Raw genomic sequence first — 112,359 nt, forward strand, 5'->3', positions numbered from 1 at the left:
AAGCGGCCATCCTTGATGGCCACCGCGCTGGCATTGGGCTTTTCAGGATCGACCGTATGCAGACGGCCATTGAACAGGATGAGATCGGCGCTCATGGAGCCTCCGGATGAGCTGGCGGAAGAACTGTCGGCCATGGCCGCGAAGGGCAGGGCGGACCACAGCGCGCCAGCAGCGCCGAGGACGCTGCTGGTGGCGAGAAAGTGGCGACGTTTTGGGTCGGTGGGCTCCTGGCTCATGGTTGGTCCTCGTTTGTAGTTGGTCGAAGCCAGGCAGCAAACAGCCGCGTGGTCATGGGCATGAACAGGTACACCACGAGCAGGACTATGCTCAGGGTGATCAGAACGTTGCTCGGCAGGTACCCGCCAAGCCTGGGAACAAGTTGAAAGAAGGGCTGCCAGAGCAGCGGTACCAGTAAGCTCAGCGGTAGGATCACCAGAAAGGTGACGCAGGCCTGTTTCCAGCGGGGCGGCGAGGTCTGCGCGCTTTCAGGCATAAACCAGAACTCCTTGCCCTGGGCGATCTCCAATTGGTCGCCTGCGCGCAGCAGAGGTTGAACCTCGGCAATCAGCTGTCGCCTTTGTTCGGAGTCGATCCAGTTCTGCAACTGCTGCAGACCGGCGAAACGCAGCACGCAGGTGAACTGCGCAAGACTGGCCTGACGGCTGCGCACCACGTCCACGCCGAGGTGGCCTGGGCATTGGCTGGCAGTGGTGATGATGCGCCGTAGCCAGGCCTCGTAACGCGGCAAGTGGCTGAGGCGAATCTGGTGGCGCACCACAAGGGTGACGGTTTCCTGTTGCGTCTCGCTCATGCTGGAGACTCTGCGCATGGCCTTGGTCTTATCGATCCAGCGACGCGCAGCGATGCGCGCCACTGGTCGAGTCGGGGGCGTTACCGGCGTCAGGGGCTCAGATGGGCGCCGCCACCGGGGCCAGGGTCGGGCCGTGCTGCACCCGCTCCGGCGCCTTGTGCACCATGGTATAGGCGTAGTCCACGCCCATGCCGTAGGCACCGGAGTGCTCTTTGACCAGCGCCATGACGGCGTCGTAGGTGTCGCGGTTCTTCCAGTCGCGCTGCCATTCCAGCAACACCTGCTGCCAGGTCACCGGTACCACGCCGGCCTGGATCATGCGCTGCATGGCGTAGTCGTGGGCCGCCTGGGTGGTGCCGCCGGAGGCGTCGGCGACCATGTAGATCTCGTAACCGGCATCATGCATGGCGTTCAGGGCGAAGGTGGTGTTGCACACCTCGGTCCACAGGCCGGAGACGATGACCTTGTTGCGGCCGTTCTTCTTCAGCGCGTCCCGCACTTTCTGGTCGTCCCAGGAGTTCATCGAGGTGCGCTCCAGAAGCGGCGCATCGGGGAACACGGCGAGCAGCTCGGGGTAGGTGTGGCCGGAGAAGCTCTCGGTCTCGACCGTGGTGATGATGGTCGGCACGTTGAAGATCTTCGCCGCCTTGGCCAGGCCAACGGTGTTGTTCTTCAGGGTCTGGCGGTCGATGCTCTGCACACCGAAGGCCATTTGAGGCTGCTGGTCGATGAAGATCAGCTGGCTATTGTGCGGGGTCAGGAGTTCGGTTTTTGGAGTGCTCATAGCGCTTACCTGTTGGTATGACAATTAACGTTTTGCCCTTCGCCAAGTTGATTTTTTTCTTCACCAAGGGCATACGGAAGCACTATCTCAGCTCGTTTCTGATGACGATTGGACTGCTTTGCTACTTTGGTATCAGGCTACGGTGATCAATCCGGCGCGCTCACGCAGTGAGATTCCCGCTGCCGATTACTCTGCCACGTCGCTGAAAAACAGATCGGACAAGCCAAGGTCATGCTGACATTTCGGCTATATCCGGTCGCTTGAGGTATTAAGGCCAGCTCCCGGTGCAGTGCTTTCCTGTGAAAGTCGAACAGGTCATCGTTCAGGCCTCTGAGCTGCTCGCTGAATGTGATCTCTGACAGGCAGATCTCGACCTCTGGTTCTTCCTCACGACACTGAGCGAGCAGGGTGGTCAGGCGTGCCTCCTGCAAGAGAACCTTGCCAGTCCAGGACAGCCGCGTGGTTCGCTCGAACAACTGCACGCCCAGGCGCTACTCCAGGCTCCTTGATGATCCGGGACCGGGGCGACTGCCGATATGCAAGCCCGCGGCGACTCGCGCAAAGTGCGGTCCTTCTGCGAAGGCAGATGAAACGGTGAAGGTGGCGCAGTTCCATGGCCTTTTTCATCCATCAGTTGCCCAGTTGCCGAGGGCGGCTTGCACGTCGCCATTCCAGGTTGGCTGGCGACGCTGGTTAACGATCTGCAGCGGGGCACCACCCAGCGCGGCGGCATCACCGGCACTGGCGGCCAGGGTCCACATCTGTAACAACAGCACAAAGCCGCCAGCTGCGGCACCGATCAGGGCGATGGCCAAATTCCGCCGCCTGGGGCTGGCCGCCAGGGTCAGTAGGAATCAGTTATACGGACAATAGCGCTGAACCTCGATCAAGGTGGGGCATCTGCGACGGCACGCTATTTAACATAATATACATTATGCGAACCTTTGAACCTGGTGCCGCTATGTCCGCCCCGCGGATTTGTCCCCCTTCGCCGAACGAACGTTGCCGAAGCGCATCTCCTTCGACGGCGGATATCCGTAGAACTCCGTGTAGCATTTGCTGAAATGACTCGATGAAACGAATCCACAAGCCAGGGACACATCGAGGATCGGCAAATCGGAATGCTGCAGCAGCCGTCGCCCTTCAGTCAGGCGTAGCTCCAGGTAGTAACGAACTGGCGTGGTCGTCATCTGATCCTGAAACAACCGCTCGATCTGTCGCCTGGATCGCCCGACATACTGGGCGATCTGGCTAAGGCTCAGCGGTTCTTCGATGTTGGCGCACATCAGTTGCACTACATTGCGCAGCGGCTCGCTCATCTTGTCGTGCAGCGACGGACGTGCGCGACGGTAGCGCGACTCTTCGAACGCCAGGATGTCGGTAATGCCATCGGCCAGTTCCCGGCCATGCCGCTTGCGAATCCATTCCATCACCATATGAAAGGCACCACTGGGGCTGGCGGCCGTCAAACGATTGCCATCGACCATATAGCTTTCGCTGGTCACCTCACTGTTTTTGGCGACCTCAGCCAGTACGGCGCGATTCTCGGGATGGATTGCGCATTTGTGACCATCCAGCAGCCCGGCCTGGCCGAGAAACCAGGCGCCATTCCACAGTCCTGCGAGTTCTACGGACTGCTTGTTCGCGCTGTGCAGCAAGGCGCTCAGTGCTGGCGAGGCTTTCAGTGGCGTACGCAGGCCACCACAGACCACCAGCAGATCCATATGCGCCATGTGCGACAGCTGAATCTGCGCGCCAGGACAGATCACCAGCCCCAGGTCGCTGGTTACCGACTCGCCAGTCAGACTATAAGACTCGGTAACGAAGCAGCCAGGGCTGATCAGGTTGGCCGTGACCATGGTATCGAGCGCCTGGGTATAGGCCGGCAAGGAGAAATGCTCGAGCAACAGAAAACCCACCCGCGCCTGTTTGACCGGCTGTTTCTTGTCATCGACGAAACGCAGGTTCTTCCCCTGCATGGCTTCGCTGAAGCTGCGTTTTGGTAACACTGTCACGACCTTATCCGAATACGTTTTTATTGGACTTGTTATCAGAAGCGGTATGCTCAAGCCGCTTTTTTGCAATGCATCATCGCGCAAGAGCACCCTCCTCTGCCTACTCAACGGCGACCATCAGAGCATCGATTCTTCCCGATTAGCTTGCGCGCGGCAAACCGCAACTGGTTCCGCGTTACGGCCCGATATCTGCCGCTCAGGCCGCACGTAAACCAGTATGTGCCTACACTGTTTGGCCATATCATTGTGACTTGCACGAAACGAACGATACCGCCTGACTTTCCGGGAGGGCTTATGATGGTCAGTACTGCCATGGGCAGCATGCTCATCGAATACAAGCGTTGGGCAGACAAGCTTTTTCTCGACAGTGTCGCTGAGCTTCCCACTCAAGAACTGACTCGCGAACACGCAGGTCCTATCAAGACCATCATCGCCGTCCTGAACCACATGTACGTGGTGGATCGAATCTGGCAAGCCCACCTCGAAGGCCGGGAGCACGGTTTCACCTCGCGTCAGGCGATGCCCTATCCAGAGCTGTCCGAATTGCGTCAAGCGCAACTGGAGATCGATAACTGGCTCGTTGACTGGTATGCCGGGCAAACCGAGGCGACGTTGGCCCGTAGCATCGACTTCTCCTTCATCTCGGGTAATCGCGGGAGCATGTCCGCCGAAGCCATGATCTTGCATCTCGTCAATCATGCGACCTACCACAGAGGCTGGCTGGTACAAATGTACTTCGAGATCCCGGCTATGCCCCCAATGACAGACCTGTGCGTTTATCTGACCGAAGCGCAGCAGGGTTCTTTGAGCAACTGCTAAGCGCTCATGTGCTCGATTATCTTGCTCCTGAGCCAGCGCTCGGCGGGATCGTTGTCGGTTACCCCACTCCAGACCATGGCCAAATCCGATGTCACGATGGGAAACGGCGGATCGTCGGCACGTAGATGGGTGCCTTCGATCAAGGCTGCAGCGGCGTAATCGGGCACTGATGCCAACAACTCCGTGCCGGCCAGGATAGAGCGCAACCCACTGAACTGCGGTACCGCCAGCACGACTCTACGCGAGCGTCCCAACTTGGCCAGGTCATTATCGATATTGCCGGTGAGGTCTCCCGAGAATGACACCAACGCATGCGGCCGTGCGCAATAATCGTCGAGCGTCAGAGGCCCGGGACGGCTATCACCTCTTAGTACCTTGACCTTCAGTTCGCGCAGCTTGCGACGTTTTGCATTGGCAGGCAGCTCAGCGGTGTAACTGACGCCTACGGATATTTCTCCCGAGGCCAGCATGGGTGACATGAGCAGAAAGTTGACGCGCCGGACGACGATCACCACTTCTGGCGCTTCCTCGCGCAATTGATTGAGCAACGCGGGGAACAGTCCGAACTCTGCGTCATCGGACAGGCCGATGCGAAACGTGTCCCTGTTGGTAGCCGGGTTGAATTCGCGGGCTCGGCTGACAGCGCTGGAGATGGTGTCCATTGCCGGCTGCAGCTCTCTGAGAATCGCCAGCGCGCGTGCCGTCGGCTCGAAAGCACGCCCGTTACGCACCAGCAGCGGGTCGTCGAAGAGATCGCGTAACCGCGCCAAAGCGGCGCTGACGGCGGGCTGCCCCAGGAACAGCTTCTCTGCTGCCCGAGTCAGGTTTTTCTCGAACATCAGCGTTTCGAAGATTACCAGCAGGTTCAAATCGACACGGCGCAGATCGTTGCGATTCATGAACAGACCTCGTGGAGTGCAATCTGACAAGCATTAAAGCACCCCCTGTCTGCAGGTACTTCGTTTTGCCTGTGGCGTGTTGCAACTGAGCGTCGTTAAGGGGCCGTATGCCTCAGAGTAGCTTCGGCGCTGGCCCCGCCTGAAATCCGAACCTAATCTCCTGCCTGTCGCTCTAAGCTCTATCAATGCGCCAAGGGGATTTCATGGATCTGGTCGTTGCCCGTCCCGAAGGTCTTTACTGTCCACCCGGTGATTTCTACATCGATCCGTGGCGACCGGTGGAACGCTCGATCATCACCCATGCCCATGGCGATCACGCCCGCCGCGGCAATGGTCATTATCTGGCGGCGGCGCCCGGCGAAGGCATTCTGCGCTCGCGCCTGGGCGACGATATCCGTCTGCAGACCCTGGCCTACGGCGAACGCCTCGAGCACCACGGCGTAACCCTGAGTTTTCATCCCGCCGGGCACGTGCTCGGTTCGGCGCAGGTGCGTCTGGAATACCAGGGCGAAGTCTGGGTCGCCTCGGGGGATTACAAGGTCGAGCCGGACGGCACCTGCGCCCCCTTCGAGCCGGTGCGTTGCCATACATTCATCAGCGAATCCACCTTCGGCCTGCCGATCTACCGCTGGCCATCCCAGGCCGAGATCTTCGCCGCTATCGACGCCTGGTGGCGCGCCAATGCCGCCGCCGGCAAGGCCAGCGTGCTGTTCGCCTACGCCTTCGGCAAGGCCCAGCGCATTCTCCACGGCATCGACGCCAGCATCGGGCCGATTCTGGTGCACGGCGCCGTCGAGCCGCTGAACGAGGTGTATCGAGCCGGGGGCGTACATCTGCCGCCTACCCGTTACGCCGGTGATATCGCCAGGAACGACCCGCTGCTGCGCCAGGCGCTGATCCTCGCGCCGCCCTCGGCCGGCGGCAGCACCTGGATGCGCCGTTTCGGCGACTACAGCGACGCCTTCGCCAGCGGCTGGATGCTGCTGCGCGGCACACGCCGGCGGCGTGGCGTGGACCGCGGCTTCGCCCTCTCCGACCACGCCGACTGGCCCGGCCTGCTGTGGGCCATCGAGCAGACCGGCGCCGAACGGGTGATGGTCACCCACGGCCAGGTCAACGTGCTGGTGCGTCATCTGCGCGAGCAAGGCCTCGATGCCCGCGCCTTCCAGACCGAATACGGCGATGAAGACGACGTGGAGCCGAGCCCATGAAAGCCTTCGCCGAACTCTACGCGCGGCTGGACGCCACCACCTCGAGCAACGCCAAGCTGCAGGCGATGCAGGAGTATTTCGCCGAAGCGCCGCCAGCGGATGCGGCCTGGGCGGTGTACTTTCTGGCCGGCGGCCGGCCACGTCAGGTCGTGCCGACACGGGTGCTGCGCGAGCTGGCCACCCGGCTTGCCGGCCTGTCCGACTGGCTGTTCGAGGAGAGCTACCAGGCCGTCGGCGATCTGGCGGAAACCATCGCCCTGCTCCTGCCCGAATCGCAGCACGCCTCCGAACAGGGGCTGGCCTGGTGGCTGGAAGAACAACTGCTGCCCCTGCGCGGCCTGCCGCCCGCGGAGCTGGCCGAGCGCCTGCCACCTTTATGGGCGCAGCTGGATCGACAAAGCCTGATGGTCAGCCTCAAGCTGCTCACCGGCGCCTTTCGCGTCGGCGTCTCCAAGCTGCTGGTGACCCGTGCCCTGGCCGGCCTGGCGCAGATCGACGCCAAGCGTGTGGCGCAGCGGCTGGTGGGGTACACCGATCTGTCGCATCGGCCGACCGCGCAGCGCTACCTGGCACTGATCGCCGCCGAGTCGGAGGACGAACACGCCCAGCGCGGCGGTCAGCCCTACCCCTTCTTCCTCGCCCATCCGCTGCAGCAGCCTTTGGAGCAGTTCGACGCTCAGCTGGGGCCGGCCAGCGACTGGCTGGTGGAATGGAAGTGGGACGGCATTCGCGCGCAGCTGGTCAAGCGCGACGGTCGCCTGTGGTTGTGGTCCCGCGGCGAGGAGCTGATCACCGAGCGTTTCCCGGAGCTGCGCGAACTGGCAGAGGCGCTGCCGGACGGTAGCGTGCTCGATGGCGAGCTGGTGGCCTGGAAGGAGCCCACCCCAGGCAGCGGCGCGGTGTTCGGCATTCAGCCCTTCGCCCTGCTGCAACAGCGCATCGGCCGCAAGACCCTGAGCAAGAAACTGCTGGAAGAGGTACCCGCCGCGCTGCTGGCCTACGACCTGCTGGAATGGCGTGGCGAAGACTGGCGCTCGCGCCCCCAGGACGAGCGCCGCGCCCGCCTGGAACTGCTGGTGGCGGAGGTCGGCGATGCCCGTCTGCAGCTCTCGCCGCAACTCACCGGCCGCGACTGGCAGGACTTTGCCCGCCAGCGCGAAGCCTCCCGTGAGCTGGGCGTAGAAGGCATGATGCTCAAGCGCCGCGACTCCCTGTACGGGGTCGGCCGCACCCGCGATCTGGGCCTGTGGTGGAAGTGGAAGATCGACCCGTTCAGCGTCGACGCGGTGCTGATCTATGCCCAGCGCGGCCACGGTCGCCGGGCCAGTCTGTACAGCGACTACACCTTCGCCGTGTGGGACGACTCCACGCCTGGCGAGCGCGTGCTGGTGCCCTTCGCCAAGGCCTACTCGGGCCTCACCGACGACGAGATGCGCAAGGTCGATGCAATCATCCGCAAGACCACCGTGGAGAAATTCGGCCCGGTGCGCAGCGTCACTCCGACCCTGGTGTTCGAGCTGGGTTTCGAGGGCATCGCCCTGTCCAAGCGGCACAAGAGCGGCGTCGCCGTACGCTTTCCGCGCATGCTGCGCTGGCGTACCGACAAGCGGGTGGAGGACGCCGACACCCTGGCCACGCTGCAAGGGCTGCTCTGATGGATCAACCCGTTAGCCGCCGCAGCCTGTCCGGCGCCTGGTTCGCCCAGCGCGGCTGGAAGCCCTTCGCCTTTCAGAGGGAGGTCTGGCAGGCGGTCAAGGCAGGCGAGTCCGGCCTGTTGCACGCCTCCACCGGAGCCGGCAAGACCTACGCCCTGTGGTTCGCGGCCCTGGAGCGTTTCGCCACGCCCTCTCCTGCCGAGACCACCAGCCCTCGCCCGCGTAAAAAACCGGTCATGGCGCCGCTGACGGTGCTGTGGATCACCCCGATGCGCGCGCTCGCCGCCGACACCGCGCGCGCCCTGCAGGCGCCGCTGGATGACCTGCAGATTCCCTGGGACGTCGGCCTGCGCACGGGCGATACCAGTAGTGCCGAACGCGCCCGGCAGAGCCGCAAGCTGCCGAGTACGCTGATCACCACGCCGGAAAGCCTGACCCTGCTGCTAACCCGCGCCGATGCCCGCGAGGCCTTCGCCCACCTGCGCATGGTGGTGATCGACGAGTGGCACGAGCTGCTCGGCAACAAGCGCGGCGTGCAACTGCAACTGGCCCTCGCACGCCTGCGCCTGTGGCATCCGTCGCTGCTGGTATGGGCGCTGTCCGCCACCCTCGGCAATCTCGAACATGCCCGCGAGGTGCTGATGCCCGCCGGGCGCCTGGTGCAGGGCAAGCTGGCCAAGGATCTGCGCATCGACAGCCTGCTGCCGGCCGGCCTGGAGCGCTTTCCCTGGGCCGGGCACCTGGGACTGCGCATGCTGCCGCAGGTGGTCGAGGAGCTGGAGGCCAGCAGCACCGCACTGGTGTTCACCAACACCCGCTCGCAGGCGGAAAGCTGGTACCAGGCCCTGCTCGAGGCGCGTCCGGACTGGGCCGGCCTGCTCGCCCTGCACCACGGCTCGCTGTCGCAGGAGGTGCGCGACTGGGTCGAACTGGCGCTCAAGGAAGGCCGACTGAAAGCGGTGGTCTGCACCTCGAGCCTGGACCTCGGGGTGGATTTCCTGCCGGTGGAACGGGTGCTGCAGATCGGCTCGCCCAAGGGCGTGGCCCGTCTCATGCAGCGCGCCGGCCGCTCCGGCCATGCCCCGGGGCGCCCGTCCCGCGCCACGCTGGTGCCCACCCATAGCCTGGAAGTGCTGGAAGCGGCCGCCGCGCAAAGCGCCGTGGCCGAGCGCAAGGTCGAGGCGCGGCTATCGCCGGACAAACCGCTCGACGTGCTGGTCCAGCACCTGGTGAGCATGGCCCTGGGCGGCGGTTTCCACGCCGATGCCATGCTGGCCGAGGTGCGCAGCGCCTGGGCCTACCGCAGCCTCAGCGATGACGAGTGGCAGTGGGCATTGGCCTTCATCCGCCACGGCGGCCATTCGCTGACCGCCTACCCCGATTACCGCCGCGCCGAGCCGGACGCCAGCGGCCTGTGGCAGGTGCCCGATGCGCGCCTGGCGCGGCGTCATCGGATGAGCATCGGCACCATCGTCAGCGACGCCAGCCTGGCGGTGAAATACTGGAGCAAGGGCGGCGGCGGAGGTTCTCTGGGCAGCGTCGAGGAAGGTTTCATCGCCCGTCTGCGCCCCGGCGATACCTTCCTCTTCGCTGGTCGCCCGCTGGAGCTGGTGCGGGTGGAAAACATGACCGTCTACGTGCGCCGCGCCACCAGCCGCAAGGCCGCGATCCCGCGCTGGAACGGCGGACGCATGCCGCTCTCCAGCGAACTGGCGGACGCCGTGCTGGCCAAGCTCGACGCCGCTGCCCAGGAAGAATACGTCGGCCCGGAGATGCAGCTGCTGCGCCCATTGCTCGACGTGCAGCAGGCCTGGTCCGCCCTGCCCGGCGCCGCCACCCTGCTGGCTGAGGTGCTCAAGTCCCGCGAAGGCTGGCATCTGTTCCTCTACCCCTTCGCCGGTCGTTCGGTGCATCTGGGGCTGGCCAGCCTGCTGGCCTGGCGCCTGGCCCGCGAACAGCCGCTGAGTGTTTCCATTGCGGTCAACGACTATGGCCTGGAGCTGCTGTGCCCCAGCGAGGTGGATTTCGCCGCACGGCTCACGCCCGCGCTATTCAGCACGGACGACTTGCTCTCCGACGTGCTCGCCAGCCTCAACGCCGGCGAACTGGCGCGCCGGCGCTTTCGCGAGATCGCCCGCATCGCCGGCCTGGTGTTAAGCGGCTACCCCGGCGCGCCGAAGAGCACCCGCCAGCTACAGGCCTCCAGTGCACTGTTCTTCGATGTGTTCAGCCAATACGACCCGGGCAACCTGTTGCTCGGCCAGGCCCAGGAAGAAGTGCTGCGCCAGGAGCTGGACGTGCAGCGCCTGCGACACACCTTGCAGCGCCTACAATCGCGCCGGCTGGATATCCGCACGGTCAAGCGCGCCACGCCGTTCGCCTTCCCCCTGCTGGTGGAACGCTTTCGCGAAAGCCTGAGTTCGGAGAAACTCGCTGACCGTATCCGGCGCATGGCGGCCGATCTGGAACAGGCCGCCGGCCCGGGTGGTTATCAGGACCCGGCATTCGCCATCGACGACGAGCGCCTGGCGCCGCGCAAGGGCCGCTCCCCGCGTCAGGGCAAGGACGGCCTGCCACGGCCACCGGCGCAGCGCCCGAAAAAACGCCGCTGACTAGAGAGGTTTCATGAACGAGCACCACCCCGGCCATCTGATCCTGTCGCTGGCCGGTGCCGAACTCTGGCTCCTGGCGGACAAGGCCATCTGGTGGCCGCAGCAGCAGGCGCTGCTGATCGCCGACATCCACATCGGCAAGGCTGCCGCCTATCGCGCCCTGGGCCAGCCGGTGCCACAGGGCACCACCGCCGCCAACCTGCAGCGGCTGGACGCCCTGTTGCAGCGTTTCGATTGTCGCCAGCTGATCTTTCTCGGCGATTTTCTCCACGCCCCCGGCTCACGCACGCCGGCCACCCTGGCGGCGCTGGCCGAGTGGCGAGAGCGTCACGCCACGCTGGCCATGACCCTGGTGCGCGGTAACCACGACAAACGTGCGGGCGACCCGCCTGAAGACTTGCGCATCGCGGTGGTGGAAGAACCGCTGTTGCTCGGCCCCTTCGCCCTGCAGCACGAACCTCGCGCGCACGCCAGCCACCATGTGCTGGCCGGCCACCTGCATCCGGCCTACTTGCTGCACGGCAAGGGGCGGCAGCGTCTGCGCCTGCCCTGCTTCGTCCTGGGTAACGAAGTCAGCCTGTTGCCCGCCTTCGGCAGCTTCACCGGCAGCATGACCTTCCGCGCAGAGCCCGATCAGCGCATCGTGGTGGTCGGCGACGGTGGTATCTGGCCCGTCCAGCACAGCGCGCCCTGAGGCTTACAGACGCCGCAAGGTCGCAGCATCCTGCTCACCGTCGTAGAACGCCTGCAGCACCTCGGCAAACAGCGGCTGCTTGGGTGCGGCCGCCTGGAACAGGGTCATGCTCGAACGCAACTTGAGGTCGTCCGGCGAGCCCATGATCTGCCGCACCGGACGCCCACGATGAGACAGCAGCGCCCGCGCACAATCTTCCAGGCGCGGGCCCAGCAGCGGGTGCGCCAGGTAGGCCCGCGCCTCGTCGAGGCCGGAGATGCCGTAGTGCTCGGCCATTTCACTGCGGCCCAGGCCGCGCAACTGTGGGAACACGTACCAGATCCAGTGACTGCGCTTGGCGCCGGCACGCAGCTCGTCGAGGGCCTGTTGATAATCGCGTTGCTGCGCCTCGACGAAACGCGCCAGATCGAACGGATCGCTCATCGCGCCGACCGTTCGTGCCCCATCGGCGTGGTATCGGGCAGCGCGCTCTGCGTGGCGAAGTCCGGGCTGTGCACCTCGGAATCCAGCGGCATGTGCGCGTAGCGGGCCTTTTCGGCACCTGGCGCGAGTGGGTCGGCCAGAGCCGCGCGCTTGAGCGGGTGATGCCCGCCAAGGCCGCGGGACAGCAACCATCCGCCCAGCGCGGCACCGGCTACGCCCAGCAAGCCGCCGCGCCGCAAACCGGCGCCTAGCAGCGCCAGACCGCTGCCGAGCGACACATAGCGCTGCCAGTCGTGGAGGTCGTTATCGTTGTGTTCGTTCATGGCAATTCTTCCTGAAGGTGACCTATCAGCTGACAGGTGCGCCCCTCCGATGTTCTGTCATATTGGACGACCGCTTATCGCATCGCGCTCGGCCATGAACGGCGACGGACTGCCCTGCTCAGACCCTTGACCTCTACGACGGCTGACACAATACTGTATTCATATACAGTATTTTGGTCATTACCCATGTCATCCGTGGTCGCGCTCGACCGGCTGATCGACGCCCGCCGTGTATGGCGAGGCCAGGCCGTTTCATCGCCATCGAGCAACAGTTTCTCAACCGGACATCGCTTTCTCGACGCCGCACTGCCCGGCGGCGGCTGGCCTACGGCTGCGCTCAGTGAAATTCTCACCGCCATGCCTGGCATCGGCGAACTGAGCCTGCTGTGGCCAACCCTTGCCCGGCTGACGGCCGCCAGCGAGCGGGTCGTGCTGGTCGCACCGCCGCACCTGCCCTACCCGCAGGCCTGGATTCAGGCCGGTATCGATCTGCGCCAGCTGAGCATCATCCAGGCCGACGGCCGCGACGCCTTGTGGGCGGCCGAGCAATGCCTGCGCTCGGGCAGTTGTGGCGCGGTGCTGAGCTGGTTGCGCCAGGCCGATGATCGTGCGCTGAGGCGCCTGCAGGTGGCCGCCGCGACCGGGCAAACCCTGGCATTCGCCTATCGACCGCAGGCAGAGGCTGCCAACCCGTCACCGGCGGCGCTGCGCCTGGTGCTCGAAAGCCAGCCGGCACAAGTACGGGTAATCAAGTGCCGCGGCGGGTTGCCGCCTGCGCGGCCGCTCGCCTTTACCTGGCATTGAGCCTGCCATGCTCTGGGCTTGCATCCTGCTGCCGCAACTGGCCATGGACGGCGTGCAGCGTCAGCGCGCCAATCCCGACGAGCCGTTGGCGCTGCTCACTGGCTCGCCACAACGGCGCATCGTGCAGGCCGTCAACCCGGCAGCCCGGGCCCTGGGGCTGAAACCCGGCCAGTCGCTGACGGCGGCGCATGCACTGACGCGCGGCTTTGCCAGCGCAGAATACGACCTCGTGGCCATCGAGCGCTGGCAGCAGTTTCTGGCCGCCTGGGCCTATGGTTTCAGCGCCCAGGTCAGCCTGCATTACCCGCGCTGCCTGCTGCTGGAAGTGCAATCGAGCCTGGGGCTGTTTGGCCCCTGGCCGCGCTTCGAAGCACGTCTGCGCGCCGAGCTGTCGGCGCTGGCCTTCCAGCACCGCATTGCCGTCGCGCCGAACCCGGCCGCTGCGCGGGTGCTGGTCAATATCGGTGATGGCCTGATGGCAGGCGATGGGCAGACGCTCAGGCAGATGCTCGATCCCTTGCCCGTGGATCGGCTCGGGCTTGACGCTACGGTAACCACAGCCTGCAACCGCATGGGCCTCAGGCAGCTGCGCCAGTTATTGGCTCTGCCGCGTGACAGCCTGGCCAGGCGGTTTCCTGCCGATGTGCTGCGCCATCTCGATACCCTGCTGGGCCAGCGCCCACTGGCGCTGGATTTCTATACGCCCGCGGACGTGTTCGATGCTCGTATCGAGCTGAATTTCGAGGTCGAATCCCATCAGGCGCTGCTGTTCCCGCTGCGTCGGCTGACGGCCGATCTGGCCGCCTACCTGGCCGGGCGTGACAGTGGTGTGCAGCGTTTCGCCCTGCACCTGGAACACCGCGTGGGTGCCGATACGCAGATACAGGTGGGCCTGCTCAGCGCAGAGCGTGATCCCGGCATGCTGTTCGAGCTGACACGCGGACGCCTGGAGCATCAGCAGCTACCGGCACCGGTGCTGGCCGTGCGCTTGGTGGCGCGGGAACTACCGGCCTTCGCGCCGCAGCATCAGCAGTTGTTCGACGAGCGACCACAACAGAACCAGCCCTGGGAGCAACTACGCGAGCGATTGCGTGCGCGCCTCGGTGATGACGCCCTGCATGGCCTCGGTGCCAGAGCCGATCACCGCCCCGAGTGTGCCTGGATGAACGAATCGACCAGCTCCGTGCTGCCACCCAGCGGCCCTCGGCCCGGCTGGCTGCTGAAAGAACCGCAGCCGCTGCACGAGGCCTCGCTACGCATTCTCGCAGGCCCCGAACGCATCGAGTCCGGCTGGTGGGATGGCGAGGATGTACGCCGCGACTATTACGTGGTGCAGACCCGTGCCGGCCAGCGCGGCTGGGCGTATCGCCCGGTCGGCAGTGAGGGCCCATTGCTGCTGCACGGGTGGTTCGCATGAGCGATTACGCCGAGCTCCATTGCCTGTCGAATTTCACTTTCCAGCGCGGCGCATCCAGCGCCCAGGAGTTGTTCGAGCGTGCGGCTCGGCTGGGTTACCACGCCCTGGCGATTACCGATGAATGCACCCTGGCTGGCATCGTGCGCGCGTGGGAGGCCTCGAAAAAAACCGGAGTAAAGCTGATCGTGGGCAGCGAGGTGCGCATCGAGAACGGCCCGAAACTGGTGCTGCTGGTCGAGAACCTGGCGGGCTACCAGGCGTTATGCGGCCTGATCACCCGGGCGCGACGCAGGGCGGCAAAGGGCACCTATCGGCTGTTGCACGAGGATTTCGTGGTACCGCTCGATGGTCTTTTGGCCATATGGCTCAGCGAAGGCGAGGTCACCGCCCTGCCCTGGCTTCGCTCGGTTTTCCCCGAGCGGCTGTGGCTGGGTGTCGAGCTGCATCGCGGTGCGGAGGATAGCGCGCGTCTGCAGCGCCTGCTCGAAATGGCCGCCGTCCATGACTTGCCGGCGGTGGCCTGTGGCGATGTACACATGCATGCCCGTGGCCGCCGCGCCCTGCAGGATTGCATGACTGCCATCCGTCATCATCTTCCCGTGGCCGAGGCCGGCGCCCATCTGTTCGCCAATGGCGAACGGCATCTGCGCCGACTTGAGGAGCTGGGCGAGCTGTATCCGCCCGAGCTGCTCATGCAGACGCTGTGCATCGCCGAACGCTGCCACTTCGATCTCGACGAGCTGGATTATCACTACCCGCATGAGCTGGTGCCGGCAGGTCATGACCCCACCTCCTGGCTGCGCGTTCTGGTGGAGCGTGGCGCTGCCGAACGCTGGGGCAAGAATGTGCCGGCCGCCGCCCGCACACAGATCGAGCATGAACTGGCGCTGATCGCCGAGCTGAAATACGAGAGCTACTTTCTGACCGTGCATGACATCGTCCGCTTCGCCCGCGAGCAGCACATCCTCTGCCAGGGCCGGGGTTCGGCGGCCAACTCGAGCGTCTGCTTCGCGCTCGGCATCACCGAGCTGGACCCCACCGAGAGCCGGCTGTTGTTCGAGCGTTTTCTCTCCCGCGAGCGCAACGAGCCACCGGATATCGACGTCGATTTCGAGCATGAGCGCCGTGAAGAGGTCATTCAGTACGTATTTCGCCGCTACGGGCGAACACGTGCGGCGCTCACGGCCGTGGTCAACACCTACCACGGTGCCGGGGCGATACGCGATGTCGCCAAGGCCCTGGGTTTGCCGCCGGATCAGGTCAATGCGCTGGCTGATTGCTGTGGGCGCTGGAGTAGCGGCCCACCAACACCGGAACGCCTGCAGGAAGCGGGTTTCGATCCGCAGAATCTGCTGCTCAGGCGCGTGCTGATCCTGACCGGCGAGCTGATCGGCTTCCCCCGGCACCTGTCGCAGCATCCAGGCGGTTTCGTCATTTCCGAGCACGCGCTCGACACCCTGGTGCCGGTGGAGAACGCGACCATGGCTGAGCGCACCGTGATCCAGTGGGACAAGGACGATCTCGACAGGGTCGGCCTGCTCAAGGTCGACGTGCTGGCCCTGGGCATGCTTAGCGCACTGCGCCGCTGTTTCGGCCTGATCGAGCGCTACCGCGGCACGCAGTGGACGCTGGCGACCCTGCCCAAGGAAGACCCGGCCACCTACGCCATGATCAGCCGCGCAGATACCATCGGCGCGTTCCAGATCGAGTCTCGCGCGCAGATGGCGATGCTGCCGCGCCTGCGCCCGAAAACCTTTTACGACCTGGTGATCCAGGTGGCCATCGTCCGTCCTGGGCCGATCCAGGGCGACATGGTGCATCCCTACCTGCGTCGGCGGAACGAAGAGGAAGCCATCGATTACCCCTCCGATGAACTCAAGCCGGTCTTCGAGCGCACCCTCGGCGTGCCGCTGTTTCAGGAGCAAGTGATGGAATTGGCCATCGTCGCTGCCGACTACACCCCAGGCGAAGCGGATGAGCTGCGCCGCAGCATGGCCGCCTGGAAACGCCATGGCGGCCTCGAACCGCATCGTCAGCGGCTCACCTCGCGCATGCTGGAAAAAGGCTACTCGCAGGCATTTACCGAACGGATCTTTCGCCAGATCGAGGGCTTCGGCAGCTACGGCTTCCCCGAGTCGCATGCAGCCAGCTTCGCCCTGCTCGCCTACGCCAGTTGCTGGTTGAAGTGCCATGAGCCCGCGGCCTATGCCTGCGCCCTGGTCAACAGCTGGCCGATGGGTTTCTACAGCCCTGATCAGGTGCTGCAGGACGCGCGGCGGCATGACGTCGAGTTGCGTCCCGTGGACGTACGCTACAGCGACTGGGATTGCAGTCTGGAGCCCGATGAACATGGCGAGCCGGCCATCCGCCTGGGCCTGAGGATGATTCGTGGCATGCGCGAAGACGACGCACGCCGTATCGAACAGGCGCGCCAGTCAGGTGCATTCCGTGATGTCGAGGACCTCAGCGTGCGTGCACGCCTGGATGCTTCGGCGCGCGAGCGACTGGCCGATGCCGGCGCACTCGGCGGCCTAGTTGGCCACCGCTATCAGGCGCGCTGGGCGGTGGCTGGCGTCGAGGAACAATTACCACTGTTCGCCGGCGTATCTGCGCCGAATGAAGCCGCTCCGGGCCTGCCTGCCCCATCGCCGGGGGAAGATCTGCTGACCGACTATGCGACGCTCGGCACCACCCTCGGCCCGCATCCACTGGCTCTGCTGCGCCAGGCGCTACGGGCGCGGCGCTGCCGAAGCTCACGTGAATTGCAGGTAGTCGAGCATGGCCGACCTGTCAGCGTTGCCGGCCTGGTGATCGGCAGGCAAAGGCCGCAAACCGCCAGCGGCGTCATCTTCGTCACGCTCGAAGATGAGTTCGGCATGGTCAATGTGGTCGTCTGGCATGATCTGGCCGAGCGCCAGCGGCGAGTCCTGGTGCAGTCGCAGATGCTGCGCATCGACGGCCATCTGGAAACCCAGGATGGCGTGCGCCATGTGATCGCCGGGCGCCTGACCGACCTGACGGCGATGCTGACCGGGCTGGACATACGCAGCCGCGACTTTCATTGAGCCTCTCGCCTGATCCGGGTTTCGCTACACGAAACTTGATTCGCTTTGCTCACCCTGCGGGCCAGCCTGCGGCTGTTACTTCGCTTCGCTGCGTTTCCCCGCTCCGGGGGCGGCTTACATGTGCCATCCCTGGCCCTCTAAGCCTTTAGCCGTATCCATGCCGCTTATCCCCCTAGGCAACACCTCCACTCGACCTCCTGAAAAAGGGGACCAGGCCGCGAGCTTGCGTAATATCCACGTAATTAAACTCAGCAGCGTTTGGCTTTTGCTCTTGAAACGGGATCTCACAGACGACGCCCAAAGTCCCCTTCAGGAGGCCGAGTGGAATCGCCGTGGAAGGGGTTGAGCGACATGGATGTCGCGAGAGCCGTGATGGGCCAGGGATGGCCCTTCGTCGGTGGGCCGCATCCGGTCGTGCCCCTGGAGCGGTGATGGAGCGAGGGAACCCCGGCGCAGGCGGGGCCGAATGGTGGGGTGCCCTTCTCTTTGGTTACTTTCTCTTGGGCAAGCAAGAGCTACGAAGCGCAGCGAAGTAACAGCCGCAGGCTGGCCCGAAGGGTGAGCGCAGCGAATCAAGTGACTCGCCCATAAGGGGCGAAACCCATCAGATCAGACGACACGCTAACGGAGAGTGCCAAGTCATCGACAGCTAACACAAACTTGCCAGTCCCGTGTCAACCCGCACTTTCCCCAAAATATGCGAAGAACCAAAAAAAGGCCGCACTGGATCACCAGGCGGCCACAAGTCGTCTTAACCAAAGGAGATGAAGTGGAGCCAGGGCGACGGCGTCCGGGAGTGATGCAACAACCGCTGCCCGAGGAATCTTCATCGGGGCCAAGCCTATCGTCGATCGAGCGCAACGGTGCATCGAAGTCGTTGATAGTGATCATCGATCAGCTTGACTAGTGCCTCGGCCGGCGGGGTGATAACTCTAAGCGCGCCCTCTGGGCCGGGCCTTACCTCGCTGTGAGGCGCGTTTAGAACAGCACACCAACACCGGGAGCATCCATGTACAAGAAGCACTGTCTCGCGCTGGCTTGCAGCCTCGCGCTGGGCGGGCAGTTGGCGCATGCCAGCAGCCAGTCCGAAGCCAAGGGATTCATCGAGGACGCCAACCTCGATCTGTTGCTGCGCAACGCCTACTTCAACCGCGATTACAAGGACAACACCAACGACGCCAAAAGCTGGGGTCAGGGCTTCATCGCCACCTTCGAATCCGGCTTTACCCAGGGTACCGTCGGGTTCGGTGTCGATGCCTTCGGCCTGCTCGGGATCAAGCTCGACAGCGGCCGTGGCCGCAACTATCGCGCGTTCTTCGACACCGACAGCGAAGGTCGCCCGGTGGACGACCTGTCCCAGGCTGGGGGCGCGGTGAAGCTGCGCGTTTCCAACACCGTGATCAAGTACGGCAACCAGTTCCCTTCCCTGCCCGTCCTGGCCCATGACGACAGCCGCCTGCTGCCGCAGTCGTTCACCGGTACGCTGGTGACCAGCAACGAGATCGAGGGGCTGGAACTGAATGCCGGTCGCTTCACCGCCGACAGCCCGATGGGCGACCCGGCTCGCGACCCCAACCGTCTCAAGAGCATCGACGTGCTCGGCGGCAGCTACGCCGTCAGCGATGACCTGAGCCTGGCGGTCTATCACGCCGATCTCGAGGACATGTACAAGCGCTACTACGCCAACGTCAATTACAACCTGGCACTGGCTGCCGACCAGGCGCTGAACTTCGACTTCAACCTCTACCGCACCAAGTACGACACCGGCTCGGTGGCTGCCCTGGATCTCGGTGGCGATGGCCAGGGTGATCGCAACACCATCTGGAGTCTGGCCGCCAAGTACAGCATCGGCGCCCACGCGTTCATCGTCGCCCACCAGCGCAACACCGGCGATGCCGGCTTCGCCTATGACTACGGTGATGGTGGCGCCAGCATCTACCTGGCCAACTCCTACTACTCGGACTTCAACCTGAAGGACGAGCGCTCCTGGCAGGCCAGCTACGAGCTGGATTTCGCCGAGTACGGCGTGCCGGGCCTTCGTTACAAGTTCGCCTACGTACGCGGCGACAACATCGATACCGGCAGCGACAACAACGGTACCGAGCGCGAGATCTTCAACCAGATCGGTTACACCATCCAGAGTGGCGCTGCCAAGGACCTACACCTGCGCCTGCGCAACTCCATCTACCGCTCCAGCACCGACGTAGGGCCGGATCTCAACGAGATTCGGGCATTCGTCGAATACCCGCTGAGCATCCTCTGATGGTCGCTGCCCCGGCCTGGCCGGGGCAGTTCTCTCAGTTGCGCAAGGCCCGAGCGACAGCCTGGGCCGCTTCTTCGATTGCCCGCTCCTCGTAGGGTGCGAAGCCCATCACCAGACCTGGCGCTCGCGGATTGACGCAGTAACTCGCCAGCGGCAGCACATCGATGCCGGCTGCCTGCAAACGGGTGAAGGCGTCCTGCTCGTTCTCGACCTGCAAGCGACAGGCGATATCCATACCTGCGCGAATCTCCGGCACCTCGATCAGCCCCCGCCAATGCCTGTGCGCCGCTTCGGCGAAGGCAACGGCACGCGCTGCGTAGATCTTGCGCATGCGCCGCACATGGCGGTCGAAATGCCCTTCATGGATGAAGTCGGCCAGCACGGCCTGAGCCAGACTGTTGGCATGCCGCGACATCAGCGCTGCAGCGCGGGTGAAACGCTCGGTCAAGTGCTCGGGTACTACCAGATAGGCCAGGCGAATCGAAGGAAACAGCAGTTTACTGAAGGTTCCGGCGAGGATGACCGAGTGCTCGGCGCCAGGCATCGAACGCAATGCCGGTATGGGCTTGGCGATAAAGCGGTATTCGCTGTCGTAGTCGTCCTCGAAAATATAACTGTCCTGTTCCGTTGCCCAGCGCAGCAAGGCCAGACGCCGTGCTGGAGAGAGCTCGCCACCGAGCGGCGCCTGACGCGACGGCGTGACATAAGCCAGTCGAGCGCCCGGCGCCAAACGCATGCCCTCCTCGACCTTGAGGCCGGAGCGGTCCACCGGCACATCCACACGGTTCACACCGGAAATCTCCATCAGTTGCCGTGCACCAGGGTAGCCGGGATCCTCCATCCACACCTGCGAGTCGCCAGGTGCCAGCAATCGCAGGCAGATATCCAGGCCCTGCTGCACGCTGCCAATCACCAGGATACGCTCCGGCGACACCTGCACCCCACGCGCGATGGCAAGGTAGCCGGCGATGGCTTCGCGCAGCGCGGGCAGACCTGCCGGGTCACCGTCCAGCAACATCGACAGACGCGAACTGCGCAGCTGCTGCGTATGCAGCTTGCGCCAGAGGTCGATGGGAAAGGCGCTGATATCACCGCGATGCGGAAAGAACGGGCGCTGGCCGGAGGGCGAGGTGCGACGGGAAAAGATCGGCTCGATCTCAGCCAGTTTGTTCAGCCATGGCGTTTGCGGGGCAACGCGCACTTCCTCACTGCGGGCGACCACTTTACGCCGTACGTACCCGGCATTCATCGTCGGATCCGGTAGCACCTCGCTGACACGCGTGCCGCTGCCGGTCCGCGCTTGCAGATAACCTTCGGAAAGCAGTTGCTGGTAAGCCGTCTGCACCGTTCCGCGCGCAAGGCCGTAGTGCTCGGCCATGGCGCGGGTGCTGGGCAGTTTGCTGCCAGCCGGCAGGCGCCCTCCCAAAATGGCCCCGCGCAATGATTCATACAACCAGCTCTGCAGGCTGACCCCGACTTCCGGTGCTCCCAGCGGCAGAAACACCACTTGTGGTGCGGCTTTCTCGAGTGGCATGTCAGCTCCAAAGTGGACCATTTATTTGCATCAATAATGGATCAATACCTTGATCCAAGCCAGCAGCACAATCCGCTCCGTAGTCAGCCAACAGCCCCCTCTCCCCACTACGGACACCACGACATGAAACAGCAAATCCTGATCATCGGCGCAGGCTTCGGCGGCATGTGGAGTGCGCTGAGCGCCATTCGCCTGCTGGACCAGCACAAGCGCCTCGACATCGCAGTAACCCTGCTCGCGCCTCAAGCCGAACTGCGCGTACGTCCGCGCTTCTATGAAGCCGACCTGGCGGCCACCGTCGCTCCGCTCGGCCCGCTGTTCGATGCAGTCGGCGTACAGTTCGTGCAGGGCAGCGCCTCGCGCATCGATGCGCAGAACAGGCAGGTGTTCTACCGCAGCGCCTCCGGCGAGCAATCGAAGCTGGCTTATGACCGGCTGATTCTGGCCTCTGGCAGCCAGGTTGCCCGCCCGCCGCTGGCCGGAATCGACCGTTTTGCCTTCGACGTCGACAGCCTGGAATCAGCGCAAAAGCTCGAAGCGCATCTGCAAGGCCTGCGTCAGCGGCCAAGCAGTCAGGCGCGCAATACCGTGGTGGTGGTGGGCGGTGGTTTCACCGGCATCGAGACAGCCACCGAGATGCCGGCGCGCCTGCGTGCCATCCTCGGTGACGAGGCCGATATCCGCGTCATCGTCGTCGACATGGGCCAACAGGTCGGCAGCGCCATGGGCGGGCAGATCGCCACAGTGATCGCCGAGGCCAGCGATACGCTGGGGGTGACCTGGAAACTTGGCAGCCCGGTCTCGAGGGTCGATGAACAGGGCGTGCAGCTCGACAACGGCGAACGTATCGAGGCCAACACCGTGATCTGGGCCGTCGGCGTGAAAGCCTCGCCCCTGACGCAGCAGATCGACGGCGAGCGCGATGCCTTTGGTCGCCTGCATGTCGACCGCAACCTCAAGGTACTGGGCCAGGACGCCATCTTCGCCACGGGCGATACGGCTTACGCGGCAGTGGACGACCTGGGCAACCATGCGCTGATGACCTGTCAGCACGCCATCGCGCTCGGCCGCTCCTCCGGCAACAACGCAGTCGCCGATCTGCTGGGCGTGGAGCCGATTCCCTACAGCCAGCCCAAGTACGTCACCTGCCTCGATCTGGGCGCCTGGGGCGCGGTGTTCACCGAGGGTTGGGAGCGCAAGGTGGTGCTGACCGGCAAGGAAGGCAAAGAGCTAAAAACGCAGATCAACACCCAGTGGATCTACCCGCCAGAGGCCAATCGCGACATCGCCCTGGCTGCGGCCGACCCGCTGATTCCGGTAGTCGCCTGAACCTCACCATGCCGGCCCTGGGCGACCTCGCCTCAGGGCCGGTTCACCGACACTATTCGGAGCCTCTCATGACCCATTCCTACACGCCAAGCAACATGCCGGATGCCTGGCCATTGCCCAACGCCAGTCGCTGGCCACTGTGGCTAGCTCCCACGATTGCCGCCTTCTACCCCTACCTGCTCGATGGCTTTCATCTGCTGGTGACTCGCACTGGCACCATTGGCCTGGCGCCCGCGCTAGTGCTGCTGATCATTTTCTTCGTCCCTGCACTCGGCCTGTTCTTCGCTTGCCACGCAAGCGGACATGGCACCCTCGACACTCGCGCCCGGCGTCTTGGCCTGCTGCTCGTGGCCGCACCTACCCTGTACTGCTTCGTTGGCGTGAACATGTACATGCTGGGCAGCCCTGTCAGCGATGGCTGGGTATGGACTCCCGCCTGGCTGGCCTTGGCTTTGCTGGCGGCGTTGAGCCCTACCGCCGGGGCAGCCCCGCGGACGGTAAACCGCAGTACCCCGGCGTTGCGGGTAGCCCATGGTGTGTCGGGCCTGCTGGTGACTGTGTTCGTGGCCTTTCACTTGTTCAATCACCTGTTCGGCCTGCTCGGCGCGGAGCGGCATGCCGAGGTCATGGACTGGGGGCGTACCTTCTACCGCTCTGCACTGGTGGAGCCGCTGCTGGTCGTGGCTTTGCTGTTTCAGGTCGTCACCGGGCTGCGCCTGGTCTGGCAATGGAGCGCGACTCCCGGCGACCTCTATCGTCTGTTCCAGCTCGCGTCCGGCGTATTTCTCGCGGTGTTCATCCTGGGTCACCTGAATGCGGTCTTTGTCTTTGCACGGCTGTGGGCGGGGATCGAAACGGACTGGGCATTCGCCACCGGCGCGCCAACCGGCCTGATCATGGACCCCTGGAGCATTCGCCTGCTACCGCACTACGCACTTGGCGTGTTCTTCGTCCTTGCCCACCTGGGATCTGGGCTGCGCATCGTGATGCTCGCTCACGGCGCCTCTAACAAGAGCGCCAACACGGCTTGGTGGGGCATCGCAGGCGTGTCGGCACTGGTGTCGCTGGCGATCATTCTGGGCATGACCGGGCTGCGACTGGCTTGAGCGGCGTACCCGCCCATCCGTTTGGCCGCCCGCCTCAGTCCGGGCGGCCATCGGGGATATCAGAGCTGCGGCATGAAGCTCGAGCGCATCAACGCCATGAAGTCTTCTTCCGAGGTTTGCCGACGTGCTCTAACCAGAGGCTCGATGTCTTCGGTAGCCACATAACGCAGCCGGTCGCTGCCATCGCTGGCGGCCTGCAAAATGACCTCGGCGACCTGCTCGGATGTAGCGTTTCGCGTCGCCCGAATGGAAGCGAAGACCCGCTCGGCGCCGGCAACGAAAGCAGCGTAGTCCTCAGGCGTCTCGGTGAGGCTGGCCTCGGCGGCGACACGCTGCGAGAAACGGGTATCAAGCACCCCGCCCGGCTCGATCAGTTTGACCCGTATGTTCTGGCTGGCGAGTTCGAAAGCGAGGGATTCGGAGAACCCTTCCAAGGCGAACTTGCTGGCGTTGTACGCGCTGATCATCGGCAGGCCGAACACGCCGGCGCCGGAGCTGATATTGATCAGCGTGCCGCTCTGCCGCTGGCGAAAATGCGGCAGTACGGCCCTGGTCACGTCCATGACGCCGAAAACATTGACGTCGAACTGCTCGCGAATTTTCTCACGCGACAGCGATTCGAACACGCCGTAGAGGCTGAACCCGGCATTGTTGACGAGCGTGTCGATCGCGCCGAAGCGTTCGATTGCTGCATCGATCGCCGTTTGAATGCTGGTTTGGTCCTGAACATCGAGCCTGGTAACCAGCACGTCGTTCAGCGTGGCCAGCGCCCTGCCCGCGCTTACATCACGCATGGTCGCCACAACATTCCAGCCAGCCTCGGAGAAGCGCCGAGCGCTGCACAGTCCGAAACCACTGGATGCGCCAGTAATCAGTACCGTCTTTTTCATGTGTGCCTACTCCTACATGGATTCAGCAGCAGGGTAACGGCACATATGGCTGACGATAATCAGCCCCTTCTTGCATGTGTTGATGAGTGATACCGAACAATGAATCGCCCGGCCTTGCTCGAACTCAATGCCTTCGTCGCCGTAGCCCGGCACAGCAACTTCCGCCGCGCAGCCGTGGAGCTGCAGGTCTCGCCCTCTGCCATCAGCCACGCCGTTGCAGCCCTTGAGCGGCGCATGGGAGTCAAACTGCTGCACCGCACTACCCGCAGCGTGGCCCTGTCCGAAGCGGGTGAGCAGTTTCTGGTACGTATCGGACCCGCGCTCGAGGAAATCTCGGCGGCGATGGAGCAAGCCAACCATTTCCGACAAACCCCCATGGGCACCCTGCGCATCAATACGTCTGAAGGTGCCGCCCAGATAGTGCTGGCACCTCTGATACTCGCTTACACCCGACGCTATCCAGACATGCAGCTGGAGCTGGTTACCGACGATGCCCTGGTCGACATAGTCGCCCAGGGATGTGATGCAGGCATTCGCCTGCTTGAGAATGTGCCACAGGATATGGTCGCTGTGCCCTTGACCGCGCCATTGAAACTGGTGACCGTCGCCGCACCGAGCTATCTGAACCAACACGGCCGACCGGAAACACCGCAAGACCTGTCGAGACACAACTGCATTCGCCGGCGTTTCCCAAGCGGCGCGATACACAGATGGGAGTTTGCCAACGCCGAGCAACAGTCGAGCATAGATGTCACAGGGCAGTTGACGCTAGGCAGCCATCAGCTGATTCTGCAAGCCGCACTGACTGGCGCAGGCATCGCCATGCTCAGCGAATTCGCCGCATCTCGCTACCTGGCCAGCGGAGAATTGGTCCAGCTGCTCGAGTCGTGGACACCGACGCACTCCGCTCTGGCCTTGTTCTATCCGGCCAATCGTCATCCTTCGGCAGGTCTGAGGGCATTCGTCGAGCTGGCCAAGACGCTCGGCACCAACGCAAGCGGGTCCCCTCAGTCGCGGTAGATCTGCACCTGCAATCTCGCCGGTACGTCCTCACCCTCACTGCGCAACCACTCTCCTGGCGGCTGACCTACCTGCTGGGCGAAGGTGCGTGAGAACGACGCCTGCGAGGCGTAACCGACGGCGTCGGCGATTACCTTGATCGGCTTGCCCTCGCGCAGCAGGTCCTGTGCAACCTTGATGCGCCAGGCCGTGACATAGGCCATGGGGGTCATTCCCATGATTTCATGAAACAGCGCGGCGAACTGGGTACGCGACATCTTCGCCAGCTCGGCCAGACGCTCGACGCTCCAGGCCAGCTGTGGTTCCTGATGAATGCAGATCAGCGCCGGGCCCAGCTTGCTGTCCTGCAGGGCATAGAGCAGCCCCCTGGTGATGCGCCCTTCCTTCACCGCACGGCGGACCAACAGCACGAACACGTATTCGAACAGCAGATTGAGCGCCTTGCTGCGACCGGGCGCAGGTGTGCGGAACTCGTTGACAAGCGAGCCGATCACCGGCCCGAGCTGCTCCAGGGCACTCAGTGGAAACACCAGCGTTTCCTCCAGCCCCAGTTCGAAAGGCTGTTGACCGTAGCGCCCGAACTGGAAAGACGAGCAGATCAGGTCCACGCCACCCGGCTCATGGGCACGCAGTTTGTAGCAGCAACAGCTGGGACAGAACAAAACGCTGGGCCGATCGATCGCGACGCGAGGCTTTTCGGAATGCACCATATCCAGTGCGCCGCGCTCGACCACGTGAATGAAGGCCATGCCAGGAGGCTTGTCCAGCACCAGGGTACCGTCTACCGGGCCTGCGAATAACAGGCGCCCTTGCAGGCTAGTGCGCTCGAAGAACTCGGAGAGAACATCCATATTTCGGGAACGACCAAATAAGATTCTTTGGGAAAGTCGATCCAGTTGCAGCCCACTAAGGGTGAACTGTCGTCGATTGATAGAGACAGTTCAGGGGATAAAAATTCCCAAAGACTTTCAGGAAAATGAAAATTCTCCGCTATCCATATCCCAGGTCCATTTCACCGAGTTCGTCGAGCCGGGCTGGCGAGACTGAAGACAATCAAATCAGTCCATAAGAGCGGGTGTCACCTCCCCCTTGCGCCTGCATCTCAGCTCGCTCCTGCAGACGCTGAGCGATCTCTTCTTCCACTGCCTTCTGCTGCTCCGGCGTCATGGCTTCGATCTCCTCTTCGGTCAGCCCCATCTCCTTGAGAATACCGTCGCGCAGCTTTTCCGCCGGAGTCATCTCCATGTAGGCCTTGAATGCCTCCAGTGCAGCGTCACCGCCATCCTCACCCAGGCGCTTTTCCAGGCGCCCGGAAGTGACGCTGGTTTCTACTTTTCCTTCGGATGCGTTCTGCAAGGCGACACGCAGGCGGGCGAACCCCTCCTCCGTGGCCTGCCTGGCGCGAAGTTCCCGCTCTGACTCGGCGTTTGCGGTGCGCGTGGTTTTCTCGACGTTACGCGCCATCAGGGCCAGTTCGCCCTGCTCCTCGCTTTGTTTGTTACGAAACCCGGTTAGCGATATGCCGCTGTAGCTGCCAATACCTCCAATGGTGCTCATGCTGTGCTCCTTGACTAGGTTGCAAATTGCCAGGCGCACCGATTCAAGGCGCGTGCCAGTTCGCAGCACGTACCTAACTCACTGTAAATATTGGATTAACTGATATTTCCGAAGGGAAAGAGAGGCAAGCCCTTGCCGCTGAGCGGCAAGGTGCGGCATTGCCAGGTCAGGCTTGTCCGCTCATTTGCCGGAAGGCATCGAGCAGTGCCTGGCTGAGATCAACCGAGGAGAACTTGGTCAGCACTGCGTTGGCCCCAACCGAACGGGCCCTCTCGGTATTCATGGTGCTGTCCAGCGAGGTGTGTAGCAGCACATAGGTCTCGGCAATGTCAGGGCTGCGACGGATTTCCTGAACCAGGCTGTAGCCGTCGAGCTCAGGCATCTCGATATCCGAGACCAGCAACTCGAAAGGCATGCCGGCCTGATGGTATTCGTGCAGCTGCTGCAAGGCTGCCTGACCGCTGCGCACCGCCGTGCAATCGAAGCCCAGCTGGCGCAGCACGTTGAGGGTCTGTTGCAGCGCCACTTGCGAATCATCGACCAGCAGCACGCGGCGCCCCTGCAGCAGGCTGGCGTCCTGCCCCTGGAGCAGACCAACGGGCGCTTCTTCCAGAGCCGGCGCGATATCGTGCAGAACCTTCTCGATATCGAGAATCTGCACGATGGCACCGTCGATCTGGGTCACGCCGGTGATAAAGGCTCGATTACCGGAGCCGGCAGGTGGCGGGCGCACGTCTCGGGTGGAGCACTGCACGATGCGCTCGACGTTCTTCACGTGCAGGCCCTGACGCGAGCGGCTCAACTCCGTGACGATCAGGCAGCCGTCGTCTTCATCAGCCGCGCCGCGTTCACCGATGGCGCGCGCCAGGTCGATCACCGTCATCGCAGCGCCACGCAAGGTAGCAATGCCGCGAACGTTGGGATGCCGATTGGGCAGCTTGGTCAACGCCGGGCAGGGAATGATCTCATTGACCTTGAGCAGGTTGATCCCCAGCAGACGACCGCTATGCAGACGAAACAACAGCAGCGATAGCGCGTCGCCGGTAACCAGACTCATGTACCTTTCCTTAGAACGAACGTAGACCTAAGTTATAGCGACCACACGGCCACGGACTTTAATCCGTGGCCAGCTTCAGGGCCACCCGGCCGCGATTGGGACAGGTTTCCATGTAGCGATGGGCCGCGACGAAGTCCTCGAAATCGAACACCTTGTCGATAACAGGCGTCAACAGGCGGTCCGCGGTCATCTGGTTGATATGCGTGAGCGCTCGCTGCACCGCCTCGTTGTTCGGCTCGATGCCCAGCTCCGGACACCCGGTGAAGTCCAGCACGCAGTGACGGAAGAACTGCAGGTGCTTCTTGAACGCGGCACAAGCTGGAAAAGCCGTGTCGTTGCCGCCGTTGATCCCATAAAGGACCAGCTTGCCACGCGGCGCGGCGATATCGCCCAACAACTTCATCTGCGGGCCGGCACATTGGTCGAGGATGATCTCGACGCCCTTGCCTTCGGTGTAGCGCTCCACCTCCAGAACCAGGTCCTGTTCCTCGGTCACGATCACCTTGTCGGCACCCAGGCCGCGCAGGAACTCGCGATCATCGGCTGAACCGGTGGATACGATGACCTTGGCACCTAGCGCCTTGGCCAACTGCACGGTCTGCGGCGCCATGCAGTGGCTGGCCTCGGTGATCAGCACATGTTGGCCGGGCTTGAGATGGGCAAGATCGTTAAGCGCCAGGTAGCCGAACAGCAGGCTGGAGTAATGCACGCTGGCCTCGACCGGGCTGAGCACCTCGGGATAGCGGGTCAGGGCGTGGCTGGGCATCAGCACCAGATCGCCCCACGTCGGGTAGCGGTTCGGCGTGCCCGCCGGGAAACCGGCGACGGCTGCGCCAACTTCAAGCTCACTCACGCCGTCACCCAGCGCCGCCACGGTGCCGGCCAGTTCGAAACCGGTACCGGCAGGTAGCTTGGCCTGTTCTGACGCCAGGTTCTGCCGCCAGAGCACGTCTTTCCAGCCCAGGCCGACAGCCTGAACGCGCACCAGCACCTCACCAGGGCCGGGCACGGGCGTCGGAACCTCTTCGTACTGGAGCACATCGGCATCGCCGAACTTATGAAAACGGATCATGCGGGACATCGCTTACCTCGAGCTTGATCGCGGATTAACACTTCAATGACTGTGGACTCTATCCGCTGTGCGGCGGCGACACTATCAGACTCTATCGATAGTCTTCATGCCTGTCAGTGATTCAGCGTCTTTCAATCCGCTACACACTGCCCGTACTATTGCCCAGGCAAAGGCTCTCATTTGCAGCGCGGTGCTGACAAGGCCCGTTTCCCCTCGGATGGTACCCGGATGAATCGCAACGACCTGCGTCGCCTCGATCTGAACCTGCTGATCGTCTTCGAGACGCTGATGCACGAACGCAGCGTGACCCGGGCTGCAGAAAAGCTGTTTCTCGGCCAGCCAGCCATCAGCGCGGCACTTGCCCGTCTGCGCACTCTTTTCGACGACCCCTTGTTCGTGCGCACCGGCCGCAGCATGGAGCCGACACCGCGCGCGCAGGAAATCTTCGCCCTGCTTTCGCCAGCGTTGGACTCGATCTCCACCGCCGTCAGTCGCGCCGCCGACTTCGACCCGGCCACCAGTAAGGCCGTGTTCCGTATTGGCCTTTCCGATGACGTCGAGTTCGCCCTGCTTCCTGCCCTGCTGCGTCGTCTGCGTGCCGAAGCGCCCGGCGTGGTGCTGGTAATCCGTCGCACCAACTATCTGATGATGCCTGGGCTGCTGGCCTCCGGGGAAATCTCCGTGGGCGTGGCCTACACGGAGGAACTGCCAGCGAACGCGAAACGCAAGGTGTTGCGCCGCAGCAAGGCCAAACTGCTGCGCGCCGATACCGTCCCCGGTGCGCTGAGCCTGGAAGATTACTGTGCGCGTCCTCATGCGCTGGTGTCCTACGCAGGCGACCTGACAGGCTTTATCGATGAGGAACTGGAGAAGGTCGGCTGCAAACGTCAGGTGGTACTGGCCGTGCCGCAGTTCAACGGCCTGGCCAGCCTGCTGGCGGAAACCGATATCGTCGCCAGCGTGCCCGACTACACGGCTGCAGCCCTGACCGCAGCCGGAGGCCTGCGCGCCGAGGAACTGCCACTGGAAACGCCCTCGTTCGAACTGCACATGGCCTGGCGCGGCGCCCAGGACAACGACCCCGCCGAGCGCTGGCTGCGCTCGCGCATCCAGATGTTCTGTGGCGACCCGGATAGTCTCTAAATACTTGCACCATTGACGTGCCGCCAGGAACTGACGTGCACCTTTATGACTCCAAGTTGATATAACTGCGTCATTCATCATTCCCGCTGATATTCAATTTCATGGCGTTCGATTCGTAGCCCTCCAAGACTCGCAGCAGACTCCGCCCATCCACAAATCCGACTGGCGGAGTCACCCATGGAACAACATCACAAGAAAATCTGGATATTCCCGCTGGCTCTCGCCGGTGTCCTTGCCCTCAGCGGTTGTGATCAGGCGGCGCAGCCCCAGGCACAAATGCCTGCGCCCAAGGTCAGCGTGGCCGAAGTCATCGAGCAACCCGTCAACGAGTGGGATGAGTTCACCGGTCGCCTCGAAGCGCCGCAATCCGTCGAAATTCGCCCGCGCGTTTCCGGCTATATCGACAAGGTCGCCTTCGATGAAGGCACTCTGGTGAAAAAAGGCGATCTGCTGTTTCAGATCGATCCGCGTCCATTCCAGGCCGAAGTCAAACGTCTCGAAGCCCAGCTGCAGCAGGCCCGCGCCAACCAGGCTCGCGCCGCCAACGAGGCACGCCGCGGCGAGCGCCTACGTCAGAGCAACGCCATCTCAGCCGAGCTAGCCGATGCCCGCGCCAGTGCGGCGACCGAGGCCCAGGCGCAGGTCGCCGCGATCCAGGCGGAACTGGACAACGCCCGCCTGAACCTCGGTTTCACCCGTATCACCTCGCCCATCGACGGTCGCGTCAGCCGCGCCGAGATCACCGAAGGCAACCTGGTGGGTGCCGGTGAGAGTCTGCTGACCTCCGTGGTTTCCACCGACAAGGTCTACGCCTACTTCGATGCCGATGAGCGCGCCTTCCTCAAGTACGTCGAGCTGGCGCGCCAGTCCGGTGCCGATGCCCGTGGCGCCAGCCCGGTGTACCTCGGTCTTTCCGATGAAGCCGGCCACCCCCATCTGGGCCAGCTGGACTTCCTCGACAATCAGGTCAACCCACGTACCGGCACCATTCGTGGTCGCGCCGTGTTCGACAACCAGGACGGTCGTTTCACCCCCGGCCTGTACGCGCGCCTGAAACTGGTGGGCAGCAAGCCCTACGCGGCCACCCTGATCAAGGACGAAGCGGTCGGCACCGACCTGGGCAAGAAGTACGTGCTGGTGCTCGGCGCAGACAACGCCGTGGCCTACCGCGCCATCGAACTGGGGCCGAAGCTCGAAGGCCTGCGCATCGTCCGTAGTGGCCTTAGCAAGGGCGAAAAAATCGTCGTCAACGGCCTGCAACGCGCCATGCCGGGTGCCACCGTCGACCCGCAGCCAGTGACCATGGCCGATGACAGCACCCTCGAGCAACTGGCCCGCATGCGCCAGGCCGTCGATGGCAGCCAGGCCCCGCGTATCGCCGCCGAAAAGATCGACGCGCGCGCGCCGCGCGGCTGATTCAGACCGCGCCCAGAGGAAAGACCCATGAATTTCTCGCAATTCTTCATCCAGCGGCCGATCTTCGCCGCGGTGCTGTCGCTGCTGATCCTGATTGGCGGCGGTATATCCCTGTTTCAGCTGCCCATCAGCGAATACCCCGAGGTGGTACCGCCGACCGTGGTGGTGCGCGCCAACTTCCCAGGTGCCAACCCCAAGGTGATCGGTGAAACCGTCGCCTCGCCGCTGGAACAGGCCATCGTCGGCGTCGAAGGCATGCTCTACATGTCGTCGCAATCAACCGCCGACGGCAAGCTGACCCTGACCGTGACCTTCGCCCTCGGCACTGACCTGGACAACGCCCAGGTGCAGGTGCAGAACCGCGTCACTCGTACCATGCCGACCCTGCCCACCGAAGTGCAGCGTCTCGGCGTGACCGTGGACAAGGCCTCTCCGGACCTGACCATGGTAGTGCACCTGACCTCGCCGGATCAGCGCTACGACATGCTCTACCTGTCCAACTACGCCGCGCTCAACGTCAAGGACGAGCTGGCGCGCCTGGATGGCGTGGGCGATGTGCAGCTGTTCGGCATGGGCAACTACTCGCTGCGCGTCTGGCTCGACCCGAACAAGGTCGCCTCGCGTGGGCTGACGGCCACCGATGTGGTCAGCGCCATCCGTGAGCAGAACCGCCAGGTCGCTGCCGGCGCCCTAGGCGCACCGCCCGCCGATGCCGGCAACAGCTTCCAGCTGTCGATCAACACCCAGGGGCGCCTGGTCACCGAGGAAGAGTTCGAGAACATCATCATCCGCGTTGGCGACAATGGCGAGATCACCCGCCTGCGCGATATCGCCCGCGTCGAGCTGGGCTCGAACCAGTACGCCCTGCGCTCGCTGCTGAACAACCAGCCGGCCGTGGCCATGCCGGTGTTCCAGCGCCCCGGTTCCAACGCCATCGCACTTTCAGACTCGGTGCGCGAGCGCATGGCCGAGCTCAAGCAGAGCTTCCCGCAGGGCATGGACTACGAAGTGGTCTATGACCCGACCATCTTCGTCCGTGGCTCCATCGAGGCAGTGGTGCATACCCTGCTCGAAGCCGTGGTGCTGGTGGTACTGGTAGTCGTGCTGTTCCTGCAAACATGGCGCGCCTCGATCATCCCGCTGGCCGCCGTACCGGTATCGCTGATCGGCACCTTCGCGGTCATGCATATGTTCGGCTTCTCGCTCAACGCCCTGTCGCTGTTCGGCCTGGTGCTGGCCATCGGCATCGTGGTGGACGACGCCATCGTCGTGGTGGAGAACGTCGAGCGCAACATCGCCCTGGGTAAAACACCGGTAGAAGCCACACGCCAGGCCATGAAGGAAGTGACCGGCCCCATCGTCGCCACCGCCCTGGTGCTGTGCGCGGTGTTCGTACCGACGGCCTTCATCTCCGGCCTTTCGGGCCAGTTCTATCAGCAGTTCGCCCTGACCATTGCCATTTCCACGGTGATCTCGGCAATCAACTCGCTGACTTTGTCGCCGGCGCTCGCGGCCATCCTGCTCAAGGACCATCACGCGCCGAAGGATGGCTTCTCGCGTGTGCTCGACAAGCTGCTCGGTGGCTGGCTGTTCGGCCCGTTCAACCGCCTCTTCGATCGCGCCAGCAATGGCTACGTCGGTACCGTGCGCCGCGTTCTGCGTGGCAGCAGCATCGCCATGCTGATCTACGGTGGCCTGCTGGTGCTTGGCTACCTGGGCTTTTCCAGCACCCCGACCGGCTTCGTGCCGCAGCAGGACAAGCAGTATCTGGTGGCCTTCGCCCAATTGCCTGACGCCGCGACACTCGATCGTACCGAAGCGGTGATCAAGCGCATGAGCGAAATCGCCGGCAAGCACCCGGGCGTGGAGAACACCGTGGCCTTCCCGGGCCTGTCGATCAACGGCTTCACCAACAGCCCGAACAGCGGCATCGTTTTCGTCGCACTCAAGGACTTCGACCAGCGCAAGGACGAAAGCCTGTCTGCAGGGGCGATTGCTGCCGAGCTCAATGGCCAGTTCGGTGAGATTCAGGAAGCCTACCTCGCCATCTTCCCGCCACCCCCGGTGCAGGGCCTGGGCACCATTGGTGGCTTCCGCCTGCAGATTCAGGACCGCGGCAACCTGGGCTATGAAGAGCTGTATACGCAGACTCAGAATATCCTCAACAAGGCCCGCCAGTTGCCTGAGCTGAACCCGATGTCGGTATTCACCAGCTACCAGGTCAACGTGCCGCAGGTCGATGCCGCCATCGACCGCGAAAAGGCCAAGACCCATGGTGTGGCCATCAGCGATATCTTCGACACCCTGCAGGTGTACCTGGGCTCGCTGTATGCCAACGACTTCAACCGTTTCGGCCGCACCTATCAGGTCAACGTCCAGGCCGACCAGCAATTCCGCCTGGAGCCGGAGCAGATTGGTCAGCTCAAGGTGCGTAACAACCGTGGCGAGATGGTGCCGCTGTCGACCTTCGTCAAGGTCGATGACAGCGCCGGCCCGGATCGGGTGATGCACTACAACGGCTTCCTCACCGCCGAGATCAACGGTGCCGCCGCGCCGGGTTACAGCTCTGGCCAGGCCGAAGCAGCCATCGCCAAACTGCTGAACGAGGAACTGCCGATCGGCATGACCTTCGAGTGGACCGATCTGACCTACCAGCAGATCCTCGCCGGCAATACCGCGATCTTCATCTTCCCGCTGTGCGTGCTGCTGGCCTTCCTGGTGCTGGCCGCCCAGTACGAAAGCTGGAGCCTGCCAATGGCGGTGATCCTGATCGTGCCGATCGTGCTCTTCACCGCCATCACCGGGGTGATCATCGCCGGGCTGGACAACAACATCTTCACCCAGATCGGCCTGATCGTGCTGGTGGGCCTGGCGTGCAAGAACGCCATCCTGATCGTCGAGTTCGCCAAGGAGAAACAGGAAGAGGGTCTCGATCGTGTCGCGGCGGTCCTGGAAGCCTGCCGCCTGCGTCTGCGCCCGATCCTGATGACCTCGATCGCCTTCATCATGGCCGTGGTGCCGCTGGTGCTGTCCAGCGGCGCAGGCGCCGAAATGCGCCATGCCATGGGTGTGGCGGTGTTCTCCGGGATGATCGGCGTGACCTTCTTCGGTCTGCTGCTGACTCCGGTGTTCTATGTCCTGATCCGTGGCTTCGTCGAAAAACGCGAAGCGCGCAAAGCCGTCCGTCTGCAGGAGTCGCATGCATGAAAGCCTTTGCCCCCGCTCTGCTGACCCTGGCGCTGTCGGCCTGTGCCGTCGGCCCGGACTATCGAGCGCCCGTGACCGACCCTGCACGCATTGCCGCGCTGGAAGCGGCCGATTACGACCGCAGCCGCTTCGAAGCCGCCTGGTGGCAGCAATTCGACGATCCGACGCTGAACCAGCTGGTGCAGCGTTCGCTGCAGGACAACCGCGAGCTGCGCGTGGCGTTCAACCGCCTGCGTGCGGCACGGGCGATCCGCGATGATGTGGCCAACGACCGCCTGCCCACCGTCACCAGCCGCGCCAGCGGCGAGTTCGGCAAGGCGCAGCAGCCGCCGACCACGGACGAGCGCATCCGTCAGGAACGCTACGACCTGGGCCTGGACATGGCCTGGGAGCTGGACCTGTTCGGTCGTATCCAGCGCCAACTGGAAGCCAGCGAGGCGCGCATCGAAGTGGCCGAGGCCGACTACTACCAGTTGCAGGTAAGCCTGATCGCCGAACTGGTCGACGCCTACGGCACCCTGCGGGGCGCGCAACTGCGCGAAAGCATCGCCCGCGAGAACCTGAAGAACCAGCAGGACTCGCGCGCCATTACCGAGCAACTGCGTGACGCCGGCGTCGGCACCGAACTCGACGTGCTGCGCGCCGATGCCCGTCTGGCCGCCACCGAAGCCAGCCTGCCACAGCTGCAGGCGCAGCAGGTACGTGCGCAGAACCGCATCGCCACCCTGCTCGGCCAGCGCCCGGAACAGCTGCAGATCGATCTGTCGCCCAAACCCCTGCCGGTGATCGCCAAGGCACTGCCGATTGGCAACCCGGGCGAACTGCTGCGCCGTCGCCCGGATATCCAGGCGGCCGAACGGCAGTTGGCAGCGGCAACCGCCGAGGTCGGCGTGGCGACGGCGGATCTGTTCCCGCGGGTCAGCCTCTCCGGCTTTCTCGGCTTTACCGCCGGGCGCGGCTCGCAGCTGGGCTCGTCAGCCGCACGCGCCTGGGGCGTAGCGCCGAGCATCAGCTGGGCGGCGTTCGATCTGGGCAGTGTACGAGCACGTCTGCGCGGCGCCGAAGCCGAGGCCGACGGCGCGCTGGCACAATACGAACAGCAGGTGCTGCTTGCGCTGGAGGAATCGGAGAACGCCTTCAGCGACTACGCCAAACGCCAGCAGCGCCTGGTTTCCCTGGTGCGCCAGGCCGAAGCCAGCCGTGCAGCAGCGGATCAGGCGGCGATTCGCTATCGCGAAGGCACGGTGGACTTTCTCGTGCTGTTGGACGCCGAACGTGAGCGTCTGGCTGCCGAAGATGCCCAAGCGTCCGCGGAGACCGAGCTGTACAGCGGCATCGTCGCGATCTACAAGGCACTGGGTGGCGGCTGGCAACCGCAGGCCTGAAGCTTCTCTCCCCCGGTCGGCAGCCCTGCCGACCCTCCTCAGCCCCGAGTCGATGCTTCGGGGCTTTTTTATTTCTGTCAGCCGCATTCCACCCGATTACGGCCCTGTGCCTTGGCCCGATACAACGCCGCATCGGCACGCTGCAGGAGGATTTGCGCCGAGCTGTCGCCATCGTTCTGCATCGAGGCGATACCGACGCTGATACTGACGTGCCCCAGGGGCGAGCGTTCATGTGGCAAGGCCAGGGCTTCGACGGCCCTCACCAGTTTCTCTGCCATGCTCCGCGCCCCGACGAGCCCGGTCGACGGCGCGAGAAATACGAACTCCTCACCGCCGTAGCGCGCCACCAGGTCAGAGGAACGACTGATGGTGGCGGCCAGGGTTTGTGCGACCTGCTGTAGACAGCTATCGCCGGCCGGATGGCCGTAATGATCGTTGTAGGCCTTGAACCAGTCGACATCCAGCACGGCCAGGGCCAACGGCTCGCCGACACGCTGGGCGCGCTTGCATTCCTTGGCCAGCACATCGTCGAAGTGCCGACGGTTGGCGATACCGGTAAGGGCGTCGGTCAGGCTGAGCATTTCCAGGCGGCTGTTGAGCACCTGCAATTCCTGGGTTCGCTCAGCGACACGCTGTTCCAGCTCTCGCTCGGATTGCTGCAGGGTTTTCACCAGCTGCTCGCGGGTTTGCAACAATCTGGCTTGGGCTTGCAGTTTTTCCTGACGCATCACGTTGATGCGGTCGGCCAGGGCGAAGGCCAGCAGCAGCATTTCCAGTGACGAACCGATCTGCAGGCCGTCCTCCGTGAAGGCGTTGGTAGGCAGGATGCCCAGGGCGCGCAGCGTGGTAGTGGCGCCGCCGAGAATCAGCAGGCCGAAGGCGGCGAGAAAGAAGTAGGCGCTACGCTGACGCTTGAGGGCGCAGCCCAGCCCTACAGCCATCATCACCAAGGCCGTCAGCAGATTGACCAGGACGGCAGCACGTGAGACCTGCGGCAAGGCAACGGCGTAGATCAGCGGGGAAATCAGGTACAGGGCCACCAGGGCCAGTAAGCCGCGGTCGACCCGCGGCAACAGACGTGCGGTCTGCAACATGCTGCGCATGAACAGCAACAATCCGCTCAGCGCTAGCGAGGCGCCCGAGTAATACGCCACATTGGAATTGAGCGGCAGACCGAACAACGTCCAGTCCGGCGCCATGCCGTTCTTGATCGTCAGGGCGCACACGGCGCACAGCACGAAGGTCACGTAGAGCAGATAGATGCGTTCACGCAGGGCGATGAACAGCATCAGGTTGAACAGGATCATGGCAATGGCGATGCCCATGTAGCCGGCACGCGCCATGTAGTCTTCGCGCTCATAGGCCTTGAAGCCTTCGACCGTCCACAGCTGTAACGGTACCAGCAGACCGATGCTCGACTCGACCCGCAGGTAGACCGACTGCTGCGAACGTGCCGGCAGATGCAAGGGGAAGACGAAGTTGCGGTTGTCGTAGGCCTTGCCGCTCTGCGGCCGGTCTGCCCCGGTGAGCCAGGCACGATAGCCACCCTGCCCGTCCTGCACATAGGCATCGACCAGGGAAATACGTGGGTTGTCCACCACCAGCAGGCGCGTCAGCGGCTGGTCGCCGGAGTTGCCAACATCAAGCCGGAACCAGTAGGCCGAACGGGTAAAGCCCAACGCAAAGGATGAACTTTCGACCGATTCATAACGAAAGCGATCACGCATTTCGGCAGAACGGACATTGTCGAACGTCAGGGTGCGGCTGGTATCTTCCAGCACGCCAACGGAGGTGGTCAGTGGTTTGGGCGTTTGCTCGATCTGCGCCGCATCAAGGTAACGAACACTGGCCCACGCTTGCGAAGAAAGCAGCAGCATGCCGAGCACGAGCCAGGGCGACAACCGAAAACGACGAATGCGATTCATGAAAAGGTTCGACTGGGGGCAGGCCGGCCCCAGCTCAGATGAGCACAAGGTGCCGGAGTCTACTCGACAAAACCGAATGCCGGCAAAATGTCACGAAACCACGTCAAGGCGCTGACAAGATGAACACCCAGATAACCGATACTCTCGCTTTGCTGCGGCAGCATCTGGGCGACGAACTGCTGGCAGTGCATCTTTATGGTTCTGCCGTGGCTGGCGGTCTCAAACCTGGTAGCGACATCGATTTGCTCGTCACTGTGCGCACGCCGTTGCGTGACGCTGTGCGCCATGCGCTGATGCACGGGCTCCTGGGTCTTTCGGCCTGGCCTGCGAACGAGCGGCTACGCCCGCTGGAAGTGACGATACTGAGTCGTGATGCCGTGCAGCCCTGGCGCTATCCGGCGATGCGCGAGATGCAGTTCGGCGAATGGCTGCGTGAGGATTTGACCGCCGGCCGCATCGAGCCTGCAATGGCGGATCATGACCTGGCGATACTGCTGAGCAAGGCGCGGCAAGACAGTATCGCCCTGATAGGCCCTCCTGCTGACGAGTGGTTCGACCCGGTCCCCCAAGCCGACCTGATCCGCGCCTTGCACGACACCGTGGCGCAATGGCGAGAGGCATCGGGCTGGCTTGGCGACGAAACCAACGTAGTGCTGGCGCTTGCGCGTATCTGGCTGACGTTGAGCACGGGCATGATTGCGTCCAAGGACTTCGCCGCCAGTTGGCTGCTCGAACGTCTGCCCGAGATACATCGTCCCGTGCTGGTGACCGCCCGGAGCGTCTACCTGGGCCACTGCCGGGACGATTTGGGCCAGCGCACCCCGGCAGTGGCAGCATTCATCGATCATGCAAGAAAGCAGATCGAGCGCCTCGACAGGGCCGACTCCAAGCTCGACGCCACGCAGAGGAACTCATGACCCGCGATCAGATCACCGCCTTCTGCCTCGCCCTGCCCGGCGCTCGCGAAGACCTTAAATGGGGCGGCAACCGGGTGTTCTCGGTGGCGGGCAACAAGATGTTCGCCATTCTCGATTTTCTTGGCGAAGACCTGGCCTTCAAGGTCGATGACGACCTGTTTCTCGGCTATGTCGACCGCCCGGGCATTCGTCCCGCGCCCTATCTGGCCCGAGCGCGCTGGATCAGCATGAGTGCCCGGCAGTTGCCGCTGGGCGAGCAGGAGCTGCGCCAGCTACTGACTCGCTCGCATCAACTGGTGGTACGCAGGCTGCCCAAGCGCTTGCGGCCGGGCCTGCTACTGGACGAATAACGGGATAAGGCGGGCGATGTAGGCGCCATCGAGCAACAACAGATCGATCCAGAGTACCTGGTGAACGGCAACGATCAGCCAGAAAACTGTCTGGTAGGTTGCCTTGCGGGTCTTGTGGCGGAAGGTCTGCTGGGCAATCAGTGCGCCCGGCCAACCACCGGCCAGCTCCACCAGATGCAAGGTGTTTTCCGCCGTGCGGCGGCTACCATTCTGGGCGCTGCGCTTGTCCAGCCAGTACTGTACAAAGCTCAGCAGACTGGCCAGCAAATAAAGCGGCAGTACCCACCAGAAGCCCTTGTCGAACAATTGCAGTGCGCCCAGCAGCGGCAAGAGGCACAAGGAAACAAGCACCACAGCCTTGCCGGAAAAGTTCTGGATGGAGTCCTTCCCTTCTGCTTTGCGCACGGACCTGACAGGCGCCTTTGACGATGCCGGAACGGCCTTGCCGGCACTTTTCGGTTTGCGCCGTATCGCCTGTCGGTCGAGGCTCAGCTCGCCTGCCAGACGCAGATGCTCCGCGCGTGGGCGACCACGCGGGTCACGTCCCTCGATGAACAGCACCTCGTCACCAGACAGCGGGCGACGATCACCACGCACCACCGAAATATGTGCGAAAACCTCGGGGCCACCGTCCAGCGGCTGGATGAAACCGAAGCCCTTGGCATCATCCCAGCTTTTCAGGCGTCCCCTGCGCTCGTTGCCGGTCAAGGCTGCGCCGTGCTCCAGTCGATCAGGTGCAGTTGCCAGGTGGCGAGAATCACCAGGCCGAAAGCGATGCGGTACCAGGCGAACACCGCGTAACTGTGGCTGGTGATGAACTTGAGCAGTGCACGTACGGTGATCATCGCGACGATGAAAGTGCTGACGAAACCGATGGCGAAGATCGGCAAGTCGCTCAACTGCAGAATGTCGCGGTACTTGAACAGCGAATAGACCGTGGCCGCGACCATGGTCGGCATGGCCAGGAAGAAGGAGAACTCGGTCGCTGCCTTGCGCGACAGGCCGAATACCAGGCCACCGATAATGGTGGCGCCCGAGCGTGACGTACCCGGTATCAGCGCCAAACACTGGGCGAAGCCGACCTTCAGGGCCAGTTTCCAATTCATGTCGTCGACCGTTTCGGCCTTGATAGCGTGATCGCGCTTCTCTGCCCAGAGCATGATGATGCCGCCGATGATCAGTGCCATGGCCACGGTGATCGGATTGAACAGCCAGTGTTCGATCAGATCGGCGAAGGCCAGACCGAAGATCACCGCCGGAATGAATGCCAGAAACAGATTGAAGCTGAAGCGTTGGGCCTTCGGGTCGTTGGGTAAGCCGACCACCACTCCCAGCACCTTCGCCCGGAACTCCCATATGACCGCCAGAATGGCGCCGAGCTGGATGATGATCTTGAACGCGGTTGCTGTCTGGCCATTGAAGCCAAGCAGATCCCCCACCACGATCAGGTGCCCGGTGCTGGAAATGGGCAAGAACTCGGTCAGGCCTTCCACTATGCCCAGAATGAGGGCCTGAAAGGCCGCCCAGATATCCATCAAATCCCCCAAAGCGCGGCGACTCACCTACGCGTAAACCAATTGAAATGCAGGTCCCGCCGTGGGACACAAAGCCGCCGCAGAGGTTCCTCGGCGGCGGCTCTGGCTCGGTGCTTGTTCAGCTTCTGCGCCAGCGGCCGAAATGTATCAGACAACTGGCGTGAAAATCGCCCTGATATGACAGTATTGTCTTGCGCAACCTTGGGTTAGCCTGACGCCGATAATTACAACAATACGGAGTTCATCCATGAACAGCTTACGCAGCCTTCCCATCAGCCGCCGCCTGTGGCTGATCCTGGCACTGGCCATCCTGACCCTGGTCCTGCAGGGCGCCTACATGCTGCGCCAGATCCACACCGACCTGTACTTCGGCAAATCGGAAAAGACCGAACATGTGGTGCAGAGCGCTGCCGGCATCCTCAAGCACTTCCATGGTCTGGAAAGCACCGGCAGCCTTAGCCGCGAAGAAGCGCAGAAACAGGCCATGGAGGTGATTCGCGGCTTGCGCTACGACGGTCAGGAGTACTTCTGGATAAACGACCAGACGCCGGTCATGCTCATGCATCCGATGAATGCGAAACTCGAGGGACAGAACCTTTCGGGCTTCAAGGACCCGGACGGCAAGGCTCTGTTCAACGAGATGGTCGCCATCACCCGTAGCCAGGGCGCCGGCCAGGTCGACTACCGCTGGCCGAAGCCAGGCGCCAGCGACCCTGTTCCGAAGATTTCCTACGTCGAGCTGTTCCAGCCCTGGGGCTGGATCATCGGCTCCGGTGTGTATGTCGATGACGTGCAGGAGGAATTCAGAGCTCAGGCGCTGAAGGCCATGAGTATCGGCCTGCTGATCGCCCTCCTCCTTGCCGCCCTGGTGGTGCTGATCACCCGCAGCATCGTGCAGCCGCTGCAGGCAGCCGTGGGAGCCATGGCCAACATTGCCAATGGCGAAGGTGACCTGACCCGCAATCTCGACACTCACGGTCGCGACGAGCTCACTGCGCTGTCCACCTATTTCAATGCCTTTACCGGCAGGCTGCGCCACGTCATTCGGCAGATGCTCGACTCGGCGGGCTCGCTGGACCAGGCCGCACGTACCCTCGGCGATATTTCCAGCGAGGCGCAACGTCACAGCCAGCAGCAGGCGCAGCAGATGGAACTGGTAGCCACCGCCGTCAATCAGGTGACCTACGGTGTGCAGGACGTGGCGAAGAACGCCGAGCACGCCTCCAGCGAAATGCATACGGCCGAGGACCAGGCCAGCCAGGGGCAGCAGAACATCGAAGCGAGCCTGCGCCAGATCGATCAGCTGTCGAGCACCATCGACAAAGCCGTCGAGGTGATCCAGTCGCTGGCCAGCGAGAGCACGCAGATCGGCAGCGTACTGGAAGTGATCCGCTCCATTGCCGAGCAGACCAACCTGCTTGCCCTCAACGCCGCCATCGAGGCAGCACGCGCGGGCGAACAGGGCCGCGGTTTCGCCGTGGTCGCGGATGAAGTGCGGCTTCTGGCGCAACGTACCCAGCAGTCCACTGCAGAGATCCAGGGCATGATCGAGCGCCTGCAAGGCAACTCCGAGGCAGCCGTCAAGGTGATCCACGAAAGCAGCCGCGCGTCCCAACTGACCGTGGAACAGGCCAGCCAGGCCGGTGAGAGCCTTGCCCAGATCGCCCAGTCGCTGCGCAACCTGACCGGGCTCAACGCTTCGATCGCCAGTGCCACTCTGGAGCAATCCCACGTGGTGGAAGACATCAACCAGAACGTCACGCAGACGGCCGCTCTGGCCCATAACACCGCCGAGGCCGCGGAGCAGTCGAGCGCGGCCAGCCAGCACCTGAAGCAACTGGCCGACCAGCTCAACCTTCTGCTCGGGCAGTTCCGTGTATGAGGCGGGCATGAGCAGCATGCAGCATCAGGAGGTCGATTTCAGTCGGCCGCCGAACCAGGACCTGATCTGGGACCTGGACAGCATCGCCCGCCGCGAGCTGGCCGAGCGTTTCATCAAGCTGTTCGAGAACCGCCTGTGTGTCTATTCCGAATCGGTGGGGCAGTTGTACACCAACTACAGCCTGCACTTCCCCACCGACCTCGGCCGCAAGATGGTGGTGCTGCCCAACCCTTATGCGTTCCACGACACCCTGCACGGCATCGACAGCCAGGCCATTCGCAAGACGGGCCTGTGTGTCTTGCCCGGCCGGGTGATCGGCAAGCCCGGACTGCTGCTCAGCACCCAGATCAGGGACGGCGGCCCCGCGCCCAAGACCATGGCGTTCAAGCCGGCACTGGCGCAGATCATCAGCAACCAGAAGAAAATCGGTGACCTGTTCCTGCCCGTACTGATGAAAGGCGATCTGCGCGAGTTCGACCAGCAAATGCCCTACATCCACCTGCACCGTCTGCAACTGGCGCGCCTGGAACGCTTGTCTAGCTTCGAGCGCGACGACATCCAGCAGACCATCACGCGCAAGCTGCTGATGCTCTACCGGCAGGCCGACAGCCTGGTGTGCTGAGCCGCCCACATCAGTACAATCGCCACCCTTTCCCCAGTTGAGGACGCTGCATGTCCTGGCTCGAACTCATTGCTGCCGGGCTCGGCATTGTCGCGGTATGGCTGACCGTCCGGCAAAACCCCTGGTGCTGGCCCATCGGCTTGATCATGGTGCTGCTCTACGCCTGGCTGTTCTACGACTGGCGGCTGTATTCCAACCTGCTTCTGCAGTTGCTGTTCGCTGCACTGCAGCTCTACGGCTGGTGGCAGTGGACCCGAGGCGGCGAGCGTCATGATGGGCGCAAGGTCAGCCGCCTGGGACTCCCCGCGGTGGCCGCCGGCCTGCTGATCGGCGCGCTCGGCGCCTGGCTGCTCGGCTATCTGATGGCCACCTACACAGACGCCAGCTCGCCCTGGCTGGATTCGGCACTGACCGCCTTCAGCCTGGTCGCGCAATTATGGATGGCGCAAAAACGCCTGCAATGCTGGATGCTGTGGGTGGTGGTGGACCTCTGCTACGTCGCCTTCTTCCTGCATAGCGAGCTGTATCTCACTGCCGCGCTTTACGCCGCCTTCACCGCCCTGGCCGTCAGCGGCTGGCTGAGCTGGCGCCGCGACCCCGCGTTGCACTACGCATCATGAAAGTACTGGTGCTGACCGGGCCGGAGTCCAGCGGCAAAAGCTGGCTGGCGAGTGAAATTCAGGCGCACTTCGGTGGCCTGGTGGTGGGCGAGTATGTCCGTTACTTCATCGATGAGCAGCGGCGCGATACCTGCTATGCCGATATCGGCGAAATCGCGCGCGGCCAACTCGCCTGGGAAGATGCTGCAAGGGCAGCCAAACCCTCGCTGCTGATTCTCGACACGCATCTGCTGAGCAACATGCTGTGGAGCCGATGCCTGTTCGGCGATTGCCCAGGCTGGCTGGAAAACGAATTGCTTGCACGTCGCTATGACCAGCATCTACTGCTTGACCCTGCAGGTGTGCCATGGACAGAGGATGGCCAGCGTTGTCAGCCACAACTGGCTGAACGTCAGGCGTTTCATCAGGCCTGTCGGGACTGGCTGCTGAGGCACGGCCAGCCCTTCAGCGAGCTCTCCGGCAGCTGGGGTGAACGGCGCCAGGCAGCGTTGGAGCAGGTCGCGGCGCTGCTCGGCTCAGCTGACCAGCACGCTGGCCCAAGCCACTAACAGACTCAGGCACACCACCAGTGTCAGGGGCGTACGCAGTGCCGGATACCATTGAGGCGCCAGCCCCACGCGTACTGCATGCATATCGGCCAGGTACAGACCAATGAAGGAGAACAGGCAGATCGGCAGTGACAGCCCCATCGGCAGCCCGCCGGCCAGTGCAGCCCAACCCAGCAAAGGCGGAATCACCGAAAGCCCCAGCTGCAGCCTGGCATTCTGGTCAGTTTCTTCCGCGCGCATGGCCAGGCCCCAGTGAATGGCGCCCATGAAGGCCAGGATCACTGCCGAGTAATCCAGCAAGGCACTTAGCACGAACGGTCGCCAGCCCAGGGGAATCACCCAGATGCCCAGCGCGCCACCCACGAAAGGCAGAAGCCCGGCATAACCCAGCAACACGGCCAGCTTCGGCGGCTTCGCGGCGTCGAACGGGTGCATGGAAATTTCCTCGGCTGTGGGTTTGACGAGCACCTTAGCAGTGTTTCTCGAGCGTTACAGCATGAGCCTCAGCGCAAGCGATGCTTGTGCAGCAGGCGATAGAAGGTCGGCCGCGAAATCCCCAGCGTGCGTGCGGCCTGACTCATGTTGTGGGTGTAACGCCCCAGCACATCGTTCAGCGCCTGACGTTCGGCCCGCAGGATGTAATCCTCCAGTGTCACCGGGATGTCGATCTCGACCGGAACCGACTGCAAGCCCAAGTCGGCAGCCAGGATCTGCCGCCCCTGCGCCGACACCAGGGCACGCACTACGCGATTGTGCAATTCGCGTACGTTACCCGGCCAGGCGTGTGCTCTCATGGCGTTGACCGCATCTTCGCTGAAGCGCCGGTGGTGGCGCGCGAACACGGCGCCATGCTGCTTGGCGAAGTGTTCGGCCAGCAGCAACTGGTCGCCAGGATGCTCGCGCAGATTAGGCGTGCGCAATTGCTGCGCCGTCAGCTGGTGAAACAGATCTCGGTTGAAACGCCCGTGCTGCAGCGCTTGCATCAGCTCCCCTCGATCCAGCGTCACGAGCGATGCTCCAGGATGGGCCAGCAGGTAATTCAGCAAGCGCTGCTGCGACGCATCGGGCAGCTCTGCGGGGTTCTCAAGCACAACGGTGGTGTCACTCGACGCGGCCATGACTGCCTCATCGAAGGGTTCGGCACCATCCATCAGACGCATGGCGCGTACCCGGCGTGGTGAGCGCAGATGCAGCAACTTCGCCAACAGATGCTTGCCGCTGCCCCGTTCGCCACTGACGAGCAGCGGGCCGTCGCCACGGCTCAGGCGATCCACCTGTTTGCGCAGGTCTCGCACCGCGCCGCTATTCCCCAGAAACTGCAGCGACTGCCGCGCAGCCTTTAGCCTGCGCAGACGCGTAACGGCTTGCGCCTGCTGCAAGGTTTCCATCAGTCGCGGGGTTTCCACGGGTAAAGACAGGGCGGCAAATAACCATTCGCCGGCAAGCTCTTCAGTGTCGAACCGTCTCGGTCGCTGAGCATTCACCAGCGCCACGCAGGCAAGCCCCGTGCGCTGCAGCTGCTTGAGCAGCTTGCGTTCAGGTTGCTGATCGACAAGCAGCACAAGCGCGTCTGCCTCATGACCTGTGCAGGTCTCTGCCGTACAGCGCTGCAGGATCCAGCCCGCAGCCTGCAGAGGCTGAAGCAACGCTTCGCATACCATGAAAGGCTCGAGCACCAGTAAACGCCGGGATAAAACGGAAACGGCCCGCATACTCCATCCTTGGCGCCATTATTTTGTAATCCCAATAAAAACAATGCTTTGGCGCACACAAGTGTAACGCTAGCAAGAACTTTGACGCTTAATGGATCGTTTCTCTATAAGTCTTGTTCCTGTGGGTTATTGCGCAGTTTCATGATCTCGGCGATAGCAACTTGCCAATAGCCTGCAGTATTGGCATAACGGCCCATCAATAAGAACGCCACAAGGAAGTTTCCGATGCGTCTGCTGCGCCGTACTCTCAAGTTCGTGATCTTGCTGGCACTGGTCGGCCTGGCCGTGGTTCTGTATTACGTGGCCAACCCCAACCTGCCAACCTACCAGCAGCCCAACGAGCTGCACTATCTGCAGCAGTGGAGTGACGAGCAGCGCCAGACCTATTACTACACGCCGCAAGGCACCACGGTGAAAGGCCTGCGCTACGACTGGTTCACTGCGCTGGAAATGCCATTCAGTACGGAAAGGTTCGCCCGCCTCGATTATCTTGCCCGCTTCGGTTTTCTTACCGATCCCAGGCAACAGCCAAGCGCGCTCAACCCCGGCAATCTGCCCGTTGGCTTCACTCGCCATCAGGACAGCGAGAGCGGCGAACACTTTCTCGACATCAGTTGCGCCGCCTGCCACACCGGCGAGCTGCGCTACAAAGGCCATGCCGTACGCATCGACGGCGGCGCCGCCCTGCATTCGCTGGCATCCACCGTACCGACTCTGCGCGGCGGCGGCTTCGGCCAGGCGCTGGGCATGAGCATGGCGTTCACTTACTACAACCCGCTGAAATTCCGTCGTTTCGCTCAGCAAGTCCTGGGCGACCAGTATGAGCAGGACCGTGACCAGCTGCGCGAGGAGTTCAAGCAGGTACTCGATCGGCTGCTGGCGACCGCGTTCAACGACTGGCATCGCGGTCTTTACCCGACCGAAGAAGGTTTTGGCCGCACCGATGCGTTCGGGCGCATCGCCAACACGGTTTTTGGTGATGCTCTGGACGAAGCCAACTACCGCGTCGCCGACGCCCCGGTTAGCTATCCGCACCTCTGGGACATCTGGAAGTTCGACTGGGTGCAGTGGAACGGCTCGGCCATGCAGCCCATGGCGCGCAACGTCGGCGAAGCCTTGGGCGTCGGGGCAAGCCTGCATCTGCTCGACGAACAGGGCAAAGGCGTCGCCGCGGCGGACCGCTATGCGTCCAGCGTGCGCCTGCACGATCTGTATACCCTCGAGGAAACCCTGAAACGACTGCAACCACCGAAGTGGCCAGAGGCAGTATTGGGCAAGGTAGACCTGCCTCTGGCCAGTCGCGGCAAGGCCCTCTACAGCGAAAACTGCGCCTACTGCCACGCCCCTGATCCCAAGCCCCGCGACCAGCGCCTGGCGCCGTCACGCGACCCCGAATGGAGGATGCGAGTGGTGCCGATCAGCATCGTCGGCACGGACCCGACCACTGCCGACAACATCGCCGATCATCGTTTCGACATCAGCCGCCTCGGCTGGACCAAGGCCGAACTGTCGCAGCTTGACGTAAAGCTATACGGCGCCAGCCTCGACGACGTCGACTTCAAGCGCATTTCCAGCGCCAAAGCCCTGGCCTACATCACCGCCTACGTGGAGAACCGCGCCTATCAGGACGCCGGCATAGGGCCACGCCAGCGCCAGGAAATGGACGGCTACGGGTTGCCCATCGGCGTTCAGGAGAAACGCGGCTACAAGGCGCGCCCGCTGGACGGCATCTGGGCCACCCCGCCCTTCCTGCACAACGGTTCGGTGCCCAATCTGTTCGAGTTGCTTTCTCCCGTTTACGAGCGGCAGGCCAGGTTCTGGGTTGGCAACTTCGAATACGACCCGGTCCGGGTGGGCTATCGCAGCGAGGAGTTCGCGGGCGGCTTCCTGCTCGACACCCGCGTCACCGGCAATGGCAACGGCGGCCATGAATTCCGCGATGGTTGCCGCCAGGAAGGTGTGATCGGCCGCGCCCTGTCGCCGGACGAGCGCCTGGCGCTGATCGAATACCTCAAGGTACTCGGCAATGCCGAACTGGAAACCCAGCTCAGCGACGTGCCGGTACGCCCCTGGACATCCGGCCCGAGCTGCGAAGGCTGATTTCAACCGATATCTAGAACAAGGATTACAACGATGTTGAAACGCTTCTGGCTCTGGCTCGGTCGCCTGCTCGGCAAACTGCTGCTCACCGTCGCACTGCTCGGCCTGGTTGGCTGGGGGCTGGGCGAGGCCTATTACGGCTGGAAATTCTCCGGCCCGGTCTCGACCCAGGAAGAGATCGCTCCGGATGAAGCCGCACTCAGCCGGCTGATCATCGAAGATGCCGTACGCATCGTCGAGCAGCACCGTGACAATACCCGCGTGCTGCGCGATGCCCATGCCAAGGCACACGGCTGCGTCAGGGCCGAAGTGCAGGTGCTCGACACCCTGGACGAATCGCTGCGCCAGGGCGTGTTCAGCGAGCCAGGGCACACCTGGCAAGCCTGGATGCGCCTGTCCAACGGCAACGCCTACCCGCAGTTCGACCGCGCCCGCGATGCCCGCGGCATGGCCATCAAGCTGCTCGACGTGCCCGGTGAGAAACTCATGAAGAGCCCGGCAAATGCCGGTGAGCAGGATTTCGTGATGTTCAATCACCCTGCCTTCTTCGTGCGCGACGTCGCCGAATACCGCAGCAACTTCGCCGCCCAGGCCGACGGCAAGAAGGCTCTGGCGTTCTTCCCCAGCTGGGACCCGCGCAGCTGGGAGATCCGTCATCTGTTCATCGCCCTGAAGACCCTGGCGCCTGCGCCGGAAAGTCCGGTGGCTACCACCTACAACTCCATCGCGCCGTTCAAGCTCGGAGAGCTGAACATCAAGTACCGGGTGATACCGACTCCGCAGAACTGCCCGCCCTACGAACTGCCGGAACAGAACACCGACTTGCCCAACTTCCTGCGCAACGCGCTTTACCAGCAACTGTCACTGGACCGCGTACCCGCCTGTTTCGAACTTCAGGTACAAAAACAGAACGCGCAGTACTACATGCCCATCGAAGATCCGACAGTGGAATGGAGCGAAAAGATATCGCCTTTCGAAAGCGTCGCACGCATTACCGTGCAGCCTCAGGACTTCGATAGTCGCGAACAAAACCTCTTCTGCGACAATTTGTCCTTCAACCCCTGGCATGCATTACCCGAACACCGCCCTATCGGCGGTATCAACCGTTTGCGCAAGTCGGTATACGAAGCGGTGAGCGCCTACCGGCAGCAGCGTAACGCTCCAGCCCCCGCCGCGCCTGAGCTGCGACCGATCGACGCGGAAGCGGGTGCGGAACTTTCGCAGTAAAAAGTTGTAATCGGCGAGACGCCAGAAGTTTTTATTGCGGCACTTCGCACAGCAATAAAACTTTTTTCAGCGATGTGTGACTTATGGGTTCGCTGAGTTCATCAACAGCAATGTAAGGCCAACATGCTGGCCGCAATTAATTGTTGGGATCAACTCGGAGAAACCGAACCCATGAACACACCGCTGCGTTTCAACGAAGCCTTGCTGATTGCCGATCGCGCCTTCCGCCCGTTCCAGTGCGTAGCTTGGACTCCGCAAGACGGCACCGGCATTGTCAACATCAGCGTCATCGACCGCACCAGCACCCGCCTGCTCGGCCGCCAACTGTCCAGCGCCACCTACACCGACCCGCAGCAGCTGGAAGATGCGCTGCAGCACTCGCGCGACGAACTGCGCAGCCAGGGCTTCGACCTGGCGCCGTGGAGCATGCCGGAGTAAGGCTTTTGCGGGGCGCCTTGTGCGCCCCGTTGCGCTTGGCCCTGGGGAGACTGCAGACTGCTGCAATCGGCCACCATTGCGAGCCTAGCGCCATGCTTGAACTGCGCCCCAACTGCGAGAACTGCGACTGCGATCTGCCGCCAGCCAGCTCCGACGCTCTGATCTGCTCCTTCGAATGCACCTTCTGCCGCTCCTGCGCGGAGTCGGTGCTGGCACTGCGCTGCCCGAACTGCGGCGGCGAACTGGTGAAGCGGCCGATCCGCCCTGCGGAAAAGCTCGAACGCTTTCCAGCATCCAGCGAACGCGTGCACAAAGCCTGAAATGAAAAGGGGCGACCTCTCGGTCGCCCCTTTTCTGTGCGCTGCGCCTGTCAGTAATAGGCGTTCTCACGATTGCTGTGGTCGGTCACGTCACGCACGCCCTTGAGTTCCGGAATACGCTCGAGCAGGGTTTTCTCGATGCCTTCCTTGAGCGTGTAGTCAGCCTGGCCACAACCCTGGCACCCACCACCGAACTGCAGTACGGCAATACCTTCGTCGACCACGTCGACCAGGCTCACCTGGCCGCCGTGGCTGGCCAGACCGGGATTGATCTCGGTCTGCAGATAGTAGTTGATGCGCTCGTTCAGCGGGCTGTCCTCATTGACCATCGGCACTTTGGCGTTCGGCGCCTTGATGGTCAGCTGGCCGCCCATACGGTCGGTGGCGTAGTCGACTACGGCGTCTTCCAGGAAAGGCTCGCTGATGCCATCGATCCAGGCGGTGAAGCTGGCCAGACCAACGGCGGTGTCTTCAGGCTTCTGTTCACCCGGCTTGCAGTAGGCGATGCAGGTTTCCGCATAAGGCGTACCTGGCTGGGTGATGAAAACGCGGATGCCGATACCCGGGGTGTCCTGCTTGCTCAGCAGCTCGGCCAGGTAATCTTCGGCAGCTTGGGTAATGGTGATGGCACTCATGGCAACTCCTCACGGTCATGCGGCGGATTGTACGCCAAGTGACGACCTGAATATAGTCCTACTAATTTACTCAGGATAGCGACTGCAGCCCTTCCCGTCCTGCTCGGTGCCCGACCCAGACTTTGGCACGAACGACAAAACGCTTTTCGATCAGCTCATAACTGCCCCAGGCGGCGACCGCGATCACCGGTACGCAGGCCGCGATCACGACGGCAGGCGCAAGATCCAGACGGGTCTGCAGGTACCAAGCCAGGGACAGTACGATCACGTGCAGCAGATAGACCGAATACGAACAGTCGCCCAGATGGCTCAGTAGCCGGTTGTCCTTGAACCAGGGCTCCATGGCGATACAGGCGGCGACGATCAACGCGCTCGGCAGCCCCCAATGCAGCAGGCGCATGGAGTTGTCGAAGTGGTAGATGGTCAGCAGCGAGGCCGCGATGACCAGCAGCGGCAGCCACAAGCCCTGGCGAATCCAGCCCCGCTTGTAGGCCACGCCCAGGAGCATGCCGAAGATGAACTCGTAGACGATGCTGTTGCGGTAGAAGTCGCTCATCCACGGCTGGGTTGCCAGCAGGCTGAACGTGGCCAGGGCAAGGACGATGAACAGCAGGCGCAGACGCTCGGTTACAATGAAGGCCAGGGCGAACAGCAGGTAGAATAACATCTCGTAGTTCAGCGTCCAGCCGACGTTGAGCGTCGGATAGAGGCCGAAGCCCCCAGGATTTTCGGCGGGGATGAAGAACAGCGAGAGCAGCAAATGGTGTAGGTCGAACTCCTGCACGGGCATCACCTGATTGGCGAAGGCGATGATCAGCGCCGCGATCAATGAGTAGAGCCAGTAGGCCGGGACGATGCGCAGCACACGATTGAGCATGAAGCGCCAGGGGGTGATGGTCTTGCCCCGAGTGGACAGATAGATCACCAGCCCGCTGATGACGAAGAAGATATCGACGCCAACCGCCCCCCTTTCGGCGAACAGCCGCCCGACGAAGCTGTCGGCCTGAAAATTGAAGAACACCTGCATGACGTGATGAAACACCACAACCCAGGCCGCCAATGCCCGTAAAGCCTGCACTGAAACCAGCATGAAACCGCCATTCCCCTTGCGCTCAACTCGTAACCCGGCTGCCTGAATCAGGCAACTACAGGGTCCGACCGCAGCGGGGGAAGAAAGGTCGGCGGCATAAACGGTGAACGACAGCAGCGCAGCGGACATCAGTATCCGCCACGCGCTGTTTTCGGTGCTAGAGGTTCTGGTAGCGGTTCATGTCCAGTACCCCGGCCTCCAGCGGCTGGGTTTCGCGGATATGCTCGGCCAGATCATGGAAATAACGCCAGAACTCGGGATGGCTGCGGCGTATGCCCCAGCGCTCGACGATACGCTCGAAGGATCGTGCGTCGCGCGCGCCTTCCATCTGCTTGACGAAGGCATCCACCTCTCCGGCTTTGACGTTGAAGAGAAAGTTCGGATAGCTGCTCATCACCTCGGGATAGAGGGTCAGGGTGTCCAGGCGTGGCTGATAGCGCAGCTCCTCACCCAACATGAAGGCGACATTGCTGTGCGCGCGGTTGCGCAACAGGCTGTAGATCTCCCGCGAGCCGTCGCTCAGTTCCACTCGCAGCATGGTCGCTTCCGGCAGTTGATCGATCACTCGCAAACCGCCTGCCGGACGACTGGCCAGACGCGACAGCGCCTGTTCGGCATGTTGCAGCTCCTTGGGCAGACCGTCGCGATAACAGTGCGCACCAGCGCAGCGGTTGATCGGATCGGGACGCGCATTCAGCCTGTCATAGCGCTGCAGCAACTGTTCGGCGAACTGCTTCTTCGGATCCTTGCCACTCAGAGCGATAGCGCTCGGCGAACGGTGATCGACCGAGGTGTAGTCCAGCAGCATCTTCAGCTTGCCGCTGTTCTGGTACCAGTCGTCCAGGTAGGCCTCACGCGAACGAGCCGGCAGCAGGCGCAGGAAGTTCACCTCGGCGCCGTTACGGATCAGGTCGAAGTACAGGCGCGTCTGCGCCTGATGCGAGACATTGCCGAACACGTCGAAGTTGACTACCAGCTGGTAGTAGGTGCGCTCCAGCAGCGGATAGTCCAGCCACCAGAGGGTCTGCGGTATCTCACCCAGCAGGCCTTTACGCACCGAGGCACTGTCGTGCTGGCGGAAGATCGACAACAACGCGTTGTCGTTGCCACTCCAGATATGTTCCCAGTCCGCCGGCGGCGCATCGGCGTAGGCTTCCCTGCGCAGGTTTTCATAATCGTTGCGCTTGTTGCGATAGTCGCGCCACAACCCCAGCAGATCGCCGATATCGTCGATCTGGCCGGGCATGGCCAAAAGCGGCGTGGCCTCGCGTCGATACTCGGCATCGGTGAGGTAAAGGTCATGTTCCGGGGCCTGGAACAGCGCCCAGAAATTGTCGCGAATCACGTCGGTGGCGATCTGCCCGCGGCATACCGGGCCACGGATAAAGGTACGCACGAAGTATTCGGCGTTATCCAGCATGAACTGATAACGCGCCTGCGCCGGAATCGCGGCGAAGGTTTCGAACGGGTTGGCCCGACGTTGCGTCCCGTAGCCCGGCACGGCATCGAGTGCCCAGTCCTCTGCGAAGAACAGCGTCTTGACCCGGGCCAGCTTGTCCTCGCTCAGCGGATAGGTGATGTGCGTCTTGTGCACGATCACACCCTGGATCGGCCACAGGCGGTAGTAGAACTCCGAGCCCGGGTCATCGTTAGGTCGCCGCGTGGCGATAGGGTCGATGGGTTTGCCGCTGGGGGTACGCGAGCGCACCATCTGGAAGAAGTGGCCAGGCTCGCCGCCCTCGAAGTGCAGATGCGCCAGGAACAGGTGCTCGTAGAGCCAGCGTGAGACCAGATCCTGCCGCGCACCCGGCGCGTTGAGGAAAGTCTCCCACTGCTCCACCTGACGCAACTCGACCGCGCTGGGTTTGAGCGCCTGCTCGGCGACCGGCGCCCCCTGCGCCAGCCACTGTTCCAGGGTGGCGTACTCTTCATCGTTCAGGCCGGCCACCGCGAACGGCATGCCGCCGTGGGGATTCTTCTGCGCATAGGCGGCGAACTCGCCCGGTAGTGGGCAGCTGTTACTGCGGGTGATGGCTATGTCGAGGTTGCCAGGAAGCTTGGCGTTGGGCTCGAGCGGCTGGCTGCGCCCAAGCTCCAGCATGCGCCTGATCAGTGCAGCCTGGCCGTTCTCGCCATCGAGCACCGAGTGAAAGTCGCGTTTACGCCAGGCCGCCTCGCCCTGCGCGTCCAGGTAGAGCCGTGTGGTGGCCTGCGCCTTGCTGCGCGTGCCGTCATAGACCAGCTGTTTGCTGGCCCCCCGCAGGACGCCCTCCCCGCTGCCGAGATTGAGCTGGCAGGGGGCGTCATAACAGGTATGGCACGCCACGCACTTGTGGGTGAGGATGGGCTGGACGTCATCGACGTAAGAAATCGCTTCGGCGCGGGCCAGGCCAGCTGCGAAGGAAAGAAAAAACAATGCAGCGGGCTTGAGCATGGCCTCGTCCTTGGTTGCGATGCTGGCAATTCTAGCGAGACGGCGCCTCCAGCAACATGAATGAAATTCATGAAAACCGCCGGAGCGCTCCAGAACCCTGCAGCTTTGCTATCATCGCGCACCTTTGTTCCCGCTTTGCTCAGGTAGTCCTCATGTCCGATCGCAGCGCACGCCTCCAAGCCCTCCAGCAAGCCCTGAAGGAGCGCATCCTGATCCTCGACGGCGGCATGGGCACAATGATCCAGAGCTACAAGCTGGAGGAAGCCGACTACCGTGGCGAGCGCTTCGCCGACTGGCCGAGCGACGTCAAGGGCAACAACGACCTGCTGCTGCTGACCCAGCCGCAGATCATCGCCGCCATCGAGAAGGCCTACCTGGATGCCGGTGCCGACATCCTGGAAACCAACACCTTCAACGCCACCCGCGTGTCGCAGGCCGACTACGACATGGAGGAGCTGGTCTACGAGCTGAACCTGGCCGGCGCCCGCGTGGCCCGTGAAGTCTGTGATGCCAAGACTCTGGAAACCCCGGATCGTCCGCGCTTCGTCGCAGGGGTGCTAGGCCCGACCAGCCGCACCTGCTCGATCTCCCCGGACGTCAACGACCCTGGCTACCGCAACGTCACCTTCGACGAGCTGGTGGAGAACTACACCGAAGCCACCCGCGGCCTGATCGAGGGCGGCGCCGACCTGATCCTGATCGAGACCATCTTCGATACCCTGAACGCCAAGGCGGCGATCTTCGCCGTGCAGCAGGTGTTCGAGGAAGACGGCGTCGAACTGCCGATCATGATCTCCGGCACCATCACCGACGCCTCCGGCCGCACCCTGTCCGGCCAGACCACCGAGGCGTTCTGGAACTCGGTGCGCCACGCCAAGCCGATTTCCGTGGGTCTGAACTGCGCCCTCGGTGCCAAGGACCTGCGCCCGTACCTGGAAGAGCTGGCCAACAAGGCCGACACCCATGTGTCCGCGCACCCCAACGCCGGCCTGCCCAACGCCTTCGGCGAGTACGACGAGTCGCCTGCCGAAATGGCGACGGTGGTGGAAGAGTTCGCCGCTTCGGGTTTCCTCAACATCATCGGCGGTTGCTGCGGCACCACCCCGGCGCATATCCAGGCGATCGCCGAGGCGGTGGCCAAGTACCCGCCGCGCGTGATCCCGGACATTCCCAAGGCCTGTCGCCTGTCGGGCCTGGAGCCCTTCACCATCGACCGCAACTCGCTGTTCGTGAACGTCGGTGAGCGCACCAACATCACCGGCAGCGCCAAGTTCGCCCGGCTGATCCGCGAGGAGAATTACACCGAGGCCCTGGAAGTCGCCCTGCAGCAGGTGGAAGCGGGCGCCCAGGTGATCGACATCAACATGGACGAAGGCATGCTGGACTCCAAGGCCGCCATGGTCAGGTTCCTCAACCTGATCGCCGGCGAGCCGGACATCTCCCGCGTGCCGATCATGATCGACTCCTCCAAGTGGGAGGTGATCGAAGCGGGCCTGAAATGCATCCAGGGCAAGGGCATCGTCAACTCCATTTCCATGAAGGAAGGCGTCGAGCAGTTCAAGCACCACGCCCGCCTGTGCAAGCGCTATGGCGCCGCCGTGGTGGTAATGGCCTTCGACGAGGTCGGCCAGGCCGACACCGCCGCGCGCAAGAAGGAAATCTGCCAGCGCAGCTACGACATCCTGGTGAACGAAGTGGGCTTCCCGCCCGAAGACATCATCTTCGACCCGAATATCTTCGCCGTGGCCACCGGCATCGAGGAGCACAACAACTACGCGGTGGACTTCATCGAAGCCTGCGCCTATATCCGCGACCAGCTGCCCTTCGCGCTGTCCAGTGGCGGCGTGTCCAACGTGTCGTTCTCCTTCCGTGGCAACAACCCGGTGCGCGAAGCGATCCACTCGGTGTTCCTCTACTACGCCATCCAGAACGGCCTGACCATGGGTATCGTCAACGCCGGCCAACTGGAGATCTACGACGAGATTCCCAAGGAGCTGCGCGACGCGGTCGAGGACGTGGTGCTCAACCGCAACGAGGGCGCCACCGAGGCGCTGCTGGCCATCGCCGACAAGTACAAGGGCGACGGCGCCGCCAAGGAAGTCGAGAACGAGGAATGGCGCTCGCTGCCGGTGGACAAGCGCCTGGAACACGCGCTGGTCAAGGGCATCACTGCCTTCATCGTCGAAGACACCGAAGAGTGCCGTCAGCAGTGCGCACGCCCCATCGAGGTGATCGAAGGGCCGCTGATGGCCGGCATGAACGTGGTCGGCGACCTGTTCGGCTCGGGCAAGATGTTCCTGCCGCAGGTGGTCAAATCCGCGCGGGTAATGAAGCAGGCCGTGGCGCACCTGATCCCCTTCATCGAAGCCGAGAAAGGCGACAAGCCGGAGGCCAAGGGCAAGATACTCATGGCCACGGTCAAGGGCGACGTGCACGACATCGGCAAGAATATCGTCGGCGTGGTTCTTGGGTGTAATGGCTACGATATCGTCGACCTGGGCGTGATGGTGCCGGCGGAGAAGATCCTGCAGACCGCGCGCGACGAGAAATGCGACATCATCGGCCTGTCCGGGCTGATCACCCCCTCGCTGGACGAGATGGTCCATGTCGCCAAGGAAATGCAGCGCCAGGGCTTTACCCTGCCGCTGATGATCGGCGGCGCCACCACCTCCAAGGCGCACACGGCGGTGAAGATCGACCCGCAGTACAGCAACGACGCCGTGGTCTACGTCACCGACGCCTCGCGGGCCGTGGGCGTGGCCACCCAGCTGCTGTCCAAGGAGCTCAAGGCCGACTTCGTGCAGAAGAACCGCGAGGAATACGTGGTGGTGCGCGAGCGCACCGCCGCCCGCGCGACCCGCACCGAGCGCTTGAGCTATGCCGATGCCATCGCCAACAAGCCGGCCTTCGACTGGAACGGCTACGTCGCGCCGAAACCGGGCTTCACTGGCGCGCAGGTGCTGGACGACATAGACCTCTATGTGCTGGCCGAGTACATCGACTGGACGCCCTTCTTCATCTCCTGGGATCTGGCCGGCAAGTATCCACGCATCCTCACCGACGAGATCGTCGGCGAAGCCGCCACCAGCCTGTTCAACGACGCCCAGGCGATGCTGAAGAAGCTGATCGACGAGAAACTGATCAAGGCTCGTGCGGTCTTCGGCTTCTGGCCCGCCAATCAGGTGCGTGACGACGATATCGAAGTCTACGGTGACAACGGCGAACAGCTCGCCACCCTGCACCACCTGCGTCAGCAAACCATCAAGCCCGATGGCAAGCCGAATCTGTCCTTGGCCGACTTCGTCGCACCGAAGGAAAGCGGCATTACGGATTATGTAGGTGGCTTTATCACCACCGCCGGCATCGGCGCCGAGGAAGTGGCCAAGGCCTACGAGGCCAAAGGCGACGACTACAACTCGATCATGGTCAAGGCCCTGGCCGACCGCCTGGCCGAAGCCTGCGCCGAGTGGCTGCACGAGCGCGTGCGCAAGGAGTACTGGGGTTACGCAGCGGACGAGCAACTGGACAACGAGGCGCTGATCCGCGAGCAGTACAAGGGCATCCGCCCTGCCCCTGGCTACCCGGCCTGCCCGGATCACACCGAGAAGGCCACGCTGTTCAAACTGCTCGACCCTGAGGCCGACTACAACCAGGCCGGCCGCAGCGGCGTGTTCCTCACCGAGCACTACGCCATGTTCCCGGCCGCCGCCGTTTCCGGCTGGTACTTCGCTCACCCCGAGGCGCAGTACTTCGCCGTGGGCAAGGTCGACAAGGATCAGATCGAGCGCTACAGCGAGCGCAAGGGTCAAGACCTCGCCATCAGCGAGCGCTGGCTGGCGCCGAACCTCGGCTACGACGACTGATGCAAACGAGCCCGCGATAGCGGGCTCTTTTCATTCTAAGAGAGACGACTCGCGCCGATCATCGAAAAACACGAACTCCCACGCCGGAACACCGCTCCAACTCATGTCGAGCCAATTCGGCTCATTCGACGGAGCGATGACATGCACAAGCACAGCCTTGCAGTCCTGGCCGTAGCGGCCGTGATGACCGGTTGCTCGACCATCGAGAACCCGGTCGACTACGTGACCTTTCGCAACGAACCTCTGGTCAAGCAGGTCGACCATGGCATGACCAGGGAACAGGTACGCACCCTTGGCGGCCCGCCCTCATCGGAAGTGCGCAACAGCGTCACCGGCGGCACCTGCAATAACTACGTGATGAATGTCGACGGGGTGGAACAGCCTTATTACGTGGACTTCGACGTCAACGACCGCGTCGACAGCAAGGGCTTCATGACCTGCGAACAGCATCAGGGCAATCAGCGCAAAAGGCTCTGAATACGGTCAGCCCCGCTGCATGCAGCGGGGCTGATGGGTCTAGAAGATGAGTTTAAACAGCCCGATCACCACGATCAGGCCGATGATGAAAATGATACCGGCGGTACCGCCTATGAATTTCAGCATGCTGACGCTCCTTTTTTGGGGGTTCACGAGTTGTGACCCGGCGAGAACGTCAGCGTTTAGCTTTTTTCCATCTGCGACAGCATTGATCAGGCGCCCGGGCGGCGAACGATCTTGATGCTGTATTCCATCTGCGGTTTACGCGTCATGCTCACGGCGCGCCGGGTGACGGTGTCCAGGGTGATGTTCCAGAAGCCGCTGGAGGGCACCCGTATCTTCGCCGGGAACTTGATGAAGGCGCCGCCGTGGTAACTGTGCCGACCACGGTTCCTGAATGCGCGAAAGTTGGCATCGTTCATCAGGCGGATGTTGCAGGGTTGCGAACACTGGATGACCACCAGATCGCCCTCTTCCAGATGCTCGCGTTGATGGATGAATTTCATCGTATTCGGACTCGGTGGTGAAACGGGGGCGCAATAGTGCCGCAAGCGGCGCGGCATCGCCAGCACAGCTGACGACTCGCTTGCCGTCCAGGCACATGCTGCCTAGCATGCGCGCCCACAATTGCCATGCCCTGCCGCCATGAAAGCCGTGCTCGACCACATCCCCGCTCTTATCGCACTGCTCAAGCGCTATCCCGGCCTGGTTGCGCTGTTCGGCTTCTGCTCGGGCTTGGCCAGTTTTCTTTTGGTCGACCGCCAGGCGCATCTGGCCAAGGTCTTGGGCGTGGTGCTGGTGATCAGCTGGGTCTGGCTGATTCTGGAAAACCTGCTGCGCGAGCGCATTGCCCAGCGCTTCGGCTTCGAGCTGCCGCTGCCGTTGCTGCGCTACGGCACGCAGATGATCCATCAGGAAAGTCTGTTCTTCGTCCTGCCGTTCTTTTTCATCACCACGACCTGGAACAGCGGGCAGTTGCTGTTCAGCGGCCTGCTGGCGATTGCTGCGCTGGCTTCGATCACCGACCCGATCTACTACCGCTGGCTGGCGCCTAGACGCTGGCTGCTGTTGATCTTTCACAGCCTGACGCTGTTCACGGTAACGCTGACTGCGCTGCCGATCATCTTTCACCTGAGCACGCCGCAGAGCTATCGCATCGCCCTGGCGGTCGCCACGTTGCTGGCATTACCGAGCCTTCCGGGGCTAATCGGTCTCGCTGGCTGGCGACGTAGCCTGCTGCTGGCTGTCTTGCCGCTGGCCATGGCCAGCGCGGGCTGGATGGCGCGGGTTTGGGTCCCGCCGGCGACGTTGTGGCTGACGGAAGTGGCGATCAGTGACCGCTTCGATGGTGAGCAGCGAGCGCCAGGTGCCAGTCTGAAACGGGTTACACCGCAGCAGCTGCATGATGATGGGCTCTACGCCTACACCGCGATCAATGCCCCGCGCGGCCTAAACGAGCGCATCTATCACATCTGGCAGCACAATGGCCGGGAAGTCGATCGCATCGCCCTGGACATCAGCGGCGGGCGCAAGCAGGGCTATCGCGCCTGGACGCATAAGCTCAATTTCCCCGCCTCGCCCGAGGGGCGCTGGCAGGTTCGGGTCGTCACCGAGGCCGGGCAGATGATCGGTGTGCTGCGCTTCGAGGTGGTCTCTTCGGCGCCACGCGAGCCGACCACTCCACCGTTCTAATAACGGAAGTTCGCGGTGACTCTTGCGCCGCTCGCCGGCACCGCTCCAAGCGCTTGCAAAGAGCCGTGTCGCGGAGCCTGGCCTGCGTAGCCGATCTCGTGCCCTCCGCTGAAACGGCCTACGCAGGGACACGTCGCGGTGGTAGCATGCGCGCCCCATGCAGCTCAACGAACTCAACCAACGCCTCGCCGATCTCGGCGCCAAGCCCCAGCATATCGGGCGCATTACCCGTGCCTGGCTGCAGGGCAAGGCGCTGGACACCGGCACCAAGCACCAGAAAACCGAGAATTTCCTGCCGCTTACGGTGCGTGAAGGGCTACCTGCCATTGCCGAAAGCCTCGAGCAGCTGGCCCGGGTCAGCAGCGAACACCCGGGCTCCGACGGCTCATCGCGCCTGCTGGTGGAGTTGGCCGACCGGCAGATGGTTGAAAGCGTGCTGTTGCCTCGGGACGGCCTGTGCATCTCAAGCCAGGTGGGTTGCGCCGTCGGCTGCACCTTCTGCATGACCGGCAAGAGCGGTCTGCTGCGCCAGCTCAGCAGTGCCGAGATGGTCGCTCAGGTGGTGCTCGGCCGGCGTCGGCGCGCGGTGAAGAAGGTGGTGTTCATGGGCATGGGCGAACCCGCTCACAACCTCGACAACGTGCTGGAGGCCATCGACCTGCTCGGCACCGAGGGCGGTATCGGTCACCGCAATCTGGTGTTCTCCACGGTTGGCGATCCCCGCGTCTTCGAACGCCTGCCCAAACAACGCGTGCGCCCTGCCCTGGCCCTTTCGCTGCACACCACCGACGCCGAGCTGCGCCAGCGCCTGCTGCCCAAAGCGCCACGCATCGACCCGGAGCAGCTGATGGAGCTGGGCGAAGCTTATGCCCGCAGCATCGACTACCCAATCCAGTACCAATGGACGCTGCTCAGGGGCATCAACGACAGTCAGCAGGAAATGGACAACATCCTGCGCCTGTTCAAGGGCAAGTTCGCCGTGCTCAACCTCATCCCCTACAACAGCCTGGAAGCCGACGAATACCAACGCCCCGACGGTGAGCGCATCGTCGAGATGGTGCGCTACCTGCATAGCCGGGGTGTGCTGACCAAGGTGCGCAACTCCGCCGGCCAGGACGTGGATGGCGGTTGCGGTCAGTTGCGTGCACGGGCGGTGGATGTGGTCAACACCAGTCGGCTGCATAAAAATCGCGGCTGATGCTCAAGAACGGCTGCGCTTAACCGATAAGCAACGTACAGAGAACACACGTCCAACAGGCAAAACGCCAGCACTGTACTAGGTTTTAAAGAACCACCTTGCATGGATGCAGCCCCGCCTTTCTTGCATCCTGGAGTCCACCGATGAAAATCGCCCACAAGGTCGGTATCGCAGCCGCGACCGTGCTTTTTCTTACCACCAGCTTGTTATCCCTTTCGCAGGTCAGCCAGGTACGAGAAACCCTGCGCAGCCAGGTTGAAGAAAGCATTGCCGAGTCGAGCAGTGCCCTGGCCGGGCAAATCGAGAACTGGCTCAACGCCAAGCTGAGGCTGATTGACCTGATGGCGCAGACCATCGATAGCAATTACAGCCCCGAAGAAACCCAACGGGTGTTCAACGCGCCGCTGCTCAAGAGCGAATTCATTCTGGTATTCGGAGCGTTGGAAGCAGACGGTAAACCGATCAAGAACAGCGATGAGTGGAAACCGAACGCGGATTGGGATGGACGCCAACGCCCCTGGTACGCCACTGGCAAAGCTGCCAGCCAGGCCATGCTGACCGAGCCGTACGTGGATTCCACCACAAATGAAATCCTTATCTCCGCCGTGGCCCGCATCAGCGATGCTGGCCAGTTTCTGGGCGCGTTCGGCGGCGATATCCGCCTGCAATCGGTAGCCGACGCGGTCAATACCTTGGATTTCAACGATGCTGGCTACGCCTTCCTGCTCAGCCGCTCGGGCAACATCATTTCCCACCCCAACGCCGACTATAACGGCAAGTCCTACAGCGCACTCTTCGATGGTCAGAGTCCGGCACTGGGTCAGGATTTGCGCGAGGTCGAGGCCGGCGGCAAAACGCTGCTGATCTCCTTCACCCCGCTGCCCAATCTGCGTGGCATGGACTGGTATATCGGCGTGGTACTGGACGAAAGCGTGGTCATGGCCGAGGCCAATCGCCTGACCTGGCTGGCGGTAGTCGGTACCGTGGTCGGCGTGGCCATCAGTTTGGTGGTGCTGGGCCTGCTGATGAACAGCCTGCTCAAACCCTTGGGGCTGCTTGGCACCTCGCTGCGCGAAATCAACAGCGGTGAAGGCGATCTGACCCGCCGCCTGGCGATCACCAGTAACGACGAGGTGGGCGAGCTGTCGCAGGAGTTCAACCGTTTCCTGCAGACCCTGCAGACACTGATCGGCGACGTCATGAGCAGCTCGCATCAGGTCCGCGAAAGCACCGCACTGACCTCGAACGAATCGGAACAGGCCGCTCGCCGCCTGCAGGAACAGCTGCAGGAACTCGATCAACTGGCCACCGCCATGCAGGAAATGGCCTCCACAGCCGAGGAAGTGGCACGCAACGCCCAGGCCGCAGCCCAGGCAGCCGTTGCCGCCAACGAGGAAACCGAGAACGGCGTGCGCGTGGTGTCGCAATCGAGTTCGGCGATTCGCCACCTGGCCGACGAGATGGACGAAACCAGTCATGCCATCAACGAGCTGGCCAAGCTCAGCCACAATATCGAGTCGATCCTGCAGGTCATCACCAGCATCGCCGAGCAGACCAACCTGTTGGCGCTGAACGCCGCCATCGAGGCCGCGCGCGCCGGCGAATCCGGCCGCGGCTTTGCCGTGGTCGCCGACGAGGTACGCTCGCTGGCCTCGCGCACGCAACAGGCCACGCAGGAAATCCGGCAGATGATCGACCAGCTCCAGGGCGGTGTGCGTCAGGCCGAGAGCCGTATGCAGCAAAGCCGCGATACGGCCAGCAAGACCGCTGAGGAAGCCGGCGCGGCCAACGACATGCTCGGCCGCATCCGCGAGGCGATCACCCGCATCAACGACATGAACCTGCAGATCGCCACTGCAGCCGAAGAACAGAGCGCCACCACCGAGGAGATCAACCGCAATACCACCAACATTCGCGACATCAGCCATGAACTGGCTGGCGGCGCCGAACAGCAGGTTCGCCAGTGCGCCTCGATGGTGGAGCAAGTCGGCCAGCAGGATCGCCTGCTGGGCCGCTTCAAGGTCTGAGCCAAGCGCAGCTAACCCGCGCGCAGGAAAGAGCCCCGGCATGCCGGGGCTTTTTAATCGTAGCGATCAGACACCGCTCTTGACCTTGCTCCAGATGCGCGTGCGTACCCGGTCGATCTTCAACGGCATGGCCTCCAGCGTGTACAGCTTGTCCATGACCGCGTCAGGTGGATAGACGGTCGGGTCTGCCTTGAGCGCGGGATCGACCAGGCTGTCGGCCTTGGCGTTGCCATTGGCGTACTTCACATGATTGCTGATGGCAGCCATCACCTCGGGCTGCAGCAGGTAGTTCATGAAGGCATAGGCGCCCTCCTCATTCCCTGCATCAGCCGGCATGGCCACCATGTCGAACCAGATCGGCGCGCCTTCCTTGGGAATCTCGTATTGAATCTTCACCCCGTTGCTCGCTTCTGCGGCGCGGGCGCCAGCCTGCATGATGTCGCCAGAGAAGCCAACCGCCATGCAGATCTCGCCATTGGCCAGGTCACCAACGTATTTGGAAGAGTGGAAATAGCGCACGTTCTTGCGCATCTCCATCAGTAGCGCTTCGGCGCGCCGATAATCCTCGGGGTTCTTGCTATGGTGCGGTAGCCCCAGATGATGCAGGGCAATCGGCAGCATTTCCGGGCCGTTGTCGAGGATCGCCACGCCGCACTGGTTGAGCTTGGCCAGCGTGGCCGGGTCGAACAGCACGTCCCAGCTGTCCATCTTCACGTCATCGCCCAAGACCGCACGTACCTTGTCGACGTTGTAACCGATACCAGTGCTGCCCCACAGGTAAGGGAAGCCGTGTTCGTTGCCCGGATCGTTCACCTCCAGCGCTTTCATCAGCACCGGGTTGAGGTTGTTCCAGTTCGGTAGCTTGCTGCGATCGAGCTTCTTCAGTGCGCCACCCTGGATCTGCCGGGCCATGAAGTGGTTGGAGGGGAACACCACGTCGTAGCCGGAGCGACCGGCCATGAGCTTGGCGTCCAGCGTCTCGTTACTGTCATAGACGTCATAATGGGTGCCCAGGGCGCTGCTCTTTTCGAACTGCTTGAGGGTGTCCGGGGCGATGTAGTCGGTCCAGTTGTAGATACGCACGCTGTCAGCTGCATGGGCGGTGCCGGCCAGGATCAGGCACGGCAGGAGTTTCTTCAGCATGGAATACCTCGTCGATGATCTTGTTGTTGTAGGCAGTCACTGAAAAGGTGCCGGTCAGAAGATCAGCACATAAGTCTTACGCACCGTTTCTTGTATGTCCCAGATGCCGAGGGTGTTGGCCGGCATCATCAACGCGTCGCCAGCGCGGATCTCGATAGCCTCGCCGCCGTCAGGCGTGAAGGTGCAGCGCCCGGCCACGAAGTGAAAGAACTCCTGCTGCACGATCTGTCGGCGCCAGCGCCCCGGGGTGCATTCCCAGACGCCGGTCTCGACGCCATCACTGCGCTCGACACTGGTGGTCGAGGCGACCGCCACCGGCTCGCCCAGCGGGACGGCGACAGGGCTGGACGTATCCAGGGCGATGCCGGGGGTGTCGCGAAAAAGGGTAATGTTCATGAGTACTCCAGATAAAGAACGGCTGGCATTCGCTCAGCCCATCAGGCTTTCCATGCGCGCCGCCACCGCCTGCGCCAGACGCCGTCGCCAGGCTGGGCTGCGCGGGTTGGCGAGTACTTCGTCCTCGTGAACGAAACTGCGGATGATCGCGTTGTAACCGAGCCAGCGGCAGGGTTCGGGCTCCCAGCGAGGCAAACGGGAAATCGGGCTATCATTCAGCACCCAGGGCTGGTGCAGCAGTTCGCTGTCGCGGCCCAGAATCAGATCAGCCAGGGTTCGCCCACCCAGGTTGCTGGCACCGACGCCCTCACCACCGTAGCCGCCAGACAGCGCGATACGGTTGCGCGAGTCACGCAGCATGTGCGGCTGGAAGCGCCGTGCCATGCCCAGATTGCCACCCCAGGAGTGGCTGAAGCGCACGTTGCGCAGTTGCGGGAAGAGCTCACCCATCAGGTAGCGGCGCAGACCGCGTTCGTCCTCAGTCAGGTTGAAGTCGTTACGCAGCCGGCCTCCAAAGCGATAGCCACCACGCGCACCGAAGATAAGACGATCATCGAGGCTGCGCTGGCCGTAGGTGACCTGGCGGCTGAATTCGCTGAACGCCTGCCCACGCTCCAGGCCGATACCGGCCCAAATGTCCGCCGGCAGCGGCTCGGTGGCCACGATCAGGCTCTGCACCGGCAACTGGTGATTGCCCAGCGGTGACAAGGTGGCCGCATAACCCTCGATGGCCGGCACCACCCAATCGGCCGTGACGCGAGCCTGAGCCGTGCGCACCTGGCCTGGCTGCCAGTCGATCACCGGGCTGCGCTCGTAGAGCTCGACGCCCATATCTTCGACGCTACGCGCCAGACCCCGCACCAGCTTGGCAGGCTGAATGGTCGCGCAATGCGGGCTGTACAGCGCGCCATAGGCATTGGCGACACGCAGTTGCGCGACCAGCTCGCTCGGTGACAGCCAGCGGTAATCGTCTTCACCGAGGCCCAGCTCGCGCAAGTGCTCGAGGTAATCGCGCAGGCGCACTTCCTGCTCCGGATAGCGCGCGGCGCAATACAGCACGCCACCCTTGCGCAGGTCGCAATCGATGCCTTCGCGGGCCACCACCTCGGCCACTTCGTCGGGAATAGCGTGCAGCAGGTCGAAGGATGCCTTGCGCGCGGCAGACGGCCGAGCGGCCAGCAGGTGATCCTCACCGAGCAGGTTACCCATCAGCCAGCCGCCGTTACGCCCGGAAGCGCCGAAACCGGCCGTCTCGGCCTCCAAAATCACGACGCGCAGTTGTGGGGCGTACCGTTTGAGGTAATAGGCCGTCCACAGGCCGGTATAGCCGGCGCCGATGATGGCTACGTCTGCCTGAATATCGTGCTGCAGGCTGGGCCGCGCCTGCAGTGGATCATCGAGCTGATCCATCCATAGGCTGATGTTGCGCCAGTTCATCCATGCCTCCGTCATCGGTTGATGACGCAAGGCTAGTAGTGGCGATCAGGTGCTGTCTTGCGTGCGTACCCGCGAGGAAATTTTCTTGAGATAAGCCTTCGGCGATAGCCCGGTGTGGCGCTTGAAACAGCTGTAGAACGCCGACAGGGAATTGAAGCCTGAAGCAAAGGCCAGCTCGTCGATAGGTTTCAGGTCACTGCCGGCCTGCAGGGCGTCGAGCAGGTACTGCAGGCGAGCGCGATTGACGTAGCGATAGAAGCTTTCGCCGAGTACCTGGTTGAGCAGATGGGAAATCTGGTTGCGGCTGTAGCCAGTCGCCGCTGCCACCTGCTGCAGGTCCAGCTCCGGGTCGAGAAATGGCCGGCTGCGCTGGAAGTAATCCTGTAAATCCTGCGCCAGTTGCCCGAGCTGACGCGTCGACAACCCCAGACGACTGATCGCCGGGCGTGAAGTGGCAGTTTCGCCCGCGCCACGGGCCTCATGCACGAGGGTCGCGTATTCGTTGATGCGCCAGATCAGGCCGTCGCGCACGGTGATGGCCTCGCCGGTGCGAAACGACACCAGCCCGTCCCCGCCCAGCAGGCTGGTGCGGTACTGGATGAAGGCCGTATGGCCATCGATGCGAATACGATCGACATGCTCCAGCAGCTCGCCCGGGCGGCGCGGCAGGTTGGCCTCGACGTACTCGCGCAGGTCGGCCAGGCGCATGCAAAGCTGCTGATAGAAATCGTTGTATTCGATGTCCGGGTGGTACAGCGCCAGCACCGCTTCGAGATCACGGTGCTTCCAGCTCAGGTGATAGCGCAGGATGGTTTCACGGGTGCGCTCGGTTTGCGCGGCATCGTCGGCAAAAAGATCGTCAGGCATGGTCGGCGTCGGTGGTCAGCGCCCTGGCAGATTGCCTGATTAGCAGAAGCCAGCCTAGCCCCCTCGTGCTGCCTGGCAGGTTGCGGACTATGCTTGCAGCAGCGAAGGAGAGACCGACATGACAGATCAGGACAAAGATCCCCAGCAGGCCCCACTGACCCTGCGCGAGATGCTACAGAGCGTGCTGGCGGCAGCGCTCGGCGTACAGAGCGGCAAGAACCGCAGCCGTGACTTCAGCCGCGGCAAACCCGGTCATTTCATTCTGCTCGGGATTCTCTTCACTGCCTTGTTCGTGATCGTGCTGCTGGGCGCAGTGAAACTGATCCTGCACCTGGCGACCGGCTGAGTCAGTCCAGCAGTGATGCGATCGAGCAGTCATACCGCTGCAGCTGAGGCTGTGCCACCGCGCTGAACTGGCGAAAGTCCATTTCGATATCCGCCTGACCAAGGCGTCTGAGCAGCCTCTGCGCCTGCTCCCTGTCGATGATGCGCAGCAGCCGCGCCTCCTGATCCTTGCCACCGCGCTCGATGAAATCCAACCCGCGGGCGTGGTCACTGAGCATCACCATAGCGCAGGCGCCCAGAAGGAAATGCCCGCTGGCCAGGACCTCGACCTGTCCGTCTGTTCGCGCTTGCAGCACCCGCGGCGAGTTGTTTAACGCAGCATAGTGCAACGTCCGATTCTGTTCGGAAGCCGCCCGCATGACACCGAACGCCATTGCGTCGTTGGCGGACCAGATCAGGCTCACCTGCGGATGGCGCGGCAGCAAGCTGACGGCCTGCTCATAGGCACGCTGCTCAAGCCATTCGCCATGCACAGCCTGCACCAGACGCACATGCGGCGCCCGGCTCAGCGCGCGCTGCAGGCCGGCCAGGCGCAACATCGAGGATGGCGTCTGCTTGACGCCGGCAAATGCAAGCAACTCGGTTGGCTGCCCGCGGCTGAGTGCAATCAGTTCGCGCCCCATCAGGTAGCCCGCGTCCTCGTCGTTGGGCACCAGACTGCCCAGCCAGTTGCGATGACGTTCCCGGCTACCACCGATCAGGCTCTGCTGCTCATCGGTGAGCGTGCTGTGCAGGGCGAAAAGACGCACCTGACTGCCTTCGAACAAACGCAGCAGTTCAGGCCCCAGGAACTGCTCGTTGGTAAAGATGAGGTAATCCGGATGCTCGCCCTGCAGGACCTGCCGGGCATTGCTCAGCATGCGCACGGGGTCGCGTTCAGCGTAAAGCACGGTCAGTTGCACGCCCAGATCGCCAGCGGCGTCAGCCATATAAAGGGCGTAATCGCTCCAGAACGGCTCGTCGGAATAACCGGGATTGAGAAAAACCACCGACGGCGCACGCGATTGCGCTGTCGCCAGTGCACAGCACAACAGTAACCCCAGGCCCAACACCCACCTGCTCACGACGCCCCTCCCCGGTTGACGGGGCGCAGTATAGGGTGCAAAAAGAAAAAGGCCGACCGCTAATGCGCGCCGGCCTTCACGCTCACTGCCCGCTAACCCAGAAGACCGCAGTCCCCACCGCAATCAGGATCAGGCAGAAGATCGCCCAGGCGTCGATGACGCTGTCGGAATTATCCATATCGGTGTGTTCGCTCATGGCTCCCCCTCTTCTTGTGATTGTGGGTGACGCATACTGCATTTAAGACCAGCCTCGGCACTGGCTCAAACCATCTGGTTATGCTTTAGGACAGTCTTATTCCTTAAAGCTAGGTTTATATATTCAAACATCACTTTTACGCATAAACCTGAGCTGGTATCGTGCCCCGGCTCCTCGGGGAGTGCGCGGCCGTGCGCGCTGATTGGCAGTAAGCAGCCTGAAAACAGGACCCTTCATGTACGTATATGACCAGTACGATCAAAAGATCGTCGAGGATCGCGTCAAGCAGTTCCGCGATCAAACCCGCCGCTACCTCGCCGGAGAGCTGAGCGGCGAGGAATTCCGTCCGCTGCGCCTGCAGAACGGTCTGTATATCCAGCGCTACGCGCCCATGCTGCGCATCGCTGTGCCTTATGGCCTGCTGTCGTCTACTCAGGTGCGCATGCTGGCCAAGATAGCCCGCGACTACGACAAGGGCTATGCCCATATCAGCACCCGCCAGAACGTTCAGTACAACTGGCCGGAGCTGGAAGACGTGCCGGAGATTCTCGCCGAACTGGCCACCGTGCAGATGCACGCCATCCAGACCAGCGGCAACTGCATACGCAACACCACCACCGACCAGTTCGCCGGCGTAGCCAAGGACGAGATCGTCGATCCGCGCCCCTGGTGCGAAATCATCCGTCAGTGGTCGACCTTCCACCCCGAATTCAGCCACCTGCCGCGCAAGTTCAAGATCGCCGTCAACGGCGCCGTCAGCGACCGCGCCGCCATCGAAGTGCATGACATCGGCCTGGAAGCGGTGAAGAACGAGGCTGGCGAGCTGGGCTTTCGCGTGTCCGTCGGCGGCGGCCTGGGCCGTACCCCGATCGTCGGCAGCTTCATCAACGAATTCCTGCCCTGGCAGCACCTGATCAGCTATCTCGACGCCATCCTGCGCGTGTACAACCGCTATGGCCGTCGTGACAACAAGTACAAGGCGCGCATCAAGATTCTGGTCAAGGCACTGACCCCCGAGGTATTCGCCGAGCGCGTGAACGCCGAGTGGGCGCACCTCAAGGATGGCCCGACCACCCTGACCGAGGCCGAGGTCGCTCGCGTCGCCGCGCATTTCGTCGACCCGGCCTACCAGGCCCTGAACGACGAAGACGCCCTGCTCGCTCAGCAGGACGCCGAGCACCCGGGTTTCGCCCGCTGGCGCCAGCGCAATACCTTCGCCCACAAGAAGCCCGGCTACGTCGCCGTGACCCTGTCGCTCAAGCCCACCGGCGTGGCGCCGGGCGACGTCACCGACAAGCAACTCGATGCCATCGCCGACCTGGCCGACCGCTATTCGTTCGGTGAAGTGCGCAACAGCCACAACCAGAACATCATCCTCGCCGACGTCGAGCAGCGTCAGCTGCTGACCCTGTGGGGCGAGCTGCGTGAGCAGGGCTTCGCCACGCCGAATGTGGGCCTTTTGACCGATATCATCTGCTGCCCGGGCGGTGATTTCTGCTCGCTGGCCAACGCCAAGTCGATCCCGGTGGCCGAAGCCATTCAGCGCCGCTTCGACGATCTCGACTATCTGTTCGACATCGGCGATATCGACCTGAACATCTCCGGCTGCATGAACGCCTGCGGTCACCACCACGTCGGTCATATCGGCATCCTCGGCGTGGACAAGAAAGGCCAGGAGTTCTATCAGGTCTCGCTCGGCGGCAGCGCCGGTCGCGAAGCCAGCCTGGCGCAGATTCTCGGCCCGTCCTTCGCCCAGGACGACATGCCGGACGTGATCGACAAGATCATCAAGGTCTACGTCGAGCAACGCACCGAAGAAGAAAGCTTCCTCGATACCTATCGCCGCATCGGTATCGACCCGTTCAAGGAGCGCGTCTATGCAGCGAATCATTAAGAACGGTCAGGTGGTCGACGAAACCTGGCACCTGCTGGCCAAGGACGTGACCCTGGACGTCATTCCCAACTGCGACGACATCATCGTCCCGCTAGCCCTGTGGCGCGAGCATGCCCATGCGCTCAAGGCCCGCGACGGCGGTCTCGGTGTATGGCTGGAAGCCGGTGACGAGGTCGAGGAAATCGCCGAAGACCTCGCGCACTTCCAGGTCATCGCCCTGGAGTTCCCGGCCTTCACCGATGGCCGTCACTCCTCCAGCGCCTACCTGCTGCGCACCCGCTACGGCTACAAAGGCGAAGTCCGCGCCATCGGCGACGTGCTGCGCGATCAGCTGTTCGCCCTGCGCCGCGTCGGCTTCGATGCCTTCGCCCTGCGCGCGGACAAGGACCCGTTTGATGCGCTGAAGGCCTTCGAGGACTACAGCGAGGTCTATCAGGCTTCGGCCGACGAACCGCAACCGCTGTTCCGCCGCCGCGCCTGATCGCCGCTGGCAAATCGACTGAAACGCCCCGACTGGTTCGGGGCGTTTTACTTTGTAGGGACCGCTCAGGCAAATGGGTCGAACCGTACCGCGTTGGTGAAGTCGGACTCTATAAGCCCATCGCTTAGGGAGAATCGCCATGAAACATGACTGGGATCTGATCGAACGCCTGCTGCACGAGGCGCAGAACTCCGCCGGTAAACCCTTCGCCCCGCGTCGCTACGCCGAGGACCTGGCCGAAGAGCATGAAAGTGCCGGCGAACCCGTGGACGATCTCGACCATCTGCGCGCCGAGGCCGCCCGCTACGAGGCCCGCCTGCTGCACAACGGCTTCATCGAGCCGCGCCCGGAGGAAGAAGGCGGCAACGGCGAGAACTTCATCCTTACCGCGCGCGGCGCACAATTGCTGAGCATGCTCGACAGCAGCATCCCCGGCAGCGAGCACCCGCGCGAAGTGCTCGACGAGGCTGGCGAAGCGGCGCTGACGCCCGAGGTGTTCGACCGCCTGGCGCCCAAGGCCAATCTCAGCGAAACCGGCTGACAGGCTGCGCACAAACAAAAACGCCGCGCCCTGTGCAGGGCGCGGCGTTTTGCTGATCCAGCGGCAAGGCATCGAGCCTGGCGGATCAATCCTCGCGGTAGCGACGCAGTTTCAGCGCCTTGCCGGCCACGCGGGTGTCCTTCAGTTTGCCGAGCAGACGGTCCAGGCCGTCTTCCGGCAGCTCGACCAGACTGAAGGTCTCGCGGATCTGGATGCGACCGATGGCTTCGCGCGCCAGGCCGCCCTCGTTGAGGATGGCGCCGAGCAGGTTCTTCGCGGCGATGCCGTCGCGAGTACCCAGCGCGGTACGGCAGCGTACACGACCCTCGGCCAGCGGCAGCGGCGCACGGCGTTCGCGGTATTCACCGCGCTCGCCGCCACGATCACCATCACGCTCGCGACGCTCACGCGGCGCACCACCAACACCCGGCACCAGCGGCTGCTCGCGCTCGACGCTGGCCAGATCCAGCGCCTGACCGTTGGTGGCCTTCTTCAACAGCGCGGCGGCCAGCGCGCGCGGGCTGCAGCCGATGTCGGCGGTCAGGCGGTCGAGCAGATCGCCATGGCTGGCTTCGGCGTCCGCAACCAGCGGCGCCAGGCTGCTGGTCAGCTTCTTGATACGGGCATCGAGCACCTGCTGGGCGTTCGGCAGCTTGACCTCGCCCACCTTCTGCCCGGTGACTCGCTCGATCACCTGCAGCATGCGGCGCTCGCGCGGGGTCACCAGCAGCAGCGCACGGCCATCGCGACCGGCGCGGCCGGTACGGCCGATACGGTGCACGTAGGATTCCGGGTCGTACGGCATGTCGACGTTGAACACGTGGGTGATGCGCGGCACGTCGATACCACGGGCGGCGACGTCGGTGGCGACGACGATGTCCAGACGGCCGTCCTTGAGCGACTCGATCACGCGCTCACGCTGGTTCTGGGCGATATCACCGTTCAGCGCAGCGGCCTTGAAGCCCTTGGCTTCCAGCGCGGAGGCCAGGTCCAGGGTAGCCTGCTTGGTGCGTACGAAGGCGATCAGCGCGTCGAAATCCTCGACTTCCAGCAGACGCAACACGGCGTTGGTCTTCTGGTCGGCGTGGATCATCAGGTGCGCCTGCTCGATGCGCGAGACGGTCTGGGTCTTGGCCGCGATCTTGATGTGCTGCGGCTCGCGCAGGTGCTTCTCGGCGATGGCGCGGATCGAATGCGGCAGGGTTGCGGAGAACAGTACGCTCTGACGGCTTTCCGGCATGGCTTCGAAGATGATCTCCAGATCGTCCATGAAGCCCAGCTTGAGCATCTCGTCGGCTTCGTCGAGTACCAGATGCTGAATGGTGGACAGCACCTTTTCGTCACGACGCAGGTGGTCGACCAGACGGCCCGGAGTGGCGACGATGATCTGCGCGCCCTGGCGGATGGCCTTGAGCTGCGGGCCCATCGGCGCGCCGCCATAGACGGCGACGACGTTCACGCCCGGCATTTGCTTGGAATAGGTTTCGAAGGCGGTGGCCACCTGCAGGGCCAGTTCGCGGGTCGGCGCGAGGATCAGCACCTGCGGCTCGCGCTTGGCCGGGTCGATCTTGCTCAGCAGTGGCAGTGCGAAGGCCGCGGTCTTGCCGGTACCGGTCTGCGCCTGGCCGATCATGTCGTGGCCGGCGAGGATCACCGGAATGGCCTGCGACTGGATCGGGGATGGCTCTTCGTAACCAACGGCGGTCAGAGCGGCGAGAATATTGGGGTGAAGTCCGAGCGCGGCGAAGCCGCCGATTTCCTGGGTCATGGGTCTGCCTCAAGTGCATCCGCAAAGACCCATGTTCCAAAGCTGCGCATGCCGTGCAAGACCTTTTGGGTCACCCTGGCAGCCTGGTCGGCGGGGATTTGCGAAAACGTGATGAAAGTGAATCGTCAAGGATAGTCCGCTGGGGACTGGCTGCCGGAAGTTAATTTCCCGGGCGAGTTGCACTACCTGAACGTGGCCAGTGAATTGGCCGGCGCGCATCATACCGGAAATTCCTGATCAAGGTGCTGTTTTTTGTGGCCTGCCTCTCTAGCGACGACCTTTCACGCCGCTGCAAGCGACGTCAGAACGGCCTCATGTTGCCGGACGCAGCGCCTCGATCAGGCTTTGCAGGGAGTAGCCCAGGCGCGGCGCCAATTCACCCGCGCGCACCTGCAAACGCCCCATGTTCAGGCGCTGGTCGAGGTCTGCCGGAATCAGCAGCACCACGTTGCCCTCCTTCACCGGGCACTCCCAGTAGTGCCGGTGATAGAGCCCACGCAACAGTGCCGCGCCCAGCGGCTTGCCGTCGTTGCCTGCCCATTGGTTGATGATCAGCCACCCGCCCGGGTTGAGCTTCTCGCGGCACCGATCGAGAAAGCGCCAGGCCAGATGCCCGGCGCCGGGCCCCTGATCGGTGTACAGATCGAGAAAGATCAGGTCGGCGGTTTCCGCGCTGTCGAGCAGTTCGGTGGCATCACCAATGCGAATGGTCAGCCGCGGGTCATCGTCGAGCCCGAGAAAATCCATGGCCAGGCGCGGTACATCCGGGCGCAGCTCGATGGCCTCGACATCCTCCAGCGGCAGGAACTTGAGGCAGGCCTGAGTCAGGTTACCGGCGCCCAGACCGAGAAACAGTGCAGTTTCCGGCGCATCGTGGCACAACGCGCCCAGCAGCATGGCGCGGGTGTAGTCGTATTCGAGCCAGCTGGGATCGCCCTGAAAAACGCAGCTCTGCTCGATGGCATCTCCGAACTCGAGGAAGCGGTAGGCACCGATCTGCACCACGCGAATCACCCCGAAGGCATCGCGCACCTCGGCCAGCAGCACCTCGTCCTGCAATTCGTCCTCTGGCGGCAACCCTGGCATCGATACCTCTCCCTCAATGACATCCCACAGCATAGAAGCCGGGCTAAAGAGCCGATTGTCATGGATGCGAACGCCCCGGGTCACGCGTTATTTCCCGCGCCTGCGCTGCCATCCATCTCAATCAGGCTCAGCCCCTGGTGCCTCGCGGTGTCGCGATGGCAAGGGTGCGCTGCGAATGCCCGAGCCATCTTGTCTTTCAGCCATCGCGGCCAGGCATCTAGCAGCGCTTATCGGTTACCATGCGCCCTTCGCCTGATCAATCGCTAGAGCCACAGCATGTCGCACGCCTGGAGTCCCGATAGCTGGAGGGCCAAGCCCATCCAGCAGCAGCCCGAATACCCTGAAGCCGCTCACCTTGCCCGTGTCGAGCAGACCCTGGCCGGCTACCCGCCGCTGGTGTTCGCGGGCGAGGCGCGCGAGCTGCGCCGCCAGTTCGCCGAGGTCACCCAGGGCCGCGCCTTCCTGCTGCAGGGCGGCGACTGCGCCGAGAGCTTCGCCGAGTTTTCCGCCGCGAAAATACGCGACACCTTCAAGGTGCTGCTGCAGATGGCCATCGTCATGACCTTCGCGGCCGGCTGCCCGGTGGTCAAGGTCGGACGCATGGCTGGCCAGTTCGCCAAGCCGCGCTCGTCCGGTAGCGAAACCATCGATGGCGTCACCCTGCCCGCCTACCGCGGCGATATCGTCAACGGCATCGGCTTCGACGCCGCAAGCCGCGTGCCCGATCCGGAGCGCCTGCTGCAGGCCTATCACCAGGCCACCGCCAGCCTCAACCTGCTGCGCGCCTTCGCCCAGGGCGGTTTCGCCGACGTGCACCAGGTGCACCAGTGGAACCTCGACTTCATCGCCAACTCGGCGCTTTCCGAGAAGTATCACCAGCTCGCCAACCGCATCGACGAAACCCTCGCCTTCATGCGCGCAGTCGGTATGGACAGCGCGCCACAGCTGCGCGAAGTCAGCTTCTTCACCGCGCACGAAGCGCTGCTGCTCAACTACGAAGAGGCCTTCGTGCGTCGTGACAGCCTCACCGGCCGCTGGTACGACTGCTCCGCGCATATGCTGTGGATCGGCGACCGCACCCGTCAGCTGGACGGCGCCCACGTCGAGTTCATGCGCGGTATCGAGAACCCCATCGGCGTCAAGGTCGGCCCGAGCATGGACCCGGACGAACTGATCCGCCTGATCGACACCCTCAACCCGGACAACGATCCGGGCCGCCTCAACCTGATCGTGCGCATGGGCGCCGACAAGGTGGAAGCGCACTTCCCGCGCCTGCTGCGCAAGATCAAGGAAGAAGGCCGCCAGGTGCTGTGGAGCTCCGACCCCATGCACGGCAACACCATCAAGGCCAGCAGCGGCCACAAGACCCGCGACTTCGCGCAGATTCTCAGCGAAGTCCGGCAGTTCTTCGCCGTGCACCAGGCCGAAGGCACCTATGCCGGCGGCATCCATATCGAGATGACCGGGCAGAACGTCACCGAATGCATCGGCGGCTCACGCCCGATTACCGAGGACGGTCTGTCCGACCGCTACCACACCCATTGCGACCCGCGCATGAACGCCGACCAGTCGCTGGAGCTGGCGTTCATGATCGCCGAAACGCTCAAACAGGTGCGCCGCTAGGCAACAGGTACGCCGAGCGTTTTCACGCTCGGCGCCAGCCACACCTCATCCAGCCCCAGCCAGTGCGCCAGCGCACGCAGCGAATCGCCCAGCGCCAGGCGCGCCTCCTCGCTCAATACCGCTTCCTCCAGATGCACGGCATGCACCGCCAGGCGCCCGGCGGCGCGCTCGCTGCGCAGGTCGACACGGGCCAGCAGACGCTCGTGATGCAGGAAGGGCAGCACGTAATAGCCGTATACGCGTTTGGCTTGCGGGGTGTAGATCTCCAGGCGGTAGCGGAAGCCGAACAGCCGTTCGGTGCGATCACGCTCCCAGATCAGCGAGTCGAACGGCGACAACAACGCGCTGTGACGGATGCGCCGAGGCAGGCGCGGCTCACCCCGACAGTAGGCCAGCTGCCGCCAGCCCTGCACCGCGACCGGCTGCAACTCGCCCGCCTCCACCAGCTCGGCGATGCGCCGCTTGCTGTCGCCGGCATCGAGCCGGTAGTAGTCACGCAAATCCTTCTCCGTCGCCACACCCAGCGCATCGGCCGAACGCAGCAACAGGCGCCGCTGCGCCTCGTCCTCATCCAGCTCGGCGTGATTGAGCAGCTCGCCAGGGATGACACGCTCCGGCAGATCGTAGAGGCGTTCAAAACCACGACGGCCGGCAACGGTGACTTCGCCTGCCGCGAACAGCCATTCCAGCGCCATCTTTTCCGCGCTCCAGTCCCACCAGGGGCCGGCCTTCTCGGTACGGCTGGAGAGACTGCCGGCACCCAGCGCGCCGCGCTCGCGCACAGCCTGTAGGACGTCGTTGATCACCTCGCGCCGCTCCGCGCCGAAGCGAGCCAGGCCCGGGTAGATGCCCTGGCCAGCGGCGGCCCGGCGCATGCGCCAGCGCAGCAGCGGGTAAAGCTCCAGCGGCAACAGCGAAGCCTCGTGCCCCCAGTACTCGAACAGGCGCCGACGGCGCGCCCGGCCCCAGGCCAGCTCGTCGAGGTGTTCGGCCTGATAATGGCCAAGGCGGGAAAACGCCGGCAGATAATGCGAGCGCACCAGGGCGTTGACCGAATCGATCTGCAGCACGCCGAGACGCTCGATCTGCGCCTGCAAATGCTTATGGGCGACGGCGCCGCGCGGGGTACGGCCAAAACCCTGAGCAGCCAGGGCCAGGCGGCGCGCTTCGGCGAGAGATAGTGAGAGCGTCATGGCGACCCAGCCTATCAGGCCGGCGCCGCGAACGCATGGCGAAAGGTGAAGGCCTGCTGCGTGGCGCCATGCTCGCGCAAGTGCGCCAGACGCTCGGCCGCCTCGACCACGTCCGGACGATGCCCGGCCGGCACCCACCACAATACCTGGTGCGCCTGTTCGACGCGCCCGAACCATTCGCGGCGGCGCTTGAGCATCTCGGTGTGCGCCGATTTGTAGACGTAATCGCTGAGCGACTGCACGTCCTGCCAGAGCGACATGTTCACCAGCACTTCATCACCGAACGGGCGGATCGCCGTGGCGTCGCCCGCCTCGTCCTGCAAACGCCAGACATAGCCGGGCGAGCCTTCGGCCAGTGCATTGATACGCTCCAGATTGGCGACGAAGTCAGCCATCTCCGGTGATTCCAACGGCGCCTTCATCCAGGCGATGTTCAGTTGGGCCAAATGATAAGCGGACAAATTCCAGACTCCTTGCGAGCGAGCTATCAGAATCGTTGCGGCAAACCACGCCAGTCAGCGAAGCGTCGACGCAGCCAGGCCTCACCGCTGACCAGGGTGATGCCTGACAGCACCAGTGCCGCGCCGGCGATGAAGTTCAGCGTCAGCGGCTCGTCCAGCACCAGCACGCCGAAACTGACGCCGAACAGCGGGGTCATGAAGGAAAACACTGCCATGTTCGAGGCCAGGTAACGGCGCAGCAGCCAGAACCAGGTCAGGTAGGTGAAGAACGACACCACTACGCCCTGCAGCAGAATGCTGCCGATGGCGATAGGGCTCCAGCGCAGCTGGCCAAGATCGACCACCGCCAGCGCATAGCCAAGCAGCAGCGCGAAGGCCACCGCCAACTGATAGACAAGGGTCAGCCCCGCGGGCGCCTCCGACAGGCGCGAGCCACGAACTACCACCGTGGTGGCGCCCCATGCCATGCCGGCGCACAGTCCCAGCGCATCGCCGAGCAGCATGCCGGCATCGATTCCGGCCCAGTTGCCGCCAACGCCGAAGGCCATCACCACACCGCCAAAACACAGCGCGATACCCAGCCACTGCAGACGCCGCAGACGCTCGCTGGGCAGCAGCAGATGCAGCCCGAGCGCCGAGAAGATCGGCGCGGTATAGAGAAACACCGCCATATGCGAGGCCGTGGTATGGCGCAGACCCAGCGCGATGAAAAAGAACTCCAGAGCAAACAGCACACCCGCCAGCACGCCGGCCAACCAGGTAGAACCCAGCCATTCACGCCAACCGCCCTGCCAGATCAACAACAGGCCGACCAGTAGCGCTGCGATGCCGGAGCGAAGGGCTACCTGCAGCATGGGCGCGATGTCGTCCGCCGCCAGTTTGATCGCCACCTGCTGGCTGCCCCAGATGGCGCACAGCAGCAGCATCAGTTGGAACAGGAAAAAATCGGCGCCCTTGCGTACCGCGCTCATTCAATAACTCCAGTCATTACTCGTCACTTTTTCAGCGGATCATCCCAAAACGGCCGCTCGGCCTCCTGCAACGCATCGGCTCTGGACAATCCCAGATCCTTGAGCGCCATATCGCTAAGCCGAGCCAACTGCTGCCGCTCACTAGCCAGTTGACGCCAGCGCCGCAGCATACGCCAAACGCCGACCAGTGACGGCAGACGTTCGAAATGGATGGCATGAGCCAGCGCGTAACCTTTTTGACCTTTCATCTGTTCGCCCTCCTTGTGGGGTTGGCGTCAGTGTCTGCTCGCACTTAAGATCAATCCAACGAATGTTTCTTATGCTATCCATCTCGAGGATTGATGAATGGCTTACCACCCCAGTATCGATACCGAACTGCTGCGCAGCTTCGTTGCCATTGCCGACACCGGCGGCTTCACCCGCGCCGCGGAAACGGTCAATCGCACTCAGTCGGCGGTGAGCATGCAGATGAAGCGGCTGGAGGAAGATGTGGTACAGCGGCCGCTGTTCGAGCGCGACGGCCGCCAGGTGCGGCTGACACCCGAAGGCCAGGTGCTGCTGGGTTATGCGCGGCGCATTCTCAAGCTGCACGGCGAAGTGCTCAACACCCTGCGCGAACCGCATATGGTCGGCGCCGTGCGCATCGGCACGCCGGACGACTACGTGATGCGTTTTCTGCCGGAGATTCTCTCGCGCTTCGCCCAGGCCTATCCGCTGGTGCAGGTGGAGGTGCACTGTGAACCCTCCGGCCAGCTGCTGCTGCGCCAGGATCTGGATCTGACCATCGTTACCCGCCAACCCGGCAAGGAGATTGGCCAATTGCTGCGTCAGGAGCGCTTCGCCTGGGCCGTGGCCCAGGGATTCACGCCACACGAGCAGAACCCCATGCCACTGGCCATGTTCAACGCCGACTGTTTCTGCCGCGAGTGGGCCTGCAACGCGCTGGATGCGATGAGCCGCCCCTACCGCATCGCCTATACCAGCCCCAGCCTGTCGGCGATCTTCGCCGTGGTGCGCGCCGGCCTGGCGGTCACCGCACAGCTGCAAAGCCTGATCACGCCGGATCTGCGCATCCTCGGCGAAGCCGAAGGCCTGCCGCTGCTGCCGTTGACCAGCATCGTGCTGCTGCGCAACGAAAGCAGTCAGTCACCCGTTACCGAATGCCTGGCCGATCATATCGTCGAAGGTTTTCGCCTATAGACGACCGCCCGACTCCAGCGCGAGCAGCAGCGCGCAGAACAGCAGGAAGCCGCAGAACAGACTGCGCAGCAGACGCTCCGGCAGCGAATGGGCCAGGCGCACGCCCCAGCTGATGCTGAGCAGGCCACCTACGGCCAGCGGTACGCCCATCCACCAGTTGACGTGATCATGCAGCGCATAGGTGAGCAAGGTCACCCCGGTGCTGGGCAGCGCCAGCGACAGCGACAGCCCCTGCGCCACCACCTGGGTGGTGCCGAACACGCTGGTCAGCACCGGAGTCGCCACCACCGCGCCACCGACACCGAACAGCCCGCCCATGGCACCGGAAACCCCGCCCAGCACGCCGAACCAGCCCCAGTGATGACGCAGCTCGCCGCTGGCTGGCGCCTGAGTCATCAGCATGCGCAGCAGGTTGTAGGCCGCCAGGGCCAAGAGAAAGCCAACGAAGGCCCAGCGCATGGTGCGTGAATCCACCTCCACCGCGTACAGCGAGGCCAGCCAGGCGCAGACGAAGCTGGTAACGCCGAGTAGCAGTGCATAGCGGAGGTCGATGCGATTGCGTTGGTGGTAACGCCAGATCGCCAGCATCACGTTCGGCACCACCATGACCAGTGCGGTGCCTTGCGCCAGTTGCTGATCCAGCCCGAAGACAATGCCCAGTACCGGAATGGCGATCAGCCCGCCACCGATGCCGAACAAACCGCCCAGGGTCCCCAGACCCAGGCCGAGCAATAGATTGAGCAACAGGTCGAACAGATTCATGGCACCTCCAAACTGTGGCGTGCATGTTAAGCAGCCACGGCTAGCGCGGAAACGCATAGCAACGCACAATGGCTTTGCTGATTACGCACAAGCGAACCGCCATGAACCCCGATGCCCTGACCGACCAACTGGAGCTCTTCCTCGACGTGCTGGAAACCGGCAGTTTCTCTGCCGCTGCCCGGCGTCACCCGCTCACGCCTTCGGCGGTGGCGCGGCGCATCGACGCCCTGGAGCGGGCCATGGGCAGCAGCCTGTTCAGCCGCACTACCCACGCCGTGCGGGTGACTCCGGCGGGCCTGGCTTTTGCCGAACGCGCCCGACGCATCCTTGCCGAATTGCACCTGGCCAGGGCCGAGGCGGTGTCACTGAGCAGCGCACCGGAAGGCCTGATTCGCATCGATGTGCCCTCGCCTTTCGGTCGCCGCCATCTGGCGCCAGCGATTGCCGAGTTCCTGCGCGCCAACCCCGGGCTCGACGTGCAGCTGCGCCTGATCGACAGCTTCACCGATCTGCAGGGCGAACATCTGGGCGAAGTGGATATCGTCGTACGCATCGGCCCGCTTCCGGACAGTCGCCTGGTCGCCACGCCACTGGCGTCGATGACCCGCATCGTCTGCGCCAGCCCCGACTACCTGCGCCGTCGCGGCATCCCGCGCAGCCCGCTGGAGCTGGAGCAACACGACGGCCTGGACTGGGACAGCCTCGCCCCGCCCTACGCCTGGCGCTTCGAGGTCGACGGCAAGCTGCAACTGTGCAAGCCCAAACGCCTGCGCCAGACCAGCAACAACGCCGAAACCCTGCTGTTCAGCGCCCTAGCCGGCCTGGGCGTCGCGCACCTGCCCACCTGGATGAGCAGCGAGCACCTGCAGCGCGGCGAGCTGATCCCGCTGTTCTGCGAGCAGGGCCTGCCGGCCGCTGAGCCGGTGAGCATCTACGCCCTGCGCCTGGAGCGCGAAGCCAGCCCGCGCACGCGCCTGCTGCTGAGTTTTCTCAAGCAGCGCTTCGGCTTCCCGCCACCCTGGGATCAGGCGCTACAGGCCAGCCTCGCTGCTCCACAGCAATAAGGCTTGCGCGGGAGCGGCTTCAGCCACGATAGCGCTCTGAAAATCAGGCACAAAAAACCCGGCGCCTAGGCCGGGTTCTTCGTAGCGTTCAACCTCAGGCCGGAGCCTGGGTGCGGCCCTTGTAGGAACCGTCACGGGTATCGATCTCGATCCAGTCGTCGATGTCGACGAACTCGGCAACCTTGATCTCGGTACCGTTGCGCAGCTTGGCAGGCTTCATCACCTTGCCGGAAGTGTCGCCACGGGCAGCGTTCTCGGTGTAGACAACCTGACGCACGATGGTGGTCGGCAGGTCGACGGAGATCACCTTGCCTTCGAAGAACACGGCTTCGCAGACGTCGGTCATGCCTTCTTCGATGAACGGCAGAACGCTTTCCAGATCTTCGGCACGCAGCTCGTAGGAGTTGTACTCCGGATCCATGAACACGTAGTCCTCACCGCTGATGTAGGACAGGTTCACTTCCTTGCGCTCGAGAATCACCGGCTCCATCTTGTCGTCGGCTTTGTAGACGGTCTCGGTCTTGGAACCGTTGAGCAGGTTCTTCAGCTTCATCTTGACGATGGCGCTGTTACGACCGGACTTGGTGAACTCGGCCTTCTGGATCAGCCACGGCTGGCCATCGATCAGGGCCACGCTGTTGACTCTCATTTCTTGTGCAGTTTTCATGCGGATATCCGAAATATGCGGGAGGTACAGAAATCTAGGCCGCGTATGATAGCCAATTTAGGTAAAACTGTTCCAGCGCTGTGGCAAGGTCCGGCCGAGCGGCCTGCGAATCGCACCAGCGCTCGGCATGTTGTTGCAGTACCGGCCACGTGCGTAGAAGCTCGGGCCAGGCCTGTTCCATCCCCTCGCCGGCGTTCCATGCGCGCCACCATGCGGCATGCGCAGCGGCAACGTGCGATGGCAACTCGGCGCCATAGAGCGCCAGGAAAGCCTCCAGCTTGTTCCAGTGCGCCCCTTCCTCCTGCGGGTAGATGTGCCAGAGCAGCGGTCGCCCGGCCCACTGCGCGCGGATAAAGGAATCCTCGCCGCGCACCGCATTGAGGTCGCAGCACCAGAGCAGACGGTCGTAATCGTCCTGCGCCAGAAAAGGCAGCACATGAATCTGCAGATCGCCGCGCCGGCGCTGATCACCCGGCGCCAGCTGCGCGTCACCGAGCCAGGCCTGCAGATCGGCGAGAATCTTGCCTTGCGGCACCAGCAGCTGAGTCGCTTGCGCGCCAGCTGCCAGCGCATCGAGCCAGCCCGCCAGCCCGGCATTCTCGTAAGCGAACAGCGAGATCAAGCGCGTATCGGCTGCACGCACCACGCCAAGCGATTGTAAAAATGCCTGCTGCGCCGAGGCATCGGCCTGAAAGGCGCGCCGCCGCGCCAGCAGCTCGGCCTCACGCAGCAAGCCCCCCGTGCCCGCCACGAACCCGGGAAAGAAGAAGAACTTCTGCAAGCCGTCTGGCTGCGGCGATGGCAGGCCATGGCAGCCCGCGATCCAGTCTTCGGCGCTGAGGTATTCCAAGTTCAGCCACAGACGTCTGGCGTCGTCAGTCATCGCCTGTATATAGGAAGGCGGCAACTGACAGGCAAAAGCCTCGATCACCACCTCCGCCGGCTCCACCGCGGGGAACGGCTCGCGCCAGTGAAGCACCTCGACACCTGAGTGGCGCTGCCACTCGGTGCTGGCACTTGCTGCGGGGCACAGGCGCACGAACGCATCCAGCTCATCGACCCAAAGGCGCACCGCATGCCCCTGCTCAGCCGCCAATTGCCGTGCCAGCCGCCAGGTCACGCCAATATCACCGTAGTTGTCCACCACGCTGCAGAAAATGTCCCACCTGACCACACGGCGCCCCTCAAAAAAATGATCGCCATTCTACCCGGCAGACAAGAAAAAGCCCGCCAGAGGCGGGCCAAGGGGAGCGCTGGAGCAAGCGCGGGGGAAAGCGAAGAATCAGGCGACCAGCGATTCGCCCTCGCGGCGAACGCCGCTGCTGAGTAGCCAGACAGCCTGGCAAGCCAGCGCGGCCTCGCGGGAAGCGAACGGACCGGCCTTAGGCTGGCCATCGACCATCAGCAGCCAGCAGGCCATATGACCATCGGATCGCAGCTCGGCTGGCACGGCACTACCAACAAGGGAAACCACATCGATACGGGACATAGCGACCTCCAATCCAACTCAATCTCTGTTGGAATTCACTTTAGGCTGCAGCCTCGCCAGGCAGAAATCAGTGCTTTCGATAGTGACCATGGATATTGCCAATGAATAGCCGGATAGACTGAAGCCGGCCAGACACAAGCTCAGGCGAGCCATGACGCAAGCGACACGACGTGCCGACAGTGGCCAGCAGAAAGGCAGCAAACAAAAGCCCCGAGGACCTTTCAGCTCTCGGGGCTTGATGTATTGCGAAAGTGGCGGTGAAGAAGAGATTTGAACCCGTTTCAGTAGCGTGTCAGTCCGTGCCAAACCCGCTCATTACGGGTCTTGGACTCCCCTGACATACTCGATTCGTCGCTATTCGGCTCTAGATTTCGGCATCAACCTGCACGTAGCTCGTTGATCAACTCCGGGTGCCGGCCCAGAATCTTGAACAACTGCACCAGCGGTTGCGGTGCTTCCGTGCTGCCTCGCTCGTAGCGAGAAAACGCATTCGGCCCACCGCCGAACAGCTCTGCCGCTTCGCGCTGGCTCAACCGTAACTGCTTACGCACACTGCGAATCAGCTCCTGATTGCCATCTTGGGCGTTCACCTGCTGGCGAAACTCGGTCATGGCACGCATAACGCGCTCACTCTCAGTCGGCCCAGTCAGGGACTCGCCGCAGGCATCGCACCAGTCAGCCGTTACTGCAGTAATTTGGGTGGTCTGCCCCTTGTAGGTGAAGGGCATATCGCGGGTGTCGTGAAGCAGTTCCGCCCCGCCGCATACTGGACATTTCATGGTCACTTCTCCTTAAAGGAAACGATCAGCAGATCGGCCACCAGCGTGAACTTCAGGTAGACCTGCCCGAATTCGGTATCAGGTCGGTAAACGTCCTGCCAGGTAGTATGATCCGCATAGGTTGTCATGCTCTTGAAAAAGTCGCGGATGCTCAGGGCACTGATGACGGCCAGCATGTCGGCCATCTCCATACCCAGCTCAGCGCCCCCTTCCAGGGCTACGCGGGTGAAGCGATAACGCTGCTCGGCTACGGCCTGCTTCACCAGCTCAAGCTTGAAATGGGGTTTGCGCTTTTCCATGCCGCACAAAATAACCTTTTAGGTTAATTTCTTCAAGGTAGCAGGCCATGCCAGACGATAGCCGTACACGATTGCGCAACGAACTGCTTGCCGGTGCCGCCTCCAAACCTGCAAAACCAGCTGATCGCCAATACTTTGCTCACCTCCGCAGTCGCATTGAAACGTACCAACTGCAGCCTAAGGCTGTTTCCGAACGGTGAAGCACGCCTCGCGTTTCCTCCAAGTGCCATCAAAGCCTAGATTTTCTGGCATCATCTTGACATCATTGCCCGCATCTCTCACGAGACTTAGCTAAATAACGCCTAACTTGCATCAATAGAAAACTGGAGATTTAATTGAAAATCAAGGGAATTGTTTCCGCACTGTCTCTCTTTACAGTAATCGCAGGCTGCTCTAGCGAGCCATCCCAGCATTATGTTTATCATCAAAACCTTCTGGGTCCGTGGGACTGTAACTACAACTTTAAAGAAGACGACTTTGCAGCAAGCATCAGCTCGACTGACACCTATATTCGCAACGGCGCTTCCCACTCCTTCGGCATCATGAAAATTCGCTACGTAAGCGATACGCCGGAAGTCGAATACTCCTTAGCAGGTACTGCCACTTGGGAAATTCAAGGCAAGTACTTAATTCAGACCATGACAGATATAAAGATCGTCAATGTCTCCCACCCGGAAGTTGACGAAATTTTCAATTTGCAGGAAATGTTTCCAACAAATGTCAGTGAATCGTCTGAGATTCTTAAACTGACAGCTACTGAACTTGTACTAGATAGCGAGTCTGGTTCAGGTCTTTACACTTGCTCTAAAGCCAACAAGCCGAAAGCCTAACTACTCACAACAGTTAAAGCCCTTCTTTGCGTCGGGCTTTTCCACTCAATCCCAACAACCCAAGTCACTACCTTCCTTTCAATTAAGAGGGACATAGAACTTATTATTGGCTACGCACCCGCCTTCAGGTGGATTCAGTTTCTTGTCTTCGGACATTTCTTTTACTGCAGCAATCACTCCTGCCGTTGCATCAAACCGACTGAGCGGCCCCGGTACAAAATACTGACCACCTGCAGTCCGACAGAAGCTTATGACATAAGGTTCTTGCTTCAGCTCCATCGGCTTCGACTTCAGGGCAATGGTTATAAGATCGAAATTATCAGGCACCTGCCCATCAATCGCTTGAACCAATTCCACGGTCAATCGATACGGCTTGAAAACATAGCGATCCATCGATCCTTCACTTACAGGTCTATAATCAGTCACTTCCACGCTTGAAACGTCTTTGACTACCGCCGTGTACTCTGAGCCGTAAACAGCCATCGAAATCACGCCATACATATCATCTGAAATTTCATCAGCCATAAACACCCCACCCCATACCAGCATCAATACTGAAGAGAAAATCTTAATAGCGTTCAATTCTGCTACCCCATCGGATTAAAACTGCTCGCCGCAGAGCAATAGCGCGTTTTCATGCGATCACTATTCATCTTGCGGTCACTGTCATAGCGGGTACGCCAGGTTCTGCACTGTTCGTGAAAGTGCTGCTTGGCGGCCTTGCGGCATTCTCTGTAGTCGATTGATCCGCGCCGGTGGTTGGCGCAGACGCTGGTGCTGTCGATGTAGTTATTCACCGATAGCCATTCCGCCAGGTAGTTGCTGCCGCCGTTCCAGCTCTTGATCCACTTGGAAGTACGCTCGCGGCTCACCTGCTTGGTTTGGCGCTGCTGCGTTTGCTGAGGGGCCTGGGCTATGCGGTGGGTGGCGGGCGGCGTGTAGGTGCTGGCCGGCTGCTTGGGTGTGTAGTTCTTGTCACTGAACACATTCTGCGAGCTGGCAATCGCCCTCGCCTTTTCTTCCTCTGTCCATTCCATCGAGGCGTATGGCTGGGGCTGGCTTACCGGCTCGTATGCAGGCGTTCTACCGACCGTAAAGCTAGGCAAGCGCCGCATGGTCAACAGCGCCCTGCTCGGCACCTGGCTGCTGGAGCTGACTGCGCGCCCGCATTGGGATATTCAGGCGGCAGCGCCAGAAGCCTCGATATATATGAGGCAACGTTCACTAGCCCCCGTCGGGAAGCTGCGTATACGCACCCTGTGTACGCATGGCGTTTAAAAGTGATGGCCCAGAAAAGCAAAAACCCCTGCAGGTTTCCCTGCAGGGGTTTTGCGAAAGTGGCGGTGAAGAAGAGATTCGAACTCTTGATACGGTTTCCCGTATACACACTTTCCAGGCGTGCTCCTTCAACCACTCGGACACTTCACCGGATCTCGACGTTTTGGCGTTTACCCCGTCGAGGCGCGCTAATGTAGTCGAATGTTTTCCCAATGGCAAATTTTTTTTAAAGGATTCATGCGCTTAAGAGCGAAGCGGGTTTTCGTCATGCTCCTCGCCGGGTGGCTCGTCGAAGCGCATGTGACCGAACAGCAGGAAACCCAGGGACATGAACAGTCCCACGCCGAAGAGCAGCAGCACACCCGTGGGGCTACGCAGGTAGAGCGTTTCGCTGAGCGCGACGGACGCCAGCAGCAGGCCGATGACGGCGACCGTATAAAGGATGGAGTACAGAGTATTCATAGGCAGCTCCTTCGGTTCGCTGCCACCTTAATGGTCAGGCGGCGGCGCTCGCCAATTACCAACAGCCATCGCCACGATAGGCAAAAACACTGACCCGCCAGTCAGTCACGGCGCTTTACCAGAGCGTTTGGGCTGAGTACCTTCTGCCGACATTCAGCCCCGCGGCTCCAACAAGGAAAACTGCCATGAGCGACCTGATCAGCTATCAACTCGAAGACGGCATCGCCACCCTCACCCTGAGCAATGGCAAGGTCAACGCCATCTCACCTGACGTGATCGCTGCCTTCAATGCTGCGCTCGACCGCGCCGAGCAGGATCGCGCCATCGTCATCATCACTGGCCAGCCGGGCATTCTTTCGGGTGGCTACGACCTGAAGGTGATGACCTCCGGCCCGCAGAATGCAATCAACCTGGTAGCCGCAGGTTCCACCCTGGCGCGGCGCATGCTCGCCCACCCCTTTCCGATCATCGTGGCCTGCCCGGGCCATGCCGTGGCCAAAGGGGCCTTCATCCTGCTGTCCGCCGATTACCGTATCGGCATCGAAGGTCCGTTCAGCATTGGTCTGAACGAAGTGCAGATCGGCATGACCATGCACCATGTCGGTATCGAACTGGCCCGCGACCGTCTGCGTAAGTCGGCCTTCCACCGCTCTGTGATCAATGGCGAGATGTTCGACCCGGCTGGTGCCGTGGATGCCGGCTTCCTCGACAAGATCGTGCCGGCCGAGCAACTGCTGGCCACCGCGCAGGCGGCAGCGCAGCAGATGAAGAAAATCAATATGACGGCGCACAAGAACACCAAGCTGAAAGTGCGCAAGGCTCTGCTGGAAACCCTAGATGCGGCCATCGAGATGGACAAGCAGCACCTGATGTAAACAGGCGACACGCCGCGCATATGGAAAGCGCCGCTTCCGTTGAGGTCGCGGCGCTTTTTTCTTTCGGAGCCAGGTGCCCCTGGGTCGAACGTTGGTGCGCGTGGCGCACACTACAAGATCAGCCGGAGTAGTCCAGCGCCGTCCAGACCCGGCTCAGGCCCTGGGCCAGCACGCAGCCAGGCTTGCCCAATTGCTCATTGAAGGCTGTCGGCAGCAGCGTGGTTTCGCCCTCTGCTGCACCATGGCGCTCGGTGAGCCACTGCAGCTTGCCGCAATTGGGCGTCTCGATCACATAGCTGGCAGCGATATTGGAGTGGTGGCCAGGCAGATGGATTATGTCGAGCACCACGCCTGCTTCTTCGACGCGCTGGCCATTGGAGACCAGCACAGCCCAGGCCTGCTCCCCCTCGATCACCAAGTAGGCGCCGTTGGCCTGTGGTCGTTCGATCTGTGGCTGCGCACAGCCACTCAGCAGAGCCAATAGCACAATCGTCATCAGCATCTGTTGCATTGCCAATACCCCCTTGCAAGGCGCCCACATCTGCATGGCGGGCGGGTTGTTGTCGCCTGAATGAGGCCACTATCACCCAATACTGTTTATTTGTACAGTATTTTTCGATTACCCTATTCCGCAGGTAAATGACCGAGCACATAGGAGCGCCATCATGCTGGACGTACTGCAGCTGAAACACCGAGTGAACCGCATGCCGCTGGAGCGCGTTCGCGAGATGGTCGATGAGCTACTGCTCGAAGGCATTGTCACCGAGAGCCGTACTCCCTTTAACCGTCAGCACTTCAATACGTGCTTCGCCGAGATAGAGGCGCTGTTACAGCGCGCCGGTTATCACCGGCAGCTGGATGTGGTCGGCTATCAGGGATTGGCGTACGCATTGTTCGACCCGGCTCGCTGGGAAGCCGTCGAAGTGCTGCGTTGGTTGCGCGACTACGTCGAAGAGGCCCATGCACAGCCGGTCTCCTGAGCGACACGTACCAAATCGCGCGGCGATGCAGATGCATGCACGGCGTCTTTGGCTCAATAGCAAGTCGTCATATTGCTCTTGCGCAGGGCAGCCAAGGTTCCCTGCGATGTCATCACATAGCCGCAAACCATTGATTTCACATCCATCTGTGACTCACAGACCCCGTATCAGAGGTCTACGTCTCTCGCACCGCCGTGCGGAGTTGCTCTACCAGCGCCCGGCTGCCTGAACCGGTGGTAACAGCTCTGGCGCAGGCACTGGAGCGGGGAACCTCTGGAGCGTTTGACGGACGAAGCTGTGCCTTCAACCGACGAGCAGAGAACACCGTGCTGGACCTGACGACCTGGAACCTTTCGATCCCCACCGAAACCACGCCCACCACCATCAGTACCGAGCGCCTGAGCAACGGCTACGAAAGTCGTTATTTCCGGCGCAATGGCGACGGCAGCGTGACCTTCTGGGTACCGGTAACCGGCTCAACTACCGCTGACGCGCGCTATCCGCGCAGCGAGCTGCGCGAAACCCAGCGCGACGGCAGCCTGAGCAACTGGCAGCACGCCAGTTCGGACAGCTACCTCAGTGCCGTTCTGCAGGTCGAGCAGGTACCCAGCCGCAACAAGGTGGTGATCGGCCAGATCCACAGCACCGACGTGCCAGGCAGCCAAAACGACCCACTGCTCAAGGTGCAGTATCACTACCGCCGTGGCGTGGGGCGCGTGGAACTGTTGCTACGCGCGAGACCGGGCGATCGCAAGGTGCAGAACATTTTGCTGGCCGACAACGTGCAACTCGGCGAACGCTTCGGCTACGACCTGCGCGTGACGCCCAGCGGTCGCCTCGGTGTCAGCGTGGTCAGCAGCGATGGCGATGAGGGCGCGGTCTACCGCCAGCTCAGCAGTCGCTGGAACACCCAGTACCTTTATTTCAAGGCCGGCGCCTACGTCCAGGACAATTCCGGACCGGACAACGAAGGCGGGCGGGTCACCTTCCATCACCTCAACAGCGCGCACCGCTAAGGCAAGCGGCGGCATACAATCGCGGCTTTTCTCGACGACGATTCGACCATGGCACGCCTGACCCTCGATTTTCCTGAAGACCAGTATTGCTACAGCACCCACCTCACTGTGCGCGTCACTGACATCAATGGCGCCAATCACCTGGGTAACGACTCGATGATCTCGATGATCTCCGAAGCCAGGGCGCGCTTCCTCTACGAGTTCGGTATTCGCGAGACCGACGACAACGGTACCGGCATCATCGTCACCGACCTGGCTACCACCTACCGCACCGAGGCGCATGCTCGCGACCAGCTGCTGTTCGAGGTCGGCGTCATGGACTTCAACAAGTATGGCGGCGACATCACATTCCGTATCACCCGCCCTGCCGACGGCGCGCTGGTGGCCATGGCCAAGTCCGGCTTCGTATTCTTCGATTATCGCCAGTCGAAGGTGGTGCCCATGCCGGACGCCTTCAACGCCAAGTTCCCCAAGGTCAATCGGCTCGATTGATTGCGCTGGCGCCCGCCAGCAAAGGCGATGTTGTCTGGTCGTTGCGGCAGAAATGCGTAGAGTTTTCTGCCGGTTGCGTGACACATCGCCATTCCTCTGCTACGCCTAGCTCATAACAGAAAAGGGGGAACGAGGATGACCGACACCTACCGCCGCGCCCGTCAGGCCGGACTGCTGAGCAATCTGCTGGCAATCGCCCTGCTGACCCTGCCGCTACCGACCCACGCCACCAACGGTGCCCTTCCTTTCAGCATCACCTCACAGGCCGCGCTCAGCACCTACCGAAGTTGAACGAGGCGCCCGCCCCGTTCAGGTGCAACTGCAACGCAAACGCCTCGTTTTGCGGCAGCCCGTTACGCACTCGAGGCCCGTGTCGCCCTACTTTCAAGGCTTTGATCGATTGGCCCGGCACTTGCTTAGCCCCTGATACCAGGTAGCCAACGGCGGCCACCTCCCTCACGACAAAGACGTCGCCTCACCCGGCCTTCATGGCCTGCGGTGAAGCGGCGTTTTTTTTCGTGTTCGCCCCAGCGTCCGGGGCTGGCGCAGGCGTCGCAACCCGAGCCTGCACTGCAATCGTTCGACCCTGCTTCGGCTTCGCCGCCGTGTCCACGACCACGGTTCGCTGCGCCATGCCGGGCTCCTTCTCGCTGATGAGGTGATCGATGAATACAAGTTTCTGGAAAGCCGGCCACGCCCCCACCCTGTTCGCTGCGTTTCTCTACTTCGACCTGAGTTTCATGGTCTGGTACCTGCTCGGCCCGCTGGCGGTACAGATCGCCACCGACCTCGAGCTCAACGCCCAGCAACGCGGCCTGATGGTGGCCACGCCGATTCTTGCCGGTGCGGTGCTACGTCTGCTGATGGGCTTTCTCTGTGACCGCCTGTCGCCGAAAACCGCCGGGCTGCTAGGCCAGACGGTGGTGATCGTCGCGCTGTTCTGCGCCTGGCAGATCGGCATCGGCAGCTACGAGCAGGCGCTGCTGCTCGGCCTGTTCCTCGGTTTCGCCGGCGCCTCCTTCGCAGTCGCCCTGCCGCTGGCCTCCCAGTGGTACCCACCGCAGCACCAGGGCAAGGCCATGGGCATCGCCGGCGCCGGCAACTCCGGCACCGTGCTGGCGGCGCTGTTCGCACCCGGTCTGGCGGCGCTGTCCGGCTGGCAGAACGTGTTCGGCTGGGCGCTGATCCCGCTGCTGGCGACCCTGGTGATCTTCGCCCTGGTGGCCAGGAACGCGCCGGAACGGCCCAAACCCAAGGCTTTCGGCGACTACCTCAAGGCCCTCGGCGACCGCGACAGCTGGTGGTTCATGTTCTTCTACAGCGTCACCTTCGGCGGCTTCATCGGCCTGGCCAGCGCCCTGCCCGGCTACTTTAGCGACCAATACGGGCTGAACCCGGTCACCGCCGGCTATTACACCGCCGCCTGCGTCTTCGCCGGCAGCCTGCTGCGTCCGCTCGGTGGCGCGCTGGCCGATCGCATCGGCGGCATCCGCTCGCTGCTGATGATGTACACCATCGCCTCGCTGTGCATCGCCGCGGTGGGCTTCAACCTGCCCAGTTCGACCGCCGCCCTGGCCCTGTTCGTCGCCGCCATGCTTGGCCTGGGCGCCGGCAACGGCGCGGTGTTCCAGCTAGTGCCGCAGCGCTTTCGCAAGGAGATCGGCGTGATGACCGGGCTGATCGGCATGGCCGGCGGTGTCGGCGGTTTCTTTCTCGCCGCCGGCCTCGGCACCATCAAGCAGCATACCGGCGACTACCAGTTGGGCCTCTGGCTGTTCGCCAGTCTCGGCGTACTGGCCTGGTTCGGCCTGCACGGCGTCAAGCAGCGCTGGCGCACCACCTGGGGTAGCGCCGCGGTGACCGCCGCGCGGGTGTAACGAATGCCCCTGCAACTGAGCATCGGTGAAAACAGCGCCACCGGCCCGCGCAGCGAGAATCAGGATGCCCTGCGTGTGGTCACCCCGTCGCCGGCTCTGGCCGCCAGCAAGGGCTACCTGCTGGGCCTGGCCGATGGCGTCAGCCAGTGCGTCGATGGCGGTCTGGCGGCGCGCGCCACCCTCCAGGCGCTGGCCCTGGATTACTACTCCACGCCGGAAACCTGGCCGGTGCAGCACAGCCTGGACCGTCTGCTCATCGCGCATAACCGCTGGCTGCAGGCCAACGGCGGTGGCCAGCCGCTGCTCACCACCCTCACCGCCCTGGTGCTGCGCGGTCGCCGCTATACCCTGGCGCATATCGGCGACAGCCGCGCCTACCTGTGGCGCGACGGCCAACTCATGCGTCTGACCGAGGACCATGTCTGGGAACAGCCGGGCATGCAGCACGTGCTCAAGCGCGCCATGGGCCTGGACCAGCATCTGGTGGTGGACTACCGCGATGGCGAGCTGCAGGCCGGCGACCGCTTCCTGCTGGTCAGCGACGGGGTCTGGGCCTGCCTCAGCGACAAGCGCATCGGCGAGTTGCTACAGGGCGATGACGCCGAGGCGACCTGCCAGACCCTGGTAGACGAAGCGCACCACGCCGGCAGCCAGGACAACGCCAGCGCCCTGCTGGTGCACGTCGAGCGGCTCCCGGAAGCCGCACTGGCCGATACCCTGGCCCAGCTCGAGCACTGGCCGCTGCCGCCGCGTCTGCGCGACGGCCAGGAGTTCGAGGGTTGGCGAGTCGAAGGCCTGCTCGGAGAATCGCGCCAGTCGCTGATCTACCGGGTGCGCGACGCGCATCATCAGCCCTGGCTGCTCAAGACCCTGCCGGCCAGCCGCGCAGGCGAAGAACAGGCCGGCCCGGCACTGCTGCAGGAGGAATGGTTCCTGCGCCGCGTTGCCGGTCGCCATTTCCCCGAGCTGCACGCCCTGCCGCAGCGCCAGCACCTGTATTACGTGCAGCGAGAATACGCCGGTCAGACCCTGGCCGCGCGCCTGCAGCAGGCCGGCCCGCTGAGCCTGGCCGACTGGCAGGACCTGGCGCCGCGGCTGATCAAGGCCCTCGGTCTGCTGCACCGACGCAATATCATCCACCGCGACATCAAGCCGGAGAACCTCTTGCTCGGCGACGACGGCGAGCTGCGCGCGCTGGACTTCGGCCTGGCCTACTGCCCGGGCCTGACCCGCGACGAGGCCCACAGCCTGCCCGGCACGCCCAGCTATATTGCCCCGGAAGCCTTCACCGGCAGCCCGCCCAGCGCCCAGCAGGATCTCTACGCCGCCGGCGTGACCCTCTATCACCTGCTCACCGGCCACTATCCCTACGGCGAGGTCGAGGCTTTCCAGCACCCACGCTTCGGCCAGCCGACCCCGGTCAGCCGCTATCGCCCGGATCTGCCTGCCTGGCTCGAGGAAGTATTGAACCGCGCGGTAGCCGCCACCCCGGCGCAGCGCTTCGAAACCGCCGAGGAATGGCTGCTGGCCCTGGAAAGTGGCGAGCGCCAGTCGCTGAACAACCGTCCGCGACCGCTGCTGGAACGTGAGCCGCTGCTGGTCTGGCGCACGGTGGCGCTGGTGTCGCTGCTGCTTAACCTGCTGCTGGCGTTCCTGCTGCTCAAATAGCCCAACTCGCACCAAAGCAGCGCAAAACGCCTCGCAAAGGTGCACAAACCCAGTCGTCATACACCGCCAAGTTGCTGAAAAGCCGGGCAAACCGGGTTTCGAGAAGTTGGCACAGGCGCTGCATTAGCACTGCCACAAATTAAATAAAGCGCGACCTTCAACGAGGAAGGCCGCACTTCCCGATAGAACGGGACCTGGACAAAGGCGTCCTCGCTAGGTGACTAGCGGGACGCCTTTTTTGTTTATGGCCTGCCATCCCTGGCAGCCACTCTACGAGCCGTCGCGGAGCGACGTTAAACATTGCTCCCGACAATTTTTTCCGTGATCAATGACTCAGGAGATGGCCGGCATGCAAAAACTCAAGCTGGTGATGATCGGCAACGGCATGGCGGGTGTACGTACCCTCGAAGAGCTGCTCAAGCTCGCCCCCGGTCTCTACGACATCACCGTGTTCGGCGCCGAGCCGCACCCCAACTACAACCGCATCCTGCTCTCCCCGGTACTGGCCGGCGAGCAGACCTTCGAGGAGATCGTGCTCAACGATCTCAACTGGTACGCGGAGAACGACATCAAGCTGCTGCTCGGGCGCAAGGTGGTCAAGATCGACCGCAAGCAGCGCCTGGTGATTGCCGACGATGGCAGCGAGGCCGAGTACGACCGCCTGCTGATCGCCACCGGCTCCAACCCCTTCATCCTGCCAATTCCGGGCAAGGACCTGCAGGGCGTGATCGGCTACCGCGACATCGCCGACACCCAGACCATGATGGACACCGCCAAGACCCATAAGCATGCGGTGGTCATCGGCGGCGGCCTGCTCGGCCTGGAAGCAGCCAACGGCCTCAAGCTGCGCGGCATGGACGTCACCGTGGTGCATATCGGCGACTGGCTGCTGGAGCGTCAGCTGGACCGCACCGCCGGCGAGCTGCTGCAGAAGTCCCTGGAAGACCGTGGCCTGAAGTTCCTCCTGCCCAAGCACACCGCCGAGCTGCTGGACAATGGCGAAGGTCGCGTCTGCGCGGTGAAGTTCAAGGACGGTGAAGTGATTCCCGCCGACCTGGTGGTGATGGCCGCCGGTATCCGTCCCAACACCGAACTGGCCGAGAGCGCCGGCATCGCCTGCAACCGCGGCATCCTGGTCAACGACACCATGCAGACCTTCGATCCGCGCGTTTACGCCATCGGCGAATGCGCCAGCCACCGCGGCATCGCCTACGGTCTGGTGGCGCCGCTGTTCGAGCAAGCCAAGGTCTGCGCCAATCACCTGGCCCAGCTCGGTTTCTCCCGCTACCAGGGCTCGGTGACCTCGACCAAGCTCAAGGTCACCGGTATCGATCTGTTCTCCGCCGGCGAGTTCATGGGCGGCGAGGGCACGGAAACGATAACGCTGTCCGACCCCATCGGCGGCGTGTACAAGAAGCTGGTGATCAAGGACGACGTGCTGGTCGGTGCCTGTCTGTATGGCGACACCGCCGACGGCGGCTGGTACTTCCGCCAGATCCGCGAGAGCCACAACGTCAGCGAGATCCGCGACCACCTGATGTTCGGCGAAGGCGCCATCGGCGATGTCGGCCACCAAGGCGCCGACAAGACCGCCAACATGCCCGACAGCATGGAAGTGTGCGGCTGCAACGGCGTATGCAAAGGCACCATCGTCAAGGCGATCCAGGAGAACGGGCTGTTCTCGGTCGACGAGGTCAAGAAGCACACCAAGGCGGCCAGCTCCTGCGGCTCCTGCGCCGGCTTGGTCGAGCAGATTCTGATCAGCACCGTCGGCGGCGCGGCGGACGTCAAACCCAAGAGCGAGAAGGCCATCTGCGGCTGTTCCGACCTCAACCACGGACAGATTCGCAAGGCGATTCGCGAGCAGCACCTGACGTCCATGGCACAGACCATGGCGTTTCTCAATTGGAGCACGCCCAACGGCTGCGCCACCTGCCGCCCGGCGCTGAACTACTACCTGATATCCACCTGGCCGGGCGAGGCCAAGGACGACCCGCAGTCGCGCCTGATCAACGAACGCGCCCACGCCAACATCCAGAAGGACGGCACCTACTCGGTGGTGCCGCGCATGTGGGGCGGCGTGACCAACCCATCCGAGCTGCGCCGAATCGCCGATGTGGCCGACAAGTACAACGTGCCCATGGTCAAGGTCACCGGCGGCCAGCGCATCGACCTGCTGGGTATCAAGAAGGACGATCTGCCGGCCGTGTGGAAGGACCTGGACATGCCCTCCGGCCACGCCTACGGCAAGTCCATCCGCACGGTGAAGACCTGTGTCGGCAGCGAGTTCTGCCGCTTCGGCACGCAGAATTCCACCCAGCTCGGTATCGACCTGGAGCACGACCTGTTCAACATGTGGTCGCCGCACAAGGTCAAGCTGGCGGTCTCCGGCTGCCCGCGCAACTGCGCCGAGGCCGGCATCAAGGACGTCGGCATCATCGGTGTGGACTCGGGCTTCGAGATGTACATCGGCGGCAACGGCGGGATCAAGACCGAGGTGGCCGAGTTCTTCGTCAAGGTGAAAACAGCCGAAGAAGTGCGCGAGTACAACGCCGCCTTCCTCCAGCTGTACCGCGAGGAGGCCTTCTACCTGGAGCGCACCGTGCACTACATGCAGCGTGTTGGCATGGAGCACATCAAGAAGGCGGTGCTGGAAGACGAAGCCAACCGCAAGTCCCTGGCCGCGCGCCTGCACTACGCCCTCTCGTTCGAGCAGGACCCATGGAAGGAACGCATCGAGACGCCGCAACTGAAGAAAGAGTTCGACACCATCAAGGTGGTGCAAATCGAGGAGGCCACCGTATGAACTGGCTGGATATCTGCGCCCTGGACGAGATCAACGTGCTCGGCTCGCGCATCGTCAGCGGACCCAAGGGCGATATCGCCATCTTCCGTACCACGGCCGACGAGGTCTTCGCGCTGGATGACCGCTGCCCGCACAAGGGCGGCCCGCTGTCCCAGGGCTTGATCTACGGCAAACGCGTGGCCTGCCCGCTGCACAACTGGCAGATCGAGCTGGAGTCCGGCGAGGCCGTGGCGCCGGATGTCGGTTGCGCTCACCGGCACGCGGCCAAGGTCGAAAACGGCCGGGTGCTGCTGGCATTCGCTCACAGCAGCTAGCACGCCTCGTGGGAGGCGCTTCAGCGGCGACTGTCGCGGCTGAAGCCCCTCCCGCCAGAACTTCCCCGCGCCTCAGGAGCTCCGAACATGGCCAGCCCCACCCAAATCACCGCCTCCACCTGCTGCTACTGCGGCGTGGGCTGCGGCGTGCTGATCGAGCACGACGGCGAGAAGATTCTCGGCGTCGCCGGCGACCCCAGTCACCCGGCCAACTTCGGCAAACTGTGCAGCAAGGGCTCGACTCTGCACCTGACCGGCGATCTCGACGCCCGCGCCCTCCATCCCGAGCTGCGTCTGGGCAAGGGCCTGGCCCGTTCGCGCACCGACTGGGACAGCGCCCTGGATCACGCCGCAGCGGTGTTCGCCGAAACCATCCGCGAGCACGGCCCCGACAGCGTCGCCTTCTATATCTCCGGCCAGTTGCTGACCGAGGACTACTACGCCTTCAACAAGCTGGCCAGAGCATTGGTGGGAACCAACAATATCGACAGCAATTCGCGCCTGTGCATGAGCTCGGCGGTGGTCGGCTACAAGCGCAGCCTCGGCGCCGATGCCCCGCCCTGCAGCTATGAGGACATCGAGCAGAGCGACTGCCTGCTGATCGCCGGCTCCAACATGGCCTACGCCCATCCGGTGCTGTTCCGCCGCCTGGAAGAAGCCAAGGCCAGGCGCCCGGAGATGCAGATCATCGTCGTCGACCCGCGGCGCACCGACACCTGCGAGCTGGCCGACCTGCACCTGGCGATCCTGCCCGGCACCGATGTGGCGCTGTTTCACGGCATCCTGCATATCCTGCTATGGGAGGGCTGGATCGACCGCGCCTATATCGACGCCCACACAGAAGGCTTCGATGCACTGAAGAAGCTGGTGCGCGACTACAGCCCGGCGGTCACCGCCGACCTTTGCGGCATCAGCCTGGACGATCTGCAGCGCTGCGCCGAGCTGATCGGCCGTGCGCCCTCCTTCCTCTCGCTGTGGTGCATGGGACTCAATCAGTCCTCCTCCGGCAGCGCCAAGAACAGCGCGCTGATCAACCTGCATCTGGCCACCGGGCAGATCGGCAAACCCGGCGCCGGCCCCTTCTCCCTGACCGGCCAGCCCAACGCCATGGGCGGCCGCGAGACTGGCAGCCTGAGCAACCTGCTGCCGGGCCACCGCGACGCCGGCAATGCCGAGCACCGCGCCGATGTCGCCGCCTACTGGGGCGTCGATGCCCTGCCGGAGACGCCCGGTCTGTCCGCCATCGAGCTGTTCGATGCGGTGCACGACGGACGCATCAAGGCATTGTGGATCGCCTGCACCAACCCGGCGCAATCGCTGCCGAACCAGAGCAAGGTGCACGAGGCCCTGGCCGCCTGCCCCTTCGTCGTGGTGCAGGAAGCCTTCTTCACCACCGAGACCTGCCGCTACGCCGACCTGTTGCTACCCGCCGCCAGCTGGGGCGAGAAGGAAGGCACGGTGACCAACTCCGAGCGCCGCGTCAGCCATGTACGCCGCGCCGTGCCGGCGCCCGTAGAGGCGCGGCCCGACTGGTCGATCACCTGCGACTTTGCCCGTCGCCTGGAAACTTTGCTCCGCCCCGGCCTGCCCAGCCTGTTTAACTTCACCAGCAGCGAGGCGCTGTTCGAGGAATACAAGCACCTGACCGCCGAGCGCGATCTCGACCTCTCGGGGTTGAGCTACGCGCTGCTCGATGCCCAAGGTCCCCAGCAATGGCCGTTCTCCCCCGGCGCACGCATCGGCACCGCGCGGCTCTATGCCGACGGTCGCTTCCCCACCGCCAGCGGGCGCGCGCAGTTCCATGCCGACCCGTACCGTGCGCCGAAGGAAAAGCGCGAGGCGCGCTATTCACTCACCCTCAACACCGGCCGCCTGCGCGATCAGTGGCACGGCATGAGCCGCACCGGCACCGCCGCGCGCCTGTTCGGCCATGTCGAGGCCGCCGTGCTCGGCCTGCACCCGGACGAGCTGCGTCGCCGCCGCCTGCAAGACGGCGACCTGATCAAACTGCGCAGCCGCCGCGGCAGTCTGATCCTGCCGGTGCAAAGCGACGAGTCGGTGCGCCCAGGCCAGGCCTGGCTGCCGATGCACTGGGGCGACCGCTTCCTCAAGGGCCTGGGCACCAACGTGCTGACCCAGCCGGCCTTCGACCCGCTGTCCAAGCAGCCGGAGCTCAAGCACGCCGGCGTCGAGGTGGACAAGGTCGAGCTGCCCTGGCAGCTGTTCGCCCTGGTCGAGGGTGAGGTGCAAAGCCGCTTCGAAGCCTTGCGTCCGCTGTTCGAGGAGTTCGCCTACGCCAACCTCACCCCCACCGGCCGCGAGCGCCCCGCCCTGCTGATCCGCGCCGCCAGCGCCGTGGCGCCGCAGCCCGAGCTGCTGACGCAGATCGACCGCCTGCTGCGCCTGAACCAGGGCCCGGTGCTGGCCTACGACGACCCGCGCCGCGCGGTGGGCAAACGCGTGCGCATCGAGGATGGCCGCATCGTCAGCCTCCGCCTGGCCGGCGAAACCGCTGCCAGCGAATGGCTCAGAAGCCTGTGGCTGGACGGCCAGGCCGACGCCGATCTGCGCCGCTGGCTGCTCGCCCCGGTCTCCGCGCCGCCAGGCAACGCCGTCGCCGCCATCCGCGGCAAGACCCTGTGCAACTGCCTGAACGTCAGTGAAAGCGCGGTGTGCGCCGGCATCGAGCGCGGCCTGGACCTGAACGGCCTCAAGCAGGAGCTCAAGTGCGGCACCAGCTGCGGGTCCTGTGTACCCGAAATCAAACGCCTGCTGGCTATCCGCCCGCTGGCAGTCAACGCTTAAAGGAATCGATATGAACGCAAAAGTCTGGCTGGTTGGCGCTGGCCCCGGTGACCCCGAGCTGCTGACGCTGAAGGCGGTCAAGGCGCTGAAGCAAGCCGAGATCGTGATGATCGACGACCTGGTCAACCCCGCCGTGCTCGAGCATTGTCCCGGCGCACGCATCGTCTCGGTGGGCAAGCGCGGCGGCTGCCGCTCCACCCCGCAGACGTTCATCCATCGCCTGATGCTGCGCTATGCGCGCCAGGGCAAGTGCGTGGTGCGCCTTAAAGGCGGCGATCCTTGCATCTTCGGCCGCGGCAGCGAGGAAGCCGACTGGCTCTATGCCCATGGCATCGAAGTGGAGTTGGTCAACGGCATCACTGCCGGTCTGGCCGGCGCCACCAATTGCGGTATTCCCCTCACCCTACGCGGCATCGCGCGTGGCGTGTCCCTGATCACTGCCCATACCCAGGACGACAGCTCGCTGAACTGGCACGCACTGGCGCAAAGCGGAACCACGCTGGTGATCTATATGGGCGTGGCCAAGCTGGCGGATATCCAGGCCGGCCTGCTTGCCGCCGGCATGAGCGGCGAGATGCCGGTGGCGATGATCGAGAACGCCTCGCTGCCTGAGCAACGCGAGTGCCGCAGCAGCCTGGCCACGATGCAGGATGATGCCGCAGCGTTTGCCCTGAAAAGCCCGGCCATCCTGGTGATCGGCGAAGTCGCCCGCGCCAGCAGCGAAGTCGGCCTGCCCCAGCTTCTGCACGCCTGAGCGATCCGGTTCTGCTTGCCTGCCCGCCGTCTCAGGCGGGCTTTTTTATCCCGGAATAGAAAAACCCGGCCGAGGCCGGGTTTTTCTTACAGCACCAGAAGCATTACTGCTGGATCTGGGCTTCTACTTCAGCTTCAACACGACGGTTGACAGCGCGGCCGGAATCAGTGGCGTTGTCAGCTACCGGGCGGGTTTCGCCATAGCCAACAGCATTGACGCGGCTACCGTCTACACCGTACTGGTTGACCAGCACGTTACGTACGGCATTGGCACGACGCTCGGACAGACCCTGGTTGTAAGCGTCGGAACCGACGGAGTCGGTGTGACCTTCAACGGTGGTAGTGGTCTGCGGGTACTGGTTCATGAAGTCAGCCAGGTTCTTGATGTCACCGTAGCTTTCTTCTTTCACGCGGTCTTTGTCGAAGTCGAACTTGACGTCCAGCTCGACACGAACGGTTTCCATAGCCGGCTCCGGAGCAGGCTCAGGCATCGGCTCGGGTGCAGCAGCTACGACCGGAGCCGGAGCAGGCTTGCTGCCGCCACCGAAGTTCAGACCAACACCCACGCCGGCTTGCCATTCGGTGTCGCCCTGGTCGATGTTGTACAGAGCGTCAACGCCGGCACGGGCGTAGAACATTTCGGTGAAGTAGTACTTGGCACCAGCGCCAGCGATGGCCAGAGTGGAGTGGTTACGACCACCGCCGTTGGCGTCGCCGATGCTCTGATGGCCGAAACCGGCAGAGACGTAAGGACGCAGACCAACGCCCGGCTGACCGAAGTGGTAAATGGCCTTCAGGTCGGTCAGGTTGCCTTTGATGTCCTTGCTGCCACGAGAGCCTTCGCCACGCAGGTCGTGGTACTCGCCATAGGACAGCGCCAGCTCGACGTCGTCGGTCAGGTAGTAGCCGATGCTGCCACCGAACAGGTTGCCTTCGTCGTGAGCGAAATCACGCTGAGAGTCGGTGAAGTAGCGATTGACGAAGCCCTCCACCTCGACAGCGCCTTGGCCTTGCGCCAGCGCGCCGAAGGAGGTTGCGGCAACGAGAGAGCCAATGACTACGCCCAAGGTGTTTTTTACTTTCATCCGTTAAATCCCCATCTTGGTGGTTAATAAGTCACCGTTAACTTCAGTCGGCAACTTGGCGGCGAGTTTATCAGGTTTCGCCACTCCCTTAGTGGTCGGGAAGCTGAACTAAGTTTCGGACGTTTCCGAAAATTTATCCCGCAACCGATCCAATGCTCGCTTGTAACGCATCTTCGTTGCGCTCAAGCCCATGTGCATGATGTCGGCAATCTCTTGAAACTCAAGTTCTGCGACAAAACGTAGCACCAGAATCTCGCGATCGATCGGGTTGACGTGAACCAACCACCTATCCAGACCGCCTCGCTCCTCGACTTTCGGCGTTTTCTCGTCGGAAGCCTCTTCGAGCGGATCCAAACTCAAGGCGTCAATCAATCGACGCTTGCGCCGCTCTTTTCGATACTGAGTAATGCATTCGTTATAGGTAATGCTGTAAAGCCAGGTCTTGAACTTGGATTTACCCTCAAAGTTCTTAAGGCCATAAAGAACTTTGAGCATCACCTCCTGACAGACATCGTCAGCGTCCCTTTCGTTCCCCAGATAGCGCGCACAAACGTTAAATAATGTTCGTTGGTAGCGTCGCATCAGCTCTTCATAAGCACGAGTGATGTGAAACAGCTCGTCGTGGGCGCGCGCCACCAGCTCTTCATCGGTGAGCTCGCGGGGGTCGTAGCGCGTGGGCAGGGTTTGAGCTTTGTTCAAAACGAGTCGGGCCGACGGTCAGGACGAAAAGTGCCCGACAGGTCACGCCTGCCGGGCAGCTGCATAAAATAACAGATTGGCGTCAGCGACTGTTCACGCGTTGCTCGAGCATCACTCGATTGGCTACCGATACCAGCTCACCGGTATCGGTCAACAGGGTGGTTTTCACTGTGCCGATCTCTTCGATCTGGCCTTCGACCTCACCAACCTGCACTTGTTGCCCGACCTGGTACAGCTCGCGTACGTAGATGCCGGCCAGAATCTGGCTGGCGATATCACGGCTACCAAGACCCAGCGCCAGCGCCACCGCCAGACCGACGGAGATCAGCACGATGGCGATGACATTGTTGAGCAGATCGGTCTTGACCTCCAGCTGGCCGATGGCCACAGAAATGCTGATGATGATCACCAGCCCCTGCGCCACGCGCCCCAGACCATTGGCGTACTCGAGGCCTACGCCTTCGGCAGCGCCGCGTACCAGGCTGCTGACCAGTTGCGCCAGGAGCACGCCAGCCAGCAGCACCAGGGCAGCACCGAATACCTTCGGCAGATAAAGCGCCAGGACGTCGAGCGTGGCGGAAACCCGTTGCAGCCCCAGCGACTCGGCAGCGGAAACCAGGAAGATCAGGAGCACGAACCAGTAGACGATCTTGCCAATAAGGGTCGAGACCGAGGCGTGGATGCCGACGCGAGCCAGCAACTTGGTGAGGCCGGTGCCCATCATCAGGCGATCCAGCCCAACCTTGCCGAGCAGTTTGGACAAAAGCGTATCGAGCAGCTTGGCGACGACGAAGCCGAGCAGCACCAGCACCAACGCAACGAACAGGTTGGGAATGAATCCGGCAACCTTGGTCCACAGTGCGGTCATCGCGGAGATCAGGCTTTGGGTCCAGGGATCGAGTTCCATTTCAGTCAGCCTTATCAGCAGAAGCAGAGGATTGGGTACGGCGCGATACCGGCGCCACATGCGCCGAACCGCTGTTCAGGGCGATCATCAGAGCCTGCGCCCAGTGGCCCATCAGGCTGAACAGATCGCCCGCGCCAACCTGCCGGTTGGCGGTCTTGAGGACCCGGTGCAGACAGGCATCGTCGTCATGGCTGGACGGCGAGGACCTGAGCAAATCGCGTAGAGACTCTTCGAATGGATCGTGCATGCGCACCTCACGGGATGTCACGGCTAGACGCAGTAGCCAGCGGATGAGTCACACATCACAGCCAACGCCAGCGGCGAAAAAGCAGCAATTGCACCAGCGCCAAAAGCCCGATGAGGCCACTGGCGATGAAGAAACCGATCGGGTTCTCAGCCCCCGGAATTCCGCCAACATTGATGCCCAGCAGGCCGGTGAGGAAGGTCAACGGCAGGAACATGCCGGTGATCACCGTGAAGCGATACATGATGCGATTCATCCGCTCGCCCAGACGGCGCCCCTCGGCCTCCAGCACCAGGCCTACACGCTCGCGGATCAGTTCGAGCTCCTCCAGATAGCGCGTCAGTCGGTTGTTCAGCTCGTTCCAGTAGTCGTCGTCATCATCGACGAACCAAGGCTCTCGGTTACGCGCCAGCTGGGCATAAAGGTCGCGCTGCGGCGCAAGAAAGCGCCGCAGGCCGGCCGCGCGTCGGCGAACCTGCAGCATCAGGCTGTGATTGGGCAGATAACGCTCGTTGTCGTCGAGGCGGTCTTCCTCCTCGTCGAGCTGCTCGCTCAGCTCCAGAATCAGGTCGTCGACGCGGCTGGTCAGGTGCCGAGCCAACTCCAGAAGCAGTTCGGACGAGGTTTTCGGTCCGGTGCCAGCCAGAAGATCGGCGATAAGCGCGTCGGTCGCGAGCAGCGGTCGCAGGCGCAGGGAAATCACCCGCCGGGCATCGGCGAAGATGCGCACCGAGACCATGTCTTCCGGTTCGGCGCCGGGATTGCGATTGACCCCGCGCAGGAAGATCAGCAACTCGTTGTTCGGCAAAGGCAACAGACGCGGCCGGGTGTTTTCCTCCAGCAGCAGCCCGCAGGCGAACTCATCCAGGCCACTGTTTTCAAGCAGCCAGCGGCGTGCCTGCTCCTGGCTACGATCCCAGTGCAACCAAAGGCTCTCATGCTCGCCCAGCTGCAGGCTATCCAGCTCCTCGCGGCTGATACTACGCGCACCGCCGCGACCATCGAGTACGAAGGCGTGCAACAGTGCCGATTCCTGATCCTGCATCAGCTTATTCCGGCATGTTCAGAGCTTGCGGGGACACGATCACGCCGTTGTTGTCGGCATACAGGTACTCGCCCGGTTTGAAGGTCACGCCGCCAAAGGTAACCGGCACATTCAGGTCACCGATACCGCGCTTGTCGGTCTTCATCGGGTGGCTGGCCAGCGCCTGCACGCCCAGGTCAGTCTGCGCGATCACGTCGACGTCACGAATGCAGCCGTACACCACGATGCCTTCCCAGCCATTCCTGGCGGCTTTCTCGGCCAGCATGTCGCCCAGCAGCGCACGACGCAGCGAACCGCCGCCATCGACGACCAGCACCTTGCCCTGGCCGGGCAGATCGACCTGCTCCTTGACCAGCGAGTTGTCTTCATGGCACTTGATGGTGACGATCTGCCCGCCGAAGGAGTCGCGGCCACCATAGTTGGCGAACATCGGCTCGACGACCTGGACCAGCTCTGGATAGGCATCGCACAGATCAGGGGTGATGTAATGCATGACGGAACTCCTTTCGACAATGGATGAACGGCAAGCAAGCGACAGCCCCGGAAATGACCATCGACGCACGAGGCGTCACATATTACCGGTAAGCACCCGCCGAAGAAACGTTACGACAGCTCAGACACCCGCGACAGAGACTTGCTCGGCACATTCACTTGGCAGCTGCAGATGCTGCAGCCACTGCTCGACCAGCGGCCAGACTTCGCGCTGCGCTTCCTTGCTGACCAGCATTTCGATATGCCCGAAGTCGCTGCTAAAGCCCTTGTCCTTGCCCAGCAGCAGAAAATGCCTCGGCGCAGCGCTGCATTGCTCCAGAAGTTTGCGGCAGGCCCAGGCCGGATCCTGATGATCGGCTGCAGCCGCCACGGCCAGCACCGGTACGTGGACCTGAGCGAGCCCCGCCCACCAGTCCTGCTCACCATCACCGAAACGCCCGAACAACCTGAGCCAGCGCAGGGTTTCCAGCGCCAGACCGATCGGCTCATCTTCAGGCCCGCGCTTCAGGCGCCGCCCGGAAAGATAGGGAAAGGCACGCAGCAGCAGGCGTGCGCCCCACTCCACCGGCGGCACCTTGAGCGGCCAGTAGATACGGCTGATCTGACTGCCGAACAATGCTGCCGAGCGAACGCGCGCTTGTCCGAGGGAACCACCACCCAGCGCTGCAGCCAGAATCACCCCGCCCAGGGAGTGACCGATCCAGTGAGCAGGCTGCCCGGTCTGTTCGAAGATGAAAGCCGCGATGGCAGGCAGGTCGTAGCGCACGTACTGGGCGACGTTATTGTCGCGATAGCCTTCGTTGCGTGGCGACAGGCCGTGGCCACGCATTTCGGCGATCCACACGTCAAACCCGGCACGCGCCAGGTAAGCGCCCAGGCCGATGCCTTTCGGCGAATACCAGAAACGTCGGTTGGAAAAACTGCCATGCAGCAACACCACGGGCACACCGCGCGCGGCTTCGGCACCTCCCAACCCCACACGTGTCAGCGCCAGCTCGACGCTGGAGTCCGGGCTGTTGTTGGGTTTGAGGAGATAGACGTCTTCGCTGAGGTCACGGCGTAGTTCGGCGCTGATCAGAGCAACGGGGAAAAGCTCACTACTGCTTTGCATGGATCGGAGAACCGCAATGGCGCTGTGCCACAAAGAGAAACGAAGCCCATAAAAAGCCGCCGGAGCGACGTTCGAATCGCTGGCGACGGCTCGGGAGTGACCAGCAAAAAAGGGCGGGTTCGACCCGCCCTTCTGCTGGTTCGGCGACTGGTATCAGGCAGGCTGCGCTTCGGCCAGGAAGAACCAGGTATCGAGTACCGAATCCGGGTTCAGCGACACGCTTTCGATGCCCTGTTCCATCAGCCACTTGGCCAGATCCGGGTGGTCCGACGGGCCCTGACCGCAAATACCGATGTACTTGCCGGCCTTGTTGCAGGCAGCGATGGCGTTGGCCAGCAGCTTCTTCACGGCCGGATTACGCTCGTCGAACAGGTGGGCGACGATACCGGAGTCGCGGTCCAGGCCCAGGGTCAGCTGGGTCAGGTCGTTGGAACCGATGGAGAAGCCGTCGAAGAACTCCAGGAACTCCTCGGCCAGCAGCGCGTTGGACGGCAGCTCGCACATCATGATGACTTTCAGACCATCCTGACCGCGGGCCAGGCCATTGCTGGCCAGCAGCTCGACCACTTGCGAGGCCTCGCCCAGGGTACGCACGAAGGGCACCATGATTTCGACGTTGGTCAGGCCCATCTCGTTGCGCACTTTCTTCAGCGCACGGCATTCCAGCTCGAAGCAGTCGCGGAAGGATTCGCTGATGTAACGCGAGGCACCGCGGAAGCCCAGCATCGGGTTTTCTTCTTCCGGCTCGTACAGTTTGCCGCCGATCAGGTTGGCGTATTCGTTGGACTTGAAGTCCGACAGGCGCACGATGACCTTCTTCGGCCAGAAGGCGGCGGCCAGGGTGCTGATGCCCTCGACCAGCTTCTCGACGTAGAAGTCGACGGGGTCACCGTAGCCGGCGACGCGCTTCTCGACACTGTCCTTGATCTCCGGCGGCAGGCTGGAGAAGTTCAGCAGTGCCTTGGGGTGCACGCCGATCATGCGGTTGATGATGAATTCCAGGCGGGCCAGGCCTACACCCTCGTTGGGCAGCTGGGCGAAGTCGAAGGCGCGGTCCGGGTTGCCGACGTTCATCATGATCTTGAACGGCAGTTCGGGCATGGCATCGACCGAGTTCTTGCGAATGTCGAAGCCCAGTTCGCCTTCGAAGATGAACCCGGTATCGCCCTCGGCGCAGGAGACGGTGACACCCTGGCCATCCTTCAGCACGCTGGTGGCGTTGCCGCAGCCGACCACGGCCGGAATGCCCAGCTCACGGGCGATGATCGCCGCGTGGCAGGTACGACCACCGCGGTTGGTGACGATGGCGCTGGCGCGCTTCATCACCGGCTCCCAATCCGGGTCGGTCATGTCGGAGACCAGCACGTCGCCCGGCTGCACCTTGTCCATCTCGGACACGTCGTGGATCACCCGCACCTTGCCGGCGCCGATGCGCTGCCCGATGGCGCGGCCTTCGACCAGCACGGTACCCTTCTCTTTCAGCAGGTAGCGCTCCATCACGGTGGCGCTGGAGCGGCTCTTCACGGTTTCCGGACGGGCCTGCACGATGTACAGCTTGCCGTCATCACCGTCTTTGGCCCACTCGATGTCCATCGGGCGGCCGTAGTGTTTCTCGATGATCAGCGCCTGCTTGGCCAGCTCGCTGACCTCGGCATCGGTGATGCAGAAGCGCGCACGCTCGGCGCGGTCGACTTCGACGGTCTTGACCGAACGACCGGCCTTGGCCTCGTCGCCGTAGATCATCTTGATCGCCTTGCTGCCCAGGTTGCGACGCAGGATCGCCGGGCGGCCCGCTTCCAGGGTCGGCTTGTGCACGTAGAATTCGTCGGGGTTGACCGCGCCTTGCACCACGGTCTCGCCGAGGCCGTAGGCGCCGGTGATGAACACCACGTCACGGAAGCCGGACTCGGTATCGAGGGTGAACATCACACCAGCGGTGCCGGTTTCCGAGCGCACCATGCGCTGCACGCCAGCGGACAGGGCGACCAGCTTGTGGTCGAAGCCCTGATGCACGCGGTAGGCGATGGCACGGTCGTTGAACAGGGAGGCGAAGACTTCCTTGGTGGCGCGGATCACATTGTCCACGCCGCGGATGTTGAGGAAGGTTTCCTGCTGGCCGGCAAAGGAGGCGTCCGGCAGGTCTTCGGCGGTGGCAGAGGAACGCACGGCCACGGCCATATTGTCGTTGCCGGCGCTCATGGTGGCGAAGGCTTCACGAATCTGCTTGTCCAGCTCGGCCGGGAAGTCGGCTTCCATCACCCACTGGCGAATCTGTGCGCCGGTCTTGGCCAGGGCGTTGACGTCATCGACGTCGAGCGCGTCGAGGGCAGCGTGGATCTGAGCGTTCAGGCCGCTTTGCTCGAGGAAGTCGCGATAGGCCTGAGCCGTAGTGGCGAAACCGCCTGGAACCGAGACGCCGGCACCTGCCAGGTTGCTGATCATCTCGCCGAGGGATGCGTTTTTGCCCCCCACATGCTCTACATCGTGGACGCCGAGCTTATCGAGGGAAACTACGTACTCTACCAAGGTGATCTCTCCACTAACAGTGTTGGAAAAGCTTAGTGGGCTGCGCAATGTCGAGCGACCGAAGTCGCGCGATTGTGGCCTTGCCCTTGAATAAGTAACAATGCCTAAACCCCGTGGGGCCGGCTAAAAACGCGGCCTATCATAGCCAAGAATCGATCTCAGCTTAAGGCCTTTGGCGCAAATGAAACGAACCGCTTTCTTCATCTCCGATGGCACCGGCATCACGGCCGAAACCCTGGGTCAGAGCTTGCTCGCGCAGTTCGAGAATATTCAATTCACGAAACTTACGCGTCCTTATATCGACAGTGTCGATAAAGCGCGCGCCATGGTACAACAAATCGATGCTGCCGCCGAAAGGGACGGCGTACGTCCGATCATCTTCGACACCATCGTCAATCGCGATATTCGTGCGATCCTCGATACCGCAAATGGTTTCATGATCGATATCTTCTCCACCTTTCTCTCACCTCTGGAGCAGGAACTGAGTTCGCACTCCTCCTACTCCGTCGGCAAGTCGCACTCCATTGGCCAGAATTCCAACTATATGGAGCGTATCGAGGCGGTGAACTTCGCCCTGGATAACGACGACGGTGCGCGTACCCACTATTACGACAAGGCCGATCTGATTCTGGTCGGTGTTTCGCGCTGCGGCAAAACGCCCACCTGCCTGTACATGGCCATGCAGTACGGCATTCGCGCTGCCAATTACCCGCTGACCGAAGACGACATGGAGCGCCTGCAGCTGCCCGATTCGCTGAAAAAGTACCGCGAAAAACTGTTCGGCCTGACCATCGATCCGGATCGCCTCACCGCCATCCGCCACGAGCGCAAACCCAACAGCCGCTATGCCAGCTACGCCCAGTGCGAGTTCGAAGTGCGCGAAGTGGAGAGTCTGTTCCGTCGTGAAAACATCGCTTTCATCAACTCCACGCATTTCTCGGTGGAGGAGATCTCTGCCAAGATCCTGGTGGAAAAAGGCGTTGAAAGGCGCCTCAAGTAACTGCCGCAAGCACCTGTTTAAAAAGGAAAAAGGCTCGAAACTTCGAGCCTTTTCTCATTTCGGAACCTAGAAACTTTCAGCGGGCACCCGCACCCAGCCTTCCATCAGGATGCGTGCGCTGCGACTCATCACCGCCTTGGTCACCGTCCACTGGCCGTCGACCTGCCTGGCCTGGGCGCCGACACGCAGGGTGCCGGACGGATGACCGAAACGCACCGCCTCGCGCTCGCCGCCACCAGCGGCCAGGTTGACCAGCGTGCCCGGAATCGCCGCCGCAGTACCGATGGCCACCGCGCAGGTGCCCATCATCGCGTGGTGCAGCTTGCCCATGGACAGCGCACGCACCAGCAGATCGACCTCGCCGGCTTTCACGTCCTTGCCGCTGGACGTGCGGTAGTCCTTGGCCGGGCTGACGAAGGCGATCTTCGGGGTGTGCTGACGTGTCGCAGCCTCCTCGGCCGTTTTGATCAGCCCCATGCGCAGTGCACCGGCGATGCGGATCTGCTCGAAACGCGCCAGTTGCGCCGGGTCGCCGTTGATGGCCTCACGCAGCTCGGTGCCCTGATAACCGATGTCTTGGGCATTGACGAAGATAGTCGGAATACCGGCGGTGATCATGGTCGCCTTGAAGGTACCGATGCCCGGCACTTGGAGGTCATCGACCAGGTTACCGGTGGGGAACATCGAGCCGCCCTCCTCGCCGTCGTCGGACGGGTCGAGGAACTCCAGCACGGTCTCCGCCGCCGGGAAGGTCACGCCGTCCAGCTCGAAGTCACCGGTTTCCTGCACCTGGGCATCAGTGACCGGCACATGAGCGATGATGGTTTTCTGGATATTGGCCTGCCAGATGCGCACCACGCAGGTGCCGTTCTCGGGAATCCGCGCGGGATCGACCAGGCCGGCATGGATGGCGAAGGCGCCAGCCGCCGTGGACAGGTTGCCGCAGTTGCCGCTCCAGTCGACGAAAGCCTTGTCGATGGACACCTGGCCGTAGAGGTAATCGACGTCGTGCTCGGGCTGGCTGCTTTTCGACAGGATCACGCATTTGGAGGTGCTCGAGGTGGCGCCGCCCATGCCGTCGATATGCGCGGCGTACGGATCGGGGCTGCCGATTACGCGCATGAAGAGTTTGTCGCGGGCCTGGCCCGGCACCTGACAGCGCTCGGGCAGATCCTGGAGGCGGAAGAACACGCCTTTACTGGTGCCGCCACGCATATAGGTGGCGGGGATTTTTACTTGCGGCAG

Annotated in this window: 104 protein-coding genes, 1 tRNA gene and 4 pseudogenes (1 of these 109 only partly in view); 53 read left to right on the plus strand and 56 right to left on the minus strand. The window is 62.8% G+C overall.

Annotation, left to right across the window (positions count from 1 at the left end; genetic code table 11):
- The 6 genes and pseudogenes from GYB81_RS17345 to GYB81_RS17365 all read right to left on the minus strand — a co-directional run.
- Positions 1 to 236 (minus strand): twin-arginine translocation signal domain-containing protein (locus tag GYB81_RS17345; protein WP_161897910.1); only part of this gene is annotated, 236 nt, incomplete at its 3' end.
- Positions 233 to 811: a putative antibiotic biosynthesis monooxygenase gene (locus GYB81_RS17350; RefSeq protein WP_233787608.1), complete on the minus strand. Its 579-nt coding sequence runs from the start codon at positions 809 to 811 to the stop codon at positions 233 to 235. The genes GYB81_RS17345 and GYB81_RS17350, both read right to left, overlap by 4 nt.
- Before the next feature lie 97 nt (positions 812 to 908).
- The gene (locus tag GYB81_RS17355) at positions 909 to 1,595 is read right to left on the minus strand and encodes a hydrolase (RefSeq protein WP_161867138.1); all 687 of its coding nucleotides are present in this window, start codon (positions 1,593 to 1,595) and stop codon (positions 909 to 911) included.
- A gap of 305 nt (positions 1,596 to 1,900) precedes the next feature.
- Positions 1,901 to 2,210 (minus strand): annotated as a pseudogene (locus tag GYB81_RS25025) (LysR family transcriptional regulator); the annotation flags it as partial.
- An 8-nt stretch (positions 2,211 to 2,218) separates the two neighbouring features.
- Positions 2,219 to 2,413 (minus strand): annotated as a pseudogene (locus GYB81_RS24490) (hypothetical protein); the annotation flags it as partial.
- A gap of 141 nt (positions 2,414 to 2,554) precedes the next feature.
- Positions 2,555 to 3,574 carry a GlxA family transcriptional regulator gene (locus GYB81_RS17365; protein WP_233787618.1) on the minus strand — a complete coding sequence of 340 codons (1,020 nt, stop codon included), beginning with the start codon at positions 3,572 to 3,574 and terminating at the stop codon, positions 2,555 to 2,557.
- Between the two features lie 330 nt (positions 3,575 to 3,904).
- Here GYB81_RS17365 and GYB81_RS17370 point away from each other — a divergent pair, with 330 nt between their 5' ends.
- Entirely contained in the window at positions 3,905 to 4,429 is a 525-nt protein-coding gene (locus GYB81_RS17370; protein ID WP_233787610.1) for a DinB family protein, read from the plus strand.
- On the opposite strand, the gene GYB81_RS17375 is transcribed toward GYB81_RS17370, so the two are convergent.
- Positions 4,426 to 5,328 carry a LysR family transcriptional regulator gene (locus GYB81_RS17375; RefSeq protein ID WP_161867137.1) on the minus strand — a complete coding sequence of 301 codons (903 nt, stop codon included), beginning with the start codon at positions 5,326 to 5,328 and terminating at the stop codon, positions 4,426 to 4,428. The two genes, GYB81_RS17370 and GYB81_RS17375, sit on opposite strands and share 4 nt — an antisense overlap.
- A gap of 203 nt (positions 5,329 to 5,531) precedes the next feature.
- Here GYB81_RS17375 and GYB81_RS17380 point away from each other — a divergent pair, with 203 nt between their 5' ends.
- The 4 genes from GYB81_RS17380 to pdeM are packed head-to-tail and all read left to right on the plus strand — an operon-like array spanning position 5,532 to position 11,500.
- Positions 5,532 to 6,539, plus strand: a complete 1,008-nt coding sequence (locus GYB81_RS17380) for a ligase-associated DNA damage response exonuclease (protein ID WP_161867136.1) — start codon at positions 5,532 to 5,534, stop codon at positions 6,537 to 6,539.
- Positions 6,536 to 8,194: an ATP-dependent DNA ligase gene (locus GYB81_RS17385; RefSeq protein WP_161867135.1), complete on the plus strand. Its 1,659-nt coding sequence runs from the start codon at positions 6,536 to 6,538 to the stop codon at positions 8,192 to 8,194. Before GYB81_RS17380 ends, GYB81_RS17385 begins: the two co-directional genes overlap by 4 nt.
- The gene (locus tag GYB81_RS17390; RefSeq protein ID WP_161897911.1) at positions 8,194 to 10,806 is read left to right on the plus strand and encodes a ligase-associated DNA damage response DEXH box helicase; all 2,613 of its coding nucleotides are present in this window, start codon (positions 8,194 to 8,196) and stop codon (positions 10,804 to 10,806) included. Before GYB81_RS17385 ends, GYB81_RS17390 begins: the two co-directional genes overlap by 1 nt.
- 13 nt (positions 10,807 to 10,819) lie before the next feature.
- Positions 10,820 to 11,500: a ligase-associated DNA damage response endonuclease PdeM gene (gene pdeM / locus GYB81_RS17395; RefSeq protein ID WP_161867133.1), complete on the plus strand. Its 681-nt coding sequence runs from the start codon at positions 10,820 to 10,822 to the stop codon at positions 11,498 to 11,500.
- A gap of 3 nt (positions 11,501 to 11,503) precedes the next feature.
- Here pdeM and GYB81_RS17400 read toward each other — a convergent pair whose 3' ends face one another.
- Together GYB81_RS17400 and GYB81_RS17405 are read right to left on the minus strand one after the other, a co-directional pair.
- Entirely contained in the window at positions 11,504 to 11,923 is a 420-nt protein-coding gene (locus GYB81_RS17400) for a DUF1810 domain-containing protein (RefSeq protein WP_161867132.1), read from the minus strand.
- On the minus strand, positions 11,920 to 12,246 hold the full coding sequence (locus GYB81_RS17405; protein WP_161867131.1) for a hypothetical protein: 327 nt from the start codon (positions 12,244 to 12,246) through the stop codon (positions 11,920 to 11,922). The genes GYB81_RS17400 and GYB81_RS17405 overlap by 4 nt, the downstream gene beginning before the upstream one ends.
- Before the next feature lie 186 nt (positions 12,247 to 12,432).
- On the opposite strand from GYB81_RS17405, the gene imuA reads away from it, so the two are divergent.
- The 4 genes from imuA (at position 12,433) to GYB81_RS17425 (ending at position 19,795) form a co-directional block, all read left to right on the plus strand.
- Positions 12,433 to 13,050: a translesion DNA synthesis-associated protein ImuA gene (gene imuA / locus GYB81_RS17410; protein WP_161867130.1), complete on the plus strand. Its 618-nt coding sequence runs from the start codon at positions 12,433 to 12,435 to the stop codon at positions 13,048 to 13,050.
- A 7-nt stretch (positions 13,051 to 13,057) separates the two neighbouring features.
- The gene (locus GYB81_RS17415) at positions 13,058 to 14,467 is read left to right on the plus strand and encodes a Y-family DNA polymerase (protein ID WP_161867129.1); all 1,410 of its coding nucleotides are present in this window, start codon (positions 13,058 to 13,060) and stop codon (positions 14,465 to 14,467) included.
- Positions 14,464 to 17,532, plus strand: coding sequence for an error-prone DNA polymerase (locus GYB81_RS17420; protein ID WP_161867128.1), 3,069 nt, complete (start codon positions 14,464 to 14,466; stop codon positions 17,530 to 17,532). Before GYB81_RS17415 ends, GYB81_RS17420 begins: the two co-directional genes overlap by 4 nt.
- Before the next feature lie 1,009 nt (positions 17,533 to 18,541).
- Positions 18,542 to 19,795: an OprD family porin gene (locus GYB81_RS17425; RefSeq protein ID WP_161867127.1), complete on the plus strand. Its 1,254-nt coding sequence runs from the start codon at positions 18,542 to 18,544 to the stop codon at positions 19,793 to 19,795.
- Positions 19,796 to 19,829: 34 nt separating this feature from the next.
- Here GYB81_RS17425 and pdxR read toward each other — a convergent pair whose 3' ends face one another.
- On the minus strand, positions 19,830 to 21,329 hold the full coding sequence (gene pdxR / locus GYB81_RS17430; protein WP_161867126.1) for a MocR-like pyridoxine biosynthesis transcription factor PdxR: 1,500 nt from the start codon (positions 21,327 to 21,329) through the stop codon (positions 19,830 to 19,832).
- A 123-nt stretch (positions 21,330 to 21,452) separates the two neighbouring features.
- Between pdxR and GYB81_RS17435 the strand changes: the two genes are divergently transcribed.
- Positions 21,453 to 22,658, plus strand: coding sequence for an NAD(P)/FAD-dependent oxidoreductase (locus tag GYB81_RS17435; protein ID WP_161867125.1), 1,206 nt, complete (start codon positions 21,453 to 21,455; stop codon positions 22,656 to 22,658).
- A 68-nt stretch (positions 22,659 to 22,726) separates the two neighbouring features.
- Positions 22,727 to 23,764 (plus strand): hypothetical protein, encoded by a 1,038-nt coding sequence (locus GYB81_RS17440; RefSeq protein WP_233787611.1) that lies wholly within the window; start codon positions 22,727 to 22,729, stop codon positions 23,762 to 23,764.
- A 59-nt stretch (positions 23,765 to 23,823) separates the two neighbouring features.
- Here the strand turns inward: GYB81_RS17440 and GYB81_RS17445 are convergent, their stop codons facing one another.
- Positions 23,824 to 24,654, minus strand: coding sequence for an SDR family oxidoreductase (locus GYB81_RS17445; protein WP_161867124.1), 831 nt, complete (start codon positions 24,652 to 24,654; stop codon positions 23,824 to 23,826).
- 99 nt (positions 24,655 to 24,753) lie between these two features.
- Between GYB81_RS17445 and GYB81_RS17450 the strand changes: the two genes are divergently transcribed.
- Positions 24,754 to 25,674 (plus strand): LysR family transcriptional regulator, encoded by a 921-nt coding sequence (locus tag GYB81_RS17450; RefSeq protein WP_161867123.1) that lies wholly within the window; start codon positions 24,754 to 24,756, stop codon positions 25,672 to 25,674.
- Here GYB81_RS17450 and GYB81_RS17455 read toward each other — a convergent pair.
- The 4 genes from GYB81_RS17455 to GYB81_RS17470 form a co-directional block, all read right to left on the minus strand.
- Positions 25,662 to 26,525 (minus strand): helix-turn-helix transcriptional regulator, encoded by an 864-nt coding sequence (locus tag GYB81_RS17455; protein ID WP_161867122.1) that lies wholly within the window; start codon positions 26,523 to 26,525, stop codon positions 25,662 to 25,664. The two genes, GYB81_RS17450 and GYB81_RS17455, sit on opposite strands and share 13 nt — an antisense overlap.
- Positions 26,526 to 26,727: 202 nt before the next feature.
- Positions 26,728 to 27,231, minus strand: a complete 504-nt coding sequence (locus tag GYB81_RS17460) for a hypothetical protein (protein ID WP_161867121.1) — start codon at positions 27,229 to 27,231, stop codon at positions 26,728 to 26,730.
- 166 nt (positions 27,232 to 27,397) lie between these two features.
- The gene (locus GYB81_RS17465) at positions 27,398 to 28,288 is read right to left on the minus strand and encodes a chemotaxis protein CheV (protein WP_161867120.1); all 891 of its coding nucleotides are present in this window, start codon (positions 28,286 to 28,288) and stop codon (positions 27,398 to 27,400) included.
- A 58-nt stretch (positions 28,289 to 28,346) separates the two neighbouring features.
- A complete protein-coding gene (locus GYB81_RS17470) occupies positions 28,347 to 29,369 on the minus strand; it encodes a zinc-dependent alcohol dehydrogenase family protein (RefSeq protein ID WP_161867119.1) in 1,023 nt (340 codons plus the stop codon).
- Between the two features lie 219 nt (positions 29,370 to 29,588).
- Between GYB81_RS17470 and GYB81_RS17475 the strand changes: the two genes are divergently transcribed.
- From GYB81_RS17475 to GYB81_RS17490, 4 genes are all read left to right on the plus strand, one after another.
- A complete protein-coding gene (locus tag GYB81_RS17475; protein WP_161867118.1) occupies positions 29,589 to 30,503 on the plus strand; it encodes a LysR family transcriptional regulator in 915 nt (304 codons plus the stop codon).
- Between the two features lie 177 nt (positions 30,504 to 30,680).
- Positions 30,681 to 31,919, plus strand: a complete 1,239-nt coding sequence (gene mexE, locus GYB81_RS17480; RefSeq protein WP_161867117.1) for a multidrug efflux RND transporter periplasmic adaptor subunit MexE — start codon at positions 30,681 to 30,683, stop codon at positions 31,917 to 31,919.
- 27 nt (positions 31,920 to 31,946) lie between these two features.
- A complete protein-coding gene (locus GYB81_RS17485; RefSeq protein WP_161867116.1) occupies positions 31,947 to 35,126 on the plus strand; it encodes an efflux RND transporter permease subunit in 3,180 nt (1,059 codons plus the stop codon).
- The gene (locus GYB81_RS17490; protein ID WP_161867115.1) at positions 35,123 to 36,511 is read left to right on the plus strand and encodes an efflux transporter outer membrane subunit; all 1,389 of its coding nucleotides are present in this window, start codon (positions 35,123 to 35,125) and stop codon (positions 36,509 to 36,511) included. The genes GYB81_RS17485 and GYB81_RS17490 overlap by 4 nt, the downstream gene beginning before the upstream one ends.
- Before the next feature lie 77 nt (positions 36,512 to 36,588).
- On the opposite strand, the gene GYB81_RS17495 is transcribed toward GYB81_RS17490, so the two are convergent.
- The gene (locus GYB81_RS17495) at positions 36,589 to 38,436 is read right to left on the minus strand and encodes a sensor domain-containing diguanylate cyclase (protein WP_161867114.1); all 1,848 of its coding nucleotides are present in this window, start codon (positions 38,434 to 38,436) and stop codon (positions 36,589 to 36,591) included.
- A 119-nt stretch (positions 38,437 to 38,555) separates the two neighbouring features.
- Here GYB81_RS17495 and GYB81_RS17500 point away from each other — a divergent pair, with 119 nt between their 5' ends.
- Positions 38,556 to 39,353 carry an aminoglycoside adenylyltransferase family protein gene (locus GYB81_RS17500; protein ID WP_161867113.1) on the plus strand — a complete coding sequence of 266 codons (798 nt, stop codon included), beginning with the start codon at positions 38,556 to 38,558 and terminating at the stop codon, positions 39,351 to 39,353.
- Complete coding sequence (locus GYB81_RS17505) at positions 39,350 to 39,703, plus strand: MmcQ/YjbR family DNA-binding protein (protein ID WP_161867112.1); 354 nt, start codon at positions 39,350 to 39,352, stop codon at positions 39,701 to 39,703. Before GYB81_RS17500 ends, GYB81_RS17505 begins: the two co-directional genes overlap by 4 nt.
- Here the strand turns inward: GYB81_RS17505 and GYB81_RS17510 are convergent.
- Together GYB81_RS17510 and GYB81_RS17515 are read right to left on the minus strand one after the other, a co-directional pair.
- Complete coding sequence (locus tag GYB81_RS17510; RefSeq protein ID WP_161867111.1) at positions 39,689 to 40,411, minus strand: DUF1294 domain-containing protein; 723 nt, start codon at positions 40,409 to 40,411, stop codon at positions 39,689 to 39,691. The two genes, GYB81_RS17505 and GYB81_RS17510, sit on opposite strands and share 15 nt — an antisense overlap.
- Complete coding sequence (locus GYB81_RS17515) at positions 40,408 to 41,238, minus strand: undecaprenyl-diphosphate phosphatase (protein ID WP_161867110.1); 831 nt, start codon at positions 41,236 to 41,238, stop codon at positions 40,408 to 40,410. The genes GYB81_RS17510 and GYB81_RS17515 overlap by 4 nt, the downstream gene beginning before the upstream one ends.
- Positions 41,239 to 41,485: 247 nt before the next feature.
- On the opposite strand from GYB81_RS17515, the gene GYB81_RS17520 reads away from it, so the two are divergent.
- From GYB81_RS17520 to GYB81_RS17535, 4 genes are read left to right on the plus strand one after another with little or no spacing between them, the layout of a single operon-like run.
- A complete protein-coding gene (locus GYB81_RS17520; protein WP_161867109.1) occupies positions 41,486 to 43,120 on the plus strand; it encodes a methyl-accepting chemotaxis protein in 1,635 nt (544 codons plus the stop codon).
- 7 nt (positions 43,121 to 43,127) lie between these two features.
- Positions 43,128 to 43,742: a hypothetical protein gene (locus tag GYB81_RS17525; RefSeq protein ID WP_161867108.1), complete on the plus strand. Its 615-nt coding sequence runs from the start codon at positions 43,128 to 43,130 to the stop codon at positions 43,740 to 43,742.
- A gap of 50 nt (positions 43,743 to 43,792) precedes the next feature.
- A complete protein-coding gene (gene pnuC / locus GYB81_RS17530; RefSeq protein WP_161867107.1) occupies positions 43,793 to 44,362 on the plus strand; it encodes a nicotinamide riboside transporter PnuC in 570 nt (189 codons plus the stop codon).
- On the plus strand, positions 44,359 to 44,910 hold the full coding sequence (locus tag GYB81_RS17535; RefSeq protein WP_161867106.1) for an AAA family ATPase: 552 nt from the start codon (positions 44,359 to 44,361) through the stop codon (positions 44,908 to 44,910). The genes pnuC and GYB81_RS17535 overlap by 4 nt, the downstream gene beginning before the upstream one ends.
- Here GYB81_RS17535 and GYB81_RS17540 read toward each other — a convergent pair.
- Positions 44,878 to 45,345, minus strand: coding sequence for a DUF3429 domain-containing protein (locus tag GYB81_RS17540; protein ID WP_161867105.1), 468 nt, complete (start codon positions 45,343 to 45,345; stop codon positions 44,878 to 44,880). The genes GYB81_RS17535 and GYB81_RS17540 overlap by 33 nt on opposite strands.
- 68 nt (positions 45,346 to 45,413) lie before the next feature.
- Complete coding sequence (locus GYB81_RS17545; protein ID WP_233787612.1) at positions 45,414 to 46,472, minus strand: sigma-54-dependent transcriptional regulator; 1,059 nt, start codon at positions 46,470 to 46,472, stop codon at positions 45,414 to 45,416.
- Positions 46,473 to 46,847: 375 nt separating this feature from the next.
- On the opposite strand from GYB81_RS17545, the gene GYB81_RS17550 reads away from it, so the two are divergent.
- The 4 genes from GYB81_RS17550 (at position 46,848) to GYB81_RS17565 (ending at position 50,707) form a co-directional block, all read left to right on the plus strand.
- Positions 46,848 to 48,722, plus strand: coding sequence for a di-heme-cytochrome C peroxidase (locus GYB81_RS17550; RefSeq protein WP_161867104.1), 1,875 nt, complete (start codon positions 46,848 to 46,850; stop codon positions 48,720 to 48,722).
- 33 nt (positions 48,723 to 48,755) lie between these two features.
- A complete protein-coding gene (locus GYB81_RS17555) occupies positions 48,756 to 49,949 on the plus strand; it encodes a catalase family protein (RefSeq protein WP_161867103.1) in 1,194 nt (397 codons plus the stop codon).
- A gap of 171 nt (positions 49,950 to 50,120) precedes the next feature.
- Complete coding sequence (locus tag GYB81_RS17560; RefSeq protein WP_161867102.1) at positions 50,121 to 50,387, plus strand: hypothetical protein; 267 nt, start codon at positions 50,121 to 50,123, stop codon at positions 50,385 to 50,387.
- Between the two features lie 92 nt (positions 50,388 to 50,479).
- The gene (locus GYB81_RS17565) at positions 50,480 to 50,707 is read left to right on the plus strand and encodes a DUF1272 domain-containing protein (RefSeq protein ID WP_161867101.1); all 228 of its coding nucleotides are present in this window, start codon (positions 50,480 to 50,482) and stop codon (positions 50,705 to 50,707) included.
- A 50-nt stretch (positions 50,708 to 50,757) separates the two neighbouring features.
- On the opposite strand, the gene nfuA is transcribed toward GYB81_RS17565, so the two are convergent.
- The 3 genes from nfuA to GYB81_RS17580 all read right to left on the minus strand — a co-directional run bounded on the left by nfuA (position 50,758) and on the right by GYB81_RS17580 (position 54,866).
- Positions 50,758 to 51,342, minus strand: coding sequence for a Fe-S biogenesis protein NfuA (gene nfuA, locus GYB81_RS17570; RefSeq protein WP_017360966.1), 585 nt, complete (start codon positions 51,340 to 51,342; stop codon positions 50,758 to 50,760).
- Positions 51,343 to 51,412: 70 nt separating this feature from the next.
- Positions 51,413 to 52,432, minus strand: coding sequence for an acyltransferase family protein (locus GYB81_RS17575; RefSeq protein ID WP_161867100.1), 1,020 nt, complete (start codon positions 52,430 to 52,432; stop codon positions 51,413 to 51,415).
- A gap of 157 nt (positions 52,433 to 52,589) precedes the next feature.
- Positions 52,590 to 54,866 carry a fatty acid cis/trans isomerase gene (locus GYB81_RS17580; protein WP_161867099.1) on the minus strand — a complete coding sequence of 759 codons (2,277 nt, stop codon included), beginning with the start codon at positions 54,864 to 54,866 and terminating at the stop codon, positions 52,590 to 52,592.
- Between the two features lie 152 nt (positions 54,867 to 55,018).
- Here GYB81_RS17580 and metH point away from each other — a divergent pair, with 152 nt between their 5' ends.
- Entirely contained in the window at positions 55,019 to 58,729 is a 3,711-nt protein-coding gene (gene metH, locus GYB81_RS17585; protein WP_161867098.1) for a methionine synthase, read from the plus strand.
- Positions 58,730 to 58,870: 141 nt separating this feature from the next.
- Positions 58,871 to 59,206, plus strand: coding sequence for an osmotically-inducible lipoprotein OsmE (gene osmE / locus GYB81_RS17590; RefSeq protein WP_161867097.1), 336 nt, complete (start codon positions 58,871 to 58,873; stop codon positions 59,204 to 59,206).
- 39 nt (positions 59,207 to 59,245) lie between these two features.
- Here the strand turns inward: osmE and GYB81_RS25355 are convergent, their stop codons facing one another.
- Positions 59,246 to 59,332 (minus strand): small membrane protein YohP, encoded by an 87-nt coding sequence (locus GYB81_RS25355; protein ID WP_461818883.1) that lies wholly within the window; start codon positions 59,330 to 59,332, stop codon positions 59,246 to 59,248.
- An 86-nt stretch (positions 59,333 to 59,418) separates the two neighbouring features.
- Positions 59,419 to 59,712, minus strand: coding sequence for a DUF1883 domain-containing protein (locus tag GYB81_RS17595; RefSeq protein WP_003246948.1), 294 nt, complete (start codon positions 59,710 to 59,712; stop codon positions 59,419 to 59,421).
- A gap of 139 nt (positions 59,713 to 59,851) precedes the next feature.
- On the opposite strand from GYB81_RS17595, the gene GYB81_RS17600 reads away from it, so the two are divergent.
- The 4 genes and pseudogenes from GYB81_RS17600 to GYB81_RS25280 all read left to right on the plus strand — a co-directional run bounded on the left by GYB81_RS17600 (position 59,852) and on the right by GYB81_RS25280 (position 64,123).
- Positions 59,852 to 60,898 (plus strand): DUF5924 family protein, encoded by a 1,047-nt coding sequence (locus GYB81_RS17600; protein ID WP_161867096.1) that lies wholly within the window; start codon positions 59,852 to 59,854, stop codon positions 60,896 to 60,898.
- Between the two features lie 157 nt (positions 60,899 to 61,055).
- Positions 61,056 to 62,096, plus strand: a complete 1,041-nt coding sequence (locus GYB81_RS17605) for an RNA methyltransferase (RefSeq protein ID WP_161867095.1) — start codon at positions 61,056 to 61,058, stop codon at positions 62,094 to 62,096.
- 143 nt (positions 62,097 to 62,239) lie between these two features.
- Positions 62,240 to 63,265: pseudogene (locus GYB81_RS25275) on the plus strand (HAMP domain-containing protein); the annotation flags it as partial.
- A 30-nt stretch (positions 63,266 to 63,295) separates the two neighbouring features.
- A complete protein-coding gene (locus GYB81_RS25280; protein WP_438810719.1) occupies positions 63,296 to 64,123 on the plus strand; it encodes a methyl-accepting chemotaxis protein in 828 nt (275 codons plus the stop codon).
- 66 nt (positions 64,124 to 64,189) lie between these two features.
- Here GYB81_RS25280 and GYB81_RS17615 read toward each other — a convergent pair whose 3' ends face one another.
- Genes GYB81_RS17615 through GYB81_RS17630 form a run of 4 tightly spaced genes read right to left on the minus strand, consistent with a single transcriptional unit; the run spans position 64,190 to position 67,966 of the window.
- A complete protein-coding gene (locus GYB81_RS17615) occupies positions 64,190 to 65,266 on the minus strand; it encodes a polyamine ABC transporter substrate-binding protein (RefSeq protein ID WP_161867093.1) in 1,077 nt (358 codons plus the stop codon).
- Between the two features lie 54 nt (positions 65,267 to 65,320).
- A complete protein-coding gene (locus GYB81_RS17620; protein ID WP_161897912.1) occupies positions 65,321 to 65,662 on the minus strand; it encodes a cupin domain-containing protein in 342 nt (113 codons plus the stop codon).
- A 33-nt stretch (positions 65,663 to 65,695) separates the two neighbouring features.
- Positions 65,696 to 67,099, minus strand: a complete 1,404-nt coding sequence (locus GYB81_RS17625) for an NAD(P)/FAD-dependent oxidoreductase (protein ID WP_161867091.1) — start codon at positions 67,097 to 67,099, stop codon at positions 65,696 to 65,698.
- Between the two features lie 45 nt (positions 67,100 to 67,144).
- Complete coding sequence (locus tag GYB81_RS17630) at positions 67,145 to 67,966, minus strand: AraC family transcriptional regulator (protein WP_161867090.1); 822 nt, start codon at positions 67,964 to 67,966, stop codon at positions 67,145 to 67,147.
- Between the two features lie 118 nt (positions 67,967 to 68,084).
- On the opposite strand from GYB81_RS17630, the gene GYB81_RS17635 reads away from it, so the two are divergent.
- A complete protein-coding gene (locus GYB81_RS17635; RefSeq protein ID WP_161867089.1) occupies positions 68,085 to 68,312 on the plus strand; it encodes a DUF2970 domain-containing protein in 228 nt (75 codons plus the stop codon).
- A gap of 1 nt (position 68,313) precedes the next feature.
- Here the strand turns inward: GYB81_RS17635 and GYB81_RS17640 are convergent, their stop codons facing one another.
- On the minus strand, positions 68,314 to 69,342 hold the full coding sequence (locus GYB81_RS17640) for an ABC transporter substrate-binding protein (protein WP_161867143.1): 1,029 nt from the start codon (positions 69,340 to 69,342) through the stop codon (positions 68,314 to 68,316).
- A gap of 464 nt (positions 69,343 to 69,806) precedes the next feature.
- Between GYB81_RS17640 and GYB81_RS17645 the strand changes: the two genes are divergently transcribed.
- The 3 genes from GYB81_RS17645 to GYB81_RS17655 all read left to right on the plus strand — a co-directional run bounded on the left by GYB81_RS17645 (position 69,807) and on the right by GYB81_RS17655 (position 72,487).
- The gene (locus tag GYB81_RS17645) at positions 69,807 to 71,465 is read left to right on the plus strand and encodes a nitrite/sulfite reductase (protein ID WP_161867088.1); all 1,659 of its coding nucleotides are present in this window, start codon (positions 69,807 to 69,809) and stop codon (positions 71,463 to 71,465) included.
- The gene (locus tag GYB81_RS17650; RefSeq protein WP_161867087.1) at positions 71,449 to 71,946 is read left to right on the plus strand and encodes a DUF934 domain-containing protein; all 498 of its coding nucleotides are present in this window, start codon (positions 71,449 to 71,451) and stop codon (positions 71,944 to 71,946) included. Before GYB81_RS17645 ends, GYB81_RS17650 begins: the two co-directional genes overlap by 17 nt.
- A gap of 139 nt (positions 71,947 to 72,085) precedes the next feature.
- Positions 72,086 to 72,487, plus strand: a complete 402-nt coding sequence (locus GYB81_RS17655) for a transcriptional regulator (RefSeq protein ID WP_161867086.1) — start codon at positions 72,086 to 72,088, stop codon at positions 72,485 to 72,487.
- 85 nt (positions 72,488 to 72,572) lie between these two features.
- On the opposite strand, the gene GYB81_RS17660 is transcribed toward GYB81_RS17655, so the two are convergent.
- The gene (locus GYB81_RS17660) at positions 72,573 to 74,255 is read right to left on the minus strand and encodes a DEAD/DEAH box helicase (RefSeq protein ID WP_161867085.1); all 1,683 of its coding nucleotides are present in this window, start codon (positions 74,253 to 74,255) and stop codon (positions 72,573 to 72,575) included.
- Positions 74,256 to 74,567: 312 nt separating this feature from the next.
- On the minus strand, positions 74,568 to 75,341 hold the full coding sequence (locus tag GYB81_RS17665; protein ID WP_161867084.1) for a spermidine synthase: 774 nt from the start codon (positions 75,339 to 75,341) through the stop codon (positions 74,568 to 74,570).
- A gap of 276 nt (positions 75,342 to 75,617) precedes the next feature.
- Between GYB81_RS17665 and GYB81_RS17670 the strand changes: the two genes are divergently transcribed.
- Positions 75,618 to 76,964 carry a class II 3-deoxy-7-phosphoheptulonate synthase gene (locus GYB81_RS17670; RefSeq protein WP_161897913.1) on the plus strand — a complete coding sequence of 449 codons (1,347 nt, stop codon included), beginning with the start codon at positions 75,618 to 75,620 and terminating at the stop codon, positions 76,962 to 76,964.
- Here GYB81_RS17670 and GYB81_RS17675 read toward each other — a convergent pair.
- Genes GYB81_RS17675 through GYB81_RS17690 form a run of 4 tightly spaced genes read right to left on the minus strand, consistent with a single transcriptional unit; the run spans position 76,961 to position 79,837 of the window.
- Complete coding sequence (locus GYB81_RS17675) at positions 76,961 to 78,157, minus strand: winged helix-turn-helix domain-containing protein (protein WP_161867082.1); 1,197 nt, start codon at positions 78,155 to 78,157, stop codon at positions 76,961 to 76,963. The genes GYB81_RS17670 and GYB81_RS17675 overlap by 4 nt on opposite strands.
- A 14-nt stretch (positions 78,158 to 78,171) precedes the next feature.
- Complete coding sequence (locus GYB81_RS17680) at positions 78,172 to 78,618, minus strand: DUF3291 domain-containing protein (protein WP_161867081.1); 447 nt, start codon at positions 78,616 to 78,618, stop codon at positions 78,172 to 78,174.
- A gap of 26 nt (positions 78,619 to 78,644) precedes the next feature.
- Positions 78,645 to 79,589: a DMT family transporter gene (locus GYB81_RS17685; protein ID WP_161867080.1), complete on the minus strand. Its 945-nt coding sequence runs from the start codon at positions 79,587 to 79,589 to the stop codon at positions 78,645 to 78,647.
- Between the two features lie 23 nt (positions 79,590 to 79,612).
- A complete protein-coding gene (locus GYB81_RS17690; protein WP_161867079.1) occupies positions 79,613 to 79,837 on the minus strand; it encodes a DUF1127 domain-containing protein in 225 nt (74 codons plus the stop codon).
- A 97-nt stretch (positions 79,838 to 79,934) separates the two neighbouring features.
- Between GYB81_RS17690 and GYB81_RS17695 the strand changes: the two genes are divergently transcribed.
- Positions 79,935 to 80,789, plus strand: a complete 855-nt coding sequence (locus GYB81_RS17695) for a LysR family transcriptional regulator (RefSeq protein ID WP_161867078.1) — start codon at positions 79,935 to 79,937, stop codon at positions 80,787 to 80,789.
- On the opposite strand, the gene GYB81_RS17700 is transcribed toward GYB81_RS17695, so the two are convergent.
- Positions 80,784 to 81,551: a sulfite exporter TauE/SafE family protein gene (locus GYB81_RS17700; RefSeq protein WP_161867077.1), complete on the minus strand. Its 768-nt coding sequence runs from the start codon at positions 81,549 to 81,551 to the stop codon at positions 80,784 to 80,786. The genes GYB81_RS17695 and GYB81_RS17700 overlap by 6 nt on opposite strands.
- A gap of 101 nt (positions 81,552 to 81,652) precedes the next feature.
- Between GYB81_RS17700 and GYB81_RS17705 the strand changes: the two genes are divergently transcribed.
- Positions 81,653 to 82,615, plus strand: coding sequence for a LysR family transcriptional regulator (locus GYB81_RS17705; protein ID WP_161867076.1), 963 nt, complete (start codon positions 81,653 to 81,655; stop codon positions 82,613 to 82,615).
- 94 nt (positions 82,616 to 82,709) lie between these two features.
- Here the strand turns inward: GYB81_RS17705 and efp are convergent, their stop codons facing one another.
- The 5 genes from efp to GYB81_RS17730 form a co-directional block, all read right to left on the minus strand.
- Positions 82,710 to 83,282 carry an elongation factor P gene (gene efp, locus GYB81_RS17710; RefSeq protein WP_003240094.1) on the minus strand — a complete coding sequence of 191 codons (573 nt, stop codon included), beginning with the start codon at positions 83,280 to 83,282 and terminating at the stop codon, positions 82,710 to 82,712.
- Between the two features lie 34 nt (positions 83,283 to 83,316).
- A complete protein-coding gene (gene earP, locus GYB81_RS17715) occupies positions 83,317 to 84,456 on the minus strand; it encodes an elongation factor P maturation arginine rhamnosyltransferase EarP (RefSeq protein ID WP_161867075.1) in 1,140 nt (379 codons plus the stop codon).
- 108 nt (positions 84,457 to 84,564) lie between these two features.
- A complete protein-coding gene (locus GYB81_RS17720; protein WP_161867074.1) occupies positions 84,565 to 84,771 on the minus strand; it encodes a hypothetical protein in 207 nt (68 codons plus the stop codon).
- A gap of 377 nt (positions 84,772 to 85,148) precedes the next feature.
- A complete protein-coding gene (locus tag GYB81_RS17725; protein ID WP_161867073.1) occupies positions 85,149 to 85,550 on the minus strand; it encodes a type II TA system antitoxin MqsA family protein in 402 nt (133 codons plus the stop codon).
- Positions 85,551 to 85,552: 2 nt separating this feature from the next.
- A complete protein-coding gene (locus tag GYB81_RS17730; protein WP_161867072.1) occupies positions 85,553 to 85,849 on the minus strand; it encodes a type II toxin-antitoxin system MqsR family toxin in 297 nt (98 codons plus the stop codon).
- 335 nt (positions 85,850 to 86,184) lie between these two features.
- On the opposite strand from GYB81_RS17730, the gene GYB81_RS17735 reads away from it, so the two are divergent.
- Positions 86,185 to 86,679, plus strand: coding sequence for a hypothetical protein (locus tag GYB81_RS17735; protein ID WP_161867071.1), 495 nt, complete (start codon positions 86,185 to 86,187; stop codon positions 86,677 to 86,679).
- 78 nt (positions 86,680 to 86,757) lie between these two features.
- Here the strand turns inward: GYB81_RS17735 and GYB81_RS17740 are convergent, their stop codons facing one another.
- Positions 86,758 to 87,261, minus strand: a complete 504-nt coding sequence (locus GYB81_RS17740; protein WP_161867070.1) for a hypothetical protein — start codon at positions 87,259 to 87,261, stop codon at positions 86,758 to 86,760.
- Positions 87,262 to 87,266: 5 nt separating this feature from the next.
- Positions 87,267 to 87,665, minus strand: a complete 399-nt coding sequence (locus GYB81_RS17745; RefSeq protein ID WP_438810718.1) for a hypothetical protein — start codon at positions 87,663 to 87,665, stop codon at positions 87,267 to 87,269.
- A gap of 85 nt (positions 87,666 to 87,750) precedes the next feature.
- On the opposite strand from GYB81_RS17745, the pseudogene GYB81_RS24770 reads away from it, so the two are divergent.
- Positions 87,751 to 87,831 (plus strand): annotated as a pseudogene (locus tag GYB81_RS24770) (DNA-binding protein); the annotation flags it as partial.
- Positions 87,832 to 88,017: 186 nt separating this feature from the next.
- On the opposite strand, the gene GYB81_RS17750 reads toward GYB81_RS24770, so the two are convergent.
- Together GYB81_RS17750 and GYB81_RS17755 are read right to left on the minus strand one after the other, a co-directional pair.
- Positions 88,018 to 88,107: transfer RNA gene (locus tag GYB81_RS17750), tRNA-Ser, on the minus strand.
- Positions 88,108 to 88,200: 93 nt separating this feature from the next.
- Positions 88,201 to 88,419 carry a hypothetical protein gene (locus GYB81_RS17755; protein WP_161867069.1) on the minus strand — a complete coding sequence of 73 codons (219 nt, stop codon included), beginning with the start codon at positions 88,417 to 88,419 and terminating at the stop codon, positions 88,201 to 88,203.
- A 185-nt stretch (positions 88,420 to 88,604) separates the two neighbouring features.
- On the opposite strand from GYB81_RS17755, the gene GYB81_RS17760 reads away from it, so the two are divergent.
- The gene (locus tag GYB81_RS17760) at positions 88,605 to 89,294 is read left to right on the plus strand and encodes a crotonase/enoyl-CoA hydratase family protein (RefSeq protein ID WP_161867068.1); all 690 of its coding nucleotides are present in this window, start codon (positions 88,605 to 88,607) and stop codon (positions 89,292 to 89,294) included.
- 118 nt (positions 89,295 to 89,412) lie between these two features.
- Here the strand turns inward: GYB81_RS17760 and GYB81_RS17765 are convergent, their stop codons facing one another.
- Positions 89,413 to 89,805: a hypothetical protein gene (locus tag GYB81_RS17765; RefSeq protein ID WP_161867067.1), complete on the minus strand. Its 393-nt coding sequence runs from the start codon at positions 89,803 to 89,805 to the stop codon at positions 89,413 to 89,415.
- Between the two features lie 154 nt (positions 89,806 to 89,959).
- On the opposite strand from GYB81_RS17765, the gene GYB81_RS17770 reads away from it, so the two are divergent.
- The 10 genes from GYB81_RS17770 (at position 89,960) to cobA (ending at position 102,006) form a co-directional block, all read left to right on the plus strand.
- Positions 89,960 to 90,274 (plus strand): transcriptional regulator, encoded by a 315-nt coding sequence (locus GYB81_RS17770; protein WP_161867066.1) that lies wholly within the window; start codon positions 89,960 to 89,962, stop codon positions 90,272 to 90,274.
- A 326-nt stretch (positions 90,275 to 90,600) separates the two neighbouring features.
- Positions 90,601 to 91,290, plus strand: a complete 690-nt coding sequence (locus GYB81_RS17775) for a polysaccharide lyase family 7 protein (protein ID WP_161867065.1) — start codon at positions 90,601 to 90,603, stop codon at positions 91,288 to 91,290.
- Between the two features lie 48 nt (positions 91,291 to 91,338).
- Positions 91,339 to 91,782, plus strand: coding sequence for a thioesterase family protein (locus GYB81_RS17780; RefSeq protein ID WP_161867064.1), 444 nt, complete (start codon positions 91,339 to 91,341; stop codon positions 91,780 to 91,782).
- Between the two features lie 135 nt (positions 91,783 to 91,917).
- Positions 91,918 to 92,073: a hypothetical protein gene (locus GYB81_RS24495; protein WP_178101881.1), complete on the plus strand. Its 156-nt coding sequence runs from the start codon at positions 91,918 to 91,920 to the stop codon at positions 92,071 to 92,073.
- A gap of 374 nt (positions 92,074 to 92,447) precedes the next feature.
- Positions 92,448 to 93,659, plus strand: a complete 1,212-nt coding sequence (locus tag GYB81_RS17785) for a nitrate/nitrite transporter (RefSeq protein WP_161867063.1) — start codon at positions 92,448 to 92,450, stop codon at positions 93,657 to 93,659.
- A 3-nt stretch (positions 93,660 to 93,662) separates the two neighbouring features.
- The gene (locus tag GYB81_RS17790) at positions 93,663 to 95,327 is read left to right on the plus strand and encodes a bifunctional protein-serine/threonine kinase/phosphatase (RefSeq protein WP_161867062.1); all 1,665 of its coding nucleotides are present in this window, start codon (positions 93,663 to 93,665) and stop codon (positions 95,325 to 95,327) included.
- Between the two features lie 349 nt (positions 95,328 to 95,676).
- Complete coding sequence (nirB, locus tag GYB81_RS17795; RefSeq protein ID WP_161867061.1) at positions 95,677 to 98,133, plus strand: nitrite reductase large subunit NirB; 2,457 nt, start codon at positions 95,677 to 95,679, stop codon at positions 98,131 to 98,133.
- Positions 98,130 to 98,447, plus strand: a complete 318-nt coding sequence (nirD, locus tag GYB81_RS17800; RefSeq protein ID WP_161867060.1) for a nitrite reductase small subunit NirD — start codon at positions 98,130 to 98,132, stop codon at positions 98,445 to 98,447. The genes nirB and nirD overlap by 4 nt, the downstream gene beginning before the upstream one ends.
- An 87-nt stretch (positions 98,448 to 98,534) precedes the next feature.
- Positions 98,535 to 101,252, plus strand: a complete 2,718-nt coding sequence (locus GYB81_RS17805) for a nitrate reductase (protein WP_161867059.1) — start codon at positions 98,535 to 98,537, stop codon at positions 101,250 to 101,252.
- 10 nt (positions 101,253 to 101,262) lie between these two features.
- Positions 101,263 to 102,006, plus strand: a complete 744-nt coding sequence (cobA, locus tag GYB81_RS17810) for a uroporphyrinogen-III C-methyltransferase (RefSeq protein WP_161867058.1) — start codon at positions 101,263 to 101,265, stop codon at positions 102,004 to 102,006.
- A gap of 103 nt (positions 102,007 to 102,109) precedes the next feature.
- Here cobA and GYB81_RS17815 read toward each other — a convergent pair whose 3' ends face one another.
- From GYB81_RS17815 to ppsA, 8 genes are all read right to left on the minus strand, one after another.
- Complete coding sequence (locus tag GYB81_RS17815) at positions 102,110 to 103,090, minus strand: OmpA family protein (protein ID WP_161867057.1); 981 nt, start codon at positions 103,088 to 103,090, stop codon at positions 102,110 to 102,112.
- 108 nt (positions 103,091 to 103,198) lie between these two features.
- A complete protein-coding gene (sigX, locus tag GYB81_RS17820; RefSeq protein ID WP_161867056.1) occupies positions 103,199 to 103,789 on the minus strand; it encodes an RNA polymerase sigma factor SigX in 591 nt (196 codons plus the stop codon).
- Between the two features lie 82 nt (positions 103,790 to 103,871).
- Positions 103,872 to 104,696, minus strand: coding sequence for a mechanosensitive ion channel family protein (locus tag GYB81_RS17825; protein ID WP_013715734.1), 825 nt, complete (start codon positions 104,694 to 104,696; stop codon positions 103,872 to 103,874).
- Between the two features lies 1 nt (position 104,697).
- Positions 104,698 to 104,943, minus strand: a complete 246-nt coding sequence (locus GYB81_RS17830) for a CrfX protein (protein WP_161867055.1) — start codon at positions 104,941 to 104,943, stop codon at positions 104,698 to 104,700.
- 55 nt (positions 104,944 to 104,998) lie between these two features.
- Positions 104,999 to 105,985, minus strand: a complete 987-nt coding sequence (cmaX, locus tag GYB81_RS17835; protein WP_161867054.1) for a divalent cation transporter CmaX — start codon at positions 105,983 to 105,985, stop codon at positions 104,999 to 105,001.
- A 4-nt stretch (positions 105,986 to 105,989) separates the two neighbouring features.
- On the minus strand, positions 105,990 to 106,478 hold the full coding sequence (gene rraA, locus GYB81_RS17840; RefSeq protein ID WP_161867053.1) for a ribonuclease E activity regulator RraA: 489 nt from the start codon (positions 106,476 to 106,478) through the stop codon (positions 105,990 to 105,992).
- 120 nt (positions 106,479 to 106,598) lie between these two features.
- Positions 106,599 to 107,588: an alpha/beta fold hydrolase gene (locus tag GYB81_RS17845; RefSeq protein WP_161867052.1), complete on the minus strand. Its 990-nt coding sequence runs from the start codon at positions 107,586 to 107,588 to the stop codon at positions 106,599 to 106,601.
- A 153-nt stretch (positions 107,589 to 107,741) separates the two neighbouring features.
- Positions 107,742 to 110,114 carry a phosphoenolpyruvate synthase gene (gene ppsA / locus GYB81_RS17850; RefSeq protein ID WP_161867051.1) on the minus strand — a complete coding sequence of 791 codons (2,373 nt, stop codon included), beginning with the start codon at positions 110,112 to 110,114 and terminating at the stop codon, positions 107,742 to 107,744.
- A 181-nt stretch (positions 110,115 to 110,295) separates the two neighbouring features.
- On the opposite strand from ppsA, the gene ppsR reads away from it, so the two are divergent.
- The gene (gene ppsR, locus GYB81_RS17855; protein ID WP_161867050.1) at positions 110,296 to 111,114 is read left to right on the plus strand and encodes a posphoenolpyruvate synthetase regulatory kinase/phosphorylase PpsR; all 819 of its coding nucleotides are present in this window, start codon (positions 110,296 to 110,298) and stop codon (positions 111,112 to 111,114) included.
- A gap of 66 nt (positions 111,115 to 111,180) precedes the next feature.
- On the opposite strand, the gene prpF is transcribed toward ppsR, so the two are convergent.
- Positions 111,181 to 112,359, minus strand: partial view of a 2-methylaconitate cis-trans isomerase PrpF gene (gene prpF / locus GYB81_RS17860; RefSeq protein ID WP_161867049.1) — the 3' portion only. 9 nt of this gene lie beyond the right edge of the window; 1,179 of the gene's 1,188 nt are visible here — the last part of the coding sequence; its start codon lies off the right edge, out of view; its stop codon occupies positions 111,181 to 111,183.

The organism is Pseudomonas yangonensis (genome assembly GCF_009932725.1).
GTDB lineage: Bacteria > Pseudomonadota > Gammaproteobacteria > Pseudomonadales > Pseudomonadaceae > Aquipseudomonas > Aquipseudomonas yangonensis.

What these genes read in the sequence shown, in the direction of transcription:
- GYB81_RS17520 (WP_161867109.1), top strand. Translation starts at nt 41,486, where the DNA reads ATGAACAGCTTACGCAGCCTTCCCATCAGCCGCCGCCTGTGGCTGATC.
- GYB81_RS17540 (WP_161867105.1), bottom strand. Translation starts at nt 45,345, where the DNA reads ATGCACCCGTTCGACGCCGCGAAGCCGCCGAAGCTGGCCGTGTTGCTG.
- GYB81_RS17675 (WP_161867082.1), bottom strand. Translation starts at nt 78,157, where the DNA reads ATGACGCTCTCACTATCTCTCGCCGAAGCGCGCCGCCTGGCCCTGGCT.
- cobA (WP_161867058.1), top strand. Translation starts at nt 101,263, where the DNA reads ATGAACGCAAAAGTCTGGCTGGTTGGCGCTGGCCCCGGTGACCCCGAG.
- GYB81_RS17375 (WP_161867137.1), bottom strand. Translation starts at nt 5,328, where the DNA reads ATGAATCGCAACGATCTGCGCCGTGTCGATTTGAACCTGCTGGTAATC.
- GYB81_RS17655 (WP_161867086.1), top strand. Translation starts at nt 72,086, where the DNA reads ATGAAACATGACTGGGATCTGATCGAACGCCTGCTGCACGAGGCGCAG.
- GYB81_RS17385 (WP_161867135.1), top strand. Translation starts at nt 6,536, where the DNA reads ATGAAAGCCTTCGCCGAACTCTACGCGCGGCTGGACGCCACCACCTCG.
- GYB81_RS17725 (WP_161867073.1), bottom strand. Translation starts at nt 85,550, where the DNA reads ATGAAATGTCCAGTATGCGGCGGGGCGGAACTGCTTCACGACACCCGC.
- GYB81_RS17780 (WP_161867064.1), top strand. Translation starts at nt 91,339, where the DNA reads ATGGCACGCCTGACCCTCGATTTTCCTGAAGACCAGTATTGCTACAGC.
- GYB81_RS24495 (WP_178101881.1), top strand. Translation starts at nt 91,918, where the DNA reads ATGACCGACACCTACCGCCGCGCCCGTCAGGCCGGACTGCTGAGCAAT.
- GYB81_RS17355 (WP_161867138.1), bottom strand. Translation starts at nt 1,595, where the DNA reads ATGAGCACTCCAAAAACCGAACTCCTGACCCCGCACAATAGCCAGCTG.
- GYB81_RS17605 (WP_161867095.1), top strand. Translation starts at nt 61,056, where the DNA reads ATGCAGCTCAACGAACTCAACCAACGCCTCGCCGATCTCGGCGCCAAG.
- GYB81_RS17770 (WP_161867066.1), top strand. Translation starts at nt 89,960, where the DNA reads ATGCTGGACGTACTGCAGCTGAAACACCGAGTGAACCGCATGCCGCTG.
- GYB81_RS17435 (WP_161867125.1), top strand. Translation starts at nt 21,453, where the DNA reads ATGAAACAGCAAATCCTGATCATCGGCGCAGGCTTCGGCGGCATGTGG.
- efp (WP_003240094.1), bottom strand. Translation starts at nt 83,282, where the DNA reads ATGAAAACTGCACAAGAAATGAGAGTCAACAGCGTGGCCCTGATCGAT.
- cmaX (WP_161867054.1), bottom strand. Translation starts at nt 105,985, where the DNA reads ATGCAGGATCAGGAATCGGCACTGTTGCACGCCTTCGTACTCGATGGT.
- GYB81_RS17365 (WP_233787618.1), bottom strand. Translation starts at nt 3,574, where the DNA reads ATGCAGGGGAAGAACCTGCGTTTCGTCGATGACAAGAAACAGCCGGTC.
- GYB81_RS17690 (WP_161867079.1), bottom strand. Translation starts at nt 79,837, where the DNA reads ATGAAAGGTCAAAAAGGTTACGCGCTGGCTCATGCCATCCATTTCGAA.
- GYB81_RS17625 (WP_161867091.1), bottom strand. Translation starts at nt 67,099, where the DNA reads ATGAACTGGCGCAACATCAGCCTATGGATGGATCAGCTCGATGATCCA.
- GYB81_RS17630 (WP_161867090.1), bottom strand. Translation starts at nt 67,966, where the DNA reads ATGCCTGACGATCTTTTTGCCGACGATGCCGCGCAAACCGAGCGCACC.
- GYB81_RS17470 (WP_161867119.1), bottom strand. Translation starts at nt 29,369, where the DNA reads ATGTCCCGCATGATCCGTTTTCATAAGTTCGGCGATGCCGATGTGCTC.
- GYB81_RS17445 (WP_161867124.1), bottom strand. Translation starts at nt 24,654, where the DNA reads ATGAAAAAGACGGTACTGATTACTGGCGCATCCAGTGGTTTCGGACTG.
- GYB81_RS17380 (WP_161867136.1), top strand. Translation starts at nt 5,532, where the DNA reads ATGGATCTGGTCGTTGCCCGTCCCGAAGGTCTTTACTGTCCACCCGGT.
- GYB81_RS17730 (WP_161867072.1), bottom strand. Translation starts at nt 85,849, where the DNA reads ATGGAAAAGCGCAAACCCCATTTCAAGCTTGAGCTGGTGAAGCAGGCC.
- GYB81_RS17600 (WP_161867096.1), top strand. Translation starts at nt 59,852, where the DNA reads ATGAAAGCCGTGCTCGACCACATCCCCGCTCTTATCGCACTGCTCAAG.
- GYB81_RS17720 (WP_161867074.1), bottom strand. Translation starts at nt 84,771, where the DNA reads ATGTCCCGTATCGATGTGGTTTCCCTTGTTGGTAGTGCCGTGCCAGCC.
- GYB81_RS25355 (WP_461818883.1), bottom strand. Translation starts at nt 59,332, where the DNA reads ATGCTGAAATTCATAGGCGGTACCGCCGGTATCATTTTCATCATCGGC.
- GYB81_RS17450 (WP_161867123.1), top strand. Translation starts at nt 24,754, where the DNA reads ATGAATCGCCCGGCCTTGCTCGAACTCAATGCCTTCGTCGCCGTAGCC.
- GYB81_RS17525 (WP_161867108.1), top strand. Translation starts at nt 43,128, where the DNA reads ATGAGCAGCATGCAGCATCAGGAGGTCGATTTCAGTCGGCCGCCGAAC.
- GYB81_RS17615 (WP_161867093.1), bottom strand. Translation starts at nt 65,266, where the DNA reads ATGCTGAAGAAACTCCTGCCGTGCCTGATCCTGGCCGGCACCGCCCAT.
- GYB81_RS17790 (WP_161867062.1), top strand. Translation starts at nt 93,663, where the DNA reads ATGCCCCTGCAACTGAGCATCGGTGAAAACAGCGCCACCGGCCCGCGC.
- GYB81_RS17645 (WP_161867088.1), top strand. Translation starts at nt 69,807, where the DNA reads ATGTACGTATATGACCAGTACGATCAAAAGATCGTCGAGGATCGCGTC.
- GYB81_RS17765 (WP_161867067.1), bottom strand. Translation starts at nt 89,805, where the DNA reads ATGCAACAGATGCTGATGACGATTGTGCTATTGGCTCTGCTGAGTGGC.
- GYB81_RS17845 (WP_161867052.1), bottom strand. Translation starts at nt 107,588, where the DNA reads ATGCAAAGCAGTAGTGAGCTTTTCCCCGTTGCTCTGATCAGCGCCGAA.
- GYB81_RS17350 (WP_233787608.1), bottom strand. Translation starts at nt 811, where the DNA reads ATGAGCGAGACGCAACAGGAAACCGTCACCCTTGTGGTGCGCCACCAG.
- osmE (WP_161867097.1), top strand. Translation starts at nt 58,871, where the DNA reads ATGCACAAGCACAGCCTTGCAGTCCTGGCCGTAGCGGCCGTGATGACC.
- GYB81_RS17515 (WP_161867110.1), bottom strand. Translation starts at nt 41,238, where the DNA reads ATGGATATCTGGGCGGCCTTTCAGGCCCTCATTCTGGGCATAGTGGAA.
- GYB81_RS17420 (WP_161867128.1), top strand. Translation starts at nt 14,464, where the DNA reads ATGAGCGATTACGCCGAGCTCCATTGCCTGTCGAATTTCACTTTCCAG.
- GYB81_RS17405 (WP_161867131.1), bottom strand. Translation starts at nt 12,246, where the DNA reads ATGAACGAACACAACGATAACGACCTCCACGACTGGCAGCGCTATGTG.
- GYB81_RS17760 (WP_161867068.1), top strand. Translation starts at nt 88,605, where the DNA reads ATGAGCGACCTGATCAGCTATCAACTCGAAGACGGCATCGCCACCCTC.
- GYB81_RS17415 (WP_161867129.1), top strand. Translation starts at nt 13,058, where the DNA reads ATGCTCTGGGCTTGCATCCTGCTGCCGCAACTGGCCATGGACGGCGTG.
- GYB81_RS17370 (WP_233787610.1), top strand. Translation starts at nt 3,905, where the DNA reads ATGATGGTCAGTACTGCCATGGGCAGCATGCTCATCGAATACAAGCGT.
- GYB81_RS17555 (WP_161867103.1), top strand. Translation starts at nt 48,756, where the DNA reads ATGTTGAAACGCTTCTGGCTCTGGCTCGGTCGCCTGCTCGGCAAACTG.
- GYB81_RS17390 (WP_161897911.1), top strand. Translation starts at nt 8,194, where the DNA reads ATGGATCAACCCGTTAGCCGCCGCAGCCTGTCCGGCGCCTGGTTCGCC.
- GYB81_RS17635 (WP_161867089.1), top strand. Translation starts at nt 68,085, where the DNA reads ATGACAGATCAGGACAAAGATCCCCAGCAGGCCCCACTGACCCTGCGC.
- metH (WP_161867098.1), top strand. Translation starts at nt 55,019, where the DNA reads ATGTCCGATCGCAGCGCACGCCTCCAAGCCCTCCAGCAAGCCCTGAAG.
- pnuC (WP_161867107.1), top strand. Translation starts at nt 43,793, where the DNA reads ATGTCCTGGCTCGAACTCATTGCTGCCGGGCTCGGCATTGTCGCGGTA.
- GYB81_RS17560 (WP_161867102.1), top strand. Translation starts at nt 50,121, where the DNA reads ATGAACACACCGCTGCGTTTCAACGAAGCCTTGCTGATTGCCGATCGC.
- GYB81_RS17785 (WP_161867063.1), top strand. Translation starts at nt 92,448, where the DNA reads ATGAATACAAGTTTCTGGAAAGCCGGCCACGCCCCCACCCTGTTCGCT.
- GYB81_RS17550 (WP_161867104.1), top strand. Translation starts at nt 46,848, where the DNA reads ATGCGTCTGCTGCGCCGTACTCTCAAGTTCGTGATCTTGCTGGCACTG.
- GYB81_RS17575 (WP_161867100.1), bottom strand. Translation starts at nt 52,432, where the DNA reads ATGCTGGTTTCAGTGCAGGCTTTACGGGCATTGGCGGCCTGGGTTGTG.
- rraA (WP_161867053.1), bottom strand. Translation starts at nt 106,478, where the DNA reads ATGCATTACATCACCCCTGATCTGTGCGATGCCTATCCAGAGCTGGTC.
- GYB81_RS17825 (WP_013715734.1), bottom strand. Translation starts at nt 104,696, where the DNA reads ATGGAACTCGATCCCTGGACCCAAAGCCTGATCTCCGCGATGACCGCA.
- GYB81_RS17620 (WP_161897912.1), bottom strand. Translation starts at nt 65,662, where the DNA reads ATGAACATTACCCTTTTTCGCGACACCCCCGGCATCGCCCTGGATACG.
- GYB81_RS17650 (WP_161867087.1), top strand. Translation starts at nt 71,449, where the DNA reads ATGCAGCGAATCATTAAGAACGGTCAGGTGGTCGACGAAACCTGGCAC.
- GYB81_RS17565 (WP_161867101.1), top strand. Translation starts at nt 50,480, where the DNA reads ATGCTTGAACTGCGCCCCAACTGCGAGAACTGCGACTGCGATCTGCCG.
- GYB81_RS17685 (WP_161867080.1), bottom strand. Translation starts at nt 79,589, where the DNA reads ATGAGCGCGGTACGCAAGGGCGCCGATTTTTTCCTGTTCCAACTGATG.
- GYB81_RS17485 (WP_161867116.1), top strand. Translation starts at nt 31,947, where the DNA reads ATGAATTTCTCGCAATTCTTCATCCAGCGGCCGATCTTCGCCGCGGTG.
- GYB81_RS17670 (WP_161897913.1), top strand. Translation starts at nt 75,618, where the DNA reads ATGTCGCACGCCTGGAGTCCCGATAGCTGGAGGGCCAAGCCCATCCAG.
- nirB (WP_161867061.1), top strand. Translation starts at nt 95,677, where the DNA reads ATGCAAAAACTCAAGCTGGTGATGATCGGCAACGGCATGGCGGGTGTA.
- GYB81_RS17830 (WP_161867055.1), bottom strand. Translation starts at nt 104,943, where the DNA reads ATGCACGATCCATTCGAAGAGTCTCTACGCGATTTGCTCAGGTCCTCG.
- GYB81_RS17440 (WP_233787611.1), top strand. Translation starts at nt 22,727, where the DNA reads ATGACCCATTCCTACACGCCAAGCAACATGCCGGATGCCTGGCCATTG.
- pdeM (WP_161867133.1), top strand. Translation starts at nt 10,820, where the DNA reads ATGAACGAGCACCACCCCGGCCATCTGATCCTGTCGCTGGCCGGTGCC.
- GYB81_RS17535 (WP_161867106.1), top strand. Translation starts at nt 44,359, where the DNA reads ATGAAAGTACTGGTGCTGACCGGGCCGGAGTCCAGCGGCAAAAGCTGG.
- GYB81_RS17580 (WP_161867099.1), bottom strand. Translation starts at nt 54,866, where the DNA reads ATGCTCAAGCCCGCTGCATTGTTTTTTCTTTCCTTCGCAGCTGGCCTG.
- GYB81_RS17665 (WP_161867084.1), bottom strand. Translation starts at nt 75,341, where the DNA reads ATGCCAGGGTTGCCGCCAGAGGACGAATTGCAGGACGAGGTGCTGCTG.
- mexE (WP_161867117.1), top strand. Translation starts at nt 30,681, where the DNA reads ATGGAACAACATCACAAGAAAATCTGGATATTCCCGCTGGCTCTCGCC.
- GYB81_RS17465 (WP_161867120.1), bottom strand. Translation starts at nt 28,288, where the DNA reads ATGAGTCTGGTTACCGGCGACGCGCTATCGCTGCTGTTGTTTCGTCTG.
- GYB81_RS17455 (WP_161867122.1), bottom strand. Translation starts at nt 26,525, where the DNA reads ATGGATGTTCTCTCCGAGTTCTTCGAGCGCACTAGCCTGCAAGGGCGC.
- GYB81_RS17815 (WP_161867057.1), bottom strand. Translation starts at nt 103,090, where the DNA reads ATGAAAGTAAAAAACACCTTGGGCGTAGTCATTGGCTCTCTCGTTGCC.
- GYB81_RS17495 (WP_161867114.1), bottom strand. Translation starts at nt 38,436, where the DNA reads ATGAATCGCATTCGTCGTTTTCGGTTGTCGCCCTGGCTCGTGCTCGGC.
- GYB81_RS17705 (WP_161867076.1), top strand. Translation starts at nt 81,653, where the DNA reads ATGAACCCCGATGCCCTGACCGACCAACTGGAGCTCTTCCTCGACGTG.
- nfuA (WP_017360966.1), bottom strand. Translation starts at nt 51,342, where the DNA reads ATGAGTGCCATCACCATTACCCAAGCTGCCGAAGATTACCTGGCCGAG.
- GYB81_RS17695 (WP_161867078.1), top strand. Translation starts at nt 79,935, where the DNA reads ATGGCTTACCACCCCAGTATCGATACCGAACTGCTGCGCAGCTTCGTT.
- ppsR (WP_161867050.1), top strand. Translation starts at nt 110,296, where the DNA reads ATGAAACGAACCGCTTTCTTCATCTCCGATGGCACCGGCATCACGGCC.
- GYB81_RS17475 (WP_161867118.1), top strand. Translation starts at nt 29,589, where the DNA reads ATGAATCGCAACGACCTGCGTCGCCTCGATCTGAACCTGCTGATCGTC.
- GYB81_RS17505 (WP_161867112.1), top strand. Translation starts at nt 39,350, where the DNA reads ATGACCCGCGATCAGATCACCGCCTTCTGCCTCGCCCTGCCCGGCGCT.
- GYB81_RS17755 (WP_161867069.1), bottom strand. Translation starts at nt 88,419, where the DNA reads ATGAATACTCTGTACTCCATCCTTTATACGGTCGCCGTCATCGGCCTG.
- GYB81_RS17805 (WP_161867059.1), top strand. Translation starts at nt 98,535, where the DNA reads ATGGCCAGCCCCACCCAAATCACCGCCTCCACCTGCTGCTACTGCGGC.
- pdxR (WP_161867126.1), bottom strand. Translation starts at nt 21,329, where the DNA reads ATGCCACTCGAGAAAGCCGCACCACAAGTGGTGTTTCTGCCGCTGGGA.
- GYB81_RS17425 (WP_161867127.1), top strand. Translation starts at nt 18,542, where the DNA reads ATGTACAAGAAGCACTGTCTCGCGCTGGCTTGCAGCCTCGCGCTGGGC.
- GYB81_RS17490 (WP_161867115.1), top strand. Translation starts at nt 35,123, where the DNA reads ATGAAAGCCTTTGCCCCCGCTCTGCTGACCCTGGCGCTGTCGGCCTGT.
- GYB81_RS17500 (WP_161867113.1), top strand. Translation starts at nt 38,556, where the DNA reads ATGAACACCCAGATAACCGATACTCTCGCTTTGCTGCGGCAGCATCTG.
- GYB81_RS25280 (WP_438810719.1), top strand. Translation starts at nt 63,296, where the DNA reads ATGAGCAGCTCGCATCAGGTCCGCGAAAGCACCGCACTGACCTCGAAC.
- GYB81_RS17595 (WP_003246948.1), bottom strand. Translation starts at nt 59,712, where the DNA reads ATGAAATTCATCCATCAACGCGAGCATCTGGAAGAGGGCGATCTGGTG.
- GYB81_RS17400 (WP_161867132.1), bottom strand. Translation starts at nt 11,923, where the DNA reads ATGAGCGATCCGTTCGATCTGGCGCGTTTCGTCGAGGCGCAGCAACGC.
- imuA (WP_161867130.1), top strand. Translation starts at nt 12,433, where the DNA reads ATGTCATCCGTGGTCGCGCTCGACCGGCTGATCGACGCCCGCCGTGTA.
- GYB81_RS17700 (WP_161867077.1), bottom strand. Translation starts at nt 81,551, where the DNA reads ATGAATCTGTTCGACCTGTTGCTCAATCTATTGCTCGGCCTGGGTCTG.
- GYB81_RS17460 (WP_161867121.1), bottom strand. Translation starts at nt 27,231, where the DNA reads ATGAGCACCATTGGAGGTATTGGCAGCTACAGCGGCATATCGCTAACC.
- nirD (WP_161867060.1), top strand. Translation starts at nt 98,130, where the DNA reads ATGAACTGGCTGGATATCTGCGCCCTGGACGAGATCAACGTGCTCGGC.
- GYB81_RS17660 (WP_161867085.1), bottom strand. Translation starts at nt 74,255, where the DNA reads ATGACCCAGGAAATCGGCGGCTTCGCCGCGCTCGGACTTCACCCCAAT.